Below are 113164 nucleotides of genomic sequence, written 5' to 3'. Positions count from 1 at the left end.
TCTGGCTCGATGTGCAGTGCCTGACGGACTCGATCAATTTCTACAAGGTGCCTGTCGTCAGCGTGTCCGGCCATCCGGACGCGCCGCAGGCGCGCATGATCCATATCCGCGTGCGGCAGATGCTGACGCCGGAGCACTACAAGAAGATCCGCAAGGATCAGTTACGCGTTCATCGCCAGTATGTGCTGGGTCCGGACAAAAAATCCTCCTTCGATTTCACGCTGCTGACCGCTGGCCCAATGCCGGCATCGGTCTTTGCCGATCCCGAGCAGGACAAGCTGCCGGCCTGAGAGCTCAGCAAAGAAAGGGCGAAGACGCGTACTTTCGAATCGATCGCTTCCGTTTCAAAACAAAGAGACCCGGCGGAAGAAGCCTTCCAGCCGGGTCTGTTCATTTCAGATCTTCAGTCGGCCGAAGCCAGAATTTCAATCCGGCGCCGAGGTTTGCAGGGCGAGGGCATGCAGGACACCGCCCATATTGCCCTTCAGCGCCTCATAGACCATCTGGTGCTGCTGTACGCGGCTCTTGCCGCGAAAGGCTTCCGCGACGACTTCGGCAGCGTAATGATCGCCGTCACCCGCCAGATCGCGGATCGTTACCTTGGCACCGGGAATCCCGGCCTTGATCATGTCTTCGATGTCACCGGGTTTCATGGCCATGATCGTTACTCCTTGCACATTATTCCGCAGCGACAAGCTCGCCGCGGCCATCCATGAAATCAGGGAACCACGATTCATGTGCATCGCGCAATTGCTGAATCGGCAGTGCAATCAGATCGTCGACGACGAGGGCATCGCCCTTGACGGTGCCGAGGCGGCGGAAGGGCACGCCGGCGCCTTCTGCATTGGCACAGACGAAATCGGCGACATCACCAGGAACCGTCAGAACGTAACGCGCCTGATCCTCGCCGAAGAGCAGGGCATGGGCCGCACCCTTGCCTTCGCTGAGGCTGATGTCGAGGCCCTTGCCCGAGGCCATCGCCATTTCAGCGAGCGCCAGCACGAGGCCGCCTGAGGAAATATCGTGGCAGGCGGTCGCCTGGCCATTGCGGATAACCGAGCGGACGAAATCGCCGTTGCGGCGTTCAGCGAAGAGATCGACTTCGGGAGCCGGACCTTCGGTGCTGCCGACGATATCGCGCAGATAGATCGACTGGCCGAGATGGCTGCCGTCTGTGCCGATAAGAACAACCTTGTCGCCTTCGGCAGCGCTGCCGATGCGGGCCATCTTCCGCCAGTCGGGCATCAGACCGACGCCGGCAATGGTCGGGGTCGGGAGGATCGCGACACCATTGGTCTCGTTATAGAGCGAGACGTTACCGGAGACGATCGGGAAATCGAGTGCACGGCAGGCTTCGCCGATGCCCTTCACGGCGCCGACGAACTGACCCATGATTTCGGGCTTTTCGGGATTGCCGAAATTGAGGTTGTCGGTGGCCGCCAGCGGCAGGGCGCCGGTTGCGGTAATGTTGCGCCAGCATTCAGCCACGGCCTGCTTGCCGCCTTCGAACGGATCGGCCTCGACGTAGCGTGGGGTGACGTCGGAGGAGAAGGCCAGCGCCTTCAGCGGATGACCCTCGACGCGCACGACACCGGCGTCGCCGCCAGGGAGCTGCAGCGAATTGCCCTGGATAAGCGTGTCATACTGTTCGTAGACCCAGCGGCGGCTGGACTGGTTGGCGGAACCGACGAGTTGCAGCAGCGCTTCGTTGTAATTCCCGGGGGCGGCGATGAGGTTGGCGGGCAGGGGCGCGCGCTTGTCGGATTCGCGCCACGGGCGGTCATATTCCGGCGCCTGATCGCCAAGTTCCTTGATCGGCAGGTTCGCGACTTCCTCGCCCTGATGCATGACGCGGAAACGCAGATCATCCGTGGTCTTGCCGACGATCGCAAAATCGAGGCCCCACTTGACGAAAATCGCCTTGGCTTCCTCTTCCTTTTCCGGCTGCAGCACCATGAGCATACGCTCCTGGCTTTCCGACAGCATCATCTCGTAGGCGGTCATGCGCTCTTCGCGCACCGGCACCTTGTCGAGTTCGAGCAGGATACCGAGGTCGCCCTTGGCGCCCATTTCGACGGCCGAGCAGGTGAGGCCGGCGGCACCCATGTCCTGGATGGCGATGACGGCGCCGGTCTTCATCAGTTCGAGGCAGGCTTCGAGAAGGCACTTTTCGGTGAAGGGGTCGCCGACCTGAACGGTGGGGCGCTTTTCCTCGATCGACTCGTCGAATTCGGCCGAAGCCATGGTAGCGCCGCCGACACCGTCGCGGCCGGTCTTGGCGCCGAGATAAACGACGGGCAGGCCCACACCCTTGGCTTCCGACAGGAAGATCGCGTTGGACTTTGCGAGACCGGCGGCAAAGGCATTGACGAGGATGTTGCCGTTATAGCGGGCGTCGAATTCCACTTCACCGCCGACCGTCGGCACGCCGAAAGAATTGCCGTAGCCGCCGACACCAGCAACGACGCCGGCGACGAGATGGCGGGTCTTGGGATGATCCGGTTCGCCGAAACGCAGCGCGTTCATGGCAGCGATCGGGCGCGCGCCCATGGTGAAGACGTCGCGCAGGATGCCGCCGACACCGGTCGCAGCACCCTGATAGGGCTCGATATAGGAGGGGTGGTTGTGGCTCTCCATCTTGAAGACGACGCAGTCGCCGTCGTCGATATCGACGACACCAGCATTTTCGCCGGGTCCCTGGATGACGCGCGGTCCCTTGGTCGGCAGGGTGCGCAGCCACTTCTTGGAGGATTTGTAGGAGCAGTGCTCGTTCCACATGGCCGAGAAGATGCCAAGCTCGGTAAAACTCGGTTCGCGGCCGATCAGATCCAGAATGCGCTGGTATTCATCCGGCTTGAGGCCGTGGGAAGCGATGAGTTCCGGCGTGATCTGGATGGTGTTTGGAATGGTCATGAGCTCTCGAAAATCCCTGCCTAGAGCAATCCAGCAAAAGTGCGCAGCGGTTTTGCATTCGGATTGCGTGAAAACAAAGAGATGGAGCGTGCCTGTGATTTACGGAAAACAGACATGCCCCAGCGCGTTTGTCGTGTCTTTAGCTTATGTAGGAAGTGCGCGCGACAGGAAAATGCCTGCCATCAACAGAGGGCAGGCATCAAAGAATTCGCAGCCATGTCGTGAACGGTCGCGGCCGATCAGAATTTGTAGCCGACCATCAGTCCGGCGCGGGTCATGCCGTCGTTCGGACCGTCGCAGAGATTGGCATTCGAGGAATGCGCAAGCTGCGCCATCAGGTTCCAATTGCTGGTGAAACGATAGCCGGCGCCGAGATATTCGTGGAAGAGCACGCGACAGCCGAGATCCGGACCGTCGTCATTGCCCCTGATATCACCGGTATGAATGACGCCGCCGAAACCGGCTTCGGCAAAGATCTTGTCGCTGAGATCGACAGTCCAGGTGAAACCGGCGAAAAAACTGCGTGGCTTCGCCCTCAGTGCCGATCGACGTGCCGACATGGACGCGCGGATGCATGAGTTGCTGCTTCCAGCCTGTGGCCTGCTTAAATCCGAAGGGATCGAAGAGGGCCGTAATCTCCGGGAAAACGCCGTCTTCTCGGGAATGGCCACCTTGAACGGAGGCGGAGGCGCCGAAGCGCAATTCGTCGAAGATCCTGCCTGCGGCATGCGCCGATGACATTCCCAAGCTGCTGGCAACAACTGCGGCTGACGCGATACTCGACAGGCGTAGCAGGCATGAACGGAAATCGGATTTCATCTGCTGTCCTTTGATTCCCGCTTAAACAGCGGAATGGGACAGAGGTAACATCCGGGTATCAGCGGTAAAGCGCGGGTGTTCCAGTTACGGTCGTTTCCACGGCCCTGACACCAAATTGCAACAGGTCAGATTTCCCCATCATAGGCGGAGCCGCCGTTTTCCAGTAGACGTTTCAATATCATAAGCCCTGACAACATCTCGTTTCTATCCTTCGGCGAGGAGATTCCGATGCGCACGCGATGATAGACCTTCTCTCCACGGGCCGCCTTGAACTCATCCTCGTCGTCCACCAGAACGCCATCCCGGTAGGCGGCGTTCTTGAACGTGCCGGACATCCAGGGCTCGGGAAGTTTCAGCCACAGGAAGGGCGCATGCGGATGGGATTCGAACTCGAAACCCTGCAACTGCTCGCGCGCAAGCTTCACACGGACTGACAGCTCTGCAACGCTTGCATTGCGGATCTCGTGCGCCTTGCCGCTCTGGATCAGCCGCGCGCATGTTTCGGCCAGGATGAAGGGCAGGCCGCCCGTGACCATCTTGTGGGTGACCTTGATGCGCTGGGCGAAATGCGGCGGGCAGGCGACCCAGCCGCCACGCACGCCGGCGGCAACCGACTTCGACAGGCCGTTGACCAGGAAAGTGCGATCGGGCGCGATTGCCGCGAGCAACGGCGTAGCGTCATTGGCCATGCCGCCATAGAGATCATCCTCGATGATCCATACACCATGCCGCCTGGCGATATCGGCAATGGCGACGCGCCGTTCGTAGGGCATGATGGCAAGCGTCGGATTGTGGACCGTCGGCATCAGGAAGATCAGCTTCGGATGCTGCTGTAGGCAAAGCCGCTCGAAATCCTCGGGAATGACACCGTTCTCATCCGACTCCACCGTCAGCGTGCGCCGGCCGAGGAGGCGGACGCTGCGGCTGACCTGCGTATAGGTGAGGTTCTCGAAGACGATCTTGTCACCGGGCGCAGACACGGCGGCTATGACCGATATGGCGGCTGCATGCGCGCCGAGCGTCGGAACAACGTTTTCGACGTCCGGCGACCAGCCGGCACGGGCCAGCCACAGGCGGCCGGCTTCGAACCAGTTGCGCGGGAAGCTGCGCGAATAGGAGGAGATTTCCGCCAGATGCTGCTCGCCGATCTCTGCCATGATGCCGGCGATGATCTTGCCCTGACCGAGATCGGGGGCGGCGGTCGTGTCGAAGCGAAGCTTGTTCGCCGGAGCATCCGCAATGCGGGTGCCACTCAGCGAAAGTGTAACGGGATCCACCTGTTCGCTCGGCGGTGTATCGGCGCGGTCGAGGACATAGGTGCCGCGGCCAACTTCGCCGGCGACGAGACCGCGCTCATGGACTAGCGCATAGGCACGACCGATTGTTCCGATTGTCACCCCGATGTCATAGGCAAGATTTCGCTGCGGCGGCAGCTTGCTGCCTGCCGGCAACGCACCGGAAGCAATGGCGGATTCGATATTGTCCGCGAGCCGCATATAGACCGGGCCGGAGCCCTGCGAGAGATCTGGGAGCCAATTTGTCATGGTGACAATGAATAGATTGTCACCCTCACACTGTCAAGACTATGTGACAATCACGAAGACGGAAACGACAGGAGCAAGGGATGTCCGTTGTACCTCAAATGAAGAGCGATATTGTATCGATTGTCTCTATCGATAGCCCGCACGAAATTGTCCTCCCGAGGCAGGCGCCGGCCACGACTCAGCTCGGCCGCTTGTGGGCAAGCTTGCTTCTGTGGCGCCAGAAGCGGGAGGGACGCCGGGCGCTACGCGGACTGACGGCGGATCAGCTCAAGGATATCGGCCTGTCGCACTCCGATGCCGCACGCGAGGTCAGCAAGTCGTTCTTCTGGGATCAAGGCTGAAGCATTTCCCTTTTCTCGAAAACGGGAAATGCTCCATCCATCATTTCAAGCAATACCGGGCGCAAAACCGCTGCGCGATTTTGCTGAATTGCTCTAGCTGCAGGCACGGTTGCCGCCCGACCAGCGGGTGACATCGGCAGCGATGCGGCCGGCGACCGGCTCGGACATCATCGGACCGAAAGCCTGCATCTTGGCCGGATTGCCTTCGGCCTGCACCACGAGCAGCGGCCGGCTTTCCGGGCTGCCCTTGTGCACCACGAGGATGCGCGGGCGGCCGGAGAAGGAATTGAGTTCCGGTGCGAGCCTGTAAGCGGCGAAAGCTGCGTCGCCCGACTTGAACCAGCAGCTATTGGCGCCGAGCGCCACACGCTCCATGGTCGACAACGCACTCCGGTCCGGCCCCTTTACAGGTGTCGAGGACTGGCAGGCAGCGACGAGCGCAGCAAGGGCGGCAAAGGCAGCGGCGTTAGTGACGACTGCGAAAAGGCGAGGGCGCATCTATCTTGCTCTTCGGCAGAAATCAGGCGGCGATGACGTCGAGCGCCGAGGCAAAGAGGCCGCGGCCATCCGAACCGCCATGGGCGGCTTCGATGAGATTTTCCGGATGCGGCATCATGCCGAGAACATTGCCCTTTGCATTCATGACGCCGGCGATATCGTTGACCGAGCCGTTCGGGTTGGTGCCTTCGGCATAGCGGAAAACGACCTGGCCGTTACCTTCGATGGCAGCGAGCGTTTCCGTATCGGCAAAATAGTTGCCGTCGTGATGGGCGACGGGGCAGCGGATGATCTGGCCCTTTGCATAGGCACGGGAGAAATCCGTCTCGGCATTGACGACTTCCAGCTTGATCTCGCGGCAGACGAATTTCAGCGAGGCGTTACGCATCAACGCGCCCGGCAACAGGCCGGCCTCGACGAGGATCTGGAAGCCGTTGCAGACGCCCAGCACTTTCACACCCTTGTTCGCCTTCTCGATGATTGCCTGCATGACCGGCATGCGGGCAGCAATGGCGCCGCAACGCAGATAGTCGCCGTAGGAGAATCCGCCGGGAATGACGATCAGGTCGACGTCAGGGATTTCCGTCTCCGTCTGCCAGATCGTCACCGGCTGGTGCCCGGAGATCTTGGTGAGAGCGGCGATCATGTCACGATCGCGATTGAGGCCCGGAAGTTGAACGACGGCTGATTTCATAAGGTCCCCGCATTTGGCGAAAGATATTGAACTGGAACGCTTTCGGCGAGCCATACTCCATTGTCCGAGACAAAGAAAGAATGCCCCTCTGAAAACATGCGGGCTGCGTCTACACGCAGGATTATATGGTCGCCCTTGCGGCGCGTTGCGACGACCTTCGCCGTCTGCGCATCCGCAGAGAGATGGACGTGATGCCGTTCCATCTTCTTCAGGCCTTCGCGCTCGATCAGCGGCCAGTTCAGCAGCGACGTGCCGTGAAAGAGTATTGCGGGCGGCTCGACCGCCTTCAATGCCAGATCGACTTCGAGACTATGGCCCTGATTGGCGCGAATTCTGTTATCGACCAGCGCAAAGCGCTTCTTCGAGCTGTTTTCGATGATCCCGATAATATCGTCGCGGGTGACATCATATTTCGATGTCACCGCCTTTTCGAAATCATCGAAGGATACCCATCCTTCGGCATCGAGCGTCAGGTTTGCGGCTTCCGGCGCATGGCGCAAAACATAGCTCATGAATTTCGAGACTTCCGTCTCCAGCTTTGCCTGCATGACGCTTCATCCTGAAGGCCCGCCCATGCGGCGGGCCTATGATCGTCAGTCGATCGCGATCGCGTAATTCTCGATGACCGTGTTTGCGAGCAGCTTTTCGCACATGGCCTTGAGATCCGCCTCAGCCTTGGCCTTGTCGGTGCCTTCGAGCTCGAGGTCGAAAACCTTGCCCTGGCGGACATGGCCGACGCCGCCGAAACCGAGGGCGCCGAGCGCGCCTTCGATGGCCTTGCCCTGAGGATCGAGAACGCCGTTTTTCAGCGTGACGGTGACGCGAGCCTTGATCACGTGTTTTTCCCTGCTTTTACTTACTTGACCAGAACGGGGCCTGTGCCGCGCACGGGCTCGTTTTCATTGATGATGCCGAGACGGCGGGCAACTTCGGAATAGGCTTCCAGCAGACCGCCCATATCGCGGCGGAACAGGTCCTTGTCCATCTTCTTGTGTGTCTCGATATCCCATAGGCGGCAGCTGTCCGGCGAGATTTCGTCAGCCAGGATGATGCGCATCATGTCGCCTTCGAAGAGGCGGCCGCATTCGATCTTGAAATCGACGAGCTGGATGCCGACGCCGAGGAAGAGGCCGGTCATGAAGTCGTTGACGCGGATGGCGAGCGCCATGATGTCGTCGAGCTCAGCCGGATTGGCCCAGCCGAAGGCGGTGATGTGCTCTTCGGAGACCATCGGGTCCTCGAGCGCATCCGACTTGTAATAGAATTCGATGATCGAACGCGGCAGGACCACGCCTTCCTCGATGCCGAGACGCTTGGCGAGCGAGCCGGCGGCAACGTTGCGCACGACGATCTCGAGCGGGATCATCTCCACTTCCTTGATCAGCTGCTCACGCATGTTGAGCCGGCGGATGAAGTGCGTGGGAATGCCGATCTTGTTCAGATGGCTGAAGATATATTCAGAAATACGGTTGTTGAGGACGCCCTTGCCATCAATGACTTCGTGTTTCTTCTTGTTGAAAGCAGTGGCATCGTCCTTGAAGAACTGGATCAGCGTGCCCGGTTCAGGTCCCTCATACAGAATCTTTGCCTTGCCCTCGTAGATACGGCGGCGACGGTTCATTGTGGTTATTCTCTAACTGTTGGCGCTCTTGGGATAGTGCGCGTGGATCGATCTCGTGGCGTCCCCTTAAAGGAAAAGAGAGAGTTTCACAATCCGCCTGTCACTCCTTCCCCGGTTTCCGGCCTTGGGCGGGAAAACCGCAAAGAGAATCGAAATCTTGCCAGGAGGAGACTACCGCCTTTTTCTTTACGGTGGAATGAAGGCAAAATCTCGGAGGGTTTATACAGGGCTTTATCTGGAGGCCGTCTTGGAGCCGGGCCGATCGACCGACCGGCGCAGATCCCTCTGCAGCGCGCGCGCTTCCCCCTCCGACCGCCGCCAGCTTTCGCCACGGATGAAAGCCGGAATCTGCAGGCCGGACATCGGCCGGGCGAGGGCATAGCCCTGCAGCATGTCGCAGCCGAGCTCCTGCAGGATGCGAACGTGATCGGCCGTCTCGACGCCTTCTGCGGTAACGAGAATATTCAGCGAGCGGCCGATGTCGATGATCGAGCGCACAAGCTTGCGCTGTTCGGCCGATTGCGGCAGCCGGCTGATGAGTTCGCGGTCGATCTTCAGTGTTTTCGGGCTCAACCGCAGCAGACTGACGATCGAGGCATGGCCGGTGCCGAAATCATCGACCTCGATATCGATACCGAGCTTCTTCAGCTTCTTGAGATTGGCGGTAACTGCCTCGTCGCAATCATCGAGCGAGATCGATTCCAGCAGTTCGAAGGAGACCGTGCCGGGCTCAATCTTGAGGGAACGCAGCTTCTTGCCGAGCTGCGGATCGGACAGTCTCCGGCCGGAGACATTGACGGAGATGCGGGGAATGGCGAAGCCTTCGCGGATCCAGGTTTTCCGGTCGGCTATTGCCTGTTCCAGGATGAGCGCATCGATGATGGAGACGACGTCAAGGTCTTCGGCAATGTCGAGGAAGCGATCAGGGGCGAGCAGGCCATGTTCGGGATGCTGCCAGCGGGCCAGCGTCTCGATACCCGCGATATCGAGCGTGCGGGCATCGAACTGCGGCTGGTAAAAGGGCACGAATTCGTTGCGCTCCAGGCCGATCAGGATTTCATCGGCCAGGCGCTTGGCCGTCAGGATCGTGCGGCGCGCTGCATTGGAGAAGAATTCGTGGCGATTACGGCCGGAGCCTTTCGCCCGGTAGAGGGCGATATCTGCGTTGAGCAGGAGCTGTTTCTCATCGAGCTTCGGGCCGCTGTCGATGGCGATGCCGATGCTGGCACCGAAGCGGCAATCATGTCCCTCGTATTTGATGGGCTTGCGCAGCTCGCGGATGATGCGCTCGGCGACGGTGGCGATCTTCTTGGACGCGGTGTCGACGATGCAGAGAACGACGAATTCATCACCACCGATGCGGGCGACGAAGTCGGTGGCACGAATGGAGTCGCGCAGCACCTTGGCGGCGTGTTTCAGCATATGATCGCCGGCGCGGTGGCCGAGCGTGTCGTTGATCTGCTTGAAGCGGTCGAGATCGATATGAAGGACGGCAAGCGCCAGACCTTCCTCGCGACAATGGGCGGAGCGTTCCTCCAGCATCTTGTCGAGATAGCGGCGGTTCGGCAGGCCGGTCAGATAGTCGTGGAACGCCAGATGCTCGATGCTTTCCTTGGCGGCTTCGAGTTCACGGTTGCGGGCTTCGGCAAGATCCTTGGCGCGCCGCAACTCGTTGCGCAGCGCCACTTCTTCCGTGACGTCCCAATTGGCGCCGATCAGCTTGCGGCAGCCATTGCCGTCGACGAAGAAGGCACCACGGGCGCGAATGATGCGCAAGGCACCGTCACCCCTGATGATTCGGAATTCGTGATTGAAGCCGGTCTGGTCGCGGACATGGCGCTCGACAGTGCCAAGCACGCGCTCGCGATCCTCGGGGTGGATTGCGTCAGGCCATGCAGTTACGGCCGAGAGATGATCGATGCCCTTCAGGCCGTAGATGGCAATGAGACGCTCGTCCCATTCGACGGTCCCGTTGTCGATGTCGGCCTCGAAAACGCCGATGTCGCTGATCTGCAAAGCAAGGTCGAGGCGGCGGGAGAGCTGCGCCAGCATCTCCTGCGTTTCCTTGCGTGCGGTGATGTCGGTATCCGTGCCGACGACGCGCTGGGCTGTGCCGTTCTCATCCCATTCGACCGGCGCACCGCGGCACTCGATCCAGACCCAGTGGCCGTCCTTGTGGCGTTCGCGATACTCGAAGACATGATAGTCCGCATCACCGGCATTCTGGCGCTCGATGGCGTCGACGACAAAATCGCGATCGTCGGGATGGACGAGTTGCAGCCAGGCTTCGTACTCGCCGTCGGCCTCCTCGTCAGGGGCCATGCCGCGAATACTCTTCCAGGTCTGCGAATAGTATTTCTTGTCGAGACGGTAATTGTGGTCCCAGACGCCGAGGCCGGAACCGACGAGCGCGTAGTTCCATCGGCTTTCGCGCTCGTTGATATCTGAATCGTCGGTGTAGCTTGCGAACCCGTCAGCAGCCTGCTCGTCGCGATTGACATCGGCGGCGGTCTTGGGCGGATGGCTTTGCTTCACGGGGCGCGCTCTCGCTTTTCTGGCGTCAGCGCAGTCTGCGGTCTTTCCATTAAGAAATGCTTAGAAAGCGATCGCTTAATTCACTGGAAATGCCGGATTTTTTGGCTTCCTCAGCCGGGCAGGCGGCTCAGAAACTGGGCAAAGACCATCGTGCCTTCCGGCCAGGGGCCGTGACCGGATTCGGCATTGATGTGGCCGGACTCGCCGGCATCCACCAGGAAGGAACCCCAGCTATTTGCGATATCATCGGCATGCTCGTAAGTGCCGAAAGGATCGTTGCGGCTGGCGACAGTGATCGAGGGGAAGGGCAGCGGATCGCGCGGGTAGGGACCGAAGGTCATGAGATGCTTCGGACGAATATCGGGATTGGCGACATCGGGCGGCGCCACGAAGAAGGCGCCGGCAACGCGCTTCTGAAACATCGGGATTGCGTGGATCACCGAGGGCACGCCGAGGGAATGGGCAACGAGTACCACGGGGCGAGTGGAAGCATTGACCGCTTCGGCAATGCGGACGCTCCAGTCCTCGCGCACGGGCTTGGACCATTCCGCCTGCTCGACGCGGCGCGCGGTGCTCAATTTTGCCTCCCAGCGGCTCTGCCAATGGTCGGGACCGGAGTTGGTGTAGCCGGGAATGATGAGGATATCTGCGTCTGAAGCTCTCATAATGTCGCCGATGTGAGAAAGCTTGACCGCGATGTCAAGGGAAAGAGCGACTTAGCTCAAGAAATTTGCTATGGTGGCTGCATGCCGGTTGCGTTCTCGTGTCGGCCCGCTTTGTGCCGCCACATTCGCCTCCGGCTCATCTTGGCTGAGGAGGAGAAAGCCATGACGACATTTCATGTCATGACGGGTGCCGGTGAGAACTTCGCACGGCCCGTGGTTAACAGGATCAGCATTGCCGACGTCTTCGACGCGCTCAGGCTCGGTTTCGAGGATTTCCGCGAGAAGCCTTCGCACTACGTTTTCCTGTGTCTCATGTATCCGATCGCCGGCATCTTCCTGACGATGCTGAGTTCGGGCGCCAATCTCGCGCCGATGATCTTTCCGCTGATGTCGGGCTTCGTGCTGATCGGGCCAATAGCCGCGATCGGCCTCTACGAAATCAGCCGCCGGCGCGAGGCCGGGCTCGATTCCTCCTGGACACATGCACTCGACGTGCGCCATTCGCCGGCTCTGCCGTCGATCATCGCCGTCGGCCTCCTGCTGTTTGGGATGTTCACCGTCTGGCTGGTCACGGCGCAGACCATCTACGCAAACCTCCTCGGAGAAGTCTTCCCGCGCTCCATGTCGCTCTTCGTTCAGCAGGTATTCGGTACGCCGGAAGGCATGCAGCTGATCCTGTGGGGCAATCTGGTCGGCCTCGGCTTTGCCCTCGTCGTTCTGGCGATCACCGTCGTTACCTTCCCGATGCTGCTCGACAGGGATTGCGGGGCAGTGGCTGCGATGGTCGCTTCGGTCCGGGCAACCTTCATTAATCCGATACCAGTGCTGCTCTGGGGCCTGATCGTAGCCGTGGCACTCGTCATCGGCACGATCCCGCTCTTCATCGGCCTTGCACTCGTCATCCCCATCCTCGGCCATGCGACCTGGCATCTTTACCGCAAGCTGATCAGCCGCGAAGCCATGTGACGCCAGAATTCCCGGGGGATCGCGAATTCACGCGATACCCCGGATTTTCGATATAGGTTGGAACCTCGGAACCCTCCCTGGAGTTTGTTTTGCGCCGACTTCGAAGGAGGATTTCAAGGTGACTGTACGCCATGCATTCGCCCGCTTCGCCACGAAGATATCGGAGTGGGCGGGCAAGCCGGTAACCTTCATTCTGGCACTCATCGCCGTGATCATCTGGGCTGCCCTCGGCCCTGTCTTCGGCTATTCGGAAACTTGGCAGCTGGTGATCAACACCGGCACGACGATCATCACCTTCCTGATGGTCTTCATTCTGCAGAACGCGCAGACACGCGATACAAGAGCCATCCAGGCGAAGCTCAACGAAATCATCCTCACGAGCCACGCCGAGAACCGCTTCATCGGCATCGAAAATCTCGACGAGGAGGACCTAAAGCATCTCGACCGCCTGGTGGCCAAGGCCGCAAAAGGCCGAGGCGCAACAGAGATTTGCGAGATATCGGAAGAGCCGGCCGATACGCCGGTGGACAAGCCGGAGAAAAAGAAGCGCGCTGCACCGGCGACCGCTTCCCGGAAGCGAAAATGAAAACGGCGCCTCACGGGCGCCGTCTCATGATCTGTCTTGTGTCGATCAAGCGTCGCCAAAAACACGGCGGAAGATCGTGTCGACATGCTTGGTGTGATAGCCGAGATCGAACTTCTCACGCAGATCCGCCTCGGAGAGCGCGGCACGCACCTCGGCGTCGGCCAGCAGCTCCTCAAGGAAATCCTTGCCCTGTTCCCAGACCTTCATCGCGTTGCGCTGCACGAGGCGATAGGCATCCTCGCGGGAGGTGCCGGCCTGCGTCAGCGCCAGGAGAACGCGCTGCGAATGCACAAGGCCGCGGAACTTGTCGAGGTTCTTCATCATGTTCTCGGGATAGACCACGAGCTTTTCGATGACACCGGCCAGACGGTTGAGTGCGAAATCGAGGGTGATGGTCGTATCGGGGCCGATGGCGCGCTCGACGCTCGAATGGCTGATATCGCGCTCGTGCCAGAGCGCCACGTTTTCCATTGCGGGAACGACCGACATGCGTACGAGGCGAGCAAGGCCCGTCAGGTTTTCGGTCAGGACCGGGTTGCGCTTGTGCGGCATGGCCGACGAGCCCTTCTGGCCTGGCGAGAAGAACTCCTCGGCTTCCAGAACTTCGGTGCGCTGCATGTGGCGGATCTCGATCGCCACATTTTCGATCGACGAACCTATGACACCGAGCGTGGCGAAGAACATCGCATGACGATCACGCGGGATGACCTGCGTGGAGACAGGCTCCGGAACGAGGCCGAGGGCTGCGCAGACATGCTCTTCGACGACAGGATCGATATTGGCGAAGGTGCCGACGGCGCCGGAAATGGCGCCGGTCGCGATTTCCGCACGAGCAGCGACGAGGCGGGCGCGGTTGCGGCTCATCTCGGCATAGAAGCGGGCGAAGGTGAGGCCCATCGTCGTCGGCTCGGCGTGAATGCCATGGCTGCGGCCGATGCGGATCGTATCCTTGTGCTCGAAGGCGCGGCCCTTCAGGGCGGCGAGAACACGGTCCATGTCGGCGAGCAGTATATCGGCAGCGCGCACGAGCTGGATGTTCAGGGTGGTGTCGAGCACGTCCGACGAGGTCATGCCCTGGTGGACGAAACGGGCGTCGGGGCCGACGATTTCGGCAAGATGGGTAAGGAAGGCGATGACGTCATGCTTGGTGACGGCCTCGATCTCATCGATGCGGGCAACATCGAAGGTCGCCTTGCCACCTTTTTCCCAGATGGTGGCGGCGGCCGATTTCGGGATCACACCGAGGTCCGCAAGCGCATCACAGGCATGAGCCTCGATCTCGAACCAGATGCGGAACTTGGTTTCGGGAGACCAGATGGCGACCATCTCGGGCCGGGAATAACGAGGGATCATGGGCGAGCGCCTTCATTTCGTGACAGTAGCTGCGGCCCCTGTAGCAAAGACGGCCGGCAATCTCAACGCATGCGTTTGGCAAGAGCGAAGCTGGTGGCAAGCAAACAGACCAAACCGACGGGCAAAAACAGTCCCAGACCGAGAACGAGGAACTGGTAGACGGCGCTTGCACCGGTGAAGACGAACTGGAACATCCAGATGACGGAACCGAGCGGCGAATGCCAGCGGGAATAAAAGATCCGGTAGTCCATGGCGAAGAGAAAGGCCGTCATGAGGATCGTGCCTGTCGTCATCGCCAGGAAGAAGGCTGCGAAACGCGTCTCCATCTCTCGACGGAGCGCGAAGTAGCGCCCGGCGATCAGATTGAAGGGCCAGGAAAGCAGGCCTCCGCCGAAATAGAGCAGCGCCAGATCGAGCACATGGCTCGTTTCCATGCCATTGCGCAGGTAGAGCCCGGCCATTGCCGAGATCAGCATCTGAGCGCCCCAGAGCGGGGCGCCGATGAAAAATTCGGATAAGGGCGGCCACGCCGCCCGCAGACGGTTCATTCTCAGGGGTGTACCGGAACGGCGATCCAGCGGCCGTTGCGGCCGTCAGGAGAAGCGCTCAGCGCCAGGATGAGGGCGATATGGACGGGCTTGCCCGATTCAGGCTGATAGACGAGGGCGCCGCCCATGCGGTATTCCACCGGGCAGCCGCGGTCGGCCGGGATGGCCTTGTCCTCGTGGACGAGCTGGCGGTTCGGTGCACCGTCCTTCTCGATGAGCTGCAGCGTAAAGCCGACGACGTGGTTCATGCCCTTGCAGGCATCGGGCGTCGCGACCTGGGCATCGCCCAGCAGCAGCGTATAGGCTCCACGCGCAGGACCGTCGGTTGCAAGCGTCGTATAGCGGATCGTCTTCATCGGCGAGCCGAGCTCGGTCGGCGGGTTGAAGGCGGCGATCAGGCCCGGATTGGTCAGAAGGTCGTATTTGTCCATCTGCTGGCGTGCTGCCGTCAGGTTCTGGCGGCGGGCCTTGGAAAGATCGGCATCCTTGTCCGTCAATTCCAGATGGAAGGGCGTGCCCTCAAGATCGGCACCGGTGTCGGTATCGATGAAAAAGGTGTCCGAATAGGGGACCTTGCCATCCTTCATGCCGAATTCCTGGAAGGCAAAGACTTTGCCATCGGCGGAAAAGCCGACAGGCTGCACATTGGCGATATCGCCGGCTGAGGCCGTGGCAGCCATGCCGGTCAGCAGGGCGGCAAGAAATCCACCCATGAACATGCGCTTCGTCATCAGCGAGCCCCCTCAGCCGCGTTGCGAAGGGCGGTAATGGCCTGGCGATAGGCCTCGACCGAGCCGCCCTTGAAAATTGCCGATCCGGCGACGAGCACGTTGCCGCCGGCCTTTGCCACGGCAGGTGCGGTATCGACCGTCACACCGCCATCCACCTCAAGCTCGATCGGGCGGTCACCGATCAGTGACTTTGCCGCTGCGATCTTGTCTACCATTGCCGGAATGAATTTCTGGCCGCCGAAACCGGGGTTGACGGACATAATGAGAATGAGGTCGACATCGTCAAGCACGTTCTCGACCACCGAGAGCGGCGTTGCCGGATTGAGCGTGACGCCGACCTTCTTGCCGAGATGGCGGATCGTCTGCAGCGAGCGATGCAGATGTGGTCCGGCCTCTGCATGCACTGTGATGCGGTCACAGCCGGCCTTTGCGAAGGCTTCAAGGTAGGGGTCGGCAGGTGAAATCATCAGATGGCAGTCGAAGGTCGCATCCGTGTAGGAGCGCAGCGACTTGATGACATCAGGGCCGAAGGAAATGTTCGGCACGAAATGGCCATCCATGACGTCGAGATGGATCCAGTCGGCGCCGGCCGCGGTAACGTTGCGCACTTCCTCGCCGAGCTTTGCAAAATCTGCGGCCAGGATCGATGGGGCGATGCGGATGGGCAGTGTCGTCATGGGTCTGGATCTCCATCTCAACCGTCAGCAGGCGCGCCGCCTCACGGCAAGTTTCAACAGGTCAGTCCGTCCCGTCGGTCGGCGGAACGAAAGCATCGCCGCGCCATTCGAGAAGACGATAGGGATTTTGCGCCAGCTCATGGGCCGGTGTGAAGGTCACTGGGCCGATCGGCGTATTGAATTGCGTCCCGATAAGCTTCTCCGCCACCGGCTTGCCCTCAGCCACCGCCGCCTGCACAGCCTGATCGGCAATCAGCGCTGCGGCTGCGGCCGGCAGGACATAACCTTCCGGCTCGGTCCCGGCGGCGCGCAGGGCCTCGGCGGCCGCGGCTGCATCCGGCAGAAGCGCATATTCGGGGATGACGACGGCACGCACGCCCTCTGCCAGCGCGAGCGGCTGGTTTGCCGCGCGCATCGCATCGCCACTCAGAATGTCGAGCGCGATGTTTTCGGCCTTCGCGTCACGGGCGATGGTGGCGACATCGTTTCTGTCTCCGCCGATGAAGACCTTGGTGGCACCGGCCCGCTTCAGGCGGCGCACGAGGCCGATCTGCTGTTCCTGTCCCGGCCGGTAGGTGTCGGTGAAAACGGGCTTCAGGCCATTTTCTTCGAGCGCGTTGCGCACGGCTTCCGTCAGTTCGCGGCCGTGGATCGTGCCATCCTCGATAAGGGCGATCGGAGACGCCGTCCATTGCTGCAGGATGATCTGGATGACCTTGGCGGCTTCATCGCTGTCCTGCGGGCCCAGACGGAAGAGGGGCCAGCCGTTCTTCAGCGAATCCTCCATCAGGATGCGCGAGCGCACGGACACCGTGATGACGGGAATATTGGCGTCCTTCAGCTTCGGCAGGGCGCCTTCCAGCGTCTCGCTGCAAAGGAAGCCGATAGCGACCTGGACCTTGGCTGCGATCAGTGCATCGGCGACCGCTTGGCCGCTATTGTCCTGGCAGGTTTCGGGGACAGGAACGACCGTATCGCCCGCCTGTCGGATCTGGAAATTCGCGCCGGAAAAAATCTGGGCGCCAAGCGAAGCAAAAGTGCCGTCCTGTGGCGCGACAACGCCAATCGTCACGCCGGCCGCGCGGCTTTCGGCCGTCAACGCCATGAGCGACAGAAGGGCGGCTATGACACGCAGGCTCATCATGAAAGGTGCAGGTCTCTCGTCTTGTCCATGCCCTTTTATCCGCACGGCGGCAATCGTCAAAGAAAAACAAGCGTATTCTGCAGCTTTTGGCGGGTGCTATTGTAGAAAATGTAACCGATGCCCGCCATATTGGGAAAATAACAAAAACAAGACACTGATTGTGGAGAAGCATGTGTTGAACAGGCAGCATATCGATCCCGGCCTCTATCGCGATGCCATGAGCCGCTATGCAGGCCATGTGCAGCTGGTGACGACGGCGCTCGGCGAAGCGCGGCGCGGGGTCACGATCACGGCCGCCTGCTCGGTCTCCGACAATCCGGCTTCGGTTCTCGTCTGCCTCAACAATACCAATGTGAAGAACGAGATCTTCTGGCGCAGCGGCATCTTCGCGCTGAACTCGCTCGGCGCCCACCATGAAGGCGTTGCCGATGCCTTTTCGGGCCGCACGCAGCTCGAAAACGACGAGCGTTTTCAGAGCGCCCGCTTCGAGACGCTGGTAACGGGCGCGCCGGTCCTTGCCGATGCACTTGCCGTTTTCGATTGCCGGGTGACCGATATCAAGGAAATGCCGACCCACAATGTCATTTTCGGCGAGGTCGCCGCCGTGCGCTTTACCGAAATACATCCGGCGCTCCTTTATCTGAACCGCGGCTATCACTCGGTATAGGTCTGAAGCGATGGACAATGCCGGCATCGAGGAAATGTTTCAGTCGCTTGGACCCGTCACCATCAAGCGCATGTTCGGCGGCAAGGGCATCTACCATCTCGGCCGTATCCTGGCGCTCGAGGTGCGCGACGAAATCCTGCTGAAGGCGGATGAAGAGAGTGCACCGGAATTTGCCGCGGCAGGTGCCAGCCAATGGTTCTACGAGGGCAAGAAGGGCGCTGCGGTGAAAATGCCCTATTGGAGCATCCCCGACGAAGCCTATGACGACCCAGATGTCATGGCACGCTGGGTGCGGCTTGCCTATGAGGCCGCACTGCGGGCCGAATGATCAGCGCAATTCGCCGGCCGGAAGGGCCGATATCGCGGCCTTCGTGAAAGCCGATAGCGGCTCCGGCAGGTCGGCAAGACCGAACCAGCCGAAATCCGACAGCTTGTCCGGTTCCGTCAGTTGCGGCTCACCCGTCACTTCGCGGGCGATATAGAGAAGGGAAATCCAGTGCTGGCGGTCAGCCTCGATGATCTGCTCGGTAGAGCCGATCCGCTCGACGCGGCCGATTGTGAGGCCCGTTTCTTCTTCGGCTTCGCGGCGCGCGGCTTCCTCAGCGGGCTCCATATGGTCGACCTTGCCGCCGACGATATTCCAGTAGCCAGCTTCAGGCGGATTCACGCGCTTGTAGAGAAGGATCTTGCCGTCACGCAAAATCACCAGGCCTACACCGAGGCCTGGGAAATCAATGCCGGGCTTGCCCATTGAGGGTCTCAGATCTTGGCGTTGGCCGCGATCAGCATGAAGGCAGGAATGTCGTCGCCGAACCCGACCGGTGTGGGGCCATCGTCATGATCACGGTGACGGCGACGCTCGCGATTGTCGTCGTTTGCCGGATAGGGCCGACCGCCGCGCGCATTGTTCTGCGGCTTCTGTTCTGCTTTGCGCTCGTTCTTCACGCTGTCGGCCTTTGCTGCTGCTTCCACGACTTCGCCACCATTATCTTCGGCGTTGATATCAGATTTATGACTCGAAGACCGGCGCTCGCGGCCACGATCCTTATCCCGCTCACGGCCCTTGCCGCGACGGGGAGAGCGCTCGCTGTCGCGGCTCTCTTCGGCCGGCGGCAGGGCGGCGAGATCGCCGCTCAGCCATTCGACCTTTTCGCCGATCAGCTTTTCAATCGCGTCGGCATGTTTCTGGTCGCGGCGGGTGACGATGGTGAAGGAAGCCCCTGAACGACCGGCGCGGCCGGTACGGCCAATGCGGTGAACATAGTCTTCGGAGTGAATCGGCACGTCGAAATTGAAGACGTGGCTGACATCGGGAATATCGAGGCCGCGGGCAGCGACGTCGGAGGCAACGAGCAGCTTGATGTTGCCGTCCTTGAAATTGGAAAGCATGGTCATGCGCGAGCGCTGGTCCATGTCGCCGTGCAGGGCGCCGACGGAGAAGCCGTGGCGGTCCAGCGAACGGAAGAGTTCGGCGACATCCTTCTTGCGGTTGCAGAAGATGATCGCATTCTTGAGATCTTCCTGAGCGCGGATGAGATCGCGCAGGACGGCGCGCTTCTCGTAATCCTTGTCGTGCGAGGCGACGAAGCGCTGCGTGATCGTGCTCGATGCCGAGGCCGGCTTGGAGACCTCGATACGCTCCGGATTCTGCAGGAAGCGGTCCGCGAGCTTCTGGATTTCCGGCGGCATGGTGGCCGAGAAGAAGAGCGTCTGGCGGGTGAAGGGGATCAGCTTGGCGATGCGTTCGATATCGGGAATGAAGCCCATGTCGAGCATGCGGTCGGCTTCATCGATGACGAGAATTTCAACACCGCTCATCAGGAGCTTGCCGCGCTCGAAATGGTCGAGAAGGCGGCCGGGGGTGCAGATCAGCACGTCCGCGCCGCGCTCCAGCTTGCGGTCCTGATCTTCAAAGGAAACGCCGCCGATGAGGAGGGCGACGTTGAGGCGGTGGTTCTTACCATATTTTTCGAAATTTTCGGCAACCTGGGCGGCCAGTTCGCGGGTCGGCTCCAGGATAAGGGTCCGGGGCATGCGGGCGCGGGCACGGCCTTTTTCCAAAAGCGACAACATGGGAAGAACGAAGGAAGCCGTCTTGCCGGTGCCGGTCTGCGCGATACCGCAGATGTCGCGGCGCTCAAGCGCGAAGGGAATTGCCCCGGCCTGAATGGGAGTGGGGATCGTGTAGCCCGCATCGGTAACAGCGGAGAGCACTTTGGGGCTCAAACCAAGTTCAGCAAATGTCGTCAAAGGGAAAACTGTTTCCGTTTCGTTCGGCCGGTCTCTGGCGAGTCGGCAGGATTGCATGCCGCAATGTGGGCGACATATTCCGAAACGGCCGGCAAGTCAAGGAATAGCGTCTCCACCCCAGGTAGCGAGGTGAAGCATTCGTTACCGCGACCGGCTATTTTATATAAGTGGCAAGTTTAAGGCCGGCATTCATGAAATAGATCGGATCGACCGCATGTCCATCCTGGCGCACCTCATAATGCAGGTGCGTACCCGTTGAACGGCCCGTGCTGCCGGCAAGCCCGATGACATTGTTGCGGCCAACCGTATCGCCGACCTTGACCAGAATTTCCGACATATGGCCGTAGCGCGTCGAAATGCCGTTGCCATGATCGACCTCGACCATGTTGCCGTAGCCTCCGGTCCAGCCGGCTGCAATCACCTTGCCCGGCGCGGTCGGGCGGATCCTTTCCCCCGGCGAAAAGCGGAAGTCGATCCCGGAATGAAGCGCAAGCCGGCCGAGGAAGGGATCGCGTCGGTTGCCGAAGGGGCTGGTGACTTCCTTGCCGATGGCCGGATTACGGAAGGGCAGGGATTCCGCGGTGCTGCGCACCGCTTCCAGACGCGTCAGCGCGCCATCGAGCTGGATCAGCGAATTGTTGAAATCGTCGTTGCTTTCGGGCTCCACATATGGGCCACCAACTGCGTCTTCGTCTTCCTTGGCGGCGATCGTCTCGGCCGGAACGGCGATATGGAAGCGGTCCAGCACGCCTTCGATCGTATTGGTGGCGTTGCCGGCGTCGCTCGTCAGCTGGTCGATGCGGCTCTTCTGATCCTGCTCGACGGTCTTCAGCGAGAGCGTGACCTTCGAAAAGATGCGGTCGGCGCGATCGCCGACGGTTTCTTCTGCGGGAACATAGGCAAGGGTGGAATTGTCAGGGGTTTCGGCGTCGGCCGGTTTGCCGTCGCCTGCCAGCATCTTTTCAATTGCCTGCGCGCCGCCGGTCAGCGACGCGCGTTTGTCCTTGATGTCGGGCGCATAGGACTGCGCCGGGATATCGGCCGCCGGAGAATCCTTGCTCGTCAGGCCGGAGCTTTCGGCTCGGTCGAGCAGGTTGTCGAGCTTTCCGTGGCGCGAGGTAAGCGCCATCTGCTGCTCCATCAGCTTGTCGACCTTGTCCTCGACGACCTGCTGATCGAGAAGCTGGCGGGAGGTGATGCGATCGACCTGGGCACGCAGTGCCGCGATGCGATCCTCATAGTCGTGCTGCATACGGGCCTGGCGGGCCATGGTCGCGCCGATCAGATCGTCGCGCAGCACGAGATAGGAGGTGGCGAGCAGATAGCCGATCGAAAAGACCCCGACGAAGCAGAAAGCCAATGCCGCCATCCAGGGTTTGACCGTCATGTGACGCACCTTGTCGCCACTCGCAAGAATAAGGACGTGTTCCTGCGCCCTCTTGCCGAATACCCGACTGTGATGTCCGTTCGTCACCGAGGATCCCCCGAAGATTCGCTTTTTAGCGCCTGCCCCATTGGGAGATGATTACATACTTTTATGGTTAACAGCCGGTTTACGTCAGCAAGCCAGAGCTTACCAATCAGCTCTGGCTGGTCGAGGTCAGTGCCCTGTAGAAGGAGGGCGTCAGCCCGGCTTCGGCGCGCGCCACATCATTGAACGGCGCCTTCAGCGGACCGCGGAAATTGGCACGCACCAATTCCTGAAACGTCCTTGCAGGATCACGCTTTTCACGGGCGCAGAGGAAGCGGAACCATTTGGCGCCGACGGCGACATGGCCCTTCTCGTCATTGTAGATGACGTCGAGCACCGCCGCGCTTTCAAGATCGCCGGTTTCGCGCATCTTGGCCTGCAGGGCAGGCGTAACATCCAGTCCGCGCGCCTCGAGAATCAGCGGCACGACGGCAAGGCGGGCGGTGAGATCGTTGCGGGTCGAGTGCGCTGCCTGCCAGAGGCCATCGTGGGCGGGCAGATCGCCATAGTCGGCGCCGAGATCATTGAGGCGCTTGCGCACCATACGGAAGTGCTTGGCCTCTTCAAAGGCAACCTGCATCCAGCCGTCGAAGAAAGAGTTCGGCACATGCGCCGAAGCAAATCGCGCCACGATGTCGAGTGCCAGGTCGACGGCATTGAGCTCGATATGGGCAATCGCGTGGAGCAGGGCGATACGGCCAGGCACGGTATGCAGCGAGCGCTTCTCGACCTGGGTCGGCGGCACCAGCAGAGGCTTTTCCGGCCTGCCGGGGCGCTCGGGCAGCGGTGCATCCAGCGGCGAGCGCAGCGAGATGCGCCGGGCGAACCACCTGTTAGCACTTTCCTGCGCCAGTTCCGTCTTGCGGTCGAGATCTGCCGAACGGATTGCATCGATCGCGCCACCGCGCAGCGAGGTGATCGCCGTCACGCAGCGAGGTTCCTGACGGCTGCCAGCACCGTTTCGGCGTGCCCCGCGACCTTCACCTTCTGCCAGATGGTGGCGATGGTGCCGTCCCTGCGGATCAGGAACGTGGTACGTTCGACGCCCATGAAGGTGCGGCCATACATCTTCTTTTCCTTCCACACGCCATAGGCCTGCAGCACCGTCTTATCCTCGTCCGATGCCAGTGCCACCGTCAGCTTGTGCTTCTTGATGAAGCGGTCGTGGCAGGCGGCCGAATCGGGCGACATGCCGACGATGGCAGCGCCGGCGGCTGCAAACTCATCTGCAAGTGCGGTAAAATCCAGAGATTCCGTCGTGCAGCCCGTCGTGTCATCCTTGGGGTAGAAGAAAAGCACCACCGGCTTGCCATGATAATCGGAGAGCGAAATATGCCCGCCGCCGTCGCGCGGGAGGCTGAAATCGGGAGCACGGGAGCCAATACCGGGTGCGGACATCTCATAACTTTCTTTTGCCGGGTTTAGGAGAGATACTATATCGAACCGGTATATAGTGGACGAAACGGCGTCCCGCACAGAGTGATTCAAACCAAACTCAGGAGTTTCCCAAGGCGCATGTCAGCCATCCGCGGCGAAAAGGTCACGTTCCGAAAGAAGGACATCGTCGCCTTGCACAACCTGCCTTCAGCGCAGGTGCAGGATCCTCTTATCGTGCACTGCCCGCCGCCGCGCTCCCGCATGCGCGGCACGGCGAAGGCTACCGGCGGTTTCTGCGCAGTCATCCTGCTCATCCTAGCGGCGATCGTCTTTACCATCGAAAGCGGGATCATCGACGCGCCCCTGTCGCAGCAGGCGCAGTCGGCGCTGAACAGTGCGCTCGGGCCGCGATACCGCGCCGAAGTCGGCTCCACCGTCATCCGCTTCACCTCCGGCATGCGGCTGGCGCTCGAAGCGCGGGACGTCAACATGATCGACCAGCAGAGCGGTCAGCATCTTTCGACCACAGCTTCCATGCGCATGGCGCTCGATCCGCTGCAACTCTTCCGCGGCCGCATCGCCATATCATCGGTGGAAGCCGACGATATCGCCCTCGACACCTCACTGCTTCCATCCAGCGCTCCCATCAAGCTTGACGATCTGCGCGTCGATGCCATCCCGGCGGCAATGGAGACGATCTTTTCCCATCTCGACCTGTTCGAGAACTTCATCGAACGCGGGGCCACCGATTCCGTGCGCTTCTCCGGGATCGATATCAAGCTTGCGGATACGGCAAACGGGCCGCTTTCGCTCGTCGTCGACAATCTCGCCTTCGAACATGCCGGGCCGAACTCGCTACAGCTGAGCGGCCAGATTTCCATCAACGGCGAGACGGCCGATCTCAATGTAATCACGGAGCAGGCGGGCGGGCACGCAACCCGGCTCATCGCCACATTATCACACGGCGACCTGACGCCGTTCACGCTGAAACGCAATGAACAGGGCGAGATCCGCCAGGGGCTCAACACCTTCGGCGATCTCACCATTTCCGCGGTCAGGGCAGCCGATGGCGCCAAGCCGCTTCTCAATGCCGCTCTCAAACTCGATCCGGGCCTCATCTATGTCGACGGCGATTCTCAGCAGCTGACGGATGGGCAAGTCAATCTGGCCTATGACTTCGACAAGCAGACATTGGAGATTGCCAAATCGCAGCTGCATCTCGGCCCGACAGTGCTGCCGATCAGCGGCGCGGTCATCGATCTCGACAAGCTGGATCCGAATGCCGGCAAGGGGTTCGGCATCGACGCGCTGATCAGCGGCGGCACGGCAGCACCCAATTCCGGCGAGCAGCCGCTGTCCTTCGATCTGCAAGCGACCGGACGCTATCTCGTCGCCGGCCGCGAATTCCAGTTCACGAATATGGTGGCTTCCTCGCCGCTTGGCTCCCTCTATGGGGCTCTGCATATCCGGCTGAACGAGAAATCACCGGAGATCAGCTTCGCCGGGCAATCGCAGCAGATGCAAACGACCGCGATCAAGCAGCTCTGGCCCTTCTGGATGGCGTCCAAAGCGCGGGTGTGGGTACTGGCAAACCTCTTCGGAGGCCTGGTGACTGATGCCTCCATTTCCGTCTACATCCCGCCAGGGCGCCTGGACGAGGCGGCAGCAGGGCGGGGGCTGCGGCTTGACGAAAATCAGCTCCGCATTGCCTTCGACATCGACGGGACTCGCCTGAATGTCGCCGGCGAGATACCGCCGGTGCGCGATACCGCGGCGCATTTCGACCTATCGGGCGGGCGGGCGACCATCTCCCTTAAGAGCGGCACTTCCTATTTTCCGTCGGGGCGTTCCGTGACGCTGCAGCCGAGCACCTTCGTGCTGCCGTCGACCTACGACAAGCCATTGATGGCGGACGCCGACATTTCCGTCTCAGGTTCAGCGGATGCGGTCGGCGAGCTTCTGACCTACAAGCCGATCAAGGTATTGCAGCGCGCGGGCTTCGTGCCTGACGACCTCAAGGGCAATATCGACGCGCATGTGAAGGCGCATTTCGGACTTCTGTCCTCGCAGAACCCGCCGCCGCCCGAATGGCAGGCGCAGATGAAGCTCACCGATGTCGCGCTTGCCAAGCCATTTTCGGGACGCATGATCACCGATCTTGACGGCACGCTCGATGCCGATCCGCAGCAGATAAAGGTCAAGGGCAACGCCGACATCGATGGCGTCTCCGCCGATATCGACATGCTTGAGCCCGTCGACAAATCTTCCGGCATCGAGCCGCAGCGCGTGATTTCGGCAACACTGAACGGCGACCAGCGCGACAGGCTGCTGCCGGGCCTGTCCAGCATCCTCGGCGGCAGCGTCAAACTGGTGCTGACACGGCTGGACGAAAACCGGCAGGATGTGCAGCTCGACCTCGGCAAAGCATCGCTCGATCTTCCCTGGATCGGCTGGTCGAAGGGTGTCGGTATTCCTGCCAATGCCGAATTCGAGGTTTCAGGCCCGCCTGACAATACGCAGGTCAAGAATTTCCGCCTGAAGGGAGATGGCTTCGGGGCGACCGGAGCACTGATGATCGGCAAGAGCGGCCTGATATCGGCAGATTTCGATAGTGTGAAGCTGTCTTCCGTCGATGATTTTGGCTTGTCGCTGAAGCGCAGCAAAGGCGGCTTCGATATTTCCATAGCCGGCGCCAGCGCCGATGCGCGACCAATCATCGCCAGGCTGAAATCGGATTCGGACAGTAGTGGCAGCGACGACACCAGCGTAAGCGTGCGGGCAAAGCTGCAGAACATCATCGGCTTCAATGACGAGAAGATCGGCAATTTCCAGGCACAGATCGCCCTGAGCGGCAGCCGGCTGCAATCGCTGAATTTCTCCGGCATCACCGACAGCGGCGAGGCGGTTGTCAGCCGGATGCAGGGTGGCGGCGTCATCAACATCACCAGCGGCGATGCCGGCTCCGTGTCACGCTTTGCTGATCTTTACCAGCATATGCAGGGCGGGCTTCTCAACCTGGCTATCCGCCTCAGCGCAGGCAGCGGCTGGGATGGATCGGTCGACGTGCGCCGCTTCTCGATCGTCAACGAACAGCGCCTGCGGTCGATCGTCTCCACACCGGTCGGATCGGACCAGCGCAGTCTCAGCGAAGCCGTGAAGCGGGACATCGATACCTCCTCGCAGCGCTTCCAGCGTGGCTTTGCCCGTGTCGTCTCACGCGGGGGGACGATCTCCATCGAAAACGGCGTGCTGCGCGGCGATCAGATCGGCGCCACGTTCCAGGGAATGGTGCGCGACCGGAAGGGCAATATGGACATGACCGGCACTTTCATGCCGGCTTACGGTCTTAACCGGCTTTTCGCCGAATTGCCGCTGATCGGCGTCATCCTCGGCAATGGTTCGGACCGCGGCCTGATCGGCATCACCTTCAAGCTGACCGGAAAATTCGATCAGCCGAACCTGCAGATCAATCCGCTCTCGGTGATCGCGCCCGGCGTCTTCCGTCAGATCTTCGAATTCCAGTAATCCGCTGGGGACCAGCGCTGCCTGATAGTGTCATGACGGAGAAAATCTACCCGCCGTCATGCTGACAGGCGGCAAAGAAAAAGCCGGCGCGACGGCCGGCTTTTCTTTTCGTATCGCTTGCGCGGCTCAGGCCGCGCGGCGGATCAGGATGTGCTTCTTCTTGCCGAGCGACAACTTGATGACGCCATCTGCGGTGATCTCGCCGCTGCCGATCATCTTGCGTTCGTCGCTGACGGCCTGGTCATTGATGCGCACGGCGCCGCCCTGGACGTGACGGCGGGCTTCGCCGTTCGACGCGGCAAGACCGGCGCGGACGATCAGCGACAGAAGGCCGATGCCGTCATCAAGCTCGGAGGCGGGAACCTCGACCGATGGCAGGTTGTCGGAGAGGCCGCCTTCCTCGAAGGTCTTGCGGGCCGTCTCGGCAGCCTGTTCGGCGGCTTCACGGCCGTGCAGGATCGCAGTGACCTCGGTCGCCAGGATCTTTTTGACCTCGTTGATCTCGGAACCAGCGAGCGCCGAGAGGCGGGCGATCTCATCCATCGGCAGCGTGGTGTAGAGCTTCAGGAAGCGCGAGACATCAGCGTCTTCCGTATTGCGCCAGTACTGCCAGAAATCGTAGGCCGAGAGCATGTCGGCATTCAGCCAGACTGCACCCGTGGCCGACTTGCCCATCTTGGCACCGGAGGAGGTCGTCAGCAGCGGCGAGGTCAATGCGTAGAGCTGCTTCGTCCCCATGCGGTGACCGAGGTCGATGCCGTTGACGATGTTGCCCCACTGGTCCGAGCCGCCCATCTGCAGGCGGCAATCATAGCGCTTGGCAAGCTCGACGAAATCGTAGGCCTGGAGGATCATGTAGTTGAATTCCAGGAAGGACAGCGACTGTTCGCGGTCGAGGCGCGTCTTGACGCTGTCGAAGGACAGCATGCGGTTGACCGAGAAATGCTTGCCGACATCGCGCAGGAACTCGAGATAGTTCAGCGAACGCAGCCATTCAGCATTGTTGATCATCAGCGCGTCCTTCGGACCGTCGCCGTAATTCAGGTAGTTCGAGAAGACGCGCTTGATGGAAGCGATATTGCCTTCGATCGTATCGACGGTCATCAGCTGGCGGGCTTCCTCCTTGAAGGAGGGGTCGCCGACCATGCCCGTGCCGCCGCCCATCAGCGAGATGGCGCGGTGACCGGTCTTCTGCATCCAGTGCAACATCATGATCTGGATCAGCGATCCGGCATGCAGGCTGGGTGCTGTCGGATCGAAGCCGATATAGGCGGTCACGATTTCCTTGGCGAAGAGATCATCGAGGCCACTTTCATCAGAGATCTGATGAATGAAGCCGCGCTCTTGCAGCGTGCGGAGGAAGTCGGACTTGAACTGCGACATGGGTTTCGTCTCTTGAACGTCGAACGGAAGATGGGATTGATGCTTGTTGAAGCATCGCGGCGCGTTTAGCACTGTTTTTGCAAAAGTGCATCCGGGAATCGCATGAAAGGCGCATGGCGTAATGGATATCGTCAGGACTGCGATCGGCTTGATGAGCGGCACTTCGATGGATGGCATCGATGTAGCGCTTCTGAGGACAGACGGGCGGGGCTTCATCGAACGCGGCCCATTTCTGGGTGTGGCCTATGATCCCGGCTTTCGTGAAAGGCTGAAGCGCGCGCTCGATCTGGCGCGGCCGCTGACCGATCGCAGCGCGCGGCCGGATGAATTACGTCAAATCGAGATTGAGCTGACTTTACGTCATGCGGATGCCGTTACGGCATTTCTAGAAAAGTTCGGCCTCATCAGGGGCGATATCGACGTGCTGGGCTTCCACGGCCAGACCGTGCTGCACCGGCCCGACGATGCGCTGACCATTCAGATCGGCGATGGTGCGCTTCTGGCCGACCGATGCGGCATTCCCGTCGTCCATGACATGCGCGCCAATGACATGGTGCATGGCGGGCAGGGCGCGCCGCTGGTGCCTGCTTACCACGCGGCGCTCGCCGGCCGCTTCCAGAAGGATGGACAGGCCGTCTGCTTCGTCAATATCGGCGGCATCTCAAACCTCACCTACATCGGCGCGGAGGGGCGCATCGCTGCCTTCGACAGCGGCCCCGGCAATACGCTGATCGACCAGTGGGTGGAGATGCACACGGGCAGGACTTACGATCCGGGCGGCGAGATCGCGGGGCGCGGGCAGGTGGTGCCTGACCTCGCCGCGCGCTACCTCGGTAGCCCGTTTTTTCAGCGGCAATATCCGCCGCTCGCTTGATCGCGGCGATTTCAAGCCACTGGCGCACGGTGAGGCGAGCCTTGAGGATGGCGCGCGCACGTTGGCGCATGTCGCTGCGGGCTCGATCATCAAATCGGCCGGTTATCTGCCTGACAGGCCGTCCGTCTATATCGTTTGCGGTGGCGGGCGGCTGAATGGCACGATCATGGCTGAGTTCGCCGACATGGCCGGCAAGAACGGCTCTCGTGTCATGAGCGCCGAAGAGGCCGGTTTCGATGGGGATGCCATGGAGGCCGAAGCCTGGGCCTATCTCGCCGTCCGCTCGCTGGAGGGCCTGCCGCTGACCTATCCCGGCACCACAGGTGTCAGCCAGCCGGTGAGCGGCGGCGTGCTGTCGGAGCCCGAAAGATGAGCGGCGACGTTATTTTCCGAACGCCGCGCCTTGTCGCCCGGATGTGGGAAAACGGCGATGCTGATCTGATCCAGGACCTGCATTCGACGATCGAGACGACGCGCTACATGTCTGGAGCGGCCCCGTGGTCACGCGAAAAATGCGAGGAGCGGCTGCGATCCTATTTCGCCGAGCAGGCGCGCGACGGCACGACAAAATACAAGATCGTCAGCCGCGAGGACGGTCGCTTCATCGGGCGAGCCGGGATTTCGCTCTTTCATACCGGCGAATATGAAATGGGTTATGCGTTTTACGCCGGCGAATGGGGCAAGGGATATGCGAGCGAAATCGCAGCGGGGCTCGCGGACTGGTTCTTCGCCGAAGGCATCGCGCCGCATTTCGTGGCCTTCACCCACCCGGACAATCTCGTCTCGCAGCACATATTGAAAAAGATCGGCATGCGGGAGCGCGGGCCGATCTTTATCGAAGGTGTCAAGGGCGTAGAATTCGAGATGACGGCCGCCATGCGGCAGGCCGTTACCTGATGCGCTTGGCGGCCGGTTCCGGCACGAGTTCGCCATTCAGGCGGCGGTCGAGGTAATCCTCGCATTCGGCCATCAGCGTATCGACCTGGCCGTTGAAGAAGTGGTTGGCGCCCGGCACCGTGCGGTGAGTGATCAAAATACCCTTCTGGGTCTTCAGCTTCTCGACGAGACCATTGACGTCCTTTTCAGGTGCCACCTTGTCCGCCTCGCCATTGATGATCAGGCCGGAGGAGGGGCAGGGTGCCAGGAACGAGAAGTCGTAAGTGTTCGGCTGCGGCGCGATCGACATGAAACCTTCGATTTCCGGACGGCGCATCAGAAGCTGCATGCCGATCCAGGAGCCGAAGGAATAACCGGCGACCCAACAGGTCTTCGAATCGGGATGCAGGCTCTGCACCCAGTCGAGGGCGGAGGCGGCATCCGAGAGCTCGCCCGCACCGTGGTCGAATTCGCCCTGGCTGCGGCCGATTCCCCGGAAATTGAAGCGCAGTGTCGTAAAGCCGCGCTTCTGGAACATGTAGAAGAGCTGGTAGACGATCTGGTTGTTCATCGTGCCACCAAACTGCGGGTGCGGGTGCAGAATGACGGCGATCGGTGCGCTTTTTTCCTTGGAGGGCTGGTAGCGGCCTTCAAGACGGCCGGCTGGGCCGTTGAAAATAACTTCGGGCATCGGTACTCCGGTTTTATTTCGCGTTCACGCTACGTTTGGCGACAACATGACTTGACGACGGTTGTCAGCTTTTCTAAAACGCAGTTTAGAACAATTCGAAACTTGCATGGCGATCCACGCAGCGTGGAACGTGTCATACGGCAAGCCCGGCGGAAATTTCAAGAAAAATGCACCGCCGCGCCCGAGCAAGCTCGTCAAGCGCAGGACCGAAGACAATGGCGCCGCCACGCCTTTATCTCGATTGGAACGCAACATCGCCGATGCACCCTGCTGCGCGTGACGCGGTCATGCGCGCCGTGGATGTCTTCGGCAATCCCAATTCCGTGCACGGCGAAGGCCGCGCTGCGCGTGCCGCCATCGAGGGCGCACGCCGCAAGATCGCGCTTTTGTCAGGCACTGATTCCGCCAATGTGATCTTTACGAGCGGTGCAACCGAAGCCGCCAATATGGTCCTGACGCCGGAATTCAGCATGGGCCGCACGCCGCTGAAGCTCGGCCGTCTCTACCATTCGGCCGTCGAGCATCTGGCCGTGCGCGAAGGCGGACGCTTCCCGAAAGAAAAAACGACGGAAATTCCGGTCACCGACGCCGGCATCGTCGATCTGAAGGCGCTGGCCGCTCTTCTCGACGCTCACGACAAGGCGAGCGGCCTGCCGATGGTGGCGATCATGTTCGTCAACAACGAGACGGGCATTGTCCAGCCGGTCGAGGAGGCGGGCAGGATCGTGCGCGCCCATGGCGGGCTCTTCGTCGTCGATGCCGTTCAGGCGGCCGGCCGTCTGCCGATAGAGATCGAACGGATCGGCGCGGATTTCATGATCATATCCTCCCACAAGATCGGCGGCCCGAAGGGTGCCGGCGCACTGATTGCCCGCGGCGAGGCGCTGATGCCGAAGGCACTGATCCGTGGTGGCGGGCAGGAGAAGGGTCACCGCTCGGGGACACAGAATTCACTGGCGCTGATCGGCTTTGGCGCCGCGGCAGACGCCGCCCTGCAGAACCTTGAGGAACGGAATGCGGCAATTGCAGCGTTGCGAAACCGGCTGGAAGCCGGCATGCGTGCTGCCGCGCCCGATGTCATCATCCACGGCGCGGACGGTCCGCGCGTTGCCAACACCATCTTCTTCACGCTTCCCTCCATGAAGGCAGAGACCGGCCAGATCGCCTTCGATCTCGAAGGGGTGGCGCTTTCGGCGGGGTCTGCCTGCTCCTCCGGCAGGGTCGGCGAAAGCCATGTGCTGACGGCGATGGGCCGCGATCCGAAGCTCGGGGCCTTGCGCATATCGCTCGGCTTTTCGACGACGGAAGACGACGTGGATCGGGCGATTGCCGCCTTTGCGAAAATTGCCTCCCGGCGAAAGCTGGCGGGCGAGGCAGCCTGAATGCCTCACAATCTTGCGGAAACGCAAATTTCTACTTGCCATCAGGGCTGAAAAGTCCCTTTTGGCCACTTACATCAGGGGCAAAGAAAAATAGCCCCACTGACAAGCTGCCGGACCTTTTCTCCGGCGAGATTGGAGAGTGACATGCCTGCTGTCCAGGAAACAGTCGATCGCGTCCGCCAGATCGACGTGGACCAGTACAAATACGGCTTCGAAACCGTCATCGAAATGGACAAGGCACCCAAGGGCCTTTCCGAAGACATCATCCGGTTGATCTCCTCCAAGAAGCAGGAGCCGGAATGGATGCTCGAATGGCGTCTCGAAGCCTACAAGCGCTGGCTGACGATGGAAGAGCCCACCTGGGCGCGCGTCGACTATCCGAAGATCGATTTCAACGCGATCCACTACTACGCGGCGCCGAAGAGCACGCCAGGCCCGAAGTCGCTGGACGAAGTCGATCCTGAAATTCTCAAGGTCTATGAGAAGCTCGGCATTCCGCTGAAGGAACAGGAGATCCTCGCCGGCGTCGAGAGGCCGAAGATCGCCGTCGATGCTGTGTTCGATTCCGTCTCGGTCGTGACGACCTTCAAGGAAGAGCTGAAGAAGGCCGGCGTGATCTTCATGTCGATCTCTGAAGCCATCCGCGAGCATCCGGATCTCGTGCAGAAATATCTCGGCTCCGTCGTTCCGACGACCGACAACTATTATGCGACGCTGAACTCGGCTGTCTTCACCGACGGCTCCTTCGTCTTCGTGCCGAAAGGCGTGCGATGCCCGATGGAGCTTTCCACCTATTTCCGCATCAACGAGAAGAATACCGGCCAGTTCGAGCGCACGCTGATCATCGCCGAGGAAGGCGCCTACGTCTCCTACCTCGAAGGCTGCACAGCACCGCAGCGCGATGAAAACCAGCTGCATGCCGCCGTGGTCGAGCTTGTTGCGCTTGATGATGCCGAGATCAAGTATTCGACCGTCCAGAACTGGTATCCGGGCGACAAGGACGGCAAGGGCGGCATCTACAACTTCGTCACCAAGCGCGGCGATTGCCGTGGCGACCGTTCGAAAATCTCCTGGACGCAGGTCGAGACCGGTTCGGCCATCACCTGGAAATATCCGTCCTGCATCCTGCGCGGCGATGACTCCAGAGGCGAGTTCTATTCGATCGCCGTTTCCAACGGCCATCAGCAGATCGACAGCGGCACCAAGATGATCCATCTCGGCAAGAACACGTCGAGCCGCATCGTCTCCAAGGGCATTGCTGCCGGCGTTTCGCAGAACACCTATCGCGGCCAGGTTTCGGCTCACCGCAAGGCATCGAACGCCCGCAACTTCACGCAGTGCGACTCGCTCTTGATCGGCGACAAGTGCGGTGCTCATACGGTGCCCTATATCGAGGCCAAGAACTCGACGGCACAGTTCGAGCATGAGGCAACCACCTCGAAGATCTCCGAAGACCAGCTGTTCTACTGCCTGCAGCGTGGCATTCCGACCGAAGCGGCGATCGCGCTGATCGTCAACGGCTTCGTCAAGGAAGTCCTGCAGGAACTGCCGATGGAATTCGCCGTCGAGGCACAGAAGCTGATCAGCATCTCGCTGGAAGGCTCGGTCGGCTGACATGAGCGAGGCGGACAAGAAGCGAATTCTTGAACGCCTGACGAATATGCGCGGGGAGATCCTGTCGAAGATAGGCCCCGCGAGCAAAGATACGAGACGGAAAGGCCGCCGGGGCGACCCTATGTGTTTCTCCGGCAGCGCATGGAAAAAATGGCAAAACCGGGAGGGATGATTGCGGATAGCCCGGATCTTGAGGGGCTTTCGCTCGTAACGGCCGCCATTTTCCGTGTCATTCGTTTCTTTTGGCGGTAGCGCCGTGCACAACATGTCAATGCCCTTAGAAATTACGCGAGGCTCCGATGAGCTACGCAGACAAAACGCAGGAACCAAAGATGCTTGAAATCAAGAACCTTCATGCCCGCATCGCCGAAGACGGCACCGAGATCATCCGTGGCCTGAACCTGACCGTGAAGGCTGGCGAAGTTGCCGCCATCATGGGCCCGAACGGCTCCGGCAAGTCGACGCTCTCCTATGTGCTGTCCGGTCGTGAAGATTATGAAGTGACCGAGGGCGACATCCTTTATAATGGCGAGAGCATTCTCGAGCTCGATCCGGCCGAGCGTGCGGCCAAGGGCATCTTCCTCGCTTTCCAATACCCGGTCGAAATCCCCGGTGTCGCCACCATGCAGTTCCTGAAGGTTGCGATGAACGAGCAGCGCAAGGCGCGCGGTGAAGACGAGCTGACGACGCCCGATTTCATGCGCCGCGTCAAGGACGCTGCCGCCAAGCTGCAGATCAACACCGACATGCTGAAGCGCCCGCTGAACGTCGGCTTCTCCGGCGGTGAAAAGAAGCGCGCCGAGATCCTGCAGATGGCGCTGCTCGAACCGCAGCTGTGCGTGCTCGACGAAACCGATTCCGGCCTCGACATCGACGCGCTGAAGATCGTTGCCGACGGCGTCAACGCGCTGCGCTCGCCCGACCGTGCCGTTATCGTCATCACCCACTACCAGCGCCTGCTCGATTACATCGTGCCCGATACGGTCCACGTTCTTTACAAGGGCCAGGTCATCAAGTCCGGCGACAAGACGCTCGCTCATGAGCTGGAAGCCAACGGTTACGCCGATATCATCGGCGCCGCAGCCTGAGCGTGGCGGAAAGGACGACGTCCATGAATATGCAAACGACGAGCCGCCTGACCGCGGCCGAATCGGCGCTGATCGAAGCCTTCAACGAGAAGATCGGCGAATTGCCGGGTAACGGCGCGGTCACCGCGCTGCGTGACCGGCTGCTCGACGACCTGAAGAAGCAGGGCCTGCCGACGCGCCGTATCGAGGCCTGGCACTATACCGACCTCAAGAACCTCTTGCGTAATGTTCCGGTCCAGGCGGGTGACACCGGTTCGGAATCGCTGCAGCCGCTTGTCGAAGGGTCTCCGGTTCTGTCCGTCATCCAGGGCAAGGCCGCCAACAAGGCTTCGGCTGGCGATCTACAGGTTTTTCCCTATTCCGAAAAACTGATCGACGGTTCTGCCGCTGCCGGCCTCGACGCGCTTGGCAATGACGATGCTGTCGGCCGTGTCAATGGCAGCTTCGTCAAGGACGGCTATGCGATTGAGGTACCTGATGGTACCGAGCTGGAAGAGCCGCTGGAAATCCAGTTCATCCATGCGGGTGGTGACATCCATACCCGCCTGCCGGTCGCCTTCGGCGCCAATGTAAAGGGTGTCGTCATCGAGCGTCACCAGTCGGTGACCGACAATGCCGCGCTTGTGTCGCATGTCAGCGAGATCACGGTCGGGCAGGGCACGGAGCTGACCTGGATCATCCTGCAGCAGCAGGGCGCCGAGGATACGCATCTTGGCCAGATCCGCGTCGATCTCGGCCCTGACGCAAAGCTGAAGCTCTTCGTCATCAATGCCGGCGGCAGGCTTGTGCGCCAGGAACTGAACATCAAGGTGAGCGGCGAGGGCGCCGATCTGACGCTGCGCGGCATCAACCTGCTCGGCGGCGACACGCATACCGACGTGACGATGGTTCTCGGCCACAACGTGCCGCATACCGGCTCGACGGAAGTCATCCGCAACGTCGTTTTCGACCGCGCCAAGGGTGTCTTTCAGGGCATGATCCGGGTTGCACCCGATGCCCAGAAGACCGATGCCAAGATGGCCTGCAACACGCTCTTGATGTCCGATGATGCCGAGTTCTCGGTCAAGCCCGAGCTCGAAATCTTCGCCGACGACGTTCAGTGCGGCCACGGCGCGACGGTTGCCGATATCGACCACAACCATCTCTACTATCTGATGGCTCGCGGCATCCCGGAGAACAAGGCGCGCGCCATGCTGGTCAACGCCTTCGTTGCCGAGATTGTCGAGGAACTGGAAGACGAAGCCCTGGTCGAGGCGCTGGAAGGCGTCATCTCGGCCTGGCTGGAAAAGCACGCCTGATCGGAAAACGCCATGGACAAGATCGTACCGGCAACAGCCTATGATGTCGAAGCCATCCGCAGGGATTTCCCGATCCTTGCGGAGAAGGTGCATGGCAAGCCGCTGGTCTATCTGGACAACGGCGCCTCCGCGCAGAAGCCGCAGGCGGTGATCGACGCGATCTCGCATGCCTACAGCCACGAATATGCCAATGTGCATCGCGGCCTGCATTACCTTTCCAATGCGGCAACGGAAGCCTATGAAGCGGCGCGCGAAAAGGTTCGCCGCTTCCTGAATGCGCCTTCTGTAGACGATATCGTCTTCACCAAGAACTCGACCGAGGCGATCAATACCGTCGCCTACGGCTGGGGCATGCCCAAGATCGGCGAGGGCGACGAGATCGTGCTGACGATCATGGAGCATCACTCCAATATCGTGCCCTGGCATTTCATTCGGGAGAGGCAGGGCGCCAAGCTCGTCTGGGTGCCTGTCGACGATGAGGGCGCCTTCCATATCGAGGATTTCGAAAAGAGCCTGACCGACAAGACCAAGCTCGTCGCGATCACCCATATGTCGAATGCGCTCGGCACCATCGTCCCGGTCAAGGAAGTTTGCCGCATCGCCCATGAGCGTGGCATTCCGGTGCTGATCGACGGTTCGCAGGGTGCCGTGCATCTGCCCGTCGACGTGCAGGATATCGATTGCGACTGGTATGTCATGACCGGCCACAAGCTCTATGGCCCCTCCGGCATTGGCGTGCTCTATGGCAAGAAGGACCGGCTGAAGGAGATGCGGCCGTTCCAGGGCGGCGGCGAGATGATCTTCGAAGTCAGCGAAGACATCGTCACCTACAACGATCCGCCGCATCGCTTCGAAGCCGGCACCCCGCCGATCGTGCAGGCGATCGGGCTCGGCTATGCGCTCGACTACATGGACAAGATCGGCCGCGAGAATATCGCAGCCCACGAGGCTGATTTGACGGCCTATGCGGAAGAGCGGCTGAAGGCAGTCAATTCGCTGCGCGTTTTCGGCAATGCCCCGGGCAAGGGCGCGATCTTCTCCTTCGAGCTTGCAGGCATCCACGCCCATGACGTCTCGATGGTAATCGACCGCCAGGGTGTTGCCGTGCGCGCGGGCACGCATTGCGCCATGCCGCTCTTGAAACGCTTCGGCGTGACCTCCACATGCCGTGCATCCTTCGGCATGTATAATACCCGCGCCGAGGTGGATGCGCTTGCAGATGCGCTCGACTATGCGCGCAAGTTTTTTGCTTGAGGAAGAAGCCATGAGCCTGGATGAAGAAAAGATCGACGTGCGCGAGGGCATCGTGCATTCCAGCATTCCGGAAGCGGAACTGGCGCGGCTCAGCGAGGACGTGATCGGCGCTCTCAAGACCGTTTACGACCCGGAAATTCCGGCAGACATTTTCGAGCTCGGTCTCATTTACAAGATCGACATCGAAGACGACCGCATGGTGAAGATCATGATGACGCTGACGGCTCCGGGCTGCCCGGTTGCCGGTGAGATGCCGGGCTGGGTGGAAAATGCCGTGGGCGCAGTCGAAGGTGTTTCGGGCGTCGAGGTTGCCATGACCTTCGATCCACCGTGGACGCCGGACCGCATGTCTGAAGAAGCGCAGGTCGCGGTTGGCTGGTACTGATACGGTACCGTGGTATTGATCGCTTAAGGTGATCGCCTTACATTGATTCATGAAGCGCCGGATCTTGACCCCGGTCGTGGAAGGAGATTTGGCCCATGGGCTTTGCAGTAATGAGCATGACGACAGCCGCCGCGGACCGCGTGAAGGCGATCGTCGAAAATGGCGGGCCGGATGCCAAAGGCATTCGCGTCGGCATCAAGAAGGGTGGCTGCGCCGGGATGGAATATACCATCGACATGGTGACAGAACCCAATGCCAAGGACGACCTGATCGAGCGCGACGGCGCCAGGGTCTGGATCGAGCCTTCGGCCGTTCTCTACCTGCTCGGCACCGAACTCGGCTTTGAAACGACGACACTGCGCTCCGGCTTCATCTTTACCAATCCAAATCAGACCTCGGCCTGCGGGTGTGGTGAATCTGTAGAGCTGAAGCCCGCCGATCTCGCAGCCCTAGCCGCGCGCGGCGATGCCGTGGTTCCGGCTCAGCATTAACAGTTTTCCATTGTAATTGCCTGATGGCCGCCATAATTGGCGGCCTTTTGATTTTGACGAGCCTGTCCGAGATCGACAAGCGACCAAGAAGAAACGAAGCGGACAATGCTCCTCCTGTTCCTCAAGGGCGCCCTCCTGGGTGTCATCATCACTGCGCCGCTCGGGCCGATCGGAACGCTCTGCATCAACCGCAGCCTCGAGAAGGGGTTCTGGTATGGCTTTTCCGGCGGACTAGGGACTGCGCTCGGGGATGCAAGCTATGCGCTGGTCGCTGTCGCCGGGATTGCCGTTTTCTCAGAGACCATGTCGATGGCCACCGTTCCGCTGGCGCTTGGGGGTGGCCTGATGCTGCTCTGGCTCGGCTGGCGGGGGCTGAAAAACAAGGGAAAGATCAAGGCGGCAAAGATCAATGCGGCCGACTTCCTGCATACGACCATCTCGACCTTCCTGCTGACCATTTCCAATCCGGCAACGATCCTCTCGTTTGGCGCACTGTTTGCCGGCCTCGGCCTGACGGAGGAGACGCGCCGGTTCAGTTCGGCAATGATCGTCTCGGGCGTCTTCATGGGATCTCTGCTCTGGTGGTTCTGCCTGAGCGGCGCCGTCAGCCTCGCAAGAGACCGGCTCTCGACCGATTTCACGGCCAAGGTCGGCCGAGCGACAAGCTACATGCTGATCGCCTTCGGCGCGGTGGCGCTCGGTTCGGTGGCTTATTCGATCGTATAGAGCAGGAGAGCGCGTTAATCGCGCTTGATGCTCATCAGCACGTCCCAGAGATCGGCGCCGGTTTCGAAGACCCCGGCATTGGCCTTGTAGCTCTGTTCGGTTTCGACGAGGTCGGTCAGTTCGGTCGCGAAATCCACGTCCTGGTCGGTCGCGGTGACGCTTGCCTGAACACCCGTCGGTTCAACAGACTGGAAGCTCGTGTCCAGCCGGCCGTAGCCCGGCGTGCTCGCATTGGCGACATTGTTGGCGATCGCGCCTGCGCGCTTCGTCTGCGCCAGCATTCCCGAAAGAGCCGTATGCGTGATTGCAGAAATGCTCATCGACCGTTTCCCTGTTCCGGACACGAGCGTTGTATCGGCAAGGATTTAGGGAATGCTGAACGGCTTCGGTTAGCGAAATGCGAGGGTGTTTAAACGGCTGTGCCGGAATGGCACGCGGCCTTAGCCATTGGCCCTCATGCCTGCGATCAGGATATCGATGAGCTGGCGGGCCGCTTGCCTCCAGGCCGGGCCGCAGCTGATGCTTGCACCACCGGCAAGTGCCCGAAGAAGGTCGAGCGGGTCCATGGTGAGGCGGATCTCGCCGGCCCCAGTGGCGCGGTCGATCAGCAGATTGACGGCATCGGTGATTGGGGTAACGGAATCGGCATAGAGCTGCGACGTGCCTCCAACAAGTGAATCCAGCAGCTCGGACATGCCGTGTTTGGTCACCACATAGTCGACGAACTGCACCAGCCACAGGCGAAGCGCTTCGACAGGCGGATGCGTTTCGGACAAGCTCCCGGCCGCAGCCGCAAGCTGGGCAGTCTCGTTGCGATAGACGGCGGAAATCAGCGCATCGCGCGTCGGGAAATGGCGATAGAGCGTACCAATGCCAACACCGGCGAGGCGGGCGATTTCCTCCAGGCTGGCGCTGGAGCCCTTGTCGGCGAAGACGGTCTTTGCCGTTTCCATCAATAGAAGGCGATTGCGCTCGGCATCCGCACGCGGCTTTCGGACGGCAGGCCCGTCACTTTTTCCGGCCATTATTCTAGACGTCCCCTTGATAAACGGAGGATCCCTCCGTATTTATCTGGAGGCATCCTCCTTTTATTCCATCAGAGGCCGGCGGGCAATGGTCCACCAGCCCGGAGCGGTGCGTCCATGATCAAGGAGATAATCATGAGTGGACTTTTTGGCGCGACATCGACCACCGACGAGGTGCTTTCCGGCGTCGATCTCAAGGGCAAGCGTGTTTTGGTGACGGGTGTTTCGGCCGGTCTCGGTGTGGAAACCGCGCGCGTGCTGGCAGCCCATGGAGCACAGGTCGTGGGTACGGCACGTGATCTCGCAAAGGCAAGGGTGGCAACGGAGGTCGTGCGCGCCGGTGCAGCCGATGGAGGCGGCCTTGAGATCGTCGAGCTCGATCTTGCTTCTCTGGCAAGCGTACGAGCCTGCGCCGATGCGCTTGTTGCGGATGGCCGCCCATTCGATGTCATCATTGCCAATGCCGGCGTGATGGCCGCCCCCTTCGGCCACACCGCCGACGGTTTCGAAACACAGTTCGGCACCAATCATCTCGGTCATTTCGTGCTGGTCAACCGCATCGCGCCGCTCATCAAATCCGGTGGCCGTGTGGTGATCGTCGCATCCTCAGGCCATCGCATGGCACCTTTCAGCCTCGACGACCTCAATTTCGAGAGCAAGACCTATGAGCCCTGGGCGGCCTATGCCCAGTCGAAAACCGCAAATATCCTCTTCGCGGTGGAGCTCGACCGGCGCCTCGGGGAGCGCGGCATCCGCGCAACGGCATTGCATCCCGGCGGCATCCAGACCGAGCTCGGCCGTCATCTCGACCCCGGCATGATCGAAGGCATGCTGGCGCAGATCAATGCGGCACTTGCTGCCGAGGGCAAGTCGGGCTTCGAGTGGAAGACAATACCGCAGGGTGCAGCGACTTCCGTGTGGGCCGGTTTCGTCGCCCCGGCAGACGCGATCGGCGGCAAATATTGCGAGAATTGCCACGTCTCACACGTGACGGACGCCGAGATCAGCCCGATTTCCGAGGGCGTACGCTCCTATGCGCTCGATCCCGAAACGGCGAAGGCATTGTGGGCCAGGAGTGAAGAAATGGTTGGCGAGCGCTTCTAGGCATCAAACCCTCGCTTCGCCAACGACAGAGAGCAGGGGGCCGGGAGACTGGTGCCCCTGCCGAGGAATTGAACCTGGATCGGCTGCAAACCAGGCAGCTGCTCTGACGTTGAGCTACGAGGGGCGTGGTGTCTTTATGCCAGAAACGACGTCCGCAGGCGAACGGAGCTTCAACAGACGGTTAGGCAGTAAGGTTAACCTGCCGCAGATGGGAGATACAGGAGAAGGGCGCCCGGTACAGGGGCAGGCAGCCCTTCTCCCAGCTGGTCGTTACAGCATCCAGCATGAATGATTACGCAGAGAATCGAAAATGGTTCACCGGTGCGGACAAAAGTCCCGAAAAAGTTTGAACGCCCTCATCGCCGGGAAAGCAGAGCCGCGCATCGTCCAGTCTCGCGGCTCTTTGCCAATCGCCGCTGCTCAGGCTTTGATGTCGAGGCCAGCTTCGACTGCGGCGGCGATGAAAGCCTTGCGCGCATCCTCGCCGGTGCGCTTGCCTTTGATGACATCGGCGCAGATCAGCAGCGCCTGATCCAGTGCGGCACCATCTTCCGTCGGCCAGTCCTCGATCATCGCCCAGGAGGCCGCCTGGGTATTGGCGATGGTCTCATATTGGCCGGGCTCTTCGAGGGCGACGAGCACGGGCTTCGACCAGGGCGCCTGCATTCTTGCTTCGCTTTGATCCTGAGACATGGTGTGAATTTCCTTCGCGCATTTCCATCAGAATTAGGAAAGCCCCTCCCATGATGGAAGGGGCTTTGATTGCTCGGCCCTTCACTTGCGCTTCGGGCAGCTGGCTTGGCCGCTACTCGGCTGCCTCTGCGTAGGCCTCGACGGGCGGGCAGGTGCAGATCAGGTTGCGGTCGCCGAAGACGTTATCGACGCGGTTGACCGGCGACCAGTACTTGTCGACGCGGAAGGCACCGGGGGGGAAGCAGGCCTGTTCGCGCGAATAGGGGCGATCCCATTCGCCGACGAGGTCTTCCACCGTATGCGGGGCGTTCTTCAGCGGGTTGTTCAGCTTGTCCGAACGGCCTTCCTCGATATCGCGGGCTTCCTGACGGATCGCCAGCATCGCTTCGCAGAAGCGGTCGAGTTCGGCCTTGGTCTCAGACTCGGTCGGCTCAATCATCAGCGTTCCGGCAACCGGCCAGCTCATGGTCGGGGCATGGAAGCCGCAGTCGATCAGGCGCTTGGCAACGTCATCGACGGTCACGCCGCAGCTATCGACCAGCGGGCGCGTGTCGATGATGCATTCGTGTGCCACGCGGCCGGCAGCCGACTTGTAGAGCACGTCGTAAGCGCCCTTCAGGCGGGCAGCGATATAGTTGGCGTTGAGGATCGCCACCTTCGTTGCCTGCGTCAGGCCTTCGCCTCCCATCATCAGGCAGTAGCTCCAGGAGATCGGCAGGATGGACGCCGAGCCAAAGGCTGCTGCGGAAACCGCGCCCGAACGACCGTCCGTTTCCGGATGGCCGGGCAGGTGAGGCGCCAGATGCGACTTGACGCCGATCGGGCCCATGCCGGGACCGCCGCCGCCATGCGGGATGCAGAAGGTCTTGTGCAGGTTGAGATGCGAGACGTCGGAGCCGATGTCACCAGGACGGGACAGGCCGACCATGGCGTTCATGTTGGCGCCGTCGAGATAGACCTGACCGCCGTGCTGATGCACGAGATCGCAGATTTCCTTGACGGTTTCCTCGAACACGCCGTGCGTCGAGGGGTAGGTGATCATGCAGCAGGACAGGTTTGCCGCATGTTCCACCGCCTTGGCGCGGAAATCGTCGAGGTCGATATCGCCGTTTTCGCGAACCTTGACGACGACGACCTTCATGCCGACCATCTGGGCCGAGGCCGGGTTGGTGCCATGTGCCGAGGTCGGGATGAGGCAGACGTCGCGGTGACCCTGGCCGTTGGCCATGTGGTAATTGCGGATGGTCAGCAGGCCCGCATATTCGCCCTGCGCGCCGGAATTCGGCTGCATGGAGAATGCGTCATAGCCGGTGACGGCGCAGAGCTTTTCCGTGAGGTCATCGATCATTTCGCGATAGCCAAGCGCCTGGTCGGCCGGAACGAACGGATGGATATCCGAGAATTCGGGCCAAGTGATCGGCAGCATTTCGGCCGTGGCGTTCAGCTTCATCGTGCAGGAGCCGAGCGGGATCATCGAGCGGTCAAGCGCCAGATCGCGGTCGGAGAGCCGGCGGATGTAGCGGGTCATTTCGCTTTCGGCGCGATTCATGTGGAAGATCGGATGCGTCAGGTATTCGCTGGTGCGCAAGAGATCCTTCGGCAGGCGATAGGACGGCTCGAAATCGGCGATCTGGAAATTGCCGCCGAAGGCGCGCCAGACGGCTTCCAGCGTTGCCGGGCGGGTGCGCTCGTCGAGCGACATGCCGATCTTCGTCTGACCCACCTTGCGCAGGTTGACACCTTCGGCGACGGCTGCGCGCAGGATGAGGCCCTGCATATGTCCGACATCGACGGTGATCGTGTCGAAGAACGTGTCCGGCTCGACTTTATAGCCGAGCTTTTCCAGACCCTTGGCCATCAGCACGGCCTTCTGGTGGACCTGCTGGGCGATCGCCTTGATGCCCTTCGGACCATGGAATACGGCGTACATGGAGGCCATGACGGCGAGCAGAACCTGCGCGGTGCAAATGTTCGACGTCGCCTTTTCGCGGCGGATATGCTGTTCGCGCGTCTGCAGCGACAGGCGATAGGCGCGGTTGCCGCGGGCATCGACGGAGACGCCGACGAGACGGCCGGGCATGGAGCGCTTGATGGCATCCTTGACCGACATGTAGGCCGCGTGCGGACCACCGTAGCCGACCGGAACGCCGAAACGCTGCGAGGAACCGATGGCGATGTCGGCGCCCATTTCGCCCGGCGACTTCAGAAGCGTCAGCGACAGGATGTCGGCGGCAACGACGGCGATCGCGCCCGTCTGGTGCAGACGGGAGATCAGGCCGGTGAAATCGCGCACATGGCCGTGCGTGCCCGGATATTGGAAGATCGCGCCGAAGACATCTACCGGATCGAGATCCTTGAAGGGGTCGCCGACGATGACGGACCACCCGAGTGGCTCGGCACGGGTCTTGATCAGCTCGATCGTCTGCGGATGGCAGTCTGCATCGACGAAGAATGCTTTGGCCTTCGACTTGGAGACACGCTCTGCCATCGCCATGCCTTCGGCTGCGGCGGTGGCTTCATCGAGCAACGAGGCGTTGGCGACGTCGAGGCCGGTCAGGTCGCAGATCATCGTCTGGTAATTCAGCAGCGCTTCGAGGCGGCCCTGCGAGATCTCCGGCTGGTAGGGCGTGTAGGCCGTGTACCAGGCCGGGTTTTCAAGGATGTTGCGCTGGATGACCGGCGGCGTGATCGTGCCGTAGTAGCCCTGGCCGATCAGCGAGGTCAGGACCTTGTTCTTGTTGGCGGTTTCGCGCAGCTTGTCGAGCGCCTCGCGCTCCGTCATCGGCGCGCCCCAGAGGAGCGGCGCCTTCTGGCGGATGGCGGGCGGCACGGTTGCGTCGATCAGCGCATCGAGGCTCTTGTAGCCGATGACACCGAGCATATCCGACATTTCAGACGGCGAGGGGCCGATATGACGACGGTTTGCGAAGTCATAGGGCTGATAGTCGGTGAACTGGAATTCGGTAGGCGTCGTCATTACGCAGTCAGCTCCTTGTAGGCTGCTTCGTCGAGCAGGCCATCGGCATCGGAGAGGTTCTTGAGCTTGAGCTTGAAGAACCAGCCTGCGCCCTGCGGATCGGAATTGACGAGCGACGGATCGGCAACGATAGCCGGATTGACTTCGACGATCTCGCCATCGAGCGGACAATAGACATCCGAAGCCGCCTTGACGGATTCGACGGTCGCGGCATTGCCATCCTTGGAGAAGGTGGCGCCGACCTCAGGCAGTTCCACAAAAACGAGGTCACCGAGCTGCTCGACAGCGTAGGTGGTGATGCCGACGGTCGCGACATCGCCTTCGAGCTTCAGCCATTCATGTTCCTGGGTAAATTTCAGCATGGAAAAATCCTCTCGCAATAAGGGTCAGCGTTTGTAGGTCGGCGTGATGAAGGGAAGGGCGGAAACGGTGATGGGCAGATATTTGCCGCGCACTTCCGCGTAGATCTGCGTGCCCGGTGCCATGTGGGAAACCGGCACATAGCCCATGGCGACAGGGCCTTCGACGGAAGGGCCGAAACCACCCGAGGTGACTTCGCCGATCTCAGCCTTGCCTTCGGCATCGGCATAGAGCTTGGCATGGCCGCGCACCGGCGCCTTGCCCTCTGGCTTCAGGCCGACGCGCTTGCGGGAAACGCCCTTGTCCAGTTCGCCGAGGATACGCTCGGCACCCGGGAAACCGCCGGCGCGGGCGCCACCGGTGCGGCGGGCCTTCTGCATGCCCCATTCGATGGCCGCTTCTACCGGCGAGGTGGTCGTGTCGATATCGTTGCCATAGAGGCAGAGGCCGGCTTCAAGGCGCAGCGAGTCACGGGCGCCGAGGCCGATCGGCTCGACATCGGGATGCTCGAGCAACCGATTGGTGACATCGACAGCCTTGTCGGCGGGAATGGAGATTTCGAACCCGTCCTCGCCGGAATAACCCGAGCGGGAGACGAGACAGGAAACGTCGTGCAGGCGGCAGTGGCGCACGTCCATGAATTTCATGGCGGCGACATCGGCCCAGAGTTCGGCAAGTGCTTCGACGGCGCGAGGACCTTGAAGTGCGATCAGGGCGCGGTCGAGCACGGTGATGTCGCAGGTGCCGGAGAGATGCTTCTGAAGGTGCGCGACGTCCTCATCCTTGCAGGCGGCGTTGACGACGACGAAGAGATGGTCGTCGAGATGGGTGATCATCAGGTCGTCGAGGATGCCGCCATTCTCATCCGTGAAGAAACCGTAGCGCTGGCGTCCCTCGGCAAGGCCGAGAATATCGACCGGCACGAGGCTTTCGAGCGCGAGCGCTACATCCTCGTACTTGCCGGACTTCGCCTTGATGATGACCTGGCCCATATGGGAGACATCGAAGAGGCCGGCGGCGGTGCGGGTCTGCAGGTGTTCCTTCATCACGCCGGCCGGGTATTGCACCGGCATGTCGTAGCCTGCGAAGGGCACCATGCGGGCGCCGAGCGACAGATGCAGCGCGTGAAGCGGGGTTTTCTTGAGGGCAGCAGTATCGTCCAAACGACGCCTCCGGGGTTTGCGCCGGAAATTCCGGGCGCGGGCTCAAAACTGAAGGCGCGGCTACGCCTTGTCTCCTTGAGCCCCCTCTGTCCCTGTGCCTGAGATTGTTATCCCTTCGGCGGACGTTTCGAGAACGCCTCTCTCCAGAGTTCCGTCTGCCCCTTGTGGTCCTTTTGCCTGAGAGTTTCCGGGGCGGTTGCTCCTTCGGCACCGGCATCAGCGTACCGGCTTCTCCCAACAAGGTTGCGGCAATTATCCGGGGGTGACAGGCCTTGGCAAGCAAAATGTCGCGACTGCACAAATTTTTGTCGCGGCTTTGGAATAGCGATGGCGGCAGCGGCAAAAGGGCTTTTGCATTTGGCGGCGAAATTGGCTAACGGCAGCCGAGAGAATTTTCCTGATCAGGTCGGAACACTCCGGTCAGGAAAGGCTCTGGAGCGAGGAGATATTCCATGAGCATTGTCAGGACATCGGCTTTTGCGGCACTTCTTTGCGCCTGCGGCTTTGCCGGATCGGCTATCGGTCAGGACCACCAGCACATGCAGGGCATGGACATGGGCAACATGGGCTCCTTGGACATGTCATCGGATGGCGACACGGTGAAGGTCGGCGATCTCGAAGTTTCAGGCGGGTTTGCCAAGGCCATGCTCCCCGGCCAGCCCGTTGGCGGCGGCGGCTTCACCGTGAAGAACAATGGCGCCACAGAGGACCGGCTCGTTTCGGTCACATCGCCCACGTCAGGCGAAGTGCAGATCCACGAAATGGCCATGCAGGATAACGTCATGAAAATGCGTCAGCTGAAGGATGGTATTGCCATTCCGGCGGGCAAGACCGTGGAGCTTTCGCCCGGCAATCTGCATCTGATGTTCCAGAAGGTGAAGACGCCCTTCAAGCAGGGCGACAAGGTGCCCGTCACGCTGACCTTCGAGAAGGCTGGCAAGGTCGATCTGGTGCTGAACGTACTATCGGCCCAAGGCAAGTAAGATCGGGCAATTGATCCCGCAAAGAAAAAGCCCGCGACAGGGCGCGGGCTTTGCTCCTCCCAGCAATCTTTAAATCTCAGACGTCCTCGTAGGACTGCAGGGCCTGCTGCAAGCCGGCCTGCGGCTGGCGATAACCTTTCGTCATGAGATCGAGCGCGATTTCGGTATTCTGGATGATGTTGGTCACTTCCTCGGGATCTTCGCCGCTCTGATTGAGCTGGCGTTCCGCGATCTTCCGAGCCTCGCGCGCGGCCGTACCCGTTGCCACGCGCTGTGGGATGCGCAGGGATTCGAAGGCGACAGCCGCAGTATTCGCGGATATGGAAACGACCTGTGTCATGCGCCCGTCATACCGGTGCGATCTTCGCATTCGGCTTAAGAAAATCATTCACATTTTACCGGATGGTAAGAATTCCACAGCTGCGATTGGAATCAGAGCGGAATCGCAATAAACCGGAGGCATGTTCCAGGCTCTGCTCGTCGCGGTCGGCGGCGCAATCGGTTCGCTTCTGCGCTATTATGTCGGCCTCGGCTCTCTGCGGCTCATGGGGCCGGGCTTCCCTTGGGGAACGCTCATCGTCAACGTCGTCGGCTGCTTCATTATCGGTGTCTTTGCCGAGATGATCATGCGCCGTTTCAATGCTTCGGTGGAACTGCGGCTGCTGCTGATCACCGGTTTTCTCGGCGGCTTTACCACCTTCTCCGCCTTCTCGCTGGATGCGATCACGCTGTTCGAGCGCGGCGAGGTTTTTGCCGGCGGCATCTATATCGCAGCAAGCGTCGGGCTCTCGATGGTCGCTGTCATGGCCGGCCTCGGCCTGATGCGCGCGCTCATCTGATTTCGATTCCGATTTCCGTTTTGCGAAAAATGCTCTAAAGGCAGCGGCAAGAGAGGCGCCGGCTTCGATCGCGCCCATATTTTCCGAAAGAATTCCATGGCAGGTATAGAACACATCAAGGTGGAGCCCGATGAAGCGGGCATGCGGCTCGACCGCTGGTTCAAGATCCACTACCCGGGTCTCGGCTTCGGCCCGTTGCAAAAGCTCTTGCGCTCCGGCCAGGTGCGTATCGATGGCGGCCGCGTCAAGTCGGATGCCCGCGTGCAACCCGGTCAGATGGTGCGCATACCGCCGCTCGATGTCGATGCCAAGGCGAAGGCCGGACCGATCGCCGGCAAGGATCTCAAGCATTCGAGCGATTTCGAACTGCTCTCGCGAATGGTGCTGCACGAAGACGAGAAGGTCATCGTGCTCAACAAGCCACCCGGTCTTGCTGTCCAGGGCGGCTCCGGTGTCGCCCGGCATATCGATCAGATGCTCGAAGCCTGGACCAGCCCGAAGGGTGAGAAGCCGCGCCTCGTTCACCGCCTCGACCGCGATACGTCGGGCGTGCTCGTGATTGCGCGCACCCGCGGTGCCGCGCAGAAGCTGACGGCTGCCTTCCGCGAGCGCGATACCAAGAAGACTTACTGGGCGCTGGTCAAGGGCGTGCCGCGCAAGCACGAGGACAGGATTTCGACCTGGCTCGTCAAGGAGCCGACGGCCGACGGCGATCGCATGCGCATCGCCAAGCATGGCGAGGAGGGCGCCGATCACGCGATTTCCTTCTACCGCGTGCGCGAGACGGCGGCCCAGAACCTGGCCTGGCTGGAGATGGAGCCCTATACGGGACGCACCCACCAGCTGCGCGTCCACGCGCTGCATATCGGCCACCCGATCATCGGCGATCCGAAATATTACGACGAAGATCCAAACTGGGATTTCCCCGGCGGCATCCAGAAGAAGCTGCATCTGCACGCACGCCATATCGATATCCCGCACCCGTCCGGCGGGCGCTTGCGTGTCAGTGCGCCGCTGCCACCGCACATGGTACAGACATGGAACCTGCTCGGCCTCGACCTTGCCGGGGCTGAGAGAGACGACGAATGAAACTCGCGCTTTTTGACTGTGACGGCACGCTGGTCGACAGTGCCGGGCTGATCCATGAAACCATGCGCCGCACCTTCGAAAAATTCGGCAAGCCCGAGCCGCGCTTCGAGGACACCAAGGCGATCATCGGCCTGACGCTCGATATCGCCATTGCCCGCATGCAGGGCAAGCCGCATGTCGAGCAGGAAGATGTCGACATGACCGCACACTACAAATCTCTGTTTTCGGTCGTGCGTCAGGATCTCGACTACCGCGAGCCGCTCTTTCCCGGCATTCGCGAGATGATCGATGCGCTTACCGGGCGCGAGGATCTGCTGATCGGTGCGGTGACCGGCAAGTCCCGGCGCGGGCTGAAGCTCGTGATGGAGACGCACGGCTTCGACAAGCATTTCGTCGTTGCACGCACCGCCGACGATTGCCCCTCCAAGCCGCATCCGGCCATGGTGAGCGAATGCTGCGACGAAACCGGCATTGACGCGACCGACACCATTGTCATTGGTGACGCGATTTACGATATGCAGATGGCAAAGGCCGCCGGCGCCAAGGCGATCGGCGTTGCCTGGGGATATGCCAGCGTGGATGAGCTGATCGCCAACGGCGCCGATGCGATCGCCTATCATCCTGACGAGATCTTGCGCCATTTTTCCTGAGGTGAGCCCATGCGCGACCTGCTAAACGACCTTTCCGAAGACCTGAGCCATCCCGATCCGATCCGCCGCGCGCAGATCCAGATGAAGAAGCCGCTGCCAAAGCGTTTCTATCAGGCTGTTTCCGTCGAACCGAATGAGGACGGTTTCGCCATCATGCTCGACGGCAAGGCCGTGCGCACGCCGGCCCGCCAGATCCTGGCCGTGCCGAGCGAAGCGCTGGCAAAGCTCGTGGCCGCCGAATGGGACGCACAGCGCGAGGTCATCGATCCCTCGCTGATGCCGGCAACGCGCCTCGTCAACACGGCGATCGACGGTGTCGCGACAGACACGCAGGCCGTCTTCGAGGATATTCTGCGCTTTTCGTCAAGCGATCTGCTCTGCTATCGCGCCGATGGTCCGGAAAAGCTGGTCGAACGACAGATGGCACGCTGGGATCCGGTGCTCGACTGGGCAGCCGCCGATCTCGGCGCACGCTTCATCCTTGTCGAAGGCGTGATGCATCATGAGCAGCCGCGCGAGGCGATCGCCGCCTTCGGCTCTGCACTGCGCCGGCATGACAGTGCCCTCGAGCTCGCAGCTCTCCACACGATGACGACGATCACCGGTTCGGCGCTGCTGGCGCTTGCCATTGCCGAGACCGCGATCACGCCGGACGAAGCCTGGTCGCTCGCCCATCTCGATGAGGACTGGACCATCGAACATTGGGGAAGCGACGAAGAAGCCGAGCAGCGCCGGGCCAAGCGTTTTGAGGATTTCAAAGCGGCAACGGATGTTTTTTTCGCGCTAAGAGCCTGAATCATATTGCTTTGATGGGCTTTATGACCAAATCTGCGACTCCGGACGGGGATTTGCGGGAATTTGGAATGGCGTGGCTGAGGTCGAGAATTTGCCTGATGGCGCTTGTTTGCGTGGCGCTGACGGCCTGTGCCAGCCTTATGCCGAAGAAGCAGGAAAAGCCCGTCTATGACGTGCGCAGTGCCGTGGTGCTGTCCAGCACGACCATGTCGGCAGAGCTGCTCTCCGGCATCAACGATCGCGTCAACGCGGCCATCCGTGCAACGGTGCGCACGACCGAACTGCCGCGCGTGGTGCTGACGATTCGCATCGTTTCTGTCACAAAGGGTCTCGGCTTCCAGAAGGACCGCAACGTCGCCAAGGTCAGTATCGATGCCGCTTCCGTGGAGGACGGATCCGTCATTGCAGTTACATCCTTTGAGGTCACCAGCCTGACCGCAGATCCTGATCTGGCGGACCAAATTCTTGCGGAAGATATCGCGGCACGCGTGCGCTCCGCCTTCGCACTCAGCGGGCGATAGATCATTTCCGTTTCTCGTCGAATCCGGAATGATCTATCTCTTTGTTTTAACGCAATTCCGCATGCAAAACCGCTGCGCAGATTTGCTGGAATTGCCCGAGCTGTAAAATCGGCCGTTACAAGCGGCGAGGGGAAATCATGAAGGATATTCTTGAAGAACTCGAACGCCGCCGCGGTATTGCCCGTCTCGGCGGTGGCCAGCAGCGTATCGACGCGCAGCACCAGCGCGGCAAGCTGACGGCGCGCGAGCGCATCGATCTTTTCCTCGACGAAGGCTCTTTCGAAGAGTTCGACATGTTCGTGGAGCACCGCTCCACCGATTTCGGCATGGACAAGAGCCGCATCGCCGGCGACGGCGTGGTGACCGGCTGGGGCACGGTCAACGGCCGGACCGTCTTTGTCTTTGCCAAGGATTTCACCGTCTTCGGCGGCTCGCTCTCGGAAGCCCATGCCGAGAAGATCATCAAGGTGCAGGATATGGCGCTGAAGAACCGCGCCCCTATCATCGGCATCTATGATGCGGGCGGCGCGCGCATCCAGGAGGGGGTAGCGGCGCTTGGCGGATATGCGGAGGTCTTCCAGCGTAACGTGCTGGCTTCCGGCGTCATTCCGCAGATCTCCGTCATCATGGGACCATGCGCCGGCGGCGACGTCTATTCGCCCGCCATGACGGACTTCATCTTCATGGTGCGCGACACGTCCTACATGTTCGTCACCGGTCCCGATGTGGTCAAGACGGTCACCAACGAGACCGTGACGTCGGAGGAACTCGGCGGCGCCAGCGTGCACACGACACGCTCGTCGATCGCGGACGGCGCCTATGACAATGATGTCGATACGCTCAGCCAGGTGCGACGCCTCATCGACTTCCTGCCGCAGTCGAACACATCGCCGGTGCCGGAAATCGAATGGTACCAGTCGGTGACGGACGCGGACAATTCGCTGGACACGCTGATCCCCGCCAATGCGAACAAGCCCTACGACATCAAGGAACTGATCCAGAAGGTGGCGGACGAGGGGGATTTTTTCGAGATCCAGGCGAGCTTTGCCAAGAATATCGTCTGCGGTTTCGGGCGTATCGAGGGTTCGACGGTCGGCTTCGTCGCCAATCAGCCGATGGTGCTCGCCGGCGTGCTCGACAGCGACGCCTCGCGCAAGGCGGCGCGCTTCGTGCGCTTCTGCGACTGCTTCAACATTCCGATCGTCACTTTCGTCGACGTACCGGGTTTCCTGCCGGGCACGGCACAGGAATATGGCGGGCTCATCAAGCACGGCGCCAAGCTGCTTTTTGCCTATGCGGAGGCAACGGTTCCGAAGCTGACGGTCATTACCCGCAAGGCCTTCGGCGGTGCCTACGACGTGATGGCATCCAAGCATCTGCGCGGCGATTTGAACTATGCCTGGCCGACGGCGCAGATCGCCGTCATGGGCGCCAAGGGTACTGTCGAGATCATCTTCCGCAAGGATATCGCCGATCCGGAAAAGATCGCCGCGCACACGAAGATGTACGAGGACCGTTTCCTGTCACCTTTCGTGGCTGCCGAACGCGGCTATGTCGATGAGGTGATCATGCCGCATTCGACACGGCGGCGGCTGGCGCGCGGGTTGAAGATGTTGAAGAACAAGGACCTCAGCAATCCGTGGAAGAAGCACGACAACATTCCGCTATGATCGAATAAAACAGCCTATTCAAGTGTTTATCCACAGTCAAAGTTGTGAACGCCTGTCAGCAAATTGTGTCTTCAGTCGTCGATAGAGACACGATAACGCTCGGCAGTACACCCTTAAGGAGAGTCTTTATGTCAACTTTCGAGCGTCTATCTGCCTACCGCCCCTATGGTCTGGCCGCTCTCAGAATCATGACCGCGCTTCTGTTCATCGAGCACGGTACGATGAAGCTTTTCGGCTTCCCGGCCGCCCAAGGCGACGGGCCGCTGTCCACCTTATTCCTGATTGCGGCATTGCTGGAAACCTTTGGCGGTATCCTCATTCTCATCGGCTTCGCAACACGACCGGTAGCCTTCCTGCTGTCGGGCGAAATGGCGATCGCCTATTTCATGGCGCATATGCCGCACAGCTTCTTCCCGGCTCTCAACCAGGGCGACGGCGCGGTGCTGTTCTGCTTCATCTTCCTCTACCTGTTCTTTGCCGGCGCCGGTGCATGGTCCGTCGATAACCGAAACGCATCAGCGTGACGTCTTAGCCCTCGGCCTGGATGTGGAAGCGCCTAGCAGGCGCTTCCACATTCGGACGTCTGTCTAGATATTGCCAGGAGGCGCAAAAAAGCAGTTCACGTCGTTTTCCGTCGGATGAAGACAGATGTGATAACGGCCGTCTCCGGACGGAATCTCATCCCCGTACGGAATGAAAAAGAGATGCGGTCTGGTGGCAAGCGGATGATCTCCGGCACGCAGAAAGACGGAAAAACCGCGATGCCCTGGCCTGACATCCAGCGTTGGAATGGCATCACAATCCCGGTGTAGTTGATCAGACTTGCAACAGGCAGGTGGGTAGGTCCAGCCGCTCTCTGTCTCATGAGCGTCGGTTCTATCCGACATGCTGGCCAGGATTGCCGCTGTTGCGGCCAGAAATACTGTCGAAGTCCCTGTTGTCATTGCATACCTCCTTGGAGGCAGCCCGTCGAAAAACGCCGAGAGCGTGCTCGCTGATAGTCAAGAATACGACGTCTTGTTGACGCATCGATCAATCGTTTCCCATCCGGACGCGAAACTTCCGGCAACTGCGGATGAGGCCGCAAAGGAAACGAATTACAGCTTAAATGCGGGGAGAGCGCCTTCGCCACCAAGCTGGCAGGCATGGTACTCTCCCGAGAAGATCGGGTAAAATCAAACCCTCGGCCGCCAGGCTTGAGGGTTAAGGAATTTCGGGTTGAGGGCATTGGTTTGGGCCACGGGTTTTCTTCCCGCGGCCCTGTTTATTTCTGATGATTGCCTTCAGGCCGTCAGCTTGAGACCGGCGATGCCTGCAACAATAAGAGCAATGCAGATCAGGCGCGAGGCGCTTGCGGCATCGCCCAGAAGCCAGACACCGAGCAGGACTGTGCCGACCGTGCCGATACCGGTCCAGATCGCGTAGGCCGTGCCGATCGGCAGGGTTTTAACGGCAAGACCGAGCAAGATGACACTCACCACCATAGAAATGACCGTGAGGATGGTCGGCATAGGACGAGTGAAACCATCGGTATATTTCAGACCGATTGCCCAACCACATTCAAAAAGGCCAGCGAGAAAAAGCAGGAACCACGCCATCATACTCTCCATATCAAGAGCGAGGCCGTCCCCGCGACTTTTGCGACCCGGGCAGACCCGAGCGCCGCAGTCGTCTGCGTCGCACTTCATATGGACGAGGGAACGGCTGACTTCAAGCTAGGAATTGGCATAGCTGCCATGCCACCCGATTCCAGCGCCCGGAGAATGAAGTCAGGCGTTCTTGGCGCGGCGGCAAAGACGATCGAACGTTTCGAGAAAACGCGACCGGTCCTTGGGGCTGAAGACGGCGTTGTAGCCCTTGCTCTCACCGGTTTCACGCAGATGCGCGCCGAGATCGCGCATGGCGCTTGCCATGCCGATATTCGTTTCGTCGAAGACACGGCCCGTCGGACCGGTCACGAAGGAGCCCTTGGCGACACAGCGGACCGCAAGCGGCACATCGGCGGTGACGACGACATCTGTCGGGCCGGTATTGTCGGCAATCCAGTTATCGGCAGCGTCGAAGGCGTTGGAGACGATGACGTTGCGCACCATCGGGTCGCGGGACGGGCGCAGGCCCGAATTGGCGACGAAGGTCACTTCCATTCCGAGGCGTTCGGCCACTTTCAGGATTTCGGGTTTGACGGGACAGGCATCGGCATCGACATAGATCATGGCGATATCCTCAAGCGGGCTTGGTGGCCAGCGGACGGACCATATCGATATGGGGAATGCCGTCTTCGAGATATTCCTCCGAGGTTTTCACGAAACCGAAGGATTCATAGAAGCGGCGCAAATGCGCCTGCGCGGAGAGGGCAATCGGATTTGCCGGATAAAGCCTTTCGCAGGCAGCGATCGATTCGCTCATCAGCGCATCGCCAAGTCGCTTGCCGCGATGAGCGGGAGAGACGACGACGCGGCCGACCTTTGCCGGATCTTGCGCACCGTAGGGCTTCAAGAGCCGTGTCGAGCCGAGCAGTTCGCCGCCCTCCATGAGCCGCAGATGCAAGGCATCGATATCCTTGCCGTCCAGTTCCGGATAGGGGCAGTTCTGCTCGACGACGAAGACATCCACACGCATCCGCAGGAGGTCGTAGAGCTCTCGCGCGGAGAGCTCGTCGAGACTTTTGACATCAGCCGTGTAGGCAATCGCAGCCATCAATAGACCACGACGCCGCGGATGCTCTCACCCTTGTGCATGAGATCGAAGCCCTTGTTGATGTCTTCGAGCGGCATGGTGTGGGTGATCATCGGGTCGATCTGGATCTTGCCTTCCATGTACCAGTCGACGATCTTCGGCACGTCGGTGCGGCCACGGGCGCCGCCGAAGGCCGTGCCCATCCAGTTGCGGCCGGTGACGAGCTGGAAGGGACGCGTGGAGATTTCCTGGCCGGCGCCGGCGACGCCGATGATGACGGACTTGCCCCAGCCGCGGTGGCTGGATTCCAGTGCCTGGCGCATGACCTTGGTGTTGCCGGTGCAATCGAAGGTGTAATCGGCGCCGCCGATCAGGTCGCCATGGCGCTTCGTCATGTTGACGAGATGGGGCACGATGTCATCGCCGACCTCCTTCGGGTTGACGAAATGCGTCATGCCGAACTTCTCGCCCCATGCCTTGCGGTCGGGGTTGATATCGACGCCGATGATCATGTCGGCACCGGCAAGACGCAGGCCCTGAAGAACATTGAGGCCGATACCGCCGAGACCGAAGACGATGGCCGTCGAGCCGATCTCGACCTTGGCCGTGTTGATGACGGCGCCGATGCCCGTCGTCACACCGCAGCCGATATAGCAGACCTTGTCGAAGGGAGCGTCGGGATTGATCTTGGCCAGCGCGATCTCCGGCAGAACGGTGAAGTTCGCGAAGGTCGAGCAGCCCATATAGTGGTGGATCTTGTCCTTGCCGATCGAGAAGCGCGAGGTGCCGTCAGGCATGACGCCCTGGCCCTGGGTCGCGCGGATTGAGGTGCAGAGATTGGTCTTGCGCGAGGTGCAGGAATAGCACTCGCGGCATTCCGGCGTGTAGAGCGGAATGACATGGTCGCCCTTCTTGAGCGATGTGACGCCGGGGCCGACATCCACAACGATGCCCGCGCCTTCATGGCCAAGGATCGCCGGGAAGAGACCTTCCGGATCGGCGCCCGACAGCGTGAAATCATCGGTGTGGCAGATGCCCGTCGCCTTGACCTCGATCAGCACTTCGCCGGCCTTCGGGCCGTCGAGCTGAACGGTCATGACCTCAAGGGGTTTTCCTGCCTGAACGGCAACGGCGGCGCGAACATCCATCTTCGATCTCCTCGTGATTTGCGTGGCGGACTCTTGCACGCTCCGCAAGGGTGGCTCAAGCACAAAAAAGGCTTAGAGGGCCATCCGGAAATCGTGGTCGATGCTTCAGGCGAATTCCATGATGACGGCATCGACAGCGAGGCTCTCGCCGGGCGCGGCCTTGATCTTGCCGACGACGAGATCGCGCTCGGCGCGCAGTACATTTTCCATCTTCATGGCTTCGACGACGGCAAGCGTCTCTCCAGCCTTGACCTCCTGGCCCTCGGCGACGGCAATAGAGACGACGAGGCCCGGCATGGGGCAGAGCAGGAGCTTGGACGTATCCGGCGGCAGCTTGACCGGCATCAGGCGGTCGAGCTCGGCATGGCGGGGCGTGAAGATCCGCGCCTTGACCGAAAGGCCCTGCCAGTCGATGCGCAGGCCATTGAGGATCGGTCGGATCTGCGCGGTCACCGGGCGGCTGGCAATCCTGCCATGCCAGACCGGGTCGCCCGGTCGCCAATCGGTGACAACGGTTTCGGTGCGGCCGGCAACCTCCATTTCCATCTCGAAGGGGATGGTGACGAGGCCATCGACCAGTTTCACCGGCACGTAATTTCCGCCGAACTTGACGACCCATTCTTCGCGCAACGGGCCGCTTGCCTGCCGCAGACGATCGGCAAAACCTTCGCGGCGCCCGGCCTCGATCAGGGAAACGGAAAGCGCGATGGCGGCAAGGGCTGCCTCTTCCGCCTCATCCGGCGCCATCGGCGCAAATCCCTCGGGATATTCCTCCGCAATGAAGCCGGTGGAGAGGCGGCCTTCGCGCCAGCGCGGATGTTTCATGAGGGCCGAGAGGAAGGGAACATTATGCTCGATGCCATCGACCACAAAAGCATCCAGCGCCTGTCCCATGGCTTCCACCGCCTGCAGGCGGCTCGGCGCCCAGGTGCAGAGCTTGGCGATCATCGGGTCGTAGTACATGGAGATTTCAGCGCCTTCGAAAACGCCGGTATCATTGCGTATGATGACGTCGCCGGTGCGGCCTTCCGCCGGCGGGCGGTAGCGCGTTAGGCGTCCGATCGAGGGCAGGAAGTTGCGGTAGGGATCTTCGGCATAGAGGCGGCTTTCCACCGCCCAGCCGTTGAGCTTGATATCCTTCTGCGCGAAGGGCAGCTTTTCCCCGGCAGCAACGCGGATCATCTGCTCGACGAGATCGATGCCGGTCACCAGCTCCGTCACAGGATGCTCGACCTGCAGTCGCGTATTCATTTCTAGGAAATAGAAATTGCGGTCGCGGTCGACAATGAATTCCACCGTGCCGGCACTCTGGTAATCGACGGCCTTGGCCAGCGCCACGGACTGCTCGCCCATGGCAGCGCGGGTCTTCTCGTCGAGGAAAGGCGAGGGCGCTTCTTCGGCGACCTTCTGGTTCCGGCGCTGGATGGAGCATTCGCGCTCGCCGAGATAGACGACGTTGCCATGCGCATCGGCCAGAACCTGGATTTCGATATGGCGCGGATCGACGACATATTTCTCGATGAAGACGCGGTCGTCGCCGAACGAACTCTTGGCTTCCGAGCGGGCGCGGTCGAAACCATCGCGTACTTCCGCTTGCGTCCATGCAATGCGCATGCCCTTGCCACCGCCGCCGGCCGACGCCTTTATCATCACGGGATAGCCGATCTCGGCGGCGATCTTTTCAGCGTGTGCCGGATCCTCGATCACGCCGAGATAGCCGGGAACGGTGGAAACCTTGGCGGCATTGGCGAATTTCTTCGATTCGATCTTGTCGCCCATCGCCATGATGGCCTTGGGCTTCGGACCGATGAAGACGATGCCCTGCTTTTCCAAGGCCTCGCAGAATGAGGCGCGCTCGGACAGGAAGCCGTAGCCGGGATGCACGGCTTCGGCACCGGTTTCCTTGCAGGCGGCGATGATCTTGTCGGCGACGAGATAGCTTTCGGCTGCCGGGGCAGGGCCGATATGAACAGCCTCATCGGCCATTTCGACATGCAGGGCATCCCGATCCGCATCCGAATAGACCGCAACGGTGGCAATGCCCATGCGGCGAGCGGTTTTGATCACGCGGCAGGCAATCTCGCCGCGATTCGCGATCAGGATCTTCTTGAACATCGAGTCTCCACCCAGGAAATGCGCTCCGGAGTTTTACGCATAAAAAGCCGGAACGCACAATCGGGCTGAGAAATCACCGGCAGATCAGGCAACTGCGGCAGCGGCAACCGGCTCTTCATCGATAATACGAAGCCAGCGGCTCCGCCTCGGCTGGGCATAGTCCCTGAGTTCGACCGCGGCCATGATCTCGCCCCAGCGCTGATGATTGGCGCCAGGCTGGGTTACCGCATCAATGCGCTGCAGCACGCCATATTCGACCGGCGACACGCCGATGACGCCGCCGTCGCTGACGTTTCTCAAAACACGCATCAGGTAATCCACATCCTGCCGCGTGATGCTCTTGCGGTCGGTCGCGCGGGTCAGCTTGTAGCCGCCGAGATCCTCTGAGAGCGCCAGGCGGAGCTGATCGAGCGCCAGGGCGCGCAGCTCATCGGGTACGTGGGCGCTGAGCTCCATGACATGCAGGATGAGCTCCAGCTCGAGGGCGGAATTGACGACGCCGTCGGTCGTGAACATGCGCATGATCCATGCGACATTGATCTCGTCCAGCGAGCCCTGCGGATAGGTGTAATCGACGATGAAGCCTGCCAGCTGTTCGATGAAAAACGTGTTCCACTCGGGGCATTTTTCGGGGCAGGAATTATTGAGCGCCAACAACACTACGACATGATCGGAAGTCCGGATTCCCTCCGGGAAGGTGTGTTTGCGCAAAAGCACAATGTCTTCGGCCGTCAGCCGATGCTTCCCGGCGATGACACACGCCGGAAAAGCGAGACGGAACTCACTCATGTTTTATCTCCAGACTTCATCATGAAGCCGGAAATGGTTTTATCGGTGCCGAATTGAAGATCCCTCAAGAAGAAGGGTTAACTGCAGTTTGGGGATTTCACGCGGATTTTAATGATCGCGCCTGCACGCGCTCGCGCCAGATGATGAAGAGCCCCGATGCAACGATAATTGCGATGCCTATCCATTTGGAAAAATTAGGAAAATCACCGAAGAGGGCGTAACCGAGCACGGTCGCCGAAATGATTTCGAAATATTGGAAGGGTGCCAGCAGCGACAGTGGCGCGAGCCGGAAAGCCTTAACAACCAGCATGTGCGCATAGCCCGAAATCGTGCCCAGGATCAGCAGCAGGACGAGGCCGAGCCAAGAGGCCGGCAGGGAGGGCGTGAAGTCGGCATTGCCGAAGCTGTTTCCGACAAACATTGCGCCCGCCATGAAGATCGTACCGCCAATACCGGACATGGTCTGCATCGTCAGCGGCGAATCTGCCTCGCCGATGGCGCGGTTGAGGAAGAGATAGAGCGAGAAGAGGAAGGCGCAGAAGACCGGCAGCAGCGCCTTCAGGCCGAAAATCTCGTAGCTCGGCTGGATGACGATCATGGCGCCGCCGAACCCGACGACGATTGCCGTCCAGCGCCGCCAGCCGACCTTGTCGCCGAGGAAGAGCGCCGAAAGCGCCGTCAGCATGAAGGGCTCGACGAAATAGATGGCGAAGACATCAGCGAGCGGCATGTATTTGACGGCGACGAAGAAGAGCAGGCTTGCCGCACCATGCAGCGCGCCGCGAAGCAGGTTCATCCATGGGCGCTTGGCCGACAGAGCCCGCTTACCGAACATGGCAAAAAGGATCGGCAGGGTACAGACGAGCTGGAAGAAGAAGCGGTAGAAGGTTACCTGCCCGGGCGACATGCCCTCAAAGGTCGCCATATATTTTGCAATCGCATCCATCGTCGGCAGGATGGCCATGGCGCCGGCCATGATGGCCATGCCCCGGAGGGGATTCTGGGTGGAGGGAGATTCGGACATGACGGCTGCTTCTTGCGGATGATGTCATCAACCACAGGAAGCCCGGGCAATCAAGGACGGCAATCAGGGACAGAGTGCTGTATCGTTGACGGTTTCGCCGAATATCTCTTCGAAGGCGGCGCGCAGGCGGATGTCGGCATCGACCATCGTCACGAGCAGGCCGAGATCGACGAGGCTGGTGACGCCATAGGCCGAGATGCCGCAGGGCACGATGCCGCCGAAATGATCGAGATCGGGATCGACGTTCAACGACAGTCCGTGGAAGGTCACCCATTTGCGAAGACGGATGCCGAGTGCCGCGATCTTGTCTTCCGCCATGGTGCCGTCAGGCAGCAACGGTCTCTCCGGCCGTCGGACCCAGACGCCCACACGATCCTCGCGGCGTTCGCCGCGGATATTCATCGAATCGAGCGTGCGGATGATGACCTCTTCGAGCGCTGCCACGAAGGCGCGCACATCCTGCCTGCGGCGCTTGAGATCGAGCATGACATAGGCAACGCGCTGGCCGGGGCCATGATAGGTGTATTCGCCGCCACGTCCGGTGGCGAAGACCGGAAAACGATCCGGCTGGACGAGATCCTTCGCGTCGGCGCTGGTGCCGGCTGTATAAAGCGGCGGATGTTCCAGCAGCCAGACAAGCTCGTCCCCGCCTTCGGAAATCAATGCAACCTCCCGCTCCATCGTCTCCACCGCTTCCTCATAGGGAACGAGCCCGTCTGAGATGCGCCAGCGTACGGGGCGTGAGCCGAGTTTCGGGAGCATGGAAAAATCGAGATCGGTGCGTAGCATGGCAGTCCTTGGCGCAATCCGCAAAAATGGAGGGGGCGGGCGCGGGCTTCTATATGGACTTGGGCGAAGAGCGATTCAATCGCTCTTTGTGGCGATCAGCCATCCTGGAGATGCAGCCCCGTGCAATCAATCCATAATGAAATGCGGGACAAAACGGGAGAGGTTCTGGGTAATAGGCGATTTGTCCTCGCGGATGCAGATGCCGCAGGCTTCGCCGGCGACGACCCAGGAGCCGATCACGGCATAATCCTCGCCGAACTGCGGGAGCAGGCAGGTTTCCTGCACAATGTAGCCCTCTGCGCCATATTCGCCATCCACCGCGATTATCGTTTCCCCCGACGTCAGCGTGACATTTGCGCCTTCGCGCGACAGGAGCGGTTTTCTGACGGCGTTTTCCAGACGCAGCGCCTGCGGATCGTCGGCGAAATAGGCGGGCAGCAGGTTCGGATGGTTGGGCGCCATTTCCCAGAGGACGGCGAGGAGGCCCTTGTTCGACAGCGTCATCTTCCACAGCGGCTCGTGAATCTTTGTGGGCGTGGAGATGAGATGTGCGCCAAACTCCTCGTGCACCATGAATTCCAGCGGGTAGAGCTTGAAGAGATTCTCCATCCGGCGGTCTTCGAGATCGGTGAACCAGTTCTCGGGATCGATGCCGATCTCTTCCATATCGAGCACCACAACTTCGAAGCCCGCCTGGAAGGCAACGTCGGCGAGATATTTGGTCGTCAGATAGTCTTCCTCATTGTCGGTGATGCAGCCGAAATGGAAGACGCCGCTGTCGCTGGCATTCTTGAAATACTGGAAAGCGCCGATGAGCTTCTCGTGGATCGAATTGAACTGGTCGGCATCGGCGCTCAACCGGCCAAGACGCTTCATGTCTTGGAGCCATTCCCACTGGATGACAGCGCTTTCGAAGAGTGACGTCGGCGTATCGGCATTGAATTCGAAGAGTTTTGCCGGACGCTTGCCATCGTAACGCAGGTCGAAGCGGCCGTAGATATCACGATCGGACCATTTCCAGGATCTGCTGACGGCGGCGTGGAACTCGGCCGGGATCGCCATGCGCGTCATCAATGCGGGATCGGCGCAAATGCGATCGACTGCTTTGTAGCAGAGCTGCAGAATCTCGTTGGTCGGATCCTCGAGACCATCCTCGATCTCAGCGAGCGTGAATTGGTAGGCATTGCGCTCATCCCAATAGAGTTCGCCATACATGTGGTGGATGGTGAAATCGAGGTCTTCGAGTTTCCGCACCCAGTCAGGTCTCTCGCCGGTCGCGATGCGCTTCATCTTGAGCCCTCAGGACGCAGCAAAGTGGCGCGCGCCAAAACCGGAGCGGGCGAGCGTCGTCGTGGGGGCTGCGGGCTTATAGTGAGCGGCGGATTGATAGGCCATCTTGAAGCCGCCGACCTTGTTGGTGACCAGAATGCCCCGTGCGTCCACGAAACCCGGAACATGGCGGCTCTCGTACAACGCCGATGCGGGCACAGCCGGATAGTAGACGCCATTGACCTTCTTATCGGGCTGACCAACGAGATACCCGCCAAGATATGGGCTGAAATGTCCTCCTCCGGACGCATGGACCGAAGAGGTCTGCTCACAACGGCTGTCGCCGAATTCCTCCTCGCAATCCTCGCGTTTATCGTAGGAGGGGGAGCTTTTCAGATGTTCATCGCGAGCGATCGCGAAGCTGCTTTTGCAGTCGTCAGGACCGAACTTGTTGTCCTTAAGGCAGTCATCGACCGTCTTGTAGGCCGCCGTCTCGGTATCGCCGCGATACAGCGAGTCGATGTAAAGGCCCATAACGAGGGTTCCGAGAATCGCGAGTGCTACGCCGCCCTTGACGTATTCGTAGCGATCTTCCGATGTCATGCCGTCCCCCATGGTTAGGCGCGATGCAAATGCGCGGGCATAGCGAATAAGCGCCAAGCCGAAATGTCCGGCTTGCGTTCGAATGTATGAGAAAGGCTGGATTGCCAGCGAGCGCGAGCTACCTCACGCAGGAACCGGCATCAGCGGAAGCTAGTTCTTCTAGCGAAACGTCAAAAATTGCCGATCGAAATAATTTTCATGAAAGGAACACCCCTGAACCCCTAAGCGTTCCATCTATGTTCTCAATTCCAGATGGAAGTCAAGCGGCAGATTGCGCACCAGAATTGCAGCAAGTGCCGGCTGGCTTCGCTGTGATATCCACCAGAGGCGATATCGGCGGGAAAGGGCTGCCGCGCGCTGCTTCTTGCGGCGAGGACATCAGGACCGGAGAACTAAACCTTTGGCCAAAAAGAAAAAAACCCGCCGAAGCGGGTTTCTTTGGTGCGGTCGAGAAGACTCGAACTTCCACGGGTTGCCCCACAGCGACCTCAACGCTGCGCGTCTACCAATTCCGCCACGACCGCATCGTGGTAGGCCGATTTGCGTCGGCGAGGCAGCATGTAGCAAAAGCCTCTGACGGACACAAGCGCGATATGACAGTTTTTTTTAAAAGCTTGCCCGAGGTGTGGATTACGCCGTGTGGAGCATTGAAATTGCAAAGGAAAAGGGCCGGAAACCGGCCCTTTCTCGGATCATGTCAGTGCATTGCGCGGCAGGCCTCAGTGCGACTTGCGCCGCTATCGGCACCTTTCTGATGCGAACCCTTCGGGCCGACCATGCTGTGGCAATCCGGAAGAGGCTTGATGCTGGCGGTGGCAGTGTTGTCGACCTTCGCGGGCTTGGCCATCGCGGCCGGTGCGAAGCCGTCACTATCATTCGTATAGTCGCTGGAATAGGCCGGGGGGGCTACATGGGTCGGGTAGTGAATAGGCTTCGCCGGCGCGACCGGCGTCTGGTAGAGGCCATCACCATTATTGGAATAGTCGTCCATATATTTCGGCTGTGCAAAAGCGGCACTTGCCATGCTGACGGCAAACAGGGTGGCGGCGGCGGCGAACTTCATGCGCATGGGTCTATCTCCTCAATCTGTTGTTGAATTCAACAACGTAAATCTAACCCTCGGCACGATAAGTTCGCGCTCCAATTTGGGCGATTTTGTGAGAAAGATGACCGCTGCGTTGCGGCGTTTTGTCCAAATAAAATCACATATTTGTCAACGTTTTTGACGGGCACGTTACCTTAGCCGGCACAGTTAATTGCCTGAGATGTCAGCGCTTTCCGAAAGATTACAATCCTGCAATCTTTGATTGATTAACTATTTTTAATTTTAGAGACAGCAAAACCGGAAAGCAGGCCGCTTCCCGGTTTTCAAATGTGGCGACTTTGTGTTTTTCGCCTCAATCCTCGTTCGGGATATGGGCATCGACACCGGTTGTGTGCAGGTGGTTGCGGACATGATGGACACCGTCTACCGACAGGGCGCCAAGTTCGACCTTGCGGGCAATCCCGATCGTTTCGACAGAACCCTCCAGCGTCACGGTATGGCCGTCGGCGTGAACTTCCACACTGTCGATATCGACCTCGGGGATATTCTCCAGGTTCTCGGTCACGCGGGCTTCGAGATCGTCGCTTTCGTCGCGGTCGATCGTGTCAGGCTCGAGCGAATCCTTCAGGCGATTCTCGTTGCCGTCCTCGTCCGTGCCGTCGATGCGGAAGCCGCTATTGCGGTCGCGGTCGAAATTGGCCGAGGTTTCGCCGTAGGCACGGTTTTCACTGCCGGCAGCCTTGGCGCCGCTGCCGTCCGCGTAGGGCCAGCCGTCGTCCAGATTGCGCTCTTCGAAGTCGCGGTAGTCTTCCTCGCGGGAAAGCGAGGACTTGTCGTTGTTGCCAGGCATTTCCGTCTCCTTCCGGTTTCACTGCAAGGCAAACGTCGGAAGGGCGCACTTGGTTCGCACGTTTAATAGCGCGACTCAGCTTTTCGTCTTTTCCCCATTTCCTGATCAGCCGGTCACGTTTGAGCCGCGACAGACGCTGCAGCCAGAAAATGCCGTCGAGCTGATCGATCTCATGCTGGATGCAGATGGCGAGGAAGCCGGTGGCCTCTTCTTCATGCTGATGGCCATCCAGACCCTGGTAGCGGAAACGAACCGCGCTCGGCCGCGTGACCTCGTCCGTCGCCCCCGGCATGGAGACGCTGCCTTCCATATGAACCATCGTCTGATCTGAAAACCACGTGATCTCGGGATTGGCGTAGATGCGCACGCCGTCCGCCTTGTCGAGTTCCAGCACCGTCAGGCGCTGGAAGACGCCGATATGGGCAGCGGTGATGCCGACGCCGGGTGCCGCGCGCATCGTCTGCAGCAGATCGTCGGCAAGGGCGTAAAGGGCCGAATCGAACACGGTCACCGGCGTGCAGACCGTCTTCAGGCCGGGATGCGGATAGCGGAGAAATCGGGCGGATCGGCACGGCTGAGCTTCCTTTCGATAAATGGCAGCGGAAACTATAGCTGGCCACAGGCATTGTCATCAGAAAGCATGGGTTTACGCTTTACGGCAGAAATGCTTTCAGCTAGCAGGTCGATGTGCATTCCGGCGACCAAAAGGGCAGGGCGGAATTCGCTTATCCGCTTGTTGACAATGCATTTTCAGCCGACATTTTCGAATGCGGCGCGACAGTCGTTGAAATCTGACAGAAATGCGAGGGCGGCATATGACGACGACCGATACCGAAGACCGCAATCGCAAACGTCCGGCAGATGAAGACGTCGATATCTATAATGAAGACGGCAATGTGCGCAGCGATTTCCTCGTGCGCCTCGGCGCCGCTATTGCCGATCGCGACACGCTGTTTCTCCGCCAGAATGTCGCGCGCCTCCACGAATCGGAAATAGGCGACCTGCTCGAATCGATCCAGCCGGATCAGCGTCTGGCACTGGTGCATCTGCTCGGCGACGATTTCGACATGACGGCGCTGACCGAGGTGGACGAGACGATCCGCCGCGAAATCGTCGATCAGATGCCGAACGAACAGATTGCCGCGGCGATCGGCGAACTGGATTCCGACGACGCCGTCTACATTCTCGAAGATCTCGATCAGGAAGACCGCGAAGAGATTCTCGCGCAACTGCCATTCACGGAGCGGGTTCGCCTTCGCCGTGCCCTTGATTACCCTGAAAGCTCCGCCGGCCGACGCATGCAGACGGAATTCGTCGCCGTGCCGCCATTCTGGACTGTCGGGCAGACGATCGACTATATGCGCGACGAAGAGGATCTGCCCTATTCCTTTTCGCAGATCTTCGTGATCGACCCGACCTTCAAGCTGCTCGGCGCCGTCGATCTCGACCAGATCCTGCGCACCAAGCGGCAGTCAAAGATCGAAGCCATCATGCGGGAGACGAACCATCCGATTCCGGCCGAGATGGACCAGGAAGAGGCGGCCCAGCTCTTCGAACAGTATGACCTTCTTTCCGCTGCCGTCGTCGACGAGAACGAACGCCTCGTCGGCGTGCTCACCATCGACGACGTGGTCGACGTGATCCATGAGGAAGCGGACGAGGATATCAAGCGCCTCGGCGGTGTCGGCGACGAAGAACTGTCCGACAATGTGATCTCGACCGTGCGCTCGCGGTTCCTCTGGCTGCTGATCAACCTCGGTACGGCGATGCTGTCGGCCAGCGTCATCGGCCTGTTCGACGGTTCGATCGAGAAGATGATCGCACTCGCGGTGCTGATGCCGATCGTTGCCTCCATGGGCGGCAATGCCGGCACACAGACCATGACCGTGACGGTGCGCGCGCTCGCGACCCGCGATCTCGATATCTATAATGCGGGGCGCATCATCCGAAGAGAAGCGGGCGTCGGCATTCTGAACGGCATTCTCTTCGCCATCCTGCTCGGCGCCATCGCGGGCACCTGGTTCCACAACTACCAGCTCGGCGCCGTCATCGGAGCAGCCATGATCATCAATCTGATGGCGGCGGCGCTTGCCGGCATCCTGCTGCCGCTGCTTCTCGACAAGATGGGAGCGGACCCCGCGATCGCTTCATCCGTTTTCGTCACGACCGTCACCGACTGCACCGGCTTCTTCGCCTTCCTCGGCCTCGCGACATGGTGGTTCGGCATCTGAAACCTGCCGAAATTGACTATTACGTAAAAGTCAATAATATGTCGGGTCGATGACGGGGATGAGATGCTAGTGAACAAATACTATACCATAACGGAGCTGACGCGCGAATTCGGAGTGTCGACGCGCACGCTTCGCTTCTATGAAGATGAGGGATTGATCCATCCCGAACGTCGCGGACGCACGCGCCTGTTTCGACCTGCCGACCGGCGCCTCATCCAGGAAATCCTGCGGGGCCGGCGTATCGGCTTCACCATTGCCGAAATCCGCGAAATCATCCAGGTCTACAAGGAGCCGCCGGGCGAGCTCGGTCAGCTCAAGCTCCTGATGAAACGCGTGGACGAAAAGCGTGAAGACCTGCGCCAGAAGCGTAAGGATATCGATGAAACGATCACCGAGCTCGACAATATCGAAGAGGCCTGCCTCGGCCGCCTCGCAGAAATCGGCGTCACCACCTGATCATTGCTTGATCACTGTTGGGGCTCGGGCGGCAGCTCGGGCTCGATTTGGGCGCTGCACTGGCCGGCAAGCGCCATGATCCTCTCATCGTCGGCTTTGACCTGACCTGCCTGAAATAGCGTGAAGAGCTGCTGCGCCTGCAGCTGCTCGAGCGTGCACTGGCAGAAGCTGCGGCAGACCGCTTCACCCTGTTCGACCGTGCAGGACGTGTTGCACTGGCGCAGATAGGTCGCGACCGGATCGGGCTTCGGCGGCGCGATGATGAATGTCAGACCGTAAGCGATCGCGATCAGCACCGGCTGATGAATGAGGTAAAAGGCGAGGCTGTGGCGGCCGAGGCGCGCAAGCCATGTGCCGCCTGTGCCTAACGCCGCCAGCCGATGCGGCAGGTTCGTCCGGAAGGCAAGGCGCGCAAGGCTCATGCCGAGGAAGAAGGGTGTCGCCCAGGGGAAGAGCGGTACAAAATCATTGGAGCGATCGGGCGTGGCCGCAAAGCCGAGCCAGGCAAGATATTTCGGATCGAACAGGTGTGAACCGAGCACGCCCGGCATCACGAAAATATCAGCAATCCAGCCAACTAGCAGTGCCAGCGTGACGAGCAGCGTCAAAGGCAAGGGCAGGCGCAGGAAGACCACGCCGATGAGGCTCAGAACCGCAATGGAATGCAGGATGCCGAAGTAAATCCATTCCCCGGGCACAAGATAGGCGGTCGCCGCCGATATGAGCACGGCCGCAGCGGCGATCATGCCAAAACGCTTCCAGAAGGAGGGCCAGCGAATGTCCGGCCGGCTGGCGAGCACGAGGCTGACACCCACGATGAAGAGGAAGGTGGCGGCGATCGCCCGGGCATAAATCTTCAGCCAGCCGGTCTCGGCCGTTCCAGGCTGCAGATAGCCCATGAATTCGAGATCCCAGCTGAAATGATAGGTGGCCATCGCAATGAGCGCCGCACCCCGCGCCGTGTCCACAAGGCCGATGCGCGACGGTTTTGCATAAGGCGCCGCTTCCGTTGCCGGCAATGTCATTCACAATCTCCCGGACAATTCGTCGCCGTCAGTCGGTGAAGGCGTATTGGGCAGAACAGGAGAAAGATGGAGATTTGGTGGCACTTGCGGCTCCATGATCGCCAGCCGTTCTGCCGAAAAGAACTGCCGGCGGGTGAGCACGAAGACGACAATCGATGTCGTTCCGATGAAGACATAGGGATTGATGAACCAACCGAGGTAGCCGATCGACAGGAAGATAGCCCTCAGCCCCTCGTTGAAGTGGCTGCCGGCAAGGACGTTCATGCGGATGACGCGTTCGGCGGCGCGCTCGGCGGCAATGATATCCTTGTCGGTATCGTGCATCATGGGCATGGAGCCGAACAGGATGGTGCAATAATTGAAGAGACGGTAAGACCAGCCGAACTTGAAGAAGGCATAGCCGAACAAGGCAGCAAGGCCGCCGACCTTCATTTCGAAGACGGCATGGCCGCTATGAAAGACGAAAGGCAAGTCGGCAAAGACTGCATCGACCTTTTCCGTTGCGCCGAGAAGCGCAAAACAGCTGCCGATGGCAAAAATAGAGGTCGAGGCAAAAAAGGCCGTCCCGTTCTGCAGCCCGGCCATGATCTGGGTGTCGATCATCTTCAAATCGCGGCGCAGGGAATTATATATCCATTCACGCCGCCGCTCCGCCATGGCATGGGTCAGGCTGGTGCGCCCGAAGAAAGTCTGGCCGCGCAGCAGCCAGGAATAGCCCATCCAGATAAAAATAAAGAAGGCAAGCGCGATATAATCCGCGGTCGTCATCATCAGCGAGTCAGTTCCCGTATAAATGCGGCCACTCTACAGATGCATTCGAATGCTGCAATGACCGGCAAGATGAGAATCACTGGCAAGATGAGCGGCTTCCCATTAGTGTCCGGCCTGATGTCGCACCGGTTCAAGACGATGTCGGTCCGCCACGCGGATGTCGAGCCGGGCTCGCATAGTCTGCATCGTGAATTTTAGAAGGCGCCTCCATGTTTCTTTCGGTATTCGATGTGTTCAAGATCGGTGTCGGCCCGTCGAGCTCGCATACGATGGGACCGATGACGGCTGCCAACCGGTTCCTCGACCTTATCTTGTCCGATGAATGGCCGCGTCCTTCCATCGGCGCTCAGGTGGCCGCCATCAAGGTGAGCCTGCACGGTTCGCTCGCCCATACGGGCATCGGCCATGGTACGGGCAGGGCGGTCATCCTCGGCCTGATGGGCGAGGCGCCCGACAAGGTCGACCCGGATCATATGGACGCCACTATCGATGGCGTGGAAAAGAGCGGCCGGATCACGCCGGAGGGCCACCCGGGCTACCAGTTTCAGCCGAAGACGGATCTGATTTTCGACAAGAAGCAGCCGCTGCCGGGCCACGCCAACGGCATGAGTTTCTCGGCCTATGACAAGGACGGGCGGCTTCTCGTCAAGCGCATCTATTATTCCGTCGGCGGCGGCTTCGTCGTCACCGATACGGAGCTCGAACAGATGCGGGCGCGCAAGAAGGCGCAACAAGGCAATTACAAGGTGCCTTACCCCTTCGCCAGCGCCAAGCAGATGCTTGATATGGCCGAGCGCTCCGGCCTGTCGATTGCGCAGATGAAACGCGCCAATGAGGAAAGCCAGCGCAGCCGTGAAGAACTGGATACCGGTCTCGACCGCATCTGGGAAGCAATGCGCTCCTGCATCGAGCGCGGGCTGAAGGTCGAGGGCATCATGCCCGGCGGCCTCAACGTCCGGCGCCGGGCCAAGCATATTCACGACAAGCTGCAGGAAGAATGGCGCAGCAACCGCGTCAACCCGCTGCTCGCCAACGACTGGCTGAGCGTCTACGCGATGGCGGTCAACGAGGAGAATGCCGCAGGCGGGCGCGTCGTCACGGCGCCGACCAATGGCGCGGCCGGCGTTATCCCGGCAACGATCCGCTACTACGAGCATTTCCACGAGGACTGGGACCGGAAGGGGATCCACGACTATCTGCTGACCGCAGCGGCGATCGGCGGCATCATCAAGCACAATGCCTCGATCTCGGGCGCGGAAGTCGGCTGTCAGGGCGAGGTCGGCTCGGCTGCCGCCATGGCAGCCGCCGGCCTCGCAGCCGTCATGGGCGGCACGCCTGCACAGATCGAAAATGCCGCCGAGATCGCACTCGAACACCATCTCGGCATGACCTGCGATCCAGTCGGCGGCCTCGTGCAGGTGCCCTGTATCGAACGCAATGCGCTGGGTGCGGTTAAGGCGGTCACAGCCGCATCGCTCGCTGTGAAGGGCGATGGCCAGCATTTCGTGCCGCTCGATGCCTGTATCGAGACCATGCGCCAGACTGGCAACGACATGAGCGAGAAATACAAGGAGACCTCGACAGGGGGCCTTGCCGTCAATGTCGTCGAATGCTGAGTTTGCGGACGTTCAAGGCTTTGCTTTGGGCATCTCGTTGACGCAAAACCGCTGCACACTTTTGCTCGACATGCTTTATTTCGCGCATGTCGTTGACGCAAAACCGTTGCACACTTTTGCTCGACTTGCGTTAGCCGCTTGACGCTGCCGGCCAAAAGGATTTCAACGGCAGCATGGCATTAAATCTCATCAAGCTCTGCGTCGGCTGCGACTCGATCGAAGACCTGCGCGAATGGGTGGCCGAGCGTTCGCTGCGCGCCATTGCCGCCGGACTGGAACCGCACTCGGTCCATACGACCCGCATGGTACCGAAGCGCGTGGACGAGCTCCTCGACGGCGGCTCGCTCTATTGGGTAATCAAGGGGCAGGTTCAGGCGCGGCAGAAAATCCTGGACGTTCAGACGTTTACCGACGGCGAGGGCATTGGACGCTGCCATCTCGTCCTCGGGCCTGAAGTGATCGAAACCTCGGTTCAGCCGAAGCGTGCCTTCCAGGGCTGGCGCTATTATCCCGATGAGGACGTGCCGCGCGATCTCCACAGTCTCGGCGCCGGCATTGCAGAAATGCCCGCGGATCTGCGCCGCGAGCTTTCGGAACTCGGATTGCTGTAAGGTTTCTCGTCCCTAGCGGTTCCGGATGTAAAAGGCTGCACACCCTTGGTGGAATTGCTTCTACCGCAAGCGCAGCACGACCGGCGAATTGCCGTCGGGCGAGGTGATGTGCAGGTGAATATGCGCCTCCGGCTGCGAGTAGCGCCAGGCGCGCGCGCCGTGGCATAGCAGCAGGTTGATGAGATCACGGGTCTTCGGCGATTTCGCCTTCGGGCGTTGCAGGCCGATTTCGGCGAGGCGGAGTGCTGCCTCGTGCAGCGGGTGCAGGCCGGAGCGTCCCTTATTGACCGCCCGGCGCCCCGCAGGCGCATTTGGTACATTCTCGTTGATCGACATCATCTTCCCCGTACGCAATACAAATCGACTAGGATAGACTGCCGGCGGCGCGAACATCGCAGCCGGCAGGCGGGAGCGCCGCCAAGTCAGTGACAGGCAGCGCCAGATATCTCATTGTGCGGCCGCCCAGCACTTCACGCCGGCCTTCTTGAGGGCCTTGCAGGCATTGACGGCATCACGCTGGTCGTCGAAACCGCCGAAACGGGCGCGGTAGACCTGATCGGCTCCGCTGGCATAGGCGACGGCGAAAGGCTTGGCGGAGTTCAGCGCCTTGCCACCCTTGGCCTTGGCGCTTGCCAGAAGGTCCATCGCCATTTCCCGGCTGGAGGAGACACCGATCTGGACGACCCAGCCGGACGGCTGCGGTACTTCCTTGGCGGCAACGTCCTTTGCAGGGGCGACCTTGGTGGAGGCCGTCGTCAATTCGTCGACGGAGGTGTCACCCTGTTCCGGCGGCACATAGGCAGCTGCCGGCGTCGGGACGGCGGCGGAGGCTTGCTGCTGCTTGATCGCGACGGTCTTTACCTTGGTCGGAGACGGCATCGGCTGCGCCAGCAAGGGATTGCCTGTCTTCGGTGCGGCGGTTTCCGCATAGGCAACTTCGGTGCTTGCAGTCTGATAACGGCTATCCGGAAGCGGCCCCTTGTGCGGCAGACCGAGATCGGCAGCGGCTGCCGCGACTGGCGGCTGATTGGCCGGGATTGTTTTCTTTTCCGCGACCTGGGCAACCTTGGCAGGAGAAACCGGAGCGGGCGTTTCGATCATCTCGGGCATCTGCTTCGACTGGGCGACGAGCGTGCCGCCGCTGGCGGCGGCCTTTGGCAGATAGGCATCGAGCAGCCTGCGCATCTGCGAGTCGCGGGCAGGGGTGGAGGCACCGCCCAGAACCACGCCGACGATCGACTTGCCGTCGACCTGCAGGGAACTGACCAGATTGAAGCCGGCAGCGCGGGTATAACCGGTCTTGATGCCATCGACGCCGCGGACGGAGCCGACGAGGCGGTTATGGCTGCGAATGACGCGATTGCCGAACTTGAAGGCGCGCGTATTGAAGTAGCCGTAATATTGCGGGAAATGCTGCCGAAGAGCGATGCCGAGGCGAGCCTGATCGCGGGCCGTCGTCATCTGCGCGGTATTCGGCAGGCCATTGGCATTGCGATAGGTCGTGCGCGTCATGCCGAGCGCATGCGCCTTGGCCGTCATCATCTGGGCGAAACGATCTTCCGAGCCACCGAGCATTTCACCGAGTGCAGTCGCCGCGTCATTGGCAGACAACGTCACGAGACCGAGGATACCCTGTTCGACAGTAATCGTGCCGCCGGCGCGCACACCGAGCTTGGTCGGCGCCTGAGCGGATGCGTGAGCAGAGAAGGGGACGGGCGTATCGAGGCGGATACGGCCTTGCTCGAGTGCCTCGAAGGTCATGTAGAGCGTCATCATCTTCGTGAGCGACGCCGGATACTGCAGACGGTCAGCATTCTCGCTGTAGAGAACATTTCCCGTCCGGGCATCGACGACGATGCCGGCATATTTCGGATTTGCAGCTTCCGCTTCGGCATTGACCGAGTCGACCGCGACGATCGCGATAGCCATCGAAAGGATCGTCAGCACCTTTGCGAGGAAACCGGCAGACCACGGCGATGATACGGAGGAAATTGACCTTGACACTATTCCACTCTTCGCTTGCATTTCGGATGTTTGGCGGGCCACGCACCCCCTACTGCGTAACCGGCTGTCTTGGAAAACTACCGGTTCAGCGTTACCAATCCGTTTATGATGAATCGTTTCTTCAGACATTTGCGGGGATTTTAGCGGGGTGTTGCAGACCGGCTCACAAGCCGGGTTTCCACAAAGGTCCTGATCGCGGCATCAATATGGTCCCAGTCGGCCAAATGACGACTTGAGAACCGGTAAAGCACACTTAAATCTTTGCCGACCTTGATATCGCGCTGGCAATCGCCGCTGGTCGCGACCTCGGCAGACGAGGGCAAGACACAGCGAACCACATAATCTGCAGCCCCTTCACGCGATGCGGTCAACAATATCTCACCGTTGTAGCCGGCATCGGCCCGCAGGCGGTGCAGCGTCAAGCCATTCGAGAAGGGTTCGGCGGCGCCATCCATCAGATGCGAATAGATCGGTTCCAACCGGCCCGACATATCCCGTGACATCGTGCCTTGCGTGATCTGCAGGAAAATCAGGCCTGACGATTGGGCGATGTCGTCGAAACGCTGGCGCGTTTCCTTGCTGTAGCCCTGCATTTCCGGCCAGGTGAGGTAAAGATCGACCCGTTCGGCGGCGCCGTCATGCCGTTCGCTGGGGAAGCGAATCGTGTTGGCGGGCAGGCCGATCGTATCGCGGCCGATGGTGAGTGTGATCCCATCGGTGTTTTCCGTATTGCCGGCAAGCGAGATGTGACGGCCGAACCAGCGACCGGCAATGCTGATCGCAACCGTCAGCAGCGCCAGAGCCGCAATCGTCGCGGTGACACGAACCAGGAACCGGGTCGAGAGAAGGGGTTGCTCGGCAGGATGGCCCGCGGCGGAATGGCTCATCGTCTTCCTCGGATATCGGGCCGCCGTAAGAAGAACGCGAGTCGTCGGTGCCGGTGATGAATCTCGGGGAGATGATGGAATAGCGGGAGTTAACGGGTCGTTAACTCAACCAAAAGGAAGCACCACAAAAGAAGCGAGCCGTTCCCGGGACAGCGGGAACGGCTCTGGGCGCCGGTCGGGACGGGGATGCGGGGACTGACCGGAGCCGGTATGCCTGTTACTTCACGCTACCGACTGCGACGGCGCGGCCGTCCTGCAGCTTCGTCCAGCGGGCCGGATCATCGGCGGACTGGCGCTTCAGGTAGGTGTATTCGGTATCCGACCACAGCAGCACCTTGTTGCGCATGTTGTCGAGAATGAAGTCGCCGTGGTCGGTACGCACCGTCAGCACAGCATGACCCTCACCATTCGGCTGCAGCACGACGGTCATCAGCGTATCGGACGGAGAGAAGCCGGCATCGATCAGCATCTTGCGCTTCAGGAGCGCGAAATCCTCGCAGTCGCCAGCAGTCTTCGGATAGGCCCAGCGCTCCTCGACACCATAGATCTCCATGTCCGTCATCGGCTGGATAGTGGAATTGACGGTGTAGTTGATCTCAAGGATCTTTTTCCAGCGATCCTCGGTAAGGATCGCAGCTCCGGCATCGCCGCCGGCATAGGCGCATTCTTTCGGATTGGCCTGGCAGAATTCATAGTGCCCGATCGGCGGACTCGCATTGCCTGCAAGCGTCATGCTGGCGGGTGATGCCTGTCCTGCGCCCGCCATTGCCGCTATCATGCCGACGGCCAGAAGGCCGCTCTTCAGTAGATTTCGAATTGACATTATCGTCTCCCCGTTATGAGGACGACAATGACACGGACGTTTTTATCTCACGCAAAATTACGCAATCAAATTAATGGCTTAGTTGATTCAAATACGCAGCGAAGTTGAATCAAATCCATCTCGAATACGACTAAAATTAAAGACGCATTCGTCGCAAATTCGATTAAAATTGAAGGTTTGGGAAAAAGACTTTTGGACCGGAAATGACCGAAAACCGGGCAGGCCGTTAACGAGATCTGGTAAGCCGAACAAATTTATGCGGCCGCCTATGGCGAGAACCGTAGTTGGGGCAAATCCGGCCGCAGCTCACAAATGGGCTGAATCGCTTCTCCAAAATCCGATTCCGGCTCATGTCCGTATGTGCCGGCGAAAAAATAATTTCGTCAGAGATCACGAAACCTGTTCGTCGCAGCCACGATCGCGGCGGCAATATCAGCGTTTTCGGTGGAATGGGCGGCCTTCGGCAGCACCACGAGTTCGACACCGGGCCATGCGCGCGCAAGTTCCCATGCGGTGACAAGTGGTGCCTCTATGTCGAAACGTCCGTGGATCAGGACGCCAGGAATGCCTGCGAGACGCCCGGCATTCTTCAGGAGTATGCCGTCCTCGAGCCAGGCGCCCTCGAGGAAATAGTGTGTGATGATACGGGCACGTGCCAGACGATAGAGCGGATCGGACCAGCGCCGGGGCAGGCCAGCGGGGTCGGCAAGCAGAATCGTGGCAGCCTCCCATTCATGCCAGTCGTGCGCGGCCTGCAGCCTCACCTGTTCCTCGGGATGATTGAGCAGTTGATGGTAGGCACTCACCCGATCGCTGTTACGCAACGCCGGCGGCAGCGCCTCGCCGAATCTCTGCCATTCCTCGGGGAAGAGCGGCGCCATACCGCGATAGAGCCAGTCGATTTCGGAGCGGCGCGTCGTCGTAACGCCCGAAATGACGATGCCGTTGACATGGCCGGGGTGGGTTTGCGCATAGGCGAGCGCCAGCGTCGAGCCCCAGGAGTTTCCGAAGATCGTCCACTTTTCCACGCCGAAGAGGCTGCGCAGCTGCTCTATGTCCTCGATGAGATGGGCAGTCGTGTTGCGCGAGAGGTCAGCTGCGGCGTCGGCGGCGTTCGGCAGACTACGTCCGCAGTTGCGCTGATCGAACAAGATGATGCGGTAGACCGAAGGATCGAAATAGCGCCGTGCCGTTGTCGAGCAGCCGGACCCCGGTCCGCCATGCAGGACGAGCGCGGGCTTGCCCGACGGATTGCCGCAAGCTTCCCAATAGACGAGGTTGCCGTCACCGGTGTCGAGCAAGCCATGTTCATGCGGTTCGATTTCGGGAAAGAGGACTGACATGACCGTGCCTTGGTTGAGGCGCGCTGTATCCTTCAAGTCTGTGACGGATAGATGACGGATGTGGAGTTCCAAGGCATCCGTGCCGCATAGACTGACAGGCCGAAACCGGACGAAAAACCGCTGCGCACTTTTTCTGGAATTGCTTTTTGGTTTGGCGCAATTCCGGACGAAAAACCGCTGCGCACTTTTTCTGGAATTGCTCTAGAGAAATTCGCGGAGCGTCTCGCGCGACTGGACCGACAGGAATTCGATCGCAACGCCTTCCGAGAAATGACGAACGACGCGACCGCGCATGTTACCGAGACGAACGGGCGTGCCGAGCGTCGGGCGCACTTCGACATCGACGGCGGCGCCGGAAAGCGACAGGTCCATGATGCGGCACATGTAGCGCGTGCCGTCCTCCAGCGTGAGTTCGGTCTTGGTCTCGCGCGGGGTCAGACGATCGTGACGGCGATCTTCCGGCAGGCCGAGCTCGTGCTTGTTGGCAAGCCAGGTGAGCTGGGCGGCAAGCTTCTCGCGCTTGCGCTCGGTGGCGTTGATCGACATCGTGAAGCCACGCATGTCGACTGTCTGCACATGACCTTCGACGCGGCCGAGGTGATCAATATAGGCGACGACACGTTCATTGGCGCGCGGGCGGCCGGCGCAGGTGACATACATGTCGCCGGGCGACATATCGATCACCATGCATTCGAATTCTTCGTAGCTCGCAAGCATCAGGCGGCCCTGCATATTGATGGGCACGCGCTGAAACACTCCCTGTTCTGGGCGCGGCGCAGGTCGGTGCGTCTGAGCGGGCTGGAACGAGTGCATCAAAGGGCTTCTTTATGAAATCGCTGAGCCCAATCCTTACCCGCAATCCCTTAACAGAAGGTTGTGGAAACAGGCAGCGCCTAACCCTAAAGTACTAGGGGCGGCGACCTAAAACGCAACAGTCAGCGAGCGGCTGCTCCATGCAGGAAATGCGACATGACACGCAGCATGGCCTGGCCGAACGTGGCCTGTTTTTCCACGGCGATCTCGACGGGACGGCGCGGTTCCGCCTCGACCGTGCGGCCGAACTTGTCGTGCAGCAGGCGGCTGCGATCAAGCGCGAGCAGCTCGAGCGGTACGATCTCCAGCCAGCTTGCAGCGGCCGCAGGGGCGATGGCGCCGAGGAGCCGGTCGCAGCCGCCCTCCGGCGAACGCAGCGGCATCATGATGATTTCGAAGGCCGCGTGATGGCCGGCGGTGCTGTAGCCCGTCGCGTTGAAAAGCGTCGGGATGGCGTGCGCCATGACGCCCTGTGCTGTCTTTTCGATATCCTCGTGCTGTCCGTTGGCCCAGAGGGCGGAGAAACGCTCGCCGCGCAGATCACGGCCGAAGAGATCGCAGATTTTCGTGCCGGCGAGACGGAAGCGGATATGCCGGTCTTCCTCCATCTCCAGAATGAAGAGGCTCGACAGGAGATGTGGGATCGCGCCAGGCTCGATCTGCGATTTCAGCGGCGCATCGCGCCCGCCGCGCAGAGCATTCCAGTACTCGAAAATGTCGATCGTGATCTGAAGGCGCATGGCAATGTCTCATTTCGGTTCATTGGCGGGCGGTTTTCGCCCCTTCACCTTCTACCTTGCGGATTTCATGCCAAATCCGGCGAGTTAAGGTTAAGGAAGGGTTTCGCTTGAGCGCCAAGGCCTGTCGTGAGACCGTCTCTCCATCACTTCAAACAGTGAAGTTCTGCACAGACTGCCAGGGGAGGGGCCATCCTTCGGGGAACCCAGGCGAGCCGTCCGGCCAGTTCCGGACGGCTTTTTTTTTGAAGCCGGCTCCTGTATGGCTGTGGCCTCCAACGAGGCGAGATGAGCATGAACGAACAGACGTCCGGGCCTGATCAGGCTTTCCAGCCTATGCAGCCCGAACCGCCGGCCAGGCCGCCGCGCCAGCCGGTTTTCAATCTTCCGCCCGCGCTGTTTGCCACGCTCCTGCTTCTCATCCTGATTTACGCCGGGCAGTCGCTGCTGTCTCCCGACGGGCTTTCCTGGTTTCTGTTCAATTTCGGCTTCATTCCGCTGCGCTATGCCGTTTCGCTTGCAGAGCAGGGGCCGCAGCTCTACTGGACGCCGGTCACCTATTCGCTGCTGCATGGAAGCATCGAGCATATCGTCTTCAACGGCCTGTGGCTGATGGCCTTCGGCGCGCCGGTCGTACGCCGCATCGGCGCGTTCCGCTTCATCATCTTCTGGATTCTTTCCGCCATCGCTTCGGCCGCGCTGCATGCGGCGCTGAACTGGGGCAGTGATGGGCTGCTCATCGGTGCATCCGGTGTCGTCTCCGGCCTCATGGGCGCGGCCTGCCGCTTTGCCTTTCCCTCCGGGCGACAGATGGTTCGTCCCGCGCATCTCAATCCGCAACTGTCGGTGCTGCAGGCAATGCAGAGCCGCACGGTGATCATCTTCATGCTGCTGTGGCTGGTCGGCAACGCGCTTATCGCCGTCGGCATTCCGCTCGTCGGCGACGGCAGCCAGGAGATTGCCTGGGATGCGCATATCGGCGGTTTCGTCTTCGGCTTCTTCCTTTTTGCGCTCTTCGACCGGAAGCCGCCGCAGGAGAATTTCCAACAGGCTTGGCCGGACGACGAGTTGCAATCCTGACCCAACGAGTGCACCATTGATCTCCGCGATGGGAGGAGAGACCGCCGCGGAACCTGTGTTTCCGAGAAGTGTTTCACTTTCTCCATAGGAGGTCCATATGGCCAGTTCCGTCAAAGCAATACTCGATCTGAAGGGTCGTGACGTCGTCACTACCGGGCCGAATACCACGGTTTCGGAAGCTGCTGCGATTCTCAGCAAGAAGAAGATCGGCGCGATCGTCGTCGTCGGCATGGAAAACAAGATCTCCGGCATGTTCACCGAGCGCGATCTCGTGCATGTCATCGCCAAGTCCGGCAAGGACGGGCTCGATCAGACGCTTTCTTCCGTCATGACCTCGAAGGTCTTTCGCTGCAACGAGCAGACCTCGGTCAACGAGCTCATGGAGCTGATGACCAGCAAGCGTTTCCGCCATATTCCCGTGGAAGCCAACGGCAAGCTTGCCGGCATCATTTCGATCGGTGACGTCGTGAAATCACGCATCGCCGAAGTCGAGCGAGAAGCCGAAGAGATCAAGGCTTATATTGCTAGTTAAGGGAATAAGGCTTCGCACCAGGCACTAGGGGTGCCTGGCGTAGAGTTCCTGCATTCGCTGCAGCTCGGGCAGCCTTGCCCGGGCTTCTTCATAGCCACGTTCGATGGCTTCCCCCGCACGATGGAACTCCGACAGGCCGATGTCCGACAGGCGCGGCTGCAGTGAAATGTCCGGCGGGTCGCCGGCAAGCCGGGCCCGCGCGATACGATCCTGGATGATGTTGAAGGCCTGCACCATGACGCCGGTCATGCCCATACGCGCGGAATAGGGAGCCTGCTTCTGCTGCTGCACTTCGGCGGGCGAGAGGCTGGCATTGTGGCGCACGACGGCGGAGCGGCCGTAGAGATCATAATTGAGATTGACGGCGACGACGAGCGGTTGCTCGTAGCTGCGGCAGACGGAAACCGGCACGGGATTGACGAGCGCGCCGTCGACCAATGTGCGGTTATTGCTGCGCACCGGCTCGAAAATGCCGGGCAGGGCGTAGGAGGCACGGATCGCCGTGATCAGCGAGCCATTGGCGATCCAGACTTCGTGGCCCGTGTTGACCTCTGCCGCGACGGCAACGAAGGGCCGGTCGAGTTCCTCGATCGTCAGGCCTTCCAGATGTTCCTGCATGCGCTTGGTCAGGCGCATGCCACCGAAGAGACCGGAGCCACCGATCGTCAGGTCGAGAAGACTTGCTATGCGGCGCATGGTGAGCGAACGGGCAAAACTTTCCAGCTCGTCGAGCTTGCCGGCGAGATAACAGCCGCCGACGAGCGCGCCGATCGAGGTGCCGGCGATCATGCCGATCTCGATGCCGGCTTCGTCGAGCGCACGCAATACGCCGATATGCGCCCAGCCCCGCGCGGCGCCGCCGCCGAGCGCGAGCGCCAGCTTTGCTTTCTTTTCTGAGGGGGTTTCGACTGGGGGAATTGCCGTATCCTGGAGCGCTGTTGTGGCAGAACCTCCGCCCTCGGCGCTTTGACGATGCATATTCCAGCCCAGCATGGCGTTCCTCCCTCCCGGCAGAACACTCGGGTTCCCATTAACAGCCCCGAACCCTTTCCAAAGGGTATATGGAACCGACTTGCGTCGCAATAAGGGGCAGGTGACGGGGATTCGGTCTATTTTCCGTACACATCCTTGGGATCGAAATGCAGGTCGTCATCGACAATGGTCAGCATGGGCTTTCCATCCTCCAGGGTGATGGTGCGGTAGAAGCAGGAGCGGCGGCCGGTGTGACAGGTCGCGTCATGACCGGCGACCTCGACCTTCAGCCAGATGGCGTCCTGGTCGCAATCGGTGCGGATTTCCTTCACAGTCTGGAGGTTGCCCGAGGTTTCGCCCTTCTTCCAGATCTTGCCGCGCGAGCGGCTGAAGTAGTGGGCGATGCCGGTCTGGATGGTCAGCGCCAGCGCATTGGCATTCATGTGGGCGACCATCAGCAGTTCGCCGTCGCCGGCATCGGTAACGATGGCTGTGATCAGGCCGCGATCGTCGAAGCGCGGCGTGAAATCGCCAGCGTCCTCCAGCTCGGATTTATCGTCCGATGGCTGATTGAAAATCAGTTCACTCATCGCGGCCCTCCTGAGGGAGCCGGTCTCAGCGGCCCCTTACCATTGTCATGAATCGGACCTGATCGGCCGGCTCAGTCTTGAACGTTCCTGTAAAGGTTGTCGTCAATGTGGTCGAGCCCTGCTTCTGAACGCCGCGCATGGCCATGCACATATGTTCGGCCTCGATCATGACGGCGACGCCGCGCGGACGCAGCGTTTCGTCGATGGCCTTGGCGATCTGCGAAGTCATCGTTTCCTGCGTCTGCAGGCGGCGGCCGTAGATTTCGACGACACGAGCAATTTTGGAAAGGCCGAGCACGCGGCCGTCAGGCATATAGGCGACATGCGCCTTGCCGATGATCGGCACCATGTGATGCTCGCAGTGGGAAAAGAAGGGAATGTCCTTCACCAGCACCATGTCGTCATAACCGGCAACCTCCTCGAAGGTCCGGCCGAGCACGTCTTCCGGGCTCATCTCGTAACCGGCGAAGAGCTCGCGATAGGATTTGGCAACACGGGCAGGCGTATCCAGCAGGCCCTCACGCGACGGGTCGTCACCGGCCCAGCGCAACAGGACGCGAACGGCGTCCTCTGCTTCCTGCTGGGAAGGGCGATCGGATTCGTGAACGGTATGCGGAAAATTCTTGACGATGGCGTCCATATTCAATGCTCTCCTGCCCGCAACGCGGACCGTAGTCGGACTAGCCACTGGTACCCCAAGCGGGAATTCTTGCACCTTTGGCAGGTTCCGGGGCTTTCCAGGCTCGTTTTCTCGAACCCTTCCGGCACGGTTTCCCAGTCAAACCCGATTGGCAAACTTATTGGTTCTCCAATCAAAGTTGTTCGGGGCCATTGCATTTCGATGACCCTCGAACGACATACATATAGGAAGACGACCCCGGTATGTAAGTATGCTGTCGTTTGACTGTGTGTTTTTTGTTTACACGACAATCACATAGGAATTAGCGTCGCTTTTAGGCGTTTTTGGAGCCAAATCCGTCATGGACGACATCTATAACAGCAAAATCCTCGAATTTGCCGGCAATATCACGCTGACCGGCACGCTTGACGACGCGGATGCGAGCGCCCAGGCGCATTCGAGGCTGTGCGGTTCGAAAGTGCGCATCTGGCTGAAAATGGATGGCGATACGATCAGCGCCTTTTCGCATGACGTGAAGGCCTGTGCGCTCGGCCAGGCGTCCTCCTCGATCATGGCCCGCCATGTCGTCGGCGCGACATCGGGCGAAGTGCGCAAGGCGCGCGAGGATATGCTCGCCATGCTGAAAGAAGATGGTGAAGGTCCGGATGGACGGTTCGCCGACATGCGCTATCTTCTTCCCGTGCGTGATTACAAGGCGCGTCACGCCTCCACCATGCTGACCTTCGATGCCGTCGTGGACGCCATCGGACAGATAGAGGCAAGACGCGCTGAAACCGTCGAGGCGTGAGCCATGTGCGAATTCTGTCTGCTACGTGAGGAGGAGGACGAGGGCGGTGCCGCCGCCCCGAAGCCTCGCGCCGAGCCGCAGAAAACATTCTCGCGCAACTACCAGGGTCCGTTCCGCAAGACGCCGGACCGCCTGCTTGGCATGGGGCTGATCCGTCTCTACCAGCTGACACTCTCGGGCTTCATCGGCAATTCCTGCCGGCATATCCCGACCTGCTCCGAATATGGCTATGAGGCGGTTGCGCGCCACGGGCTGTGGGCCGGCGGCTGGATGACGCTTTTCCGCGTCGGCCGATGCGGCCCCGGCGGCACAAGCGGGCTCGACCCGGTGCCGGACATTCTCGCATCCCGTTTCCGCTGGTTCACGCCCTGGCGTTATTTCGCCCTTGGGCGGAAGGAGGCATAAGATGTGTACCTTCATCGCACTTCTGCACAGCATCGTCCTCACCTCCGAGCGACGCGTCATCATGGAAGATCTGCGCGCGCTTGCCAAAGAACTCGGCTATCACGACCCGCGCACATTGGTGTCCACCGGCAACCTCGTTTTCGAGGCGGATGGAATGCGGCCGCATGAGGTCGAAGAGCAGTTGGAAGAGGCTTTTGAAGAAAAGTTCGGCAAGCATGTCGATATTATCGTGCGCAGCGACTGCACCTGGATGGCGCTCTGCGGTGCCAATCCCTTCAAGGACGGTATCGGGGATCAGGTGATCGTGCGCGTCAACCGCCTGCCGATCGACCCGGAAAAGGTGGAGGCACTGAAGCAGCTTCTTGTCGAGGGACAACGAATGAAGCTGGTCGGCTGCGATCTCTGGATCGATTTCCACGGCAAGCCGAGCCAGTCGAAACTGCTTTCGGCGCTGACGACCAAGCGCATGGGCGTCGGCACGATGCGCAACTGGAACACCGTGCGCGGCCTTTTTGAAATGGTGGTCTAGGCGCCGCCTGAAGAGCACGCCACCCGCGCTTTTCGCCTCTCGGCAAAAAATATACTTGCAGTTGAAAAACTTGGGGATATCACTGTGTTTCCCGCCCCGTTTTTCAAATCTTGCGCTCATGAAACTCTTTCAATATTTCGCGACCGCGTCGCTCTTTCTTGCCTGCTCCATCGCCAGTTTTTCGGCACACGCTGCAAATGTGACCGACACCACCTGGGCCGAGTGCCGCCGTCTGGCAGGGGACGAGGTCGATGTCGCTTATCTCGCCCATTGGCGGGACGCGCTTGCCGCCTGCCAGACCTATTTAAAGGCGGCCCCCGACTCTAGGGATGCTCGTTATTTCACGCTCGCCAGCCAGTTCAACCTTCAGCAATACGAGCCGGCGCTTGCCGGTTTCGAAGCCCTGGCGGCACAGGGGCACGCGCCCTCGATGGTCTATCTTGCGACCGCTTATGCGAACGGCAAAGGGCGCCAGCAAGACTTCGACGTGGCGTTGTCTTGGTTGAGAAAGGCATGGAAAACCGGTGACGCGCGCTCGGCCGAATATCTGGGAGAGATGTATAGGCTGGGGTGGGGTGTTGCTCAGGATTTCGCGACGGCGCGCTTCTATTTCGAGCTTGCAGATGAACTCGGCTACATCCCTGCCAAACGTTCGCTTGCGTGGCTTTATATTGACGGGGCTGGCGTTCCAATCAACCCCAAGCGAGGTTTCGAGCTGCTTTCCATAGCGGCGCAGCAAGGCAACGATGTCGCAGCAGCGGAGTTGGCTTATCTTTCCGCCAGGGGCATCGGCACGGAAAAGAACGTTACGCGCGCCGTCGTCATGTTCGACGATATGGTACGAAGCGGCTCTGTCGAAGGTATGAGAAGGCTTGCGCGATACTATTTGAGAGACGGCGACAAAATCCAGAAAAAGACTGCCGTGGAACTGCTTGAGAAAGCGGTCGCGCTTGGTGACGGCGATGCCATGAAACAGCTGGCGGATGTCTATATCGCGGGCAAGGAGTTGCCGCGCGACTTCGCCAAGGCCGAAAGCCTGTTGGATGAAGCAATAGGACAGGGAACGCTGGCCGCATACTATGGCAAGGGCATGCTGTTTCTTAAGATGCCTGATCGGCGCTATGGCGAGGCCATGTATTGGCTGAAGGAAGCTGCCGGTCGTGGCGACGCCTCTGCCATGGCGTATGTGGGCATGCTCTACGAGGGCGGCAACGGTGTGCTGGCGGACGAAGGCGAAGCGCGCATCTGGTATGAGAGAGCTGCCAAGCTTGGAAGTACTGCCGGCGCCCGGCGTTTCGGCGACGCGCTCTATTTCGGAATAGGCGGCCCCCGCGACATCGCGACTGGCGTAAAATGGCTGGAAAAAGCTGCGGCCTACAGCGACACCTATGCCATGCGGGCGCTCGCCTATTCCTATGAAAAGGGTAACGGCCTCCCAAAGGATGCGGTAAAAGCCTTCGAATGGTTCCATAAAGCGGCTGACGCGGGAGATACCGAGGCATTTATCGAGGTCGCCGACTGCTTCTATAGCGGCGCCGGGACGACGGCCGACGTCAAAAAATCCTTTGTCTGGTATCTCAAGGCGGCGGAAAGTGGCTCGGCCAAGGCGCAATATTCCGTCGGGCTTTTATACGGCAGAGGCGAGGGGACAACCCAGGATTCCAGAGAGGCGGTGCACTGGTTCAAGGTCGCGGCAGAGAACGGATATGCCGAGGCCTTTGTCGAGCTTGGTGAAATGTACGCCAATGATGCCACGCTGCCGCGGGACGACGGCAAGTCGACCGACTATCTGGAAAAGGGTGCCGCCGCCGGCAACGCTACGGCGATGATCCTGCTCGGGATCAAATATGAGGATGGCGATGGGGTCGCCCGAGACTATGCCAAAGCGATCGAGTGGTACGAAGCTGCGGCCAACAAGAAATCCGCCGACGCGATGTATAGGCTCGGGACACTCTATCGCCTGGCGGATGGAAACCAGAAGGACTATGGCAAGGCCCTCGAATGGTTGACGAAGGCCGGCGCCAACGGCAATGCGAAAGCACAATATTCCCTGGGCGATATGTACGAGTATGGGCAGGGCGTGCCCATTGACCGCTCCAAGGCGCTCAGCTGGTTCATGATGGCAGCCTTCAAGCAATACCCCGACGCGATGAATGCCGTCGGCTACTATTATCAGAATGGCATCGCCACGGAAGAGAACCAGACCGTCGCTCGCGACTGGTATCAGAAGGCGGCCGACGCCGGATCTGCGGCCGGTGCCCTCAATCTCGCGTGGTACTACGAAAGCGGCAAGGATCAGGATCAAGCGATCGCTTTCAACTATTACAAGAAATCAGCCGAACTCAATTCGGCCGAGGGCATGTTCGCGCTTGGGCGGTTCTACGACGATGGGCTAGGCACTGACGTCAACCGGCAGGAAGCCATCAAATGGTATCTGCGAGCGGCAGACATGGGCTACAAAAGAGCCGCCTATCGACTTGCCTATGCTTATGACGTGACTTTCAGCTCCGATAATGCAGCGGAGAACATCCTTCTGGCAATCCGGCAGGGCGACGGACAGATTGCCGATGAGCTGAAATCGTTTTCGCCCTTCACGCGCACGGCGCTGAAAAGAAGCCTGTCGCGACGCGGTCTCTACGATGGCCCCATGGACGATGAGATCGATCAGCCTCTGAAATCGGCCCTCAAGAACTATAAGAATAGCTATGGCGGATAGGCGCTCCCTCCCGTCTCTGCGTCGGAAGTGCCTCGCTTTTCCTTTACTCAGACACCAAATATCAGTATCAGGCGGCAGCGGCATCCCGAGCAGATGACGCTTCCGTTTCAACCACCCGCATTCGTTGGCGGGACTGGACAAGGAGAATTTGAATGTCCCAATCCGTTTCCCTGACATTTCCCGATGGTTCGGTGCGCAGCTTCCCGGCTGGCGCGACCGGTAAGGATGTCGCCGAATCCATTTCCAAATCGCTTGCCAAGAGCGCCGTCGCCATTGCGATCGACGGTACCGTGCAAGACCTTTCCGATGCCGTGACCGACGGCAAGATCGAGATTGTCACGCGCAAGGACCCGCGCGCGCTGGAGCTTATCCGGCATGACGCTGCGCACGTGATGGCAGAAGCCGTGCAGGAACTGTGGCCCGGCACGCAGGTGACGATCGGCCCGGTCATCGAGAACGGCTTCTATTACGATTTCGCCAAGAACGAACCGTTCACACCCGACGATCTGCCGAAGATTGAAAAGAAGATGAAGGAGATCATTGCCCGCAATGCGCCCTTCACCAAGCAGATCTGGTCGCGCGAGAAGGCCAAGGAAGTGTTTGCCGCCAAGGGCGAGCAGTACAAGGTCGAACTCGTCGACGCGATCCCTGCAGGCCAGGATCTGAAGATCTACAATCAGGGCGAATGGTTCGACCTTTGCCGTGGTCCGCACATGGCCTCCACCGGCCAGATCGGCAGTGCCTTCAAGCTGATGAAGGTTGCCGGCGCCTATTGGCGCGGTGACAGCAACAACGCCATGCTGTCGCGCATCTACGGCACGGCATGGGCTGACCAGGCCGATCTCGACAACTACCTGCATATGCTGGCCGAGGCTGAAAAGCGCGACCACCGCAAGCTCGGCCGCGAAATGGACCTGTTCCATTTCCAGGAAGAGGGCCCCGGCGTCGTCTTCTGGCATGGCAAGGGCTGGCGCATCTTCCAGTCGCTGGTCTCCTACATGCGTCGCCGGCTGGCGGTCGATTATGAAGAAGTCAACGCACCGCAGGTTCTCGACACCTCGCTCTGGGAAACTTCGGGGCACTGGGGCTGGTATCAGGAAAACATGTTCGCCGTGAAATCGGCGCATGCGATGACGCATCCGGAAGACAAGGAAGCGGATAACCGTGTCTTTGCCCTGAAGCCGATGAACTGCCCCGGCCACGTGCAGATCTTCAAGCATGGCTTGAAGTCCTATCGCGAACTGCCGATCCGTCTTGCCGAATTCGGTCTCGTGCATCGCTACGAGCCTTCGGGCGCGCTGCACGGCCTGATGCGCGTGCGCGGCTTCACGCAGGACGACGCGCACATCTTCTGCACCGACGAGCAGATGGCCGCCGAATGCCTGAAGATCAACGACCTGATCCTCTCGGTCTACGAAGACTTCGGCTTCAAGGAAATCGTCGTGAAGCTGTCCACCCGTCCGGAAAAGCGCGTCGGCTCTGATGCGCTGTGGGATCGGGCGGAAGCCGTGATGACCGATGTGTTGAAGACGATCGAGGCGCAGTCCGAAGGACGCATCAAGACCGGCATTCTGCCGGGCGAGGGTGCTTTCTACGGGCCGAAGTTCGAATATACGCTGAAGGACGCCATCGGCCGTGAATGGCAATGCGGCACGACGCAGGTCGACTTCAACCTGCCGGAACGTTTCGGCGCCTTCTATATCGACAGCAATTCGGAGAAGACGCAGCCGGTCATGATCCATCGCGCCATCTGCGGCTCGATGGAACGCTTCCTCGGCATCCTGATCGAGAACTTCGCCGGCCATCTGCCGCTGTGGGTCTCGCCGCTGCAGGTCGTCGTCGCCACGATCACTTCGGAAGCCGATGCTTACGGCCAGGAAGTGGCCGATGCGCTGCGCGACGCCGGTCTGCATGTCGAGACCGACTTCCGTAACGAGAAGATCAATTACAAGATCCGCGAACATTCGGTTACGAAAGTTCCCGTCATCATCGTTTGCGGCAAGAAGGAAGCGGAAGAGCGCACGGTCAATATCCGCCGGCTCGGCAGCCAGGAGCAAACGTCGATGTCGCTGGATTCGGCGATCGAAAGCCTTGCCCTGGAGGCAACTGCGCCCGATATCCGTCGTAAGCTCGAGGCAAAGAAGGCCAAAGCAGCCTGAAACTGCCTTCTTGGACAATGGCAGCGCCCGGCATCGATCTGTCCGGCGCTGTCAGAAATCTGACATGCAACAGTAATATAGCCGCCACAAAACAGGGGACGGGTTTATCCCGGCAGGCATTAGAGTGCGCTTCAAAGAGCTTTCCTACGCGAACGAACGGGATCCGCGCCTGAAGCGTTGGCTGATCCGCACCATCGAGGGCCTTTCCGGTCGTGACCGTTACGTACGGCTCTACGACATCTGGCGCCGCGACATCGTCGGCAAGAGCGATCGCGTCTTCGGCAAGATGCTCGATCTCATCAATGTGGAAGTCGAGGTGAAGGGCAACTGGCCGCTTGAGCCGGTGCCGACCGAGCCCATCGTCATCGTTGCGAACCATCCCTTCGGCATCGGCGACGGCATTGCGGTGCTGGCGCTTGCCGAACAGCTTGGCCGCCCGTTCCGGGTGCTGATCCACAATGATCTCCTGAAGGTGCCGGAAATGGCCCCTTACTCGCTGCCGATCTCCTTCGAGGAGACAAAGGAAGCGATGGCAATGAACATGAAGAGCCGTCACGAGGCTGTCCGCCTGCTGAAGGAAGGTACGACCATCGTGGTGTTTCCGGCCGGTGGTGTCGCTACAGCAAAGAAGGGTTTCGGCCGCGCCGAGGACCTGCCTTGGAAAATGTTCCCGGCTAAGCTCATCCAGGCGGCGCGCGCCAGCGTGCTGCCGATCTATTTTGAGGGCCAGAACGGCCGGCTCTTCCATCTCGCCAGCCGGGTTTCGATGACGCTGCGTCTGTCGCTCCTGATCCGCGAATTTCGCCGTCTCTCAGGCAGCACGATCACGGCGCATGTCGGCAGGGTATTGTCCTGGGAAGAATTGAGCAGCGGCAGCGACCGCAAGGATCTGCTCGTCCGCCTCTTTGACGCCGTCTTCTCGATGGCGCCGAAGAAGAAAGCCTTCCTCAAGCGCGCAAGCTGAAATTTCCCGATCGTTCGGATGAGGCGACGTCAGTCGAGGCTGGCGCCATCGCCGTTTTGAAGATCCTCATAAGACGGCAAAGCCGGCTGCGGCGGAATCTCACCGCCGGGCTGCGGCACGCCCTTCGGCCCGGCGGCGGCCGGTCCCGGGGATAAGGCTGTCGCAGCCGGGGCAATCGGCTGCTGTGCCTGCTGGTTCTTCATCAGCACTTCGACATCGGTATTGACGCCGGCAGCGACGGTGAAGTCACGCTGATAGATCTTGTCCTTGTTGCGGGCGACCGCCGTATACTCACCTTCGGACAGGACCATGGTCGGAAAGGCGCTCACGCTTTCGCCGACGCTGTCGCCTGCTGCCGTCAGGATCGACCAGGCCGTATCGGCTATCGCTTCGCCACCGGTTTCCGAAACCAGCTTGAAATTGATCTGTGCCGCCCTGTGCTGGATCGTCGCTTCGGTGAGCTTGCCCGCCTCCACCTGGATGTCGGCCCGGATGCTCGCGTTCACGTCGCCGTATTCGGAAACGACATGATAGGTGCCGGCGTTGAGACGCACGACCGTATTCGGCGGCACATCGGCCATGACAAGGCCGCGTTCGCCATCGTCGCGCACCTCGGCGGAATAGATCGAGAAGCTCAGCTGATCCGGGCGAATACGGACGTCGGAGCCGGAGACGGCATTGAGCAGCAGCCCGCCGGCATCGAGAACCATGACCTGTTTATCGACCTCGCCATCATCCGGCACCGTCAGCTTCTTGGTGACGCCGGCGCGGCCGAAGGAAACATTGACGAAATAATCTCCGGCAGCGAGCTGGAAGGCCGCAGTGCCGCCACGAGAACTGGCGATCAGCGGCAGCTTGCCGTCATTTCCAGCAACAGGGCTGAATACATACCAGGAAAGCCCGTCTTCAACCGGCGCGCCATCGGCCGTCAATTTGGCTTCCAGCGAGACATCACGCAGGCGCACGCCTTCCTGAGCCGCACCCGGCGCGATGAACGCGTTGAGCTTCGGCATTTTGGGCGTGGATTCAAGCTGCTTGAATTCCTTGAAGGCATCCTGGGCGGCAGCGCCAAACGGCGTCAGCATCAGGGCAAGAGCAAGGCCGATCCGTGCAAAAGGCAAAATGCCAGACATCCTGTTCGTGAACCGATTGACTTCTGAAATCGCAAAGTCCACTTCAAGACCAATGCCGTGGCAAATTCAAGACCTCCGGCCTCCCTCTGCATACAAATGAGAGTTTCCCCCGCATGAAATCCGATATCAAGCTGATCGATTACCTCTCCGTGCGCCGCTCCATCCCCGCGTTCCAGATGTGCGAACCTGGACCGGAGAAGCCGGAAATCGAAGAAATCCTGCGCCTTGCTTCACGCGTTCCCGATCACGGCAAGCTCGCCCCCTGGCGCTTCATCGTCTATCGCGGCGAGGAACGCGTGCGGCTTGGCGAAGAACTGCTGAAGCTTGCCCTCGAAGCAAAACCCGATCTGTCCGAGGAAATGATCCAGGTGGAGCGTACGCGCTTTACCCGTGCGCCCGTCATTGTCGGCATCGTCAGCAAGGCTGGCCCGCATTTCAAAATCCCGGAATGGGAGCAGATCATGTCGGCGGGCGCGCTATGCCTCAATGTCATCCTGGCCGCCAATGCGCACGGCTATGTCGCCAACTGGCTGACGGAATGGTTCGCCTTCGACGAGCGCGCCTATCCACTGCTCGGCGTCCAGCCGGGAGAAAAGGTTGCCGGCTTCATCCATATCGGTTCGACGACCTTTCCGCCCGTCGAGCGTCCGCGCCCTGAACTGACCGAAACGGTCACCTGGGTCGGCGGGGAAGACTGATGTTCTATACGACGGACACCAATCGGCACGGGCTGGCGCATGATCCCTTCAAGGCGATCGTGGCACCACGCCCGATCGGCTGGATCGGCAGCAAGGGCAGGGACGGAACGCTCAATCTTGCGCCCTATTCCTTCTTCAACGCGGTAGCCGACAAGCCGAAGCTGGTGATGTTTTCGTCGATTGGGCACAAGCACAGCCAGCGAAATGCCAGGGAGACCGGTGTTTTCACGTGCAATTTCGTCAGCCGTAATCTGGCGGAGAAGATGAACCTTTCCTCGGCAGCACTACCCTACGGTACGAGCGAATTCGAATTCGCAGGATTGACACCGAAGCAGGCCGAACTGATCGATGCGCCCTATGTGGCTGGGGCTTTTGCCGTGCTGGAATGCAAGGTGACCGAGATCATCGAGCCGAAGACGCTGTCCGGCGAGGCGACCGAGAATGTCTTCGTCTTCGGGCAGGTTGTCGGCATCCATATCGATGAGGCTATCATCAACAATGGCCGGTTCGATGAGGCGCTGGCGCGCCCGGTCGCGCGCATGGGCTATATGGACTATTGCGAAGGAAGCGAGGTCTTCGAGATGTTCAGGCCGAAGGTCTGACGATTTCCGCGTAAGGCCGCGCAAACCCTAACAAATATGGTGAACCAATCATAAACTTTTTCAGGCTACCGTCGCTGTATTGAATGAGACGCGAAGGAATCGCGTTCAGTGCTGGGGCGTCGTCGTGATCATAGAGGCATTTCTTCGTTGGGCTGAAACGGCCAAGACCGCCGACAGGGCGGCCGCTGCAAATGCCCTCGGACGCGTCTACCTCAGATGCGAAATGTCGGACGAGCGGCGCGACGCGGCTGAGAAGGCAATGACCTATCTGCTCGACGATCCGTCGCCGCGTGTGCGCTTAGCGCTCGCCGAAGCGATCGCCTGGGCGCCGCATGCACCGCGCAACATCATTCTTTCGCTCGCCGAAGACCAGCCGGAGATCGCCTGCCATGCGGTCACCTGCTCGCCCATCCTGACCGACGCCGATCTCGTCGATCTCGCAGCACGCGGCAGTGGCACGACACGGATGCTGATTGCGGCACGCGCCCATGTGACGCGCCCGGTTTCCGCAGCACTTGCCGAGGTTGGCGATGAGGACGAAGTTCTCTGCCTCCTGGAAAACGATGGCGCCACGATTTCCACCCAGTCCCTGAAACGGATTGCCGAACGGCTTGGCAATGTCAGCGACATCAGAAACCTGCTTCTCGACCGCATCGACCTGCCGGCAGATGCCCGCCAGCTTCTGACACAGCATGTCAGCAATGCGCTGGTCGGCCTGCCGCTGGCGCAGGCGGCAATCGGCCTGCAGAGGCTGCAGCGCATCAGCCGTGAAGCGACCGAAGCGGCGATCGTTTCCATTGCCGGCGATATCGCGCCCATCGAAGTGCCTGATCTGGTCGAACATCTTCGCCTGAATGACCGTCTGACGCCGTCCTTCCTCATGCACGCACTCTGCTGCGGCAAGGTGGAATTCTTCGCTTGCGCCATCGTCAATCTGTCCGGATGCAGCGACCGGCGCGTACGGGCAATCCTTGCCACCGGCCGCATGCATGCCGTGCGCGCGCTCTATGAATCGGCAGGTCTGCCGCGGGATATCAGCATCATCTTCGTGGAAGCGACGTTCCTGTGGCGTGAGGCTTCCCGCAAGACATCGACCTCGCTGCTCGGTAGCATCTGCGGGCGTCTGCTTCAGAAATTCCACGGCCGGGTGGGGCAGCATGATGCCGTCGGCGAGCTGCTCGATATGGTGGAGAAGCTGCATGTGGCCGAGCAGCGCCGCTCGGCCCGTGTCTATGCGTCGCTGGCTGCCGCCTAGTCGGTAAAGCGAGCAGCGGCCCAGGAATAGCTCGCAGAGACGAAATGCAATGGCTTCGCCAGGGTATTCTTCACGTCCTGGCCGGAAGGCAGATTGGCGCGAACACGCCCGGCGATATTGTCCACGAAAGCCCCAATACCATCCTGTTGTTCGGCGACCTCGGGCGCTGTTGGAGCGGATGTTGCCGGCTTGGCCGGTTCGGCAGCGGCAAGCGATTTCGGCGCCTCGCAGACGGCAATGACCGTTGGATAGCTGGCATTGGCATAGTTTTTCAACCGTTGTTCAGCCTCGGCATCGCAGGCGACGACAGTTTCCCAGTGCTTGTCGACCGTGGCCACGTAATTGCATTGGCTGACGGAATCGTCGCAACCGAGGATCGTCATGGCGATGAGGACGGCTTGCATATTTTGCCTCCATGGCTATTGAGCGTGTCATCACCTTCGACAGCACAATTCCAACGGAATGAAGGCAGCGACGTTAACTCCCCGTCATCCGGGAAAATTCGCGTCCTTCGTCGCAATAGGAGAGAAAATGCCCGTCACCATCGCTCTTGAACCGCCGCGCCAGGACGGGGTGATCCGCCTTCTCGATCTCTCCGACGCCTATCCGCAGTCGCTCTATCCGCCCGAGAGCAACCATCTCGTCGATATCTCGACGCTGGAAAAGCCGTCGGTGAGCTTCCTTGTGGCGCGCAACGGCGACGAGATCGTGGGCTGCTGCGCGCTGGTCGAGGCGGGCGACGGCACGGCCGAGATCAAGCGCATGTTCGTCGACCGCAAGCGCGGGGCCTGAAGGTCGCAAGCCGGCTGATGGACCGCTTGGAGGAAATTGGCTTGGAGAAAGGGTTTGCAGCAGTGCGTCTGGAAACCGGCATCTACCAGCCCGAGGCGATCGGCCTCTACAGGAAATACGGATACATCGAAATCGAGCCCTTCGGCTCCTATCAGCCAGATCCGCTCAGCCTGTTCATGGAAAAACGGCTGACTGTCTGACGACCTTCGCCGACGGGGAAATCAGCCCTCGGCGGCGCGTTGCACCGGGGGGGCTTGCTCGTCGAGGAGGATCTGCGGGCCCGTATCGGCGGTGCGGACCTCATGTATCCATTCCCGCCAGATAGCGACCAGGAGCGCCATCAGCACCGGGCCGATGAAGAGGCCAAGGAAGCCCATCGTCTTCACGCCGCCGACCAGGCCGAAGAAAGTCGGCAGGAACGGCAGCTTGATCGGTCCGCCGACGAGCTTCGGGCGTAGCGTCTTGTCGACGATGAAGAGTTCGACCGTGCCCCAGACGAAGAGGCCGATACCGGCGACATGCGAACCGCTGGCGAGCAGATAGACGGATACCAGCGTGAAGGAGAGAGGCGCGCCACCCGGGATCAGCGCCATGACGCCGGTCAGCACGCCAAGCGTGACCGGAGAGGGCACGCCGGCAATCCAATAGGCGACGCCGAGCACGATGCCTTCACCGATGGCAATCAGCGTCATGCCCATGACGGTCGAACTGATCGTGGCAGGCACGACGCGGGAAATACGCTCCCAGCGGTTCGGCAGGATGCGCTCGCCCAGCATGTCGATCTGCTTTGAGAAGGAGAAGCCGTCGCGATAGACGAAGAAGAGCGCAATCAGCATGAACAGCAGCGTCAGGAGCAGGTGGAAGGCGCCGCCGCCCGCCGCCAGAACCGCGCGGTAAATGTTGCCGATATGAGCGCCGCTGACGGCCTGGATGAGTTCACCCATGGCGCCGGGGCTGCCGATATATTTCGTCCAGAGCTCATCGAGATAGGGACCGGCGAACGGCAGCGCGATGATCCATTGCGGCGTTTCCGCCCCGAAGCGGTTGGCGTGAATCGCCCAGGCAACCCAGGTGCGCACTTCACCGGTCGTGTAGGCAACGGCAAGGCCGATCGGAATGACGAGGAAGGTGAGAATAAGGATGATTGCGATGGTCGCGGCAATGGTCGTATTGCCGCCCACGCGGGCGAGGAGCTTGCGGTAAAGCGGCCAGCTCGCAAAGCCGATGACGAGGGCTGCAAGCACCGGCACCACGAAGCCGTAGAAGAAATAGACGCCGGCTGCGGCAACAAGCACGAGCAGCCAGCGGGCAGCCGAAATGGAGGGTATCAGCGGCGTACGTATCGTCGCCGATGGCCCCAGCCATCGCGGCTCCGTATTGGTTTTCTGACGGTCAAACACACCCACGCGCGCCTCTTTTTATTGTTGTCCTAGTTTATGGGCTATGAACCGGGCGGTTTCAAGGTCCGCCCGGATAAAGCGTATACAAAGCGTGGCTGTTTTTAGCTTCCGATCGCCTCGATATTATTGAGGGCGGTGGTTGATCTTGAAGGCGTAGAACTGACTCTTCTGGCCGGTCGAGAAATTATTGTCCGAACCGAGGATCAGGACATCAGTACCGTCCTTCGCCTTGCCGATTGCCATGGCCTCGATGTTGTCGGGCGTCAGGCCGATGGCGCGCAGATCCAGCACCTGGCTTTTGCGGGCCGGGACGACGCGCTGGTCGTTCTTGGCAAGCGAGGCGATGGCGGAGACATCGGTCGCGCCGTCGAGATCCATCATGAAAAGCTTGACGTTGTTGCCGAAGCCCTGGGCATAGCTGCGCTCGACGGCAAGCAGGCGGTGATCATCAAGCGCAATCATTTCCGACATGCCGTTGTCGTTGCCGCCATCGGCCTTCGTGGCGGCCTGCGGGATCGGCGAGACCGCATAGACATACTGAGCCTTCGGCTCTCCGGTTGCGCCGTCATAGCGGATAATGCGCGACAGGCTGCCTGTCGTCAGGCTGGGGTTCGGGCCGTCCTGATAGAGGGCTGCCTCAACGCCGACGAAGACATCACCGGATGGAGACACTGCGATATCCTCGAAAGCGAGGTTGTCGCGGATGCCGGTCGACTTGTCGGCGGTCGGTGCAAAACCGTCGGGCAACTTGAACTCGCGCACGAAGGCGCCATCAGGAGAGGTGACGCGCACGAAAGGGGCGATCAGCGCCTTGGCGTCGCCTTCGCTACCCCAGTAAATGCCGTCCTTGCCGAAGCGGATGGATTCAGGATCGACGGTGCGCGAGGCAAAAGGCTGGCCGTTCTTGTCCTGGAAGGTGACATGCTTGACGACGGTGACGCCCTTAAGACCGGCGGTGCTGACATCGATGTCGAGATCGTAGAAGCGGGCCGGGGCCTTTTCGGAGCGATCGTCGCTGATGGCAATGTAATGGCCAGTGGCGGCATCGAAATCGAGGCCGGAAATGCCGCCGAATTCAACGCCGTTTTCCATCTGACCGGTCGGGATGACGAATTCACCGAGATAGGAAAGTGAGATTGCAGCGGCGCAATCGCCGAAGGGGCAGGCGGTCTCGACGGTCGCGCCAATATCGGTTGCGAAAACGGAAGCGGTGCTGGACAGGAAAACGAAAGCGGCAGTCGCGAGAAAACGCTTGGTCATGGCAAATATCCGGCAAAGGGTTGAAACAAAAGGGCCGGCGCTGCAGTGACCTCTCGGGAGGGCAGAGCGCCGGCCGTTCTATTGCGCCGGTATTTTGACGGAAGCGTAACGGTTCTTCGTCAGTTCTATGAATTCGCCAATGCTTAAATATCGAGGTCTTCGGCGAAAGCTGCACGTTCCTGGATGAAACGGAAGCGTGCCTCGGCCTTGGTCCCCATCAGGTCGTCGACGGCATTGCGCGTGCCTTCGAAATCCACCTCGTCGATCAGCACGCGCAGAAGCGTGCGCTTGGACGGGTCCATAGTGGTTTCCTTGAGCTGGGCGGGCAGCATTTCACCGAGACCTTTGAAGCGGCTAATCTCGATCTTGGCCTTGCCCTTGAATTCCGTCTCCATCAGTTCGGCGCGATGCTCGTCATCACGGGCATAGGCAGACTTTGCGCCCTGCGTGATCTTGTAGAGCGGCGGCACGGCGAGGAAGAGATGACCGCCGCGCACGAGCTCCGGCATCTCCTGATAGAAGAAGGTAATGAGCAGCGAAGCGATATGCGCGCCGTCGACGTCGGCATCGGTCATGACGATGATGCGTTCGTAGCGAAGATCCTCTTCGCGATATTTCGAGCGCGTGCCGCAGCCGAGCGCCTGGACGAGATCGGAGATCTGCTGGTTGGCCCCGAGCTTCTCGCGGCCGGCGCTGGCAACGTTGAGGATCTTGCCGCGCAGCGGCAGGATCGCCTGATTGGCGCGATTGCGCGCCTGCTTGGCGGAGCCACCTGCCGAGTCACCCTCGACCAGGAAAAGTTCGGCGCCTTCGGCGGTGTTCTGCGAGCAATCGGCAAGTTTGCCGGGCAGGCGCAGCTTGCGAACCGCGGTCTTGCGGTTGACTTCCTTCTCCTTGCGGCGGCGCAGGCGCTCTTCGGCTCGCTCGATCACCCAGTCGAGAAGCTTCTCGGCTTCACCCGGATTATCGGCGAGATAGTGATCGAACGGGTCGCGCAGAGTGTTTTCGACAAGGCGCTGGGCTTCGACCGTCGCCAGTCGATCCTTCGTCTGGCCGACAAATTCCGGTTCGCGGATGAAGACCGAGAGCATGCCGACGGCCGAAATCATCACGTCGTCAGTGGTGATCTGTGCAGCGCGCTTGTTCTGCGTCAGTTCAGCATAGCTCTTCAGGCCCTTGGTCAGCGCGATGCGCAGACCCGCCTCATGCGTGCCGCCTTCGGGTGTCGGAATGGTGTTGCAATAGGAGTGAACCTGCGGATCGCCGCCATACCAAGTGATCGCCCATTCCAGCGCACCGTGGCCGGCAACCTTTTCGCTCTTGCCAGCGAAGATTTCGCGGGTGACGGTGAATTCCTTGCCCATCGTCGCCTGCAGATAATCCTTCAGGCCGCCGGGGAAGTGGAAGACGGCCTTGTCAGGCACGTCGGAGCCTTCGGGCAGCACGCCCGGATCGCAGCTCCAGCGGATCTCGACGCCGCCGAAGAGATAGGCTTTCGACCGGGCCATGCGGAAGACTCGGCCCGCATCGAACTTCGCGTGGTCGCCAAAGATCTGCGGGTCGGGGTGGAAGCGAACCTTGGTGCCGCGGCGATTGTGCACATCGCCCAGTTCCTCGATCCCGCCCTGCGGCACGCCGCGCGAGAAGCGCTGGCGGTAGAGCTTGCGGTTGCGAGCGACTTCGACTTCGAGAACATCCGACAGTGCATTGACGACGGAGACGCCGACGCCGTGCAGACCGCCAGAGGTCTCATAGGCCTTGCCGTCGAACTTACCGCCGGCATGAAGCTTGGTCATGATGACTTCGAGCGTCGACTTGCCGGGAACCTGCGGATGGTTCTCGACCGGAATGCCGCGGCCGTTGTCGGTGACAGTCAGATAACCCTGAATATCGAGATGCACGTCGATGAAATCGGCATGGCCGGCCACCGCTTCGTCCATCGAGTTGTCGATGACTTCGGCAAAGAGGTGGTGCAGTGCCTTTTCGTCGGTACCGCCGATATACATGCCGGGGCGCATGCGCACCGGTTCCAGACCTTCCAGAACACGGATCGATGAGGCGCCATAATCATCGCCGTTCGACGTTGCCGGGGCAGGGCGCGCGGCAGCGGGTGCCGCAGCCGCGGCGGGCCGTTCGGCAGGTGCCGCAGGCTTTGCAGCCTCCTCCTGCTTTTGCGTGAGGGGCATTCCGGAAAAGAGGTCGTTGCTGTCTTCCATGGAACCGTTCAGATCTTCATTCTCGTGAAGGGCCGCCGCTGGCCCACAATAGTCGCGGTCCGTATCGCGTTTGCGAATCAGGGGAATTCTGACAGAAAGCGCCCCGATACGCGACGCGCCCCGGATTTGCGGAGCTTTTCAAGATGTGATTTGCGTTGCCGGGCGCCGAATGGCAAGTCGCGGCAGCTCTTTGGGAACCATCTGCATGCCGATGTCCACAAGTCATTGCACCATAATCACTGCAATTGCGGCCTTTTTCCTGTCCGCGGCTGTCACGACCACCTCGGCCGAGACCTTGCCGCCCTACAAGGACGATCTGTTTTCGACGCAGAAAGTGCTGCAGACGGGCGATGACGGCGCATCGGAAGTGATCGATTACGACGAGATGCGCGACATTAATGGGCGCGACCAGATCCCTCAAAAGCGGGTGCAGCAGAAATATGTCTCGCTCGGCATCAAGAAACTGCAGGCGGATGAAACGCTGTCGCTCGACGGTATCAAGCTCGATGTCACCAGGGTGGGACCGGCTGAGAATGCCGCCTTCACGGTCATCTTCATCCATGGCCGCGACGGCGACCGGCGCCTCGGCGCCAACGACTATTCCTTCGGCGGCAATTTCAACCGGCTGAAGAACCTTACGGCCGGTAATGGGGGCGTCTACTATTCGCCGACGGTCAAAACCTTCGACGCCACTGGCGTGACCGCCATTGCCGGGCTCATCCGCTATGCAAGCGCACAGTCTCCCGGCCGCCCGGTCATCCTCAGCTGCGCCTCGATGGGCAGCCAGATCTGCTGGGGCATCACCCGTGACGCCGAGAGCGTCAAACGGCTGAAGGGCATGCTGATCATGAGCGGCGTTTCGGACCCGGATTTTGCGAAAAGCCCGTTCTACAAGGCCAAGCTGCCGCTCTGGTTTGCCCATGGAAGCCGCGACCCTGTCTATGCCGCCACCGACCAGCAGGCGCTGTACGAAAAGCTCCACAAGGCAAAATACCCGACGCATTTCACGCTCTTCCAGAATGGCAATCATGGGACGCCGATCCGCATGATCGACTGGCGCAGGGTGCTGAACTGGGTTCTGGCGTCCTGAGCAGGCAGATTCCAGGTCACGTAGGGCTTTCAGGCCATCATATTTCGCCGAGGCCACCCCAGGCGCTTTCCTTTGAGCCACGCTTTTGCTAAGGCCGCCGGATATGCGGATTTTGGGAGAGCAGCATGACACCTGACGTACGCCCGCTCGTGGCGGGGAACTGGAAGATGAACGGCACGCGCGATTCATTGGACCAGATCAAGGCGATTGCCCAGGGCGTCATGGTTCCCTTGTCCGACAAGGTCGAAACGCTGATCTGCCCGCCGGCGACACTGCTTTACGTCTCGACCGCGCTTGCGACCGACAGCCCACTTGCGATCGGCGGACAGGATTGCCATCAGGCCCAGTCCGGCGCGCATACCGGCGATATTTCGGCCGACATGATCGCCGATTGCTTCGGCACTTACGTGATCGTTGGTCATTCGGAACGGCGCATCGACCATGCCGAGACCGACCATATGATCCGCGGCAAGGCGCAAGCCGCCTATCAGGCGGACCTGACGGCGATCGTCTGCGTCGGCGAGACCGGCGAAGAGCGCGACGCCTATCAGACGCTCGACATTCTCAAGCGCCAGCTTTCCGGCTCGCTGCCGGGGGAAGCAACCGCTGACAATACCGTCATTGCCTATGAGCCCGTCTGGGCGATCGGCACCGGGCTGACACCGACGGCAAAGGACGTGGAAATCGCCCATGCCTTCATCCGCTCCGAACTCGTCCACCGCTTCGGTGATGAGGGCAAGGGCATGCGCATTCTCTATGGCGGCTCGGTCAAGCCCGGCAATGCCCGCGAACTGCTTGCCGTCGACAATGTCGATGGCGCGCTGATCGGCGGGGCGAGCTTGAAAGCCACCGACTTCCTCGCCATCTACGGCACATACGAGGCGCTGCTCGCCTGAGTCGATTGCATATTCCTGGCCGAAGGGCTTGGAATAGCTGATGACCTCATGTAAAGAGCCGCCAGATTTTTACTTTATGTCCGTCCTCAGACGGGCAGGACTGGACCCATGCAGACCGTATTGATTGTCATCCATCTCATGATCGTGCTCGCGCTCGTCGGCGTCGTGCTCATCCAGCGCTCCGAAGGCGGCGGTCTCGGTATCGGCGGCGGATCGGGCTTCATGTCGGCCCGAGGCACGGCCAATGCGCTGACGCGCACGACGGCGATCCTGGCGACGCTGTTTTTCCTTACTTCGCTCGGCCTCGGCATCCTGACCCGTTACGAAAGCCGCCCGACCGATATTCTCAATCGCATTCCGGCAACGAGCGGGCAGGGCAACGGCATTCTCGATTCGCTCGGCGGCGGCAACCCAGCGGCTCCGGCCACGCCTGCCGATAACAGCGGCATTCCGAATGGCGGCGCTGCGGCTCCGGCGCCGGCTGCCCCGGCAACGCCGGCTCCTGCAACGCAGGCACCGGCTGCAAGCGCCCCTGCGGCGACCGCACCGGCTGCTCCGACGACGGCTCCGGCTCAGCCTGAGGCTCCCGCCGCGACCGCGCCGGCACAGCCTTCCGGCGTCCCCACGGGACAATAAGCCGGTCCAGAAAATAAACCGCCGGCAGGCCCTCGGGTCTGCCGGTTTTCTTTTGTTCAGATTCCTGCGCCACGCACCAAAAGTTCTGGAAAAGAATTTTTGGGCTGGTGGAATCGTTTTTGAAAAGGTATCCGGTGACTCCCATGGCGCGATACGTATTCATCACTGGCGGCGTGGTTTCTTCCCTCGGAAAAGGAATTGCGGCCGCGGCTCTCGGAGCGTTGTTGCAGGCCCGTGGTTATCGGGTCCGGCTTCGCAAACTTGACCCCTATCTGAACGTGGATCCGGGCACTATGAGCCCGACCCAGCACGGCGAAGTCTTCGTCACCGACGACGGCGCGGAAACCGACCTCGATCTTGGCCACTACGAGCGTTTTACCGGACGCTCGGCGACCAAGACCGACAACATCACCACCGGCCGCATCTACAAGAACATCATCGACAAGGAACGCCGCGGTGATTATCTCGGCGCGACCGTTCAGGTCATCCCGCACGTCACCAACGAGATCAAGGATTTCGTCATCGAAGGCAATGACGACTATGATTTCGTCATCTGCGAAATCGGCGGCACGGTCGGCGATATCGAGGCGATGCCCTTCATGGAAGCGATCCGCCAGCTCGGCAACGACCTGCCGCGCGGCACCGCAATCTACGTCCACCTGACGCTGATGCCGTACATTCCGGCAGCGGGCGAGCTGAAGACCAAGCCGACGCAGCATTCCGTCAAGGAACTGCAGGCGCTCGGCATTCATCCCGATATCCTCTTGGTACGTGCCGACCGGGAAATCCCGGAAGCCGAACGCCGCAAGCTGTCGCTGTTTTGCAACGTGCGCCCTTCCGCCGTCATTCAGGCACTCGACGTTGCCAATATCTACGACGTGCCGATGGCCTATCACAAGGAAGGCCTCGACGACGAAGTGCTTGCCGCCTTCGGCATCGAGCCGGCGCCAAAGCCGCGCCTCGACCAGTGGGAAGAGGTCTGCAACCGCATCCGCACGCCGGAAGGCGAAGTCACGATCGCGATCGTCGGCAAGTATACCGGCCTCAAGGATGCCTATAAGTCGCTGATCGAAGCGCTGCATCACGGTGGCATCGCCAACCGCGTCAAGGTCAAGCTCGAATGGATCGAGTCGGAAGTCTTCGAAAAGGAAGATCCGGCACCGTATCTCGAGAAGGTGCACGGAATTCTGGTACCGGGCGGCTTCGGCGAGCGCGGTTCGGAAGGCAAGATCCATGCGGCGCGTTTTGCCCGCGAGCGCAAGGTGCCGTATTTCGGCATCTGCTTCGGCATGCAGATGGCCGTCATCGAGGCTGCGCGCAACCTCGCCGATGTCTCGAACGCCTCCTCGACCGAATTCGGCCCGACGCCGGAGCCGGTTGTCGGCCTGATGACGGAATGGGTGAAGGGCAACGAGTTGCAGAAGCGCACGGCAGCGGGCGATCTCGGCGGCACGATGCGTCTCGGCGCCTACAAGGCGTCCCTGAAGAAGGGCACGAAGATTTCGGATATATACGGCTCGACCGATATTTCCGAGCGTCACCGCCATCGCTACGAAGTCAATATCGACTACAAGGACCGGCTGGAAAACTGCGGCCTCGTCTTCTCAGGCATGTCGCCTGACGGCGTCCTGCCGGAGACGATCGAATATCCCGACCATCCCTGGTTCATCGGCGTTCAGTACCATCCTGAACTGAAGTCCCGCCCGCTCGATCCGCATCCGCTCTTTGCAAGCTTCATCGAAGCGGCGACGGAACAGAGCCGATTGGTCTAATTCTTCGCTGTTACACAATTCCAGCCGCTCCCTCCGAAACGAGGGAGCGGCTTTTTTCATTCCGTCACGCCGCCTGCGGCAGCGGTCCCACGTAGACCGAGCGGGGACGAATGAGGCGACCTTCCAGCCCCTGTTCGCGGGCATGGGCGACCCAGCCGACAGTGCGGCCGATCGCAAAGACGCCGGTGAAGGCATCGCGCGGGAAGCCGAGGCTTTCCAGAAGCAACGCGGTATAGAATTCCACATTCACATCCAGTGGCCGGTCTGGCTTGCGCTCCTTCAGGATCGCGAGCGCTGCCTGCTCAACGGCTTCGGCAAGCGCGATGCGGCCGGTATTCACCTGACCTGCGGCAACAAGCGGCTTCAGCGCATTTTTCAGTGCATCGGCACGCGGGTCGCGCACGCGGTAAACACGGTGGCCGAAGCCCATCAGCCGTTCGCCGCGATCGAGCGCCGAGCGCAGCCAGGGGCCGGCATTGGCATCGCTCCCGATACCGTCAAGCATATCGAGCACCGGCCCCGGCGCGCCGCCATGCAGCGGCCCCTTCAGTGCGCTGATCGCCGCCAGCACCGAGGAGGTGAGGCCGGCGCGGGTGGAGGCGATGACGCGCGATGCGAAGGTTGAGGCGTTGAGGCCGTGATCGGAGATCGTTACGAGATAGGTGTCGAGTGCACCCGTCTGCTCGGCGCTCGGCACCGTGCCCGATAGCATCCGCAGGATATCGGCTGACTGCGACGAGCCGGCATCGGGCTTTACCGGCTTCTCGCCGCGCTGCAGGCGCAGAACCGCCGGCAGGAAGACAGCGGGTGCTGCAAGCAGGCGAAGCGCAGTATCGATATCTTCACCGTCCGGCAGGCGCGCGACGAGTGCTCGCATCGCATCGACCGGCGGCAGCGCCAGCAAGCGGGAATCGGCGGCTTTGACTTCCGCGAAAACTTCCCGTCGCGCCTGGCCAAGCCGGCGGCGCAACTCGGTTGCATCGAGATGCGGTTCGATCAATCCATCCAGCAGCAGCGCGGCGACATCTTCATAGGTACTGCGCCCGGCCAGATGATCCAGGGATATGCCGCGGATGATCAGCCGGCCCGCTTCGCCGTCGACATCCGAGAGCTGTGTTTCAGCGGCAATGACATCTTCCAAACCATTTTTCATGGGTTTTCTCCTTTACCAGAGGAAAGATCGGACCTAGTTTGGTTGACGTCAATCTTGATGTAATTGATCAATATGAGGTTGCTTTGACCTGGCTGACAGCAGAGGAAGCGTTGGCGGAACTCGGCACCAAGCCGCAGACGCTTTATGCCAATGTCAGCCGGGGTCGCATCCGCGCCAAGGCCGACCCAGCCGACCCGCGCCGCAGCCTCTATCAGCAAAGCGACGTCAAACGACTTGCCGAGCGGCATGCCGGCCGACGCAAGAGCGAGACGGTCGCCGCCGAGGCAATCAGCTGGGGCGATCCCGTGCTGGCATCCGCGATCTCAACCATTGCCGCGGGACGATTGCTTTATCGGGGGCGGGATGCGGCGGAGCTTTCAGTGCATGCGACGCTGGAGGAGACTGCGCTGCTCCTTTGGAACGCGGAAAGTTTTACCTGCGTGGCAGCGCGCGCGCCAGAGCCGGCAGCGCCTGCCATTCAGGCTGCACTTCTGGCGCTGGCAGGACGGGTGAGCGCCGATCTGCCGTCGCTCGGACGTGCGCGCCCCGCCTTGCAGATGGAAGCATGCAGCGTGCTTTCCACCATTGCCGATGCACTGGCGCCAGGCCCGTCGGACCATTCCCTGCATCACCGTCTCGCTGCATGCTGGGGCAGGCCGGAGGCCGCCGATTGCCTGCGTCGGGCGCTCGTCATGTTCGCCGATCATGAGCTGAATGCCTCGACCTTCGCTGTCCGCGTCACGGTTTCGACGGGAGCGGCACTTTCTGCGGCCGTGCTCTCGGGTCTCTCGACGCTGACCGGCCCACTGCATGGCTCGGCGTGGCGGAGTATCGATGCCCTTGTCGAAGCCGCATCCAGCATCGGGGCGGAGCGCGCGATCCGCCACCAGTTGCTGCGGGGAAGCAGGCTGGGGGCCTTCGGACATCCGCTTTATCCCGACGGCGATGTGCGGGCACGCGTTCTGCTCTCGTCTTTCGACGTGCCGCCAATCTTCCGCGATGTTCAGCGGGCCGGCGAAGAGATGGTGGGCGAGCCGGTCAACGCCGATTTCGCGCTTGCCGCCATGACGGCCGCCTTCAACCTGCCGGAGGAGGCGCCGATCATCATCTTCGCACTGGCGCGCACAGCCGGCTGGCTGGCGCATGCGATGGAGCAGATCGAAAGCGGCCATCTGATTCGCCCTCGCGCTCGCTACATCGGGCCGTCACCGAGCGGACCCTGAATGTTTCCGAATGGCTTGCACGGCCCCCGATTTTTGCATAGGGAAACCGGCGAATTCAGCTAGTATCGATCGGCCGGCGCCTTCGAGGATGTACCGGCGGTCATGAGAGGCGGATCATGAAAGCCATCCCAGCAATCTCCCTCAGCCTGTTTTTCGCTGTTCTGACAATCGGGCTCCTGCCTCAGGGAGCAGCTTATGCCCAGTCCGCCAGCTGCGCGATTTCGCGGGCGGCGAATGGCAACCAGATCTTCCGCTGCCCTGGCGGCGTCAATATAACCGCCGAACGCGGAGCATCGTTCACACTCATCGATCGCAATCGCGACGGCAGCCCGGATTCCCTGTCATTGCGCAGCAAGGCTGCCCTTGTCGACGTGGACAGCAGCCAGCATCGCGGCGGTTTCCAGGTGGTGACGCCGCAGGCGATCGCGGCCGTTCGCGGCACCCAATGGGCCGTCGATGTCAAAGGCGGCACGACCTCCGTACTGGTCACACGCGGCCGCGTCGGCGTACGCCGTCCGGCAGGGGCAGCCGTCGTGCTTGGACCGGGCGAGGGCGTAGACGTGACGCGCGGAACGGCTGCGCTCACCGTTCGCACCTGGCCGGCGCCCCGCGTCGCGGCTCTTCTTTCACGCCTCGGTCAATAAGCGGTCTCATGAACCACCGGCTTCCGACAGTGATCGCACTGCTGCTCGCCGGTCTGTGGGGCGCTTCCCTCGGCTATTTCCATCTGCAGCAGCAGTCGAACTCCGGCCTGATCGAGCGTGTGGAAGCCACGCTGGTCGATCTGCGCAGCATGATCGTCGGTGTCCGGTCTCCGCCCGATATTGTTTCCATTATCGCGATCGATGACCGCACCGCCGCGGCACATGGCTATCCGCTCAAGCGGGATACGCTTGCACAACTCGTAACCTCCATCGGGGCGTTGAAACCAAGGGCGCTGGCTCTCGATATACTGCTCGTCGATCCCGGCACGGAGGAAGGGGATGCGGCGCTCGCAACGGCGATCAAATCCGCGCCCAGCATCATCGCCGGCGCCGCGACCTTTCCACAAAGTCTCCAGTCGGTGACGGCAAATGCCGAGGATCCGCTTGCAACGGTACCCGAAGCACAGCAGCTTCTGCTGCCGCAGCCGCGCTTCGTGGAGGCTGCGCCACTCGGCATCGTCAATGTCGCGACGGACCAGAGCGGCGTGCCGCGTTTCATCCCGCTGTTTTCTCGCGCCGCCGACCGTCTGGACGCAGCCTTTCCTTTGCGCGCGGCCTCGATTGCGCTCGGGGCCGAACCCTTGATCGAAAACGATGGCATCCGGCTCGGTGCTCACCGCATTCCAACGGATACGGGCCAGCGCCTGCCGCTGACGTTCTATGGTCCTGCGGGCAGCATCAGCACCTTCAGCGCTGCCGATGCGCTCGATGGCAAGCTGCCGGCGGATGCCATCACCGGCAAGGTTGTGGTGATCGGCGCAACAGTCACCGGCGGCGGCGATGTCTTTCCCACACCGTTCGATCCCATCCTGCCGGGTGTCGAAGTCATGTCGACGGCAATCACCCATCTGATCGCCGGCGATGGCATGGTTCGCGACAGCAGAACACGGCAGGCGGATGCCGGCATTGCGACGGCCTTGCCTGTTCTCCTGGTCGCGCTGGTCGCGTGGCGCCGCAGCGCTCTCGGCTTTATCATCATATGCCTCACGGTCATTGCCTGGGCGATGCTCAACCTTGCCGCTTTCGCGAACGGTTACTGGCTGAGTGCTGCATTGCCGATTGCGGCTGCACTCCCGCCTGCGATTATTTTCGGCGCCGCAGAACTCTGGCGCGATCGCCGCCGTGCGCGGCACTTTGCCGATCAATCCGAGCGCCTGCAGCGCATCGAGGCGCCTGGCCTCGGGGAGTGGCTGGCGCGCGACCCGGCGTTCCTGGCCGAGCCCGTGCGGCAGAATGCTTCCGTCGTCTTCATCGATCTCTCGGGCTTCACCGGCCTCAGCGAAGCGGTTGGACCGGCCATGGTGCGCGAGATCCTCAGCGGCTTCTTTGAACTGATCGATGAGGAAGTACGGCTTCTCGGCGGGGCGATCACCAGCTTCATGGGCGACGGCGCCATGATCCTCTTCGGATTGCCGGCACCGGCGGCGGACGATGCGGCGCGGGCCGCAGCCTGCGCCATACGGCTTGCCGATCGCACGCGCCTCTTCCTCGCAGGCCATCCTGAGCTTCGGCGCAGGAAGATAGGCTTCAAGCTCGGCGCCCATTGCGGCCCGATCGTCGCTTCGCGTCTTGGCACCGGCGACCGGCAGCAGATCACCGCGACGGGCGATACCGTCAATGTCGCGCAGCGGCTGATGGAAGTGGCGGCAAGCCGCGGTGCGGAGCTTGCACTCAGCGCCGGACTGCTCGACGCCGCCGGTCCCGATGCCATTCCCTTGCACACGGGCCGGTTGGCCGGACCGTTCGATACGAAACTCCGCGGCCGCTCCGGCGGCATCGCCATCTACACATGGCGCGGCGAGACACTTTGACATTCGCAGCCGGAGCGAGTAGGAACGGCCCAACTCTTCGGCCGGACGTTTCCGGCTACGGCGCTCGCTGCGCCTGACAGCTCCGAAAGATCGAACAAATGACTGACTATAACGGCGTCTCTCCGGCGATCGCCAAGGCGTTGCAGAAGCGCGGCTATACAGAACTTACCCCCGTCCAGAAGGCGATGCTCGATCCGGCGCTCGCAGAATCTGACGCTCTCGTTTCCGCCCAGACCGGCTCGGGCAAGACCGTTGCCTTCGGCCTGGCGCTTGCGCCGACGCTGCTTGAAGGCGCCGAGCGTTTCGGGCCAGCCGCCGCACCTCTTGCTCTCGTGATCGCGCCGACGCGCGAACTGGCACTGCAGGTCAAGCGCGAGTTGGAATGGCTCTACGAAATGGCAGGCGCCGTGATCGTCAGCTGCGTCGGCGGCATGGATATCCGCAGCGAGCGCCGTGCGCTGGAACGCGGTGCGCATATCGTCGTTGGCACGCCGGGACGTCTCTGCGACCACATCCGCCGCCATGCGCTCAACATGAGCGAACTCAAGGCTGCCGTGCTGGATGAGGCAGACGAGATGCTCGATCTCGGCTTCCGCGAAGATCTGGAATTCATCCTCGAAGCGGCGCCCGATGAGCGCCGTACCCTGATGTTCTCGGCAACGGTTCCAGCTGCGATCGCCAAGCTCGCCAAGAGCTATCAGCGCGATGCCGTGCGCATCAGCACGCAGGCGGAAGAGAAGCAGCATATCGATATCGACTATCGCGCGCTCGTCGTTTCTCCAAGCGACCGTGAAAACGCTATCATCAACGTGCTGCGTTATTACGAGGCGCGCAATGCGATTGTCTTCTGTTCGACGCGTGCGGCCGTCAATCACCTGACGGCACGGTTCCACAACCGCAATTTCAATGTCGTGGCACTCTCCGGCGAATTGACCCAGAACGAGCGCAGCCATGCGCTGCAGGCTATGCGCGACGGACGCGCGCGTGTCTGCATCGCAACCGATGTCGCCGCACGCGGCATCGACCTGCCGGGCCTCGATCTCGTCGTGCATGCCGACCTGCCGACCAATCCGGAAACGCTGCTGCATCGCAGCGGCCGTACGGGCCGTGCGGGACGCAAGGGCGTCAGCGCGCTCATCGTGCCGCTCAACGTTCGCCGCAAGGCAGAGCGACTGCTGGAAAATGCCGGCATCAATGCCACCTGGGCACGTCCGCCGTCCGTCGAAGAAGTGACTGAACGCGACGACGAGCGGCTGCTCGCAGATCCGATCTTTGCCGACAAGCCGCAGGATGAAGAACAGGATCTCGTACAGAAGCTGATCGCCAGCCATGGTGCGGAGACGCTTGCCGCCGCTTTCGTGCGCCTCTACCGCGCCAATCAGTCGGCGCCGGAAGACCTGATCGAGGTTTCTGTGCAGGACGACCGCGCCCGCAAACGCCGCGACAACGGCGAGGCACGCGAATTTGCTCCGGCGCAGAAGGGACCGCGCGACGACTTCGGTCCGAGCGTCTGGTTCTCGGTCTCCGTTGGCCGCAAGCAGAATGCCGAGCCGCGCTGGCTGATCCCGATGCTCTGCCGCAACGGCAATCTCACGAAGCGTGAGATTGGCGCCATCAAGATGCAGCCGGATGAAACCTTTGTGGAAATTGCTGCTGATAGCGCCGATGGCTTTCTCGGCGCGCTCGGCCCGAACAAGACGATGGAACGCGGTATCCGCGTGGTCAGGCTGAACGGCATGCCCGATTTCAGCAAACCGGCTGCCAAACCCTTTGCCAAGAAGCCGTTCGAGGATCGTGGCGATGATCGTTTCCGCGGCGACAAGCCGAAGGGCAAGTTCGGCAAGGACAGGCCCGCCAGCGCCGAGCGTCAGGACGACAAGCCCTGGACGAAGAAAGGCCCGAAGCCGAAATTCGAAGGCGGCAAGTTCGAAGGCGGCAAGGGCAAGTTCGGCAAGAAAAAGGACCGCTAACGCAGTCGCCGGCCGCACTGGTAAGGCAATGCGGCCGGCATGCGGCAAAGGTCTCAGATATGTTCGTCTTGACCGGCTGCTGCGAGGATGAGATCGGCGACGGCGCGCGGCTGCGAGATCAGCGAAGCGTGGCTGGCGTCGAGCTCCACAGTCGTCGCATTCATGCGCTTTGCCATGAAGCGTTCGAGATCGGGATTGATGGTGCGGTCGTTCTTCGAAACGGCATACCATGACGGCTTGGAGCGCCAGGCGGCAACCGTCGTCTTGGCAGTGAACAGCGTATCGGAAATGCGGCCCTGCACGGCATAGAGCGCCTTAGCGCGGGCAACTGGCAGATCGCCGGCGAAGTCTCTCACGAAAGCTTCCTCGCTCAACTGGGCGTAACCGCCATTGCGAACAAGGCCGGCACTGGCCGGCGGCGTCGGATATTGCTTGGCAAGCGCGGTATAATCCTCGCCGGCATCCGGCGCGCGAGCGGCGATGTAGACGAGCGCGGTGACCTTGGGATCGACACCAGCTTCAGTGACGAGCATGCCGGAATAGGAATGGCCAACAAGCACGGTCGGACCATCCATCAGTGCCAGGATACGCTTGGTGGCTTCGACGTCGTCGGCAAAAGAGGTGAGGGGGTTTTGAACGGCCATCACGTTCAGACCGGCGGCCTGCAGATGAGGGATGACATCCAGCCAGCAGGATGCATCGGCATAAGCGCCATGGACGAGAACGACATTCTTTGCCTTGGTTACGGTGGCGGCCCGGCTGGCGGCCGGAAACATGCTGAGTGCGGCCCCTGCAACGAGAGCGGCCGAGAATGAGCGTCTGGTGATCGGTTGCATAAGTTCCTCCAGCTTTAGAAAATAGGGGCGAACCCCTGGGGGATCGCGTGTGGAAATTACGCGGGGGCGCGGGCTTCCATAACTATACAAAGGTCCAGCGAGGTATTATGCCGTCCGGGCGGCCTGAAGGCCTGTCGCAACGAGGCAATCGATAGTAGATGAGACCGGCGTCCACAGATGATCGTCTCGACCTGACGGCCTTCATCAAGGCGAACCTGCCGCTTTCGGAAGTGCCTTCCATACCTAAGGTCAGGCTGCATACGGCGACACCGAGGAGCGGCCTCTATCGGCTTGCAATGGCTGATGATTCCGATCTGATGCCGCCCTACTGGGCCTATCCCTGGGCAGGTGGCGCCGTGCTTGCGCGCTATCTCTTCGACCATCCCGAAACGGTTGCCGGCAAACGCATCATCGATCTCGGCACAGGCTCCGGTCTTGTCGCCATAGCGGCAATGAAATGCGGTGCAGCACATGCTCTGGCCGTTGATATAGATGACAAGGCGATTGCTGCTACGCTGATGAACGCTGCAGCGAATGGTGTCATGATCGACACGGAACTCGGCGACATCATGGGAGATGCTCCGCCTGCTGCCGAGGTAATGCTGGCCGGTGACATCTTCTATGACGAGGCGTTGGCGGGGCGTGTCCTGCCGTTTCTCGAACGCTGCCGCATGGCCGGTCTCGATGTGCTCGTCGGCGATCCCGGCAGGGCGCCCCTTCCCACGAACTCACTGCTGCGGCTTGCAAACTATGCGGTGCCGGATTTTGGCGGAGCCCAGAGCCTCTCGACCGCCGACAGCGCTGTTTTCCGACTGAAGTGAACCGAGAAAAGTTCATCGCTTGAAACGACGCACCAATCACACTTTCGTCTTGCGCCACAATAGATGACATGTCATTTATTGCTATCCCATCGATATTGACATGACCGACGACAAGATCACAACCTCATTCGGGAGCCTCATCTCCCAGACCGCTCGCTACTGGCGGCGTGTCGCCAATCTGCGTTTGCAGCCTTTCGGGCTGACGGAAGCGACATGGCTGCCGCTGCTGCGTATCGCCCGCTCGCCGACGCCGATGCACCAGAAGGAACTGGCCGCCTCGCTCTCACTCGACAATTCCTCCGTCGTACGCCTGATCGATAATCTGGAGAAGGCGGGACTGGTCGAGCGACGCGAAGGTGAAGACAGGCGTGCAAAGGAAATCCTGCTGACGGAAGAGGGCAGGAGGACCGTGGAGGCGGTCGAACGCGTGGCGCAGGGCATCCGCGAGGAGGCGCTTGCCTTGGTGCCGCGCGAGGACATCGAAACCACGTGGCGCGTGCTCGATCACATCAGCGACGTGCTTGCCCGGCAGCTCGAGGAACCAGAACAGTGAATACGCATCCAGGCCCGATGAGCGAAGCGCGACCACTTGGCGCAAAGCGTCACATACCGGTCTGGCTGCTCGGGCTCATCACCTTCAGTGGCACTCTGGCCATGCATATTTTCGTGCCTGCGCTTCCGGCAGCGGCCACCGATCTCGGTGCCTCGATCGGCGAGATGCAACTGACCGTCAGTCTCTACATTTTCGGCCTTGCCGTCGGTCAGCTCGTTTATGGTCCGCTTTCGGATCGCTACGGACGCCGGCCGGTGCTGATGAGCGGGCTTGTGCTCTATACGCTCGCCGGCGTCGCCGCGCTTGTCTCGCCCGGCGTGCATGCGCTGATCGCAGCCAGGCTCTTCCAGGCTTTCGGTGGCTGCGCCGGGCTTGTCATTGCCCGCGCCATCGTACGCGACACCTCCAGCCCCGATGAAACGGCCAAGCGGCTTGCGATCATGAACCTGATGGTCACGGTCGGGCCGGGGCTTGCCCCCATCGTCGGC

111 protein-coding genes, 2 tRNA genes, 5 pseudogenes and 1 riboswitch (2 of these 119 only partly in view) are annotated in these 113164 nt (G+C 60.7%); of the genes and pseudogenes, 53 read left to right on the top strand and 65 right to left on the bottom strand.

What is annotated here, in order from left to right:
• On the top strand, positions 1-290 hold the final stretch of the coding sequence (locus LVY75_19650) for a hypothetical protein (GenBank protein ID XAZ25365.1). 856 nt of this gene lie to the left of the window's left edge; the window shows 290 of its 1146 coding nt (coding positions 857-1146); its start codon lies beyond the left edge, outside the window; the stop codon is at positions 288-290.
• 135 nt (positions 291-425) lie between these two features.
• Here LVY75_19650 and LVY75_19645 read toward each other — a convergent pair whose 3' ends face one another.
• The 4 genes and pseudogenes from LVY75_19645 to LVY75_19630 all read right to left on the bottom strand — a co-directional run bounded on the left by LVY75_19645 (position 426) and on the right by LVY75_19630 (position 5276).
• A complete protein-coding gene (locus LVY75_19645; protein XAZ25364.1) occupies positions 426-659 on the bottom strand; it encodes a BolA family transcriptional regulator in 234 nt (77 codons plus the stop codon).
• Positions 660-678: 19 nt separating this feature from the next.
• The gene (purL, locus tag LVY75_19640) at positions 679-2913 is read right to left on the bottom strand and encodes a phosphoribosylformylglycinamidine synthase subunit PurL (GenBank protein ID XAZ25363.1); all 2235 of its coding nucleotides are present in this window, start codon (positions 2911-2913) and stop codon (positions 679-681) included.
• A 239-nt stretch (positions 2914-3152) separates the two neighbouring features.
• A pseudogene (locus LVY75_19635) lies at positions 3153-3732 on the bottom strand (acyloxyacyl hydrolase).
• 125 nt (positions 3733-3857) lie between these two features.
• Complete coding sequence (locus LVY75_19630; GenBank protein XAZ25362.1) at positions 3858-5276, bottom strand: PLP-dependent aminotransferase family protein; 1419 nt, start codon at positions 5274-5276, stop codon at positions 3858-3860.
• An 80-nt stretch (positions 5277-5356) separates the two neighbouring features.
• Between LVY75_19630 and LVY75_19625 the strand changes: the two genes are divergently transcribed.
• Positions 5357-5617, top strand: a complete 261-nt coding sequence (locus tag LVY75_19625) for a DUF1127 domain-containing protein (GenBank protein XAZ25361.1) — start codon at positions 5357-5359, stop codon at positions 5615-5617.
• A 93-nt stretch (positions 5618-5710) separates the two neighbouring features.
• Here LVY75_19625 and LVY75_19620 read toward each other — a convergent pair whose 3' ends face one another.
• The 7 genes from LVY75_19620 to LVY75_19590 form a co-directional block, all read right to left on the bottom strand.
• Entirely contained in the window at positions 5711-6115 is a 405-nt protein-coding gene (locus LVY75_19620) for a hypothetical protein (GenBank protein XAZ25360.1), read from the bottom strand.
• Positions 6116-6137: 22 nt separating this feature from the next.
• Positions 6138-6809 (bottom strand): phosphoribosylformylglycinamidine synthase subunit PurQ, encoded by a 672-nt coding sequence (gene purQ, locus LVY75_19615; GenBank protein XAZ25359.1) that lies wholly within the window; start codon positions 6807-6809, stop codon positions 6138-6140.
• Positions 6806-7357 (bottom strand): RNA 2'-phosphotransferase, encoded by a 552-nt coding sequence (locus LVY75_19610; GenBank protein ID XAZ25358.1) that lies wholly within the window; start codon positions 7355-7357, stop codon positions 6806-6808. The genes purQ and LVY75_19610 overlap by 4 nt, the downstream gene beginning before the upstream one ends.
• Positions 7358-7402: 45 nt before the next feature.
• Positions 7403-7645, bottom strand: a complete 243-nt coding sequence (gene purS, locus LVY75_19605) for a phosphoribosylformylglycinamidine synthase subunit PurS (protein XAZ25357.1) — start codon at positions 7643-7645, stop codon at positions 7403-7405.
• Positions 7646-7665: 20 nt separating this feature from the next.
• A complete protein-coding gene (locus LVY75_19600) occupies positions 7666-8430 on the bottom strand; it encodes a phosphoribosylaminoimidazolesuccinocarboxamide synthase (GenBank protein XAZ25356.1) in 765 nt (254 codons plus the stop codon).
• Between the two features lie 231 nt (positions 8431-8661).
• Positions 8662-10965, bottom strand: a complete 2304-nt coding sequence (locus LVY75_19595) for an EAL domain-containing protein (protein XAZ25355.1) — start codon at positions 10963-10965, stop codon at positions 8662-8664.
• A gap of 110 nt (positions 10966-11075) precedes the next feature.
• Entirely contained in the window at positions 11076-11630 is a 555-nt protein-coding gene (locus LVY75_19590; GenBank protein XAZ25354.1) for an alpha/beta hydrolase, read from the bottom strand.
• 162 nt (positions 11631-11792) lie between these two features.
• Between LVY75_19590 and LVY75_19585 the strand changes: the two genes are divergently transcribed.
• Together LVY75_19585 and LVY75_19580 are read left to right on the top strand one after the other, a co-directional pair.
• Positions 11793-12596: a DUF2189 domain-containing protein gene (locus LVY75_19585; GenBank protein XAZ25353.1), complete on the top strand. Its 804-nt coding sequence runs from the start codon at positions 11793-11795 to the stop codon at positions 12594-12596.
• Between the two features lie 118 nt (positions 12597-12714).
• Positions 12715-13182: a low affinity iron permease family protein gene (locus tag LVY75_19580; GenBank protein XAZ25352.1), complete on the top strand. Its 468-nt coding sequence runs from the start codon at positions 12715-12717 to the stop codon at positions 13180-13182.
• A 45-nt stretch (positions 13183-13227) separates the two neighbouring features.
• Here the strand turns inward: LVY75_19580 and purB are convergent, their stop codons facing one another.
• From purB to LVY75_19555, 5 genes are all read right to left on the bottom strand, one after another.
• Positions 13228-14535, bottom strand: coding sequence for an adenylosuccinate lyase (gene purB, locus LVY75_19575; protein ID XAZ25351.1), 1308 nt, complete (start codon positions 14533-14535; stop codon positions 13228-13230).
• 62 nt (positions 14536-14597) lie between these two features.
• Entirely contained in the window at positions 14598-15083 is a 486-nt protein-coding gene (locus LVY75_19570; protein ID XAZ25350.1) for a hypothetical protein, read from the bottom strand.
• 2 nt (positions 15084-15085) lie between these two features.
• Entirely contained in the window at positions 15086-15814 is a 729-nt protein-coding gene (locus LVY75_19565) for a DUF2259 domain-containing protein (GenBank protein XAZ25349.1), read from the bottom strand.
• Positions 15814-16491 carry a ribulose-phosphate 3-epimerase gene (rpe, locus tag LVY75_19560; protein XAZ25348.1) on the bottom strand — a complete coding sequence of 226 codons (678 nt, stop codon included), beginning with the start codon at positions 16489-16491 and terminating at the stop codon, positions 15814-15816. The genes LVY75_19565 and rpe overlap by 1 nt, the downstream gene beginning before the upstream one ends.
• A 61-nt stretch (positions 16492-16552) precedes the next feature.
• Positions 16553-17635, bottom strand: coding sequence for an ABC transporter substrate-binding protein (locus tag LVY75_19555; GenBank protein XAZ25347.1), 1083 nt, complete (start codon positions 17633-17635; stop codon positions 16553-16555).
• A 172-nt stretch (positions 17636-17807) separates the two neighbouring features.
• On the opposite strand from LVY75_19555, the gene LVY75_19550 reads away from it, so the two are divergent.
• Positions 17808-18302: a flavin reductase gene (locus LVY75_19550; GenBank protein XAZ25346.1), complete on the top strand. Its 495-nt coding sequence runs from the start codon at positions 17808-17810 to the stop codon at positions 18300-18302.
• 10 nt (positions 18303-18312) lie between these two features.
• The gene (locus LVY75_19545; protein ID XAZ25345.1) at positions 18313-18630 is read left to right on the top strand and encodes a TfoX/Sxy family protein; all 318 of its coding nucleotides are present in this window, start codon (positions 18313-18315) and stop codon (positions 18628-18630) included.
• Here the strand turns inward: LVY75_19545 and LVY75_19540 are convergent, their stop codons facing one another.
• The 5 genes from LVY75_19540 to LVY75_19520 form a co-directional block, all read right to left on the bottom strand.
• Positions 18631-19053, bottom strand: a complete 423-nt coding sequence (locus tag LVY75_19540) for an NUDIX domain-containing protein (GenBank protein ID XAZ25344.1) — start codon at positions 19051-19053, stop codon at positions 18631-18633.
• An 8-nt stretch (positions 19054-19061) separates the two neighbouring features.
• Positions 19062-20609 carry a DEAD/DEAH box helicase gene (locus LVY75_19535; protein ID XAZ25343.1) on the bottom strand — a complete coding sequence of 516 codons (1548 nt, stop codon included), beginning with the start codon at positions 20607-20609 and terminating at the stop codon, positions 19062-19064.
• A gap of 97 nt (positions 20610-20706) precedes the next feature.
• Entirely contained in the window at positions 20707-22026 is a 1320-nt protein-coding gene (locus tag LVY75_19530; protein XAZ25342.1) for a peptidoglycan DD-metalloendopeptidase family protein, read from the bottom strand.
• 106 nt (positions 22027-22132) lie between these two features.
• The gene (locus LVY75_19525) at positions 22133-22951 is read right to left on the bottom strand and encodes a ferritin-like domain-containing protein (GenBank protein ID XAZ25341.1); all 819 of its coding nucleotides are present in this window, start codon (positions 22949-22951) and stop codon (positions 22133-22135) included.
• Positions 22948-23421, bottom strand: a complete 474-nt coding sequence (locus tag LVY75_19520; protein ID XAZ25340.1) for a peroxiredoxin — start codon at positions 23419-23421, stop codon at positions 22948-22950. The genes LVY75_19525 and LVY75_19520 overlap by 4 nt, the downstream gene beginning before the upstream one ends.
• Positions 23422-23538: 117 nt before the next feature.
• Between LVY75_19520 and LVY75_19515 the strand changes: the two genes are divergently transcribed.
• Positions 23539-26925, top strand: coding sequence for a DUF3971 domain-containing protein (locus LVY75_19515; protein XAZ25339.1), 3387 nt, complete (start codon positions 23539-23541; stop codon positions 26923-26925).
• Between the two features lie 126 nt (positions 26926-27051).
• Here the strand turns inward: LVY75_19515 and tyrS are convergent, their stop codons facing one another.
• Positions 27052-28308 (bottom strand): tyrosine--tRNA ligase, encoded by a 1257-nt coding sequence (gene tyrS / locus LVY75_19510; GenBank protein XAZ25338.1) that lies wholly within the window; start codon positions 28306-28308, stop codon positions 27052-27054.
• A 121-nt stretch (positions 28309-28429) separates the two neighbouring features.
• Here tyrS and LVY75_19505 point away from each other — a divergent pair.
• Positions 28430-29555 (top strand): annotated as a pseudogene (locus LVY75_19505) (anhydro-N-acetylmuramic acid kinase).
• Positions 29552-30079: a GNAT family N-acetyltransferase gene (locus LVY75_19500; protein ID XAZ25337.1), complete on the top strand. Its 528-nt coding sequence runs from the start codon at positions 29552-29554 to the stop codon at positions 30077-30079. The pseudogene LVY75_19505 and the gene LVY75_19500 overlap by 4 nt, the downstream one beginning before the upstream one ends.
• On the opposite strand, the gene LVY75_19495 is transcribed toward LVY75_19500, so the two are convergent.
• A complete protein-coding gene (locus LVY75_19495; protein XAZ25336.1) occupies positions 30072-30749 on the bottom strand; it encodes an alpha/beta hydrolase in 678 nt (225 codons plus the stop codon). The genes LVY75_19500 and LVY75_19495 overlap by 8 nt on opposite strands.
• Before the next feature lie 215 nt (positions 30750-30964).
• On the opposite strand from LVY75_19495, the gene LVY75_19490 reads away from it, so the two are divergent.
• From LVY75_19490 to LVY75_19455, 8 genes are all read left to right on the top strand, one after another.
• Positions 30965-32131: a cysteine desulfurase gene (locus LVY75_19490; protein ID XAZ25335.1), complete on the top strand. Its 1167-nt coding sequence runs from the start codon at positions 30965-30967 to the stop codon at positions 32129-32131.
• Between the two features lie 144 nt (positions 32132-32275).
• Positions 32276-33745, top strand: coding sequence for a Fe-S cluster assembly protein SufB (sufB, locus tag LVY75_19485; GenBank protein ID XAZ25334.1), 1470 nt, complete (start codon positions 32276-32278; stop codon positions 33743-33745).
• A gap of 332 nt (positions 33746-34077) precedes the next feature.
• The gene (gene sufC, locus LVY75_19480; GenBank protein ID XAZ25333.1) at positions 34078-34833 is read left to right on the top strand and encodes a Fe-S cluster assembly ATPase SufC; all 756 of its coding nucleotides are present in this window, start codon (positions 34078-34080) and stop codon (positions 34831-34833) included.
• 23 nt (positions 34834-34856) lie between these two features.
• Positions 34857-36131 (top strand): Fe-S cluster assembly protein SufD, encoded by a 1275-nt coding sequence (gene sufD / locus LVY75_19475; GenBank protein ID XAZ25332.1) that lies wholly within the window; start codon positions 34857-34859, stop codon positions 36129-36131.
• Between the two features lie 12 nt (positions 36132-36143).
• Positions 36144-37385 (top strand): cysteine desulfurase, encoded by a 1242-nt coding sequence (locus tag LVY75_19470; GenBank protein ID XAZ25331.1) that lies wholly within the window; start codon positions 36144-36146, stop codon positions 37383-37385.
• Positions 37386-37395: 10 nt separating this feature from the next.
• Positions 37396-37770, top strand: coding sequence for an SUF system Fe-S cluster assembly protein (locus tag LVY75_19465; GenBank protein XAZ25330.1), 375 nt, complete (start codon positions 37396-37398; stop codon positions 37768-37770).
• A gap of 95 nt (positions 37771-37865) precedes the next feature.
• Positions 37866-38261, top strand: coding sequence for a Fe-S cluster assembly scaffold SufA (sufA, locus tag LVY75_19460; GenBank protein XAZ25329.1), 396 nt, complete (start codon positions 37866-37868; stop codon positions 38259-38261).
• 105 nt (positions 38262-38366) lie between these two features.
• Positions 38367-38987, top strand: a complete 621-nt coding sequence (locus LVY75_19455) for a LysE family translocator (GenBank protein XAZ25328.1) — start codon at positions 38367-38369, stop codon at positions 38985-38987.
• A 14-nt stretch (positions 38988-39001) separates the two neighbouring features.
• On the opposite strand, the gene LVY75_19450 is transcribed toward LVY75_19455, so the two are convergent.
• A complete protein-coding gene (locus LVY75_19450) occupies positions 39002-39307 on the bottom strand; it encodes a flagellar basal body protein (protein XAZ25327.1) in 306 nt (101 codons plus the stop codon).
• Positions 39308-39427: 120 nt separating this feature from the next.
• The gene (locus LVY75_19445) at positions 39428-40012 is read right to left on the bottom strand and encodes a TetR/AcrR family transcriptional regulator (protein XAZ25326.1); all 585 of its coding nucleotides are present in this window, start codon (positions 40010-40012) and stop codon (positions 39428-39430) included.
• A 135-nt stretch (positions 40013-40147) separates the two neighbouring features.
• Between LVY75_19445 and LVY75_19440 the strand changes: the two genes are divergently transcribed.
• Positions 40148-41116, top strand: a complete 969-nt coding sequence (locus LVY75_19440) for an SDR family NAD(P)-dependent oxidoreductase (protein ID XAZ25325.1) — start codon at positions 40148-40150, stop codon at positions 41114-41116.
• Positions 41117-41165: 49 nt separating this feature from the next.
• Here LVY75_19440 and LVY75_19435 read toward each other — a convergent pair.
• From LVY75_19435 to gcvT, 5 genes are all read right to left on the bottom strand, one after another.
• Positions 41166-41241 (bottom strand) — tRNA-Thr (locus tag LVY75_19435).
• Between the two features lie 295 nt (positions 41242-41536).
• Positions 41537-41782, bottom strand: a complete 246-nt coding sequence (locus LVY75_19430) for a DUF982 domain-containing protein (GenBank protein ID XAZ25759.1) — start codon at positions 41780-41782, stop codon at positions 41537-41539.
• A gap of 139 nt (positions 41783-41921) precedes the next feature.
• Positions 41922-44786: an aminomethyl-transferring glycine dehydrogenase gene (gene gcvP, locus LVY75_19425; GenBank protein ID XAZ25324.1), complete on the bottom strand. Its 2865-nt coding sequence runs from the start codon at positions 44784-44786 to the stop codon at positions 41922-41924.
• Entirely contained in the window at positions 44786-45148 is a 363-nt protein-coding gene (gcvH, locus tag LVY75_19420; GenBank protein XAZ25323.1) for a glycine cleavage system protein GcvH, read from the bottom strand. The genes gcvP and gcvH overlap by 1 nt, the downstream gene beginning before the upstream one ends.
• A 24-nt stretch (positions 45149-45172) precedes the next feature.
• Positions 45173-46309: a glycine cleavage system aminomethyltransferase GcvT gene (gene gcvT / locus LVY75_19415; GenBank protein ID XAZ25322.1), complete on the bottom strand. Its 1137-nt coding sequence runs from the start codon at positions 46307-46309 to the stop codon at positions 45173-45175.
• 155 nt (positions 46310-46464) lie between these two features.
• A riboswitch (glycine riboswitch) is annotated at positions 46465-46557 on the bottom strand.
• Positions 46558-46830: 273 nt separating this feature from the next.
• On the opposite strand from gcvT, the pseudogene LVY75_19410 reads away from it, so the two are divergent.
• Positions 46831-47292: pseudogene (locus LVY75_19410) on the top strand (copper chaperone PCu(A)C).
• Between the two features lie 76 nt (positions 47293-47368).
• On the opposite strand, the gene LVY75_19405 reads toward LVY75_19410, so the two are convergent.
• Positions 47369-47632 (bottom strand): hypothetical protein, encoded by a 264-nt coding sequence (locus tag LVY75_19405; GenBank protein XAZ25321.1) that lies wholly within the window; start codon positions 47630-47632, stop codon positions 47369-47371.
• 121 nt (positions 47633-47753) lie between these two features.
• Here LVY75_19405 and crcB point away from each other — a divergent pair, with 121 nt between their 5' ends.
• The 7 genes from crcB (at position 47754) to LVY75_19370 (ending at position 53380) form a co-directional block, all read left to right on the top strand.
• Entirely contained in the window at positions 47754-48131 is a 378-nt protein-coding gene (gene crcB, locus LVY75_19400; GenBank protein ID XAZ25320.1) for a fluoride efflux transporter CrcB, read from the top strand.
• A 96-nt stretch (positions 48132-48227) separates the two neighbouring features.
• On the top strand, positions 48228-49220 hold the full coding sequence (locus LVY75_19395) for an RluA family pseudouridine synthase (GenBank protein XAZ25319.1): 993 nt from the start codon (positions 48228-48230) through the stop codon (positions 49218-49220).
• Positions 49217-49870: an HAD-IA family hydrolase gene (locus LVY75_19390; GenBank protein ID XAZ25318.1), complete on the top strand. Its 654-nt coding sequence runs from the start codon at positions 49217-49219 to the stop codon at positions 49868-49870. Before LVY75_19395 ends, LVY75_19390 begins: the two co-directional genes overlap by 4 nt.
• Before the next feature lie 9 nt (positions 49871-49879).
• On the top strand, positions 49880-50665 hold the full coding sequence (locus LVY75_19385; protein ID XAZ25317.1) for an ATP12 family chaperone protein: 786 nt from the start codon (positions 49880-49882) through the stop codon (positions 50663-50665).
• Between the two features lie 68 nt (positions 50666-50733).
• Positions 50734-51186, top strand: a complete 453-nt coding sequence (locus LVY75_19380) for a hypothetical protein (GenBank protein ID XAZ25316.1) — start codon at positions 50734-50736, stop codon at positions 51184-51186.
• A 137-nt stretch (positions 51187-51323) separates the two neighbouring features.
• On the top strand, positions 51324-52856 hold the full coding sequence (locus tag LVY75_19375) for an acyl-CoA carboxylase subunit beta (GenBank protein XAZ25315.1): 1533 nt from the start codon (positions 51324-51326) through the stop codon (positions 52854-52856).
• Between the two features lie 128 nt (positions 52857-52984).
• Positions 52985-53380, top strand: coding sequence for a DoxX family protein (locus tag LVY75_19370; protein ID XAZ25314.1), 396 nt, complete (start codon positions 52985-52987; stop codon positions 53378-53380).
• Positions 53381-53443: 63 nt separating this feature from the next.
• On the opposite strand, the gene LVY75_19365 is transcribed toward LVY75_19370, so the two are convergent.
• The 15 genes and pseudogenes from LVY75_19365 to LVY75_19295 form a co-directional block, all read right to left on the bottom strand.
• Positions 53444-53743 (bottom strand): hypothetical protein, encoded by a 300-nt coding sequence (locus LVY75_19365; GenBank protein XAZ25758.1) that lies wholly within the window; start codon positions 53741-53743, stop codon positions 53444-53446.
• A gap of 396 nt (positions 53744-54139) precedes the next feature.
• The gene (sugE, locus tag LVY75_19360) at positions 54140-54454 is read right to left on the bottom strand and encodes a quaternary ammonium compound efflux SMR transporter SugE (protein XAZ25757.1); all 315 of its coding nucleotides are present in this window, start codon (positions 54452-54454) and stop codon (positions 54140-54142) included.
• Between the two features lie 171 nt (positions 54455-54625).
• Positions 54626-55069: a YaiI/YqxD family protein gene (locus LVY75_19355; protein XAZ25313.1), complete on the bottom strand. Its 444-nt coding sequence runs from the start codon at positions 55067-55069 to the stop codon at positions 54626-54628.
• A gap of 10 nt (positions 55070-55079) precedes the next feature.
• Positions 55080-55553 (bottom strand): GNAT family N-acetyltransferase, encoded by a 474-nt coding sequence (locus tag LVY75_19350; GenBank protein XAZ25312.1) that lies wholly within the window; start codon positions 55551-55553, stop codon positions 55080-55082.
• Positions 55553-56680, bottom strand: a complete 1128-nt coding sequence (locus LVY75_19345) for an S-(hydroxymethyl)glutathione dehydrogenase/class III alcohol dehydrogenase (GenBank protein ID XAZ25311.1) — start codon at positions 56678-56680, stop codon at positions 55553-55555. Before LVY75_19345 ends, LVY75_19350 begins: the two co-directional genes overlap by 1 nt.
• 105 nt (positions 56681-56785) lie before the next feature.
• On the bottom strand, positions 56786-58795 hold the full coding sequence (locus LVY75_19340) for an acetyl/propionyl/methylcrotonyl-CoA carboxylase subunit alpha (protein XAZ25310.1): 2010 nt from the start codon (positions 58793-58795) through the stop codon (positions 56786-56788).
• A gap of 84 nt (positions 58796-58879) precedes the next feature.
• Positions 58880-59584, bottom strand: a complete 705-nt coding sequence (locus LVY75_19335) for a hypothetical protein (GenBank protein ID XAZ25309.1) — start codon at positions 59582-59584, stop codon at positions 58880-58882.
• Positions 59585-59681: 97 nt separating this feature from the next.
• Complete coding sequence (locus tag LVY75_19330; GenBank protein XAZ25308.1) at positions 59682-60608, bottom strand: DMT family transporter; 927 nt, start codon at positions 60606-60608, stop codon at positions 59682-59684.
• A gap of 63 nt (positions 60609-60671) precedes the next feature.
• The gene (gene lipB / locus LVY75_19325; GenBank protein XAZ25307.1) at positions 60672-61397 is read right to left on the bottom strand and encodes a lipoyl(octanoyl) transferase LipB; all 726 of its coding nucleotides are present in this window, start codon (positions 61395-61397) and stop codon (positions 60672-60674) included.
• 126 nt (positions 61398-61523) lie between these two features.
• Complete coding sequence (locus tag LVY75_19320; GenBank protein ID XAZ25306.1) at positions 61524-62687, bottom strand: glutathionylspermidine synthase family protein; 1164 nt, start codon at positions 62685-62687, stop codon at positions 61524-61526.
• A 9-nt stretch (positions 62688-62696) separates the two neighbouring features.
• Positions 62697-63269, bottom strand: a complete 573-nt coding sequence (locus LVY75_19315; protein ID XAZ25305.1) for a DUF1190 domain-containing protein — start codon at positions 63267-63269, stop codon at positions 62697-62699.
• Positions 63270-63708: 439 nt separating this feature from the next.
• Positions 63709-63793, bottom strand: a tRNA-Leu gene (locus LVY75_19310).
• Between the two features lie 173 nt (positions 63794-63966).
• Complete coding sequence (locus tag LVY75_19305) at positions 63967-64338, bottom strand: hypothetical protein (protein ID XAZ25304.1); 372 nt, start codon at positions 64336-64338, stop codon at positions 63967-63969.
• Positions 64339-64666: 328 nt separating this feature from the next.
• On the bottom strand, positions 64667-65164 hold the full coding sequence (locus tag LVY75_19300) for a BON domain-containing protein (GenBank protein ID XAZ25303.1): 498 nt from the start codon (positions 65162-65164) through the stop codon (positions 64667-64669).
• Positions 65165-65246: 82 nt separating this feature from the next.
• Positions 65247-65759: pseudogene (locus LVY75_19295) on the bottom strand (peptide deformylase).
• 220 nt (positions 65760-65979) lie between these two features.
• Between LVY75_19295 and mgtE the strand changes: the two are divergent.
• Both mgtE and LVY75_19285 read left to right on the top strand, forming a co-directional pair.
• A complete protein-coding gene (gene mgtE, locus LVY75_19290) occupies positions 65980-67395 on the top strand; it encodes a magnesium transporter (GenBank protein XAZ25302.1) in 1416 nt (471 codons plus the stop codon).
• A gap of 63 nt (positions 67396-67458) precedes the next feature.
• Entirely contained in the window at positions 67459-67851 is a 393-nt protein-coding gene (locus LVY75_19285; GenBank protein ID XAZ25301.1) for a MerR family DNA-binding transcriptional regulator, read from the top strand.
• 11 nt (positions 67852-67862) lie between these two features.
• Here the strand turns inward: LVY75_19285 and LVY75_19280 are convergent, their stop codons facing one another.
• Together LVY75_19280 and LVY75_19275 are read right to left on the bottom strand one after the other, a co-directional pair.
• Positions 67863-68876, bottom strand: coding sequence for a DUF1624 domain-containing protein (locus LVY75_19280; protein XAZ25300.1), 1014 nt, complete (start codon positions 68874-68876; stop codon positions 67863-67865).
• The gene (locus tag LVY75_19275; GenBank protein ID XAZ25756.1) at positions 68877-69644 is read right to left on the bottom strand and encodes a DUF599 domain-containing protein; all 768 of its coding nucleotides are present in this window, start codon (positions 69642-69644) and stop codon (positions 68877-68879) included.
• Between the two features lie 212 nt (positions 69645-69856).
• Between LVY75_19275 and LVY75_19270 the strand changes: the two genes are divergently transcribed.
• Both LVY75_19270 and LVY75_19265 read left to right on the top strand, forming a co-directional pair.
• Positions 69857-71263 (top strand): L-serine ammonia-lyase, encoded by a 1407-nt coding sequence (locus LVY75_19270; GenBank protein ID XAZ25299.1) that lies wholly within the window; start codon positions 69857-69859, stop codon positions 71261-71263.
• Between the two features lie 173 nt (positions 71264-71436).
• On the top strand, positions 71437-71874 hold the full coding sequence (locus LVY75_19265; GenBank protein ID XAZ25298.1) for a DUF1489 family protein: 438 nt from the start codon (positions 71437-71439) through the stop codon (positions 71872-71874).
• 60 nt (positions 71875-71934) lie between these two features.
• Here the strand turns inward: LVY75_19265 and LVY75_19260 are convergent, their stop codons facing one another.
• The 7 genes from LVY75_19260 to LVY75_19230 form a co-directional block, all read right to left on the bottom strand.
• Positions 71935-72210, bottom strand: a complete 276-nt coding sequence (locus LVY75_19260; protein ID XAZ25755.1) for a hypothetical protein — start codon at positions 72208-72210, stop codon at positions 71935-71937.
• 111 nt (positions 72211-72321) lie between these two features.
• Positions 72322-73899: an SPOR domain-containing protein gene (locus LVY75_19255; GenBank protein ID XAZ25297.1), complete on the bottom strand. Its 1578-nt coding sequence runs from the start codon at positions 73897-73899 to the stop codon at positions 72322-72324.
• A gap of 119 nt (positions 73900-74018) precedes the next feature.
• Positions 74019-74765 carry a hypothetical protein gene (locus LVY75_19250; GenBank protein XAZ25296.1) on the bottom strand — a complete coding sequence of 249 codons (747 nt, stop codon included), beginning with the start codon at positions 74763-74765 and terminating at the stop codon, positions 74019-74021.
• Positions 74766-74982: 217 nt separating this feature from the next.
• Positions 74983-75588 (bottom strand): transglutaminase-like cysteine peptidase, encoded by a 606-nt coding sequence (locus LVY75_19245; protein XAZ25295.1) that lies wholly within the window; start codon positions 75586-75588, stop codon positions 74983-74985.
• Between the two features lie 383 nt (positions 75589-75971).
• Positions 75972-76931 (bottom strand): prolyl aminopeptidase, encoded by a 960-nt coding sequence (gene pip, locus LVY75_19240; protein ID XAZ25294.1) that lies wholly within the window; start codon positions 76929-76931, stop codon positions 75972-75974.
• Positions 76932-77132: 201 nt separating this feature from the next.
• Entirely contained in the window at positions 77133-77744 is a 612-nt protein-coding gene (locus LVY75_19235) for a PilZ domain-containing protein (GenBank protein XAZ25293.1), read from the bottom strand.
• A 122-nt stretch (positions 77745-77866) separates the two neighbouring features.
• Entirely contained in the window at positions 77867-78484 is a 618-nt protein-coding gene (locus LVY75_19230) for a PAS domain-containing protein (GenBank protein ID XAZ25292.1), read from the bottom strand.
• A gap of 291 nt (positions 78485-78775) precedes the next feature.
• Between LVY75_19230 and LVY75_19225 the strand changes: the two genes are divergently transcribed.
• Together LVY75_19225 and LVY75_19220 are read left to right on the top strand one after the other, a co-directional pair.
• A complete protein-coding gene (locus LVY75_19225) occupies positions 78776-79561 on the top strand; it encodes a rhomboid family intramembrane serine protease (protein ID XAZ25291.1) in 786 nt (261 codons plus the stop codon).
• Between the two features lie 97 nt (positions 79562-79658).
• Positions 79659-80093: a CBS domain-containing protein gene (locus LVY75_19220; GenBank protein ID XAZ25290.1), complete on the top strand. Its 435-nt coding sequence runs from the start codon at positions 79659-79661 to the stop codon at positions 80091-80093.
• Positions 80094-80117: 24 nt separating this feature from the next.
• Here LVY75_19220 and LVY75_19215 read toward each other — a convergent pair whose 3' ends face one another.
• From LVY75_19215 to folE, 3 genes are all read right to left on the bottom strand, one after another.
• Positions 80118-81086, bottom strand: coding sequence for a patatin-like phospholipase family protein (locus LVY75_19215; protein XAZ25289.1), 969 nt, complete (start codon positions 81084-81086; stop codon positions 80118-80120).
• A gap of 116 nt (positions 81087-81202) precedes the next feature.
• Positions 81203-81655: a phosphoribosyl-AMP cyclohydrolase gene (hisI, locus tag LVY75_19210; GenBank protein XAZ25288.1), complete on the bottom strand. Its 453-nt coding sequence runs from the start codon at positions 81653-81655 to the stop codon at positions 81203-81205.
• A 25-nt stretch (positions 81656-81680) separates the two neighbouring features.
• Complete coding sequence (gene folE, locus LVY75_19205) at positions 81681-82295, bottom strand: GTP cyclohydrolase I FolE (protein ID XAZ25287.1); 615 nt, start codon at positions 82293-82295, stop codon at positions 81681-81683.
• A 340-nt stretch (positions 82296-82635) separates the two neighbouring features.
• Here folE and LVY75_19200 point away from each other — a divergent pair, with 340 nt between their 5' ends.
• The 6 genes from LVY75_19200 to LVY75_19175 all read left to right on the top strand — a co-directional run bounded on the left by LVY75_19200 (position 82636) and on the right by LVY75_19175 (position 89855).
• A complete protein-coding gene (locus LVY75_19200) occupies positions 82636-83082 on the top strand; it encodes an iron-sulfur cluster assembly scaffold protein (protein XAZ25286.1) in 447 nt (148 codons plus the stop codon).
• Between the two features lie 3 nt (positions 83083-83085).
• Positions 83086-83487, top strand: a complete 402-nt coding sequence (gene yidD, locus LVY75_19195) for a membrane protein insertion efficiency factor YidD (protein ID XAZ25285.1) — start codon at positions 83086-83088, stop codon at positions 83485-83487.
• 1 nt (position 83488) lies between these two features.
• Positions 83489-84016 (top strand): DUF1697 domain-containing protein, encoded by a 528-nt coding sequence (locus LVY75_19190; protein XAZ25284.1) that lies wholly within the window; start codon positions 83489-83491, stop codon positions 84014-84016.
• Between the two features lie 118 nt (positions 84017-84134).
• The gene (locus tag LVY75_19185) at positions 84135-86732 is read left to right on the top strand and encodes an SEL1-like repeat protein (protein ID XAZ25283.1); all 2598 of its coding nucleotides are present in this window, start codon (positions 84135-84137) and stop codon (positions 86730-86732) included.
• A 152-nt stretch (positions 86733-86884) separates the two neighbouring features.
• Positions 86885-88891 carry a threonine--tRNA ligase gene (gene thrS / locus LVY75_19180; protein ID XAZ25282.1) on the top strand — a complete coding sequence of 669 codons (2007 nt, stop codon included), beginning with the start codon at positions 86885-86887 and terminating at the stop codon, positions 88889-88891.
• Between the two features lie 124 nt (positions 88892-89015).
• The gene (locus LVY75_19175) at positions 89016-89855 is read left to right on the top strand and encodes a lysophospholipid acyltransferase family protein (protein ID XAZ25281.1); all 840 of its coding nucleotides are present in this window, start codon (positions 89016-89018) and stop codon (positions 89853-89855) included.
• Positions 89856-89884: 29 nt separating this feature from the next.
• Here the strand turns inward: LVY75_19175 and LVY75_19170 are convergent, their stop codons facing one another.
• A complete protein-coding gene (locus LVY75_19170) occupies positions 89885-90988 on the bottom strand; it encodes a hypothetical protein (GenBank protein ID XAZ25280.1) in 1104 nt (367 codons plus the stop codon).
• A gap of 113 nt (positions 90989-91101) precedes the next feature.
• On the opposite strand from LVY75_19170, the gene LVY75_19165 reads away from it, so the two are divergent.
• The 3 genes from LVY75_19165 to LVY75_19155 all read left to right on the top strand — a co-directional run bounded on the left by LVY75_19165 (position 91102) and on the right by LVY75_19155 (position 93543).
• A complete protein-coding gene (locus LVY75_19165; protein XAZ25279.1) occupies positions 91102-91686 on the top strand; it encodes a nitroreductase in 585 nt (194 codons plus the stop codon).
• Complete coding sequence (locus LVY75_19160; protein ID XAZ25278.1) at positions 91686-92288, top strand: flavin reductase family protein; 603 nt, start codon at positions 91686-91688, stop codon at positions 92286-92288. The genes LVY75_19165 and LVY75_19160 overlap by 1 nt, the downstream gene beginning before the upstream one ends.
• A 124-nt stretch (positions 92289-92412) precedes the next feature.
• Positions 92413-93543, top strand: coding sequence for a DUF2336 domain-containing protein (locus LVY75_19155; protein ID XAZ25277.1), 1131 nt, complete (start codon positions 92413-92415; stop codon positions 93541-93543).
• Here the strand turns inward: LVY75_19155 and LVY75_19150 are convergent.
• On the bottom strand, positions 93540-93947 hold the full coding sequence (locus tag LVY75_19150; GenBank protein XAZ25276.1) for a hypothetical protein: 408 nt from the start codon (positions 93945-93947) through the stop codon (positions 93540-93542). The genes LVY75_19155 and LVY75_19150 overlap by 4 nt on opposite strands.
• Positions 93948-94074: 127 nt before the next feature.
• Here LVY75_19150 and LVY75_19145 point away from each other — a divergent pair.
• A pseudogene (locus LVY75_19145) lies at positions 94075-94535 on the top strand (GNAT family N-acetyltransferase).
• 21 nt (positions 94536-94556) lie between these two features.
• Here LVY75_19145 and LVY75_19140 read toward each other — a convergent pair.
• The 3 genes from LVY75_19140 to parE all read right to left on the bottom strand — a co-directional run bounded on the left by LVY75_19140 (position 94557) and on the right by parE (position 99211).
• Positions 94557-95741: an AI-2E family transporter gene (locus tag LVY75_19140; GenBank protein XAZ25275.1), complete on the bottom strand. Its 1185-nt coding sequence runs from the start codon at positions 95739-95741 to the stop codon at positions 94557-94559.
• Between the two features lie 117 nt (positions 95742-95858).
• A complete protein-coding gene (locus LVY75_19135) occupies positions 95859-96995 on the bottom strand; it encodes an esterase-like activity of phytase family protein (GenBank protein ID XAZ25274.1) in 1137 nt (378 codons plus the stop codon).
• Between the two features lie 143 nt (positions 96996-97138).
• Positions 97139-99211 (bottom strand): DNA topoisomerase IV subunit B, encoded by a 2073-nt coding sequence (gene parE / locus LVY75_19130; GenBank protein XAZ25273.1) that lies wholly within the window; start codon positions 99209-99211, stop codon positions 97139-97141.
• 205 nt (positions 99212-99416) lie between these two features.
• Here parE and LVY75_19125 point away from each other — a divergent pair, with 205 nt between their 5' ends.
• From LVY75_19125 to LVY75_19110, 4 genes are all read left to right on the top strand, one after another.
• Positions 99417-100301 carry an alpha/beta hydrolase gene (locus LVY75_19125; GenBank protein XAZ25272.1) on the top strand — a complete coding sequence of 295 codons (885 nt, stop codon included), beginning with the start codon at positions 99417-99419 and terminating at the stop codon, positions 100299-100301.
• 125 nt (positions 100302-100426) lie between these two features.
• Positions 100427-101197, top strand: a complete 771-nt coding sequence (tpiA, locus tag LVY75_19120; protein XAZ25271.1) for a triose-phosphate isomerase — start codon at positions 100427-100429, stop codon at positions 101195-101197.
• Between the two features lie 108 nt (positions 101198-101305).
• Positions 101306-101833 (top strand): preprotein translocase subunit SecG, encoded by a 528-nt coding sequence (gene secG, locus LVY75_19115; protein XAZ25270.1) that lies wholly within the window; start codon positions 101306-101308, stop codon positions 101831-101833.
• 143 nt (positions 101834-101976) lie between these two features.
• Entirely contained in the window at positions 101977-103605 is a 1629-nt protein-coding gene (locus tag LVY75_19110; protein ID XAZ25269.1) for a CTP synthase, read from the top strand.
• Between the two features lie 64 nt (positions 103606-103669).
• On the opposite strand, the gene LVY75_19105 is transcribed toward LVY75_19110, so the two are convergent.
• Positions 103670-104758 (bottom strand): citrate synthase/methylcitrate synthase, encoded by a 1089-nt coding sequence (locus LVY75_19105; GenBank protein ID XAZ25268.1) that lies wholly within the window; start codon positions 104756-104758, stop codon positions 103670-103672.
• A gap of 83 nt (positions 104759-104841) precedes the next feature.
• Between LVY75_19105 and LVY75_19100 the strand changes: the two genes are divergently transcribed.
• The 4 genes from LVY75_19100 (at position 104842) to LVY75_19085 (ending at position 110466) form a co-directional block, all read left to right on the top strand.
• Positions 104842-105981 (top strand): citrate synthase, encoded by a 1140-nt coding sequence (locus LVY75_19100; protein XAZ25267.1) that lies wholly within the window; start codon positions 104842-104844, stop codon positions 105979-105981.
• Positions 105982-106097: 116 nt separating this feature from the next.
• Positions 106098-106625, top strand: coding sequence for a FecR family protein (locus LVY75_19095; protein XAZ25266.1), 528 nt, complete (start codon positions 106098-106100; stop codon positions 106623-106625).
• Between the two features lie 8 nt (positions 106626-106633).
• A complete protein-coding gene (locus LVY75_19090) occupies positions 106634-108496 on the top strand; it encodes an adenylate/guanylate cyclase domain-containing protein (protein ID XAZ25265.1) in 1863 nt (620 codons plus the stop codon).
• A gap of 98 nt (positions 108497-108594) precedes the next feature.
• Positions 108595-110466 carry a DEAD/DEAH box helicase gene (locus LVY75_19085; GenBank protein ID XAZ25264.1) on the top strand — a complete coding sequence of 624 codons (1872 nt, stop codon included), beginning with the start codon at positions 108595-108597 and terminating at the stop codon, positions 110464-110466.
• Positions 110467-110519: 53 nt separating this feature from the next.
• On the opposite strand, the gene LVY75_19080 is transcribed toward LVY75_19085, so the two are convergent.
• Positions 110520-111302, bottom strand: coding sequence for an alpha/beta hydrolase (locus LVY75_19080; protein ID XAZ25263.1), 783 nt, complete (start codon positions 111300-111302; stop codon positions 110520-110522).
• A gap of 158 nt (positions 111303-111460) precedes the next feature.
• Between LVY75_19080 and LVY75_19075 the strand changes: the two genes are divergently transcribed.
• The 3 genes from LVY75_19075 to LVY75_19065 form a co-directional block, all read left to right on the top strand.
• Positions 111461-112123 carry a 50S ribosomal protein L11 methyltransferase gene (locus tag LVY75_19075; GenBank protein ID XAZ25262.1) on the top strand — a complete coding sequence of 221 codons (663 nt, stop codon included), beginning with the start codon at positions 111461-111463 and terminating at the stop codon, positions 112121-112123.
• 100 nt (positions 112124-112223) lie between these two features.
• A complete protein-coding gene (locus LVY75_19070; GenBank protein XAZ25261.1) occupies positions 112224-112676 on the top strand; it encodes a MarR family transcriptional regulator in 453 nt (150 codons plus the stop codon).
• Positions 112673-113164 carry the start of a multidrug effflux MFS transporter gene (locus LVY75_19065; protein XAZ25260.1) on the top strand. 750 nt of this gene lie beyond the right edge of the window, so 492 of the gene's 1242 nt are visible here — the first part of the coding sequence; the start codon lies at positions 112673-112675; its stop codon lies off the right edge, out of view. Before LVY75_19070 ends, LVY75_19065 begins: the two co-directional genes overlap by 4 nt.

The organism is Sinorhizobium sp. B11 (assembly GCA_039725955.1).
Classification (GTDB): Bacteria; Pseudomonadota; Alphaproteobacteria; order Rhizobiales; family Rhizobiaceae; genus Rhizobium.
Note: the sequence above shows the minus strand (reverse complement) of the source record. Positions and strands in the feature narration are given on the sequence as shown.

Bases quoted from the DNA above. Each gene is read 5' to 3' on its own strand.
- LVY75_19260 (XAZ25755.1), bottom strand. From the start codon at position 72,210: ATGTCGATCAACGAGAATGTACCAAATGCGCCTGCGGGGCGCCGGGCG.
- LVY75_19545 (XAZ25345.1), top strand. From the start codon at position 18,313: ATGGACAATGCCGGCATCGAGGAAATGTTTCAGTCGCTTGGACCCGTC.
- purQ (XAZ25359.1), bottom strand. From the start codon at position 6,809: ATGAAATCAGCCGTCGTTCAACTTCCGGGCCTCAATCGCGATCGTGAC.
- LVY75_19215 (XAZ25289.1), bottom strand. From the start codon at position 81,086: ATGCTGGGCTGGAATATGCATCGTCAAAGCGCCGAGGGCGGAGGTTCT.
- LVY75_19280 (XAZ25300.1), bottom strand. From the start codon at position 68,876: ATGACATTGCCGGCAACGGAAGCGGCGCCTTATGCAAAACCGTCGCGC.
- purB (XAZ25351.1), bottom strand. From the start codon at position 14,535: ATGATCCCTCGTTATTCCCGGCCCGAGATGGTCGCCATCTGGTCTCCC.
- LVY75_19135 (XAZ25274.1), bottom strand. From the start codon at position 96,995: ATGACCAAGCGTTTTCTCGCGACTGCCGCTTTCGTTTTCCTGTCCAGC.
- LVY75_19370 (XAZ25314.1), top strand. From the start codon at position 52,985: ATGTCAACTTTCGAGCGTCTATCTGCCTACCGCCCCTATGGTCTGGCC.
- LVY75_19535 (XAZ25343.1), bottom strand. From the start codon at position 20,609: ATGCAATCCTGCCGACTCGCCAGAGACCGGCCGAACGAAACGGAAACA.
- gcvH (XAZ25323.1), bottom strand. From the start codon at position 45,148: ATGCTGAAATTTACCCAGGAACATGAATGGCTGAAGCTCGAAGGCGAT.
- rpe (XAZ25348.1), bottom strand. From the start codon at position 16,491: ATGACGACACTGCCCATCCGCATCGCCCCATCGATCCTGGCCGCAGAT.
- LVY75_19150 (XAZ25276.1), bottom strand. From the start codon at position 93,947: ATGCAAGCCGTCCTCATCGCCATGACGATCCTCGGTTGCGACGATTCC.
- LVY75_19610 (XAZ25358.1), bottom strand. From the start codon at position 7,357: ATGCAGGCAAAGCTGGAGACGGAAGTCTCGAAATTCATGAGCTATGTT.
- LVY75_19590 (XAZ25354.1), bottom strand. From the start codon at position 11,630: ATGAGAGCTTCAGACGCAGATATCCTCATCATTCCCGGCTACACCAAC.
- LVY75_19445 (XAZ25326.1), bottom strand. From the start codon at position 40,012: ATGGCCGGAAAAAGTGACGGGCCTGCCGTCCGAAAGCCGCGTGCGGAT.
- LVY75_19645 (XAZ25364.1), bottom strand. From the start codon at position 659: ATGGCCATGAAACCCGGTGACATCGAAGACATGATCAAGGCCGGGATT.
- LVY75_19385 (XAZ25317.1), top strand. From the start codon at position 49,880: ATGCGCGACCTGCTAAACGACCTTTCCGAAGACCTGAGCCATCCCGAT.
- LVY75_19620 (XAZ25360.1), bottom strand. From the start codon at position 6,115: ATGCGCCCTCGCCTTTTCGCAGTCGTCACTAACGCCGCTGCCTTTGCC.
- LVY75_19070 (XAZ25261.1), top strand. From the start codon at position 112,224: ATGACCGACGACAAGATCACAACCTCATTCGGGAGCCTCATCTCCCAG.
- LVY75_19200 (XAZ25286.1), top strand. From the start codon at position 82,636: ATGGACGACATCTATAACAGCAAAATCCTCGAATTTGCCGGCAATATC.
- thrS (XAZ25282.1), top strand. From the start codon at position 86,885: ATGTCCCAATCCGTTTCCCTGACATTTCCCGATGGTTCGGTGCGCAGC.
- crcB (XAZ25320.1), top strand. From the start codon at position 47,754: ATGTTCCAGGCTCTGCTCGTCGCGGTCGGCGGCGCAATCGGTTCGCTT.
- LVY75_19305 (XAZ25304.1), bottom strand. From the start codon at position 64,338: ATGCGCATGAAGTTCGCCGCCGCCGCCACCCTGTTTGCCGTCAGCATG.
- LVY75_19275 (XAZ25756.1), bottom strand. From the start codon at position 69,644: ATGACGACCGCGGATTATATCGCGCTTGCCTTCTTTATTTTTATCTGG.
- LVY75_19315 (XAZ25305.1), bottom strand. From the start codon at position 63,269: ATGACATCGGAAGATCGCTACGAATACGTCAAGGGCGGCGTAGCACTC.
- LVY75_19465 (XAZ25330.1), top strand. From the start codon at position 37,396: ATGAGCCTGGATGAAGAAAAGATCGACGTGCGCGAGGGCATCGTGCAT.
- LVY75_19600 (XAZ25356.1), bottom strand. From the start codon at position 8,430: ATGAACCGTCGCCGCCGTATCTACGAGGGCAAGGCAAAGATTCTGTAT.
- LVY75_19515 (XAZ25339.1), top strand. From the start codon at position 23,539: ATGTCAGCCATCCGCGGCGAAAAGGTCACGTTCCGAAAGAAGGACATC.
- LVY75_19340 (XAZ25310.1), bottom strand. From the start codon at position 58,795: ATGTTCAAGAAGATCCTGATCGCGAATCGCGGCGAGATTGCCTGCCGC.
- LVY75_19355 (XAZ25313.1), bottom strand. From the start codon at position 55,069: ATGATCTATGTCGATGCCGATGCCTGTCCCGTCAAACCCGAAATCCTG.
- LVY75_19375 (XAZ25315.1), top strand. From the start codon at position 51,324: ATGAAGGATATTCTTGAAGAACTCGAACGCCGCCGCGGTATTGCCCGT.
- LVY75_19170 (XAZ25280.1), bottom strand. From the start codon at position 90,988: ATGTCTGGCATTTTGCCTTTTGCACGGATCGGCCTTGCTCTTGCCCTG.
- LVY75_19520 (XAZ25340.1), bottom strand. From the start codon at position 23,421: ATGTCCGCACCCGGTATTGGCTCCCGTGCTCCCGATTTCAGCCTCCCG.
- LVY75_19555 (XAZ25347.1), bottom strand. From the start codon at position 17,635: ATGATGAGCCTGCGTGTCATAGCCGCCCTTCTGTCGCTCATGGCGTTG.
- sufD (XAZ25332.1), top strand. From the start codon at position 34,857: ATGAATATGCAAACGACGAGCCGCCTGACCGCGGCCGAATCGGCGCTG.
- LVY75_19185 (XAZ25283.1), top strand. From the start codon at position 84,135: ATGAAACTCTTTCAATATTTCGCGACCGCGTCGCTCTTTCTTGCCTGC.
- yidD (XAZ25285.1), top strand. From the start codon at position 83,086: ATGTGCGAATTCTGTCTGCTACGTGAGGAGGAGGACGAGGGCGGTGCC.
- LVY75_19330 (XAZ25308.1), bottom strand. From the start codon at position 60,608: ATGTCCGAATCTCCCTCCACCCAGAATCCCCTCCGGGGCATGGCCATC.
- purL (XAZ25363.1), bottom strand. From the start codon at position 2,913: ATGACCATTCCAAACACCATCCAGATCACGCCGGAACTCATCGCTTCC.
- lipB (XAZ25307.1), bottom strand. From the start codon at position 61,397: ATGCTACGCACCGATCTCGATTTTTCCATGCTCCCGAAACTCGGCTCA.
- LVY75_19220 (XAZ25290.1), top strand. From the start codon at position 79,659: ATGGCCAGTTCCGTCAAAGCAATACTCGATCTGAAGGGTCGTGACGTC.
- LVY75_19265 (XAZ25298.1), top strand. From the start codon at position 71,437: ATGGCATTAAATCTCATCAAGCTCTGCGTCGGCTGCGACTCGATCGAA.
- parE (XAZ25273.1), bottom strand. From the start codon at position 99,211: ATGGAAGACAGCAACGACCTCTTTTCCGGAATGCCCCTCACGCAAAAG.
- LVY75_19365 (XAZ25758.1), bottom strand. From the start codon at position 53,743: ATGTCGGATAGAACCGACGCTCATGAGACAGAGAGCGGCTGGACCTAC.
- LVY75_19500 (XAZ25337.1), top strand. From the start codon at position 29,552: ATGAGCGGCGACGTTATTTTCCGAACGCCGCGCCTTGTCGCCCGGATG.
- LVY75_19380 (XAZ25316.1), top strand. From the start codon at position 50,734: ATGGCGTGGCTGAGGTCGAGAATTTGCCTGATGGCGCTTGTTTGCGTG.
- LVY75_19570 (XAZ25350.1), bottom strand. From the start codon at position 15,083: ATGAACCGTCTGCGGGCGGCGTGGCCGCCCTTATCCGAATTTTTCATC.
- LVY75_19630 (XAZ25362.1), bottom strand. From the start codon at position 5,276: ATGACAAATTGGCTCCCAGATCTCTCGCAGGGCTCCGGCCCGGTCTAT.
- tyrS (XAZ25338.1), bottom strand. From the start codon at position 28,308: ATGTCGCAGTTCAAGTCCGACTTCCTCCGCACGCTGCAAGAGCGCGGC.
- sufA (XAZ25329.1), top strand. From the start codon at position 37,866: ATGGGCTTTGCAGTAATGAGCATGACGACAGCCGCCGCGGACCGCGTG.
- mgtE (XAZ25302.1), top strand. From the start codon at position 65,980: ATGACGACGACCGATACCGAAGACCGCAATCGCAAACGTCCGGCAGAT.
- LVY75_19625 (XAZ25361.1), top strand. From the start codon at position 5,357: ATGTCCGTTGTACCTCAAATGAAGAGCGATATTGTATCGATTGTCTCT.
- LVY75_19495 (XAZ25336.1), bottom strand. From the start codon at position 30,749: ATGCCCGAAGTTATTTTCAACGGCCCAGCCGGCCGTCTTGAAGGCCGC.
- LVY75_19450 (XAZ25327.1), bottom strand. From the start codon at position 39,307: ATGAGCATTTCTGCAATCACGCATACGGCTCTTTCGGGAATGCTGGCG.
- LVY75_19430 (XAZ25759.1), bottom strand. From the start codon at position 41,782: ATGCAGGCGCCCTGGTCGAAGCCCGTGCTCGTCGCCCTCGAAGAGCCC.
- LVY75_19395 (XAZ25319.1), top strand. From the start codon at position 48,228: ATGGCAGGTATAGAACACATCAAGGTGGAGCCCGATGAAGCGGGCATG.
- LVY75_19110 (XAZ25269.1), top strand. From the start codon at position 101,977: ATGGCGCGATACGTATTCATCACTGGCGGCGTGGTTTCTTCCCTCGGA.
- tpiA (XAZ25271.1), top strand. From the start codon at position 100,427: ATGACACCTGACGTACGCCCGCTCGTGGCGGGGAACTGGAAGATGAAC.
- LVY75_19270 (XAZ25299.1), top strand. From the start codon at position 69,857: ATGTTTCTTTCGGTATTCGATGTGTTCAAGATCGGTGTCGGCCCGTCG.
- LVY75_19320 (XAZ25306.1), bottom strand. From the start codon at position 62,687: ATGAAGCGCATCGCGACCGGCGAGAGACCTGACTGGGTGCGGAAACTC.
- LVY75_19565 (XAZ25349.1), bottom strand. From the start codon at position 15,814: ATGACGAAGCGCATGTTCATGGGTGGATTTCTTGCCGCCCTGCTGACC.
- LVY75_19455 (XAZ25328.1), top strand. From the start codon at position 38,367: ATGCTCCTCCTGTTCCTCAAGGGCGCCCTCCTGGGTGTCATCATCACT.
- LVY75_19405 (XAZ25321.1), bottom strand. From the start codon at position 47,632: ATGACACAGGTCGTTTCCATATCCGCGAATACTGCGGCTGTCGCCTTC.
- pip (XAZ25294.1), bottom strand. From the start codon at position 76,931: ATGTCAGTCCTCTTTCCCGAAATCGAACCGCATGAACATGGCTTGCTC.
- LVY75_19105 (XAZ25268.1), bottom strand. From the start codon at position 104,758: ATGAAAAATGGTTTGGAAGATGTCATTGCCGCTGAAACACAGCTCTCG.
- LVY75_19125 (XAZ25272.1), top strand. From the start codon at position 99,417: ATGCCGATGTCCACAAGTCATTGCACCATAATCACTGCAATTGCGGCC.
- LVY75_19190 (XAZ25284.1), top strand. From the start codon at position 83,489: ATGTGTACCTTCATCGCACTTCTGCACAGCATCGTCCTCACCTCCGAG.
- LVY75_19235 (XAZ25293.1), bottom strand. From the start codon at position 77,744: ATGCACTCGTTCCAGCCCGCTCAGACGCACCGACCTGCGCCGCGCCCA.
- LVY75_19090 (XAZ25265.1), top strand. From the start codon at position 106,634: ATGAACCACCGGCTTCCGACAGTGATCGCACTGCTGCTCGCCGGTCTG.
- LVY75_19160 (XAZ25278.1), top strand. From the start codon at position 91,686: ATGTTCTATACGACGGACACCAATCGGCACGGGCTGGCGCATGATCCC.
- LVY75_19350 (XAZ25312.1), bottom strand. From the start codon at position 55,553: ATGGCTGCGATTGCCTACACGGCTGATGTCAAAAGTCTCGACGAGCTC.
- LVY75_19490 (XAZ25335.1), top strand. From the start codon at position 30,965: ATGGCGCCGCCACGCCTTTATCTCGATTGGAACGCAACATCGCCGATG.
- LVY75_19585 (XAZ25353.1), top strand. From the start codon at position 11,793: ATGACGACATTTCATGTCATGACGGGTGCCGGTGAGAACTTCGCACGG.
- LVY75_19255 (XAZ25297.1), bottom strand. From the start codon at position 73,899: ATGCAAGCGAAGAGTGGAATAGTGTCAAGGTCAATTTCCTCCGTATCA.
- LVY75_19345 (XAZ25311.1), bottom strand. From the start codon at position 56,680: ATGGATGTTCGCGCCGCCGTTGCCGTTCAGGCAGGAAAACCCCTTGAG.
- sufB (XAZ25334.1), top strand. From the start codon at position 32,276: ATGCCTGCTGTCCAGGAAACAGTCGATCGCGTCCGCCAGATCGACGTG.
- sugE (XAZ25757.1), bottom strand. From the start codon at position 54,454: ATGGCGTGGTTCCTGCTTTTTCTCGCTGGCCTTTTTGAATGTGGTTGG.
- LVY75_19075 (XAZ25262.1), top strand. From the start codon at position 111,461: ATGAGACCGGCGTCCACAGATGATCGTCTCGACCTGACGGCCTTCATC.
- LVY75_19390 (XAZ25318.1), top strand. From the start codon at position 49,217: ATGAAACTCGCGCTTTTTGACTGTGACGGCACGCTGGTCGACAGTGCC.
- LVY75_19230 (XAZ25292.1), bottom strand. From the start codon at position 78,484: ATGCGCCTTCAGATCACGATCGACATTTTCGAGTACTGGAATGCTCTG.
- LVY75_19440 (XAZ25325.1), top strand. From the start codon at position 40,148: ATGAGTGGACTTTTTGGCGCGACATCGACCACCGACGAGGTGCTTTCC.
- LVY75_19540 (XAZ25344.1), bottom strand. From the start codon at position 19,053: ATGGGCAAGCCCGGCATTGATTTCCCAGGCCTCGGTGTAGGCCTGGTG.
- LVY75_19095 (XAZ25266.1), top strand. From the start codon at position 106,098: ATGAAAGCCATCCCAGCAATCTCCCTCAGCCTGTTTTTCGCTGTTCTG.
- secG (XAZ25270.1), top strand. From the start codon at position 101,306: ATGCAGACCGTATTGATTGTCATCCATCTCATGATCGTGCTCGCGCTC.
- LVY75_19225 (XAZ25291.1), top strand. From the start codon at position 78,776: ATGAACGAACAGACGTCCGGGCCTGATCAGGCTTTCCAGCCTATGCAG.
- LVY75_19335 (XAZ25309.1), bottom strand. From the start codon at position 59,584: ATGAGTGAGTTCCGTCTCGCTTTTCCGGCGTGTGTCATCGCCGGGAAG.
- gcvP (XAZ25324.1), bottom strand. From the start codon at position 44,786: ATGACGACGCCTACCGAATTCCAGTTCACCGACTATCAGCCCTATGAC.
- LVY75_19250 (XAZ25296.1), bottom strand. From the start codon at position 74,765: ATGAGCCATTCCGCCGCGGGCCATCCTGCCGAGCAACCCCTTCTCTCG.
- sufC (XAZ25333.1), top strand. From the start codon at position 34,078: ATGCTTGAAATCAAGAACCTTCATGCCCGCATCGCCGAAGACGGCACC.
- folE (XAZ25287.1), bottom strand. From the start codon at position 82,295: ATGGACGCCATCGTCAAGAATTTTCCGCATACCGTTCACGAATCCGAT.
- LVY75_19470 (XAZ25331.1), top strand. From the start codon at position 36,144: ATGGACAAGATCGTACCGGCAACAGCCTATGATGTCGAAGCCATCCGC.
- LVY75_19300 (XAZ25303.1), bottom strand. From the start codon at position 65,164: ATGCCTGGCAACAACGACAAGTCCTCGCTTTCCCGCGAGGAAGACTAC.
- LVY75_19285 (XAZ25301.1), top strand. From the start codon at position 67,459: ATGCTAGTGAACAAATACTATACCATAACGGAGCTGACGCGCGAATTC.
- LVY75_19085 (XAZ25264.1), top strand. From the start codon at position 108,595: ATGACTGACTATAACGGCGTCTCTCCGGCGATCGCCAAGGCGTTGCAG.
- hisI (XAZ25288.1), bottom strand. From the start codon at position 81,655: ATGAGTGAACTGATTTTCAATCAGCCATCGGACGATAAATCCGAGCTG.
- LVY75_19165 (XAZ25279.1), top strand. From the start codon at position 91,102: ATGAAATCCGATATCAAGCTGATCGATTACCTCTCCGTGCGCCGCTCC.
- LVY75_19245 (XAZ25295.1), bottom strand. From the start codon at position 75,588: ATGTCAATTCGAAATCTACTGAAGAGCGGCCTTCTGGCCGTCGGCATG.
- LVY75_19080 (XAZ25263.1), bottom strand. From the start codon at position 111,302: ATGCAACCGATCACCAGACGCTCATTCTCGGCCGCTCTCGTTGCAGGG.